The sequence below is a fragment of the Falsihalocynthiibacter sp. BN13B15 genome (assembly GCF_041205415.1).
In the GTDB taxonomy this organism is placed as follows: domain Bacteria; phylum Pseudomonadota; class Alphaproteobacteria; order Rhodobacterales; family Rhodobacteraceae; genus Falsihalocynthiibacter; species Falsihalocynthiibacter arcticus.
Genome location: NZ_JBGFCE010000003.1, coordinates 288358 through 403409 on the forward strand (window position 1 = coordinate 288358; position 115052 = coordinate 403409).

At 53.1% G+C, this 115052-nt stretch carries 108 protein-coding genes and 1 tRNA gene (1 of these 109 running past the window's edge); 55 read left to right on the plus strand and 54 right to left on the minus strand.

What is annotated here, in order from left to right:
* From AB9F26_RS06635 to AB9F26_RS06650, 4 genes are all read right to left on the minus strand, one after another.
* On the minus strand, positions 1 to 1203 hold the 5' portion of the coding sequence (locus tag AB9F26_RS06635; protein WP_369755755.1) for an ABC transporter permease. The gene continues 339 nt to the left of window position 1, outside the view; only the first 1203 of its 1542 coding nucleotides appear in the window; it begins with the start codon at positions 1201 to 1203; its stop codon lies beyond the left edge, outside the window.
* Positions 1204 to 1308: 105 nt separating this feature from the next.
* Entirely contained in the window at positions 1309 to 2442 is a 1134-nt protein-coding gene (locus tag AB9F26_RS06640; RefSeq protein WP_335585581.1) for an extracellular solute-binding protein, read from the minus strand.
* A 70-nt stretch (positions 2443 to 2512) separates the two neighbouring features.
* Positions 2513 to 3616, minus strand: coding sequence for an ABC transporter ATP-binding protein (locus tag AB9F26_RS06645; protein WP_335585580.1), 1104 nt, complete (start codon positions 3614 to 3616; stop codon positions 2513 to 2515).
* 99 nt (positions 3617 to 3715) lie between these two features.
* Positions 3716 to 4933: an aminopeptidase P family protein gene (locus AB9F26_RS06650; protein WP_369767659.1), complete on the minus strand. Its 1218-nt coding sequence runs from the start codon at positions 4931 to 4933 to the stop codon at positions 3716 to 3718.
* Positions 4934 to 5069: 136 nt separating this feature from the next.
* Between AB9F26_RS06650 and AB9F26_RS06655 the strand changes: the two genes are divergently transcribed.
* The 5 genes from AB9F26_RS06655 to AB9F26_RS06675 all read left to right on the plus strand — a co-directional run bounded on the left by AB9F26_RS06655 (position 5070) and on the right by AB9F26_RS06675 (position 12723).
* On the plus strand, positions 5070 to 5984 hold the full coding sequence (locus AB9F26_RS06655) for a LysR family transcriptional regulator (RefSeq protein WP_335585578.1): 915 nt from the start codon (positions 5070 to 5072) through the stop codon (positions 5982 to 5984).
* A 126-nt stretch (positions 5985 to 6110) separates the two neighbouring features.
* Positions 6111 to 8507, plus strand: a complete 2397-nt coding sequence (locus tag AB9F26_RS06660) for a glycoside hydrolase family 2 protein (RefSeq protein ID WP_369767660.1) — start codon at positions 6111 to 6113, stop codon at positions 8505 to 8507.
* Positions 8508 to 8611: 104 nt separating this feature from the next.
* Positions 8612 to 10048, plus strand: a complete 1437-nt coding sequence (gene modB, locus AB9F26_RS06665) for a molybdate ABC transporter permease subunit (RefSeq protein WP_369767661.1) — start codon at positions 8612 to 8614, stop codon at positions 10046 to 10048.
* Entirely contained in the window at positions 10041 to 11066 is a 1026-nt protein-coding gene (locus tag AB9F26_RS06670; protein WP_369767662.1) for an ATP-binding cassette domain-containing protein, read from the plus strand. The genes modB and AB9F26_RS06670 overlap by 8 nt, the downstream gene beginning before the upstream one ends.
* Positions 11067 to 11988: 922 nt before the next feature.
* Positions 11989 to 12723 carry a Hint domain-containing protein gene (locus AB9F26_RS06675; RefSeq protein ID WP_369755681.1) on the plus strand — a complete coding sequence of 245 codons (735 nt, stop codon included), beginning with the start codon at positions 11989 to 11991 and terminating at the stop codon, positions 12721 to 12723.
* 85 nt (positions 12724 to 12808) lie between these two features.
* On the opposite strand, the gene AB9F26_RS06680 is transcribed toward AB9F26_RS06675, so the two are convergent.
* The 7 genes from AB9F26_RS06680 to AB9F26_RS06710 all read right to left on the minus strand — a co-directional run bounded on the left by AB9F26_RS06680 (position 12809) and on the right by AB9F26_RS06710 (position 19771).
* The gene (locus AB9F26_RS06680; RefSeq protein ID WP_335585574.1) at positions 12809 to 13402 is read right to left on the minus strand and encodes a nucleotidyltransferase family protein; all 594 of its coding nucleotides are present in this window, start codon (positions 13400 to 13402) and stop codon (positions 12809 to 12811) included.
* Between the two features lie 84 nt (positions 13403 to 13486).
* Positions 13487 to 14788, minus strand: a complete 1302-nt coding sequence (locus AB9F26_RS06685) for a branched-chain amino acid ABC transporter permease (protein WP_369767663.1) — start codon at positions 14786 to 14788, stop codon at positions 13487 to 13489.
* Positions 14785 to 15795 carry a branched-chain amino acid ABC transporter permease gene (locus tag AB9F26_RS06690; protein WP_335585572.1) on the minus strand — a complete coding sequence of 337 codons (1011 nt, stop codon included), beginning with the start codon at positions 15793 to 15795 and terminating at the stop codon, positions 14785 to 14787. Before AB9F26_RS06690 ends, AB9F26_RS06685 begins: the two co-directional genes overlap by 4 nt.
* Positions 15796 to 15797: 2 nt before the next feature.
* A complete protein-coding gene (locus AB9F26_RS06695; RefSeq protein ID WP_039003414.1) occupies positions 15798 to 16511 on the minus strand; it encodes an ABC transporter ATP-binding protein in 714 nt (237 codons plus the stop codon).
* A complete protein-coding gene (locus AB9F26_RS06700) occupies positions 16508 to 17293 on the minus strand; it encodes an ABC transporter ATP-binding protein (RefSeq protein ID WP_335585571.1) in 786 nt (261 codons plus the stop codon). Before AB9F26_RS06700 ends, AB9F26_RS06695 begins: the two co-directional genes overlap by 4 nt.
* A gap of 95 nt (positions 17294 to 17388) precedes the next feature.
* Entirely contained in the window at positions 17389 to 18573 is a 1185-nt protein-coding gene (locus AB9F26_RS06705; protein WP_335585570.1) for an ABC transporter substrate-binding protein, read from the minus strand.
* Between the two features lie 199 nt (positions 18574 to 18772).
* The gene (locus AB9F26_RS06710) at positions 18773 to 19771 is read right to left on the minus strand and encodes a GlxA family transcriptional regulator (protein WP_039003425.1); all 999 of its coding nucleotides are present in this window, start codon (positions 19769 to 19771) and stop codon (positions 18773 to 18775) included.
* Positions 19772 to 19958: 187 nt separating this feature from the next.
* Between AB9F26_RS06710 and AB9F26_RS06715 the strand changes: the two genes are divergently transcribed.
* Positions 19959 to 21329 (plus strand): class II 3-deoxy-7-phosphoheptulonate synthase, encoded by a 1371-nt coding sequence (locus AB9F26_RS06715; RefSeq protein ID WP_369767664.1) that lies wholly within the window; start codon positions 19959 to 19961, stop codon positions 21327 to 21329.
* A gap of 122 nt (positions 21330 to 21451) precedes the next feature.
* Here the strand turns inward: AB9F26_RS06715 and AB9F26_RS06720 are convergent, their stop codons facing one another.
* Complete coding sequence (locus AB9F26_RS06720) at positions 21452 to 22165, minus strand: PAS domain-containing protein (RefSeq protein ID WP_369767665.1); 714 nt, start codon at positions 22163 to 22165, stop codon at positions 21452 to 21454.
* 176 nt (positions 22166 to 22341) lie between these two features.
* On the opposite strand from AB9F26_RS06720, the gene AB9F26_RS06725 reads away from it, so the two are divergent.
* From AB9F26_RS06725 to AB9F26_RS06740, 4 genes are read left to right on the plus strand one after another with little or no spacing between them, the layout of a single operon-like run.
* The gene (locus AB9F26_RS06725) at positions 22342 to 23220 is read left to right on the plus strand and encodes a YicC/YloC family endoribonuclease (RefSeq protein WP_369767666.1); all 879 of its coding nucleotides are present in this window, start codon (positions 22342 to 22344) and stop codon (positions 23218 to 23220) included.
* Between the two features lie 2 nt (positions 23221 to 23222).
* Complete coding sequence (gene gmk / locus AB9F26_RS06730) at positions 23223 to 23879, plus strand: guanylate kinase (protein WP_335585566.1); 657 nt, start codon at positions 23223 to 23225, stop codon at positions 23877 to 23879.
* A complete protein-coding gene (locus AB9F26_RS06735) occupies positions 23876 to 24397 on the plus strand; it encodes a gamma carbonic anhydrase family protein (protein ID WP_335585565.1) in 522 nt (173 codons plus the stop codon). Before gmk ends, AB9F26_RS06735 begins: the two co-directional genes overlap by 4 nt.
* Before the next feature lie 8 nt (positions 24398 to 24405).
* Positions 24406 to 25602, plus strand: a complete 1197-nt coding sequence (locus tag AB9F26_RS06740; protein WP_335585564.1) for an aminotransferase class I/II-fold pyridoxal phosphate-dependent enzyme — start codon at positions 24406 to 24408, stop codon at positions 25600 to 25602.
* Here the strand turns inward: AB9F26_RS06740 and AB9F26_RS06745 are convergent.
* Entirely contained in the window at positions 25595 to 25978 is a 384-nt protein-coding gene (locus tag AB9F26_RS06745; protein ID WP_335585563.1) for a hypothetical protein, read from the minus strand. The genes AB9F26_RS06740 and AB9F26_RS06745 overlap by 8 nt on opposite strands.
* A gap of 198 nt (positions 25979 to 26176) precedes the next feature.
* On the opposite strand from AB9F26_RS06745, the gene AB9F26_RS06750 reads away from it, so the two are divergent.
* The 7 genes from AB9F26_RS06750 to phoB all read left to right on the plus strand — a co-directional run bounded on the left by AB9F26_RS06750 (position 26177) and on the right by phoB (position 33458).
* Positions 26177 to 27217, plus strand: coding sequence for an ATP-binding protein (locus AB9F26_RS06750; RefSeq protein WP_369767667.1), 1041 nt, complete (start codon positions 26177 to 26179; stop codon positions 27215 to 27217).
* Between the two features lie 133 nt (positions 27218 to 27350).
* Positions 27351 to 28382 carry a substrate-binding domain-containing protein gene (locus tag AB9F26_RS06755; protein ID WP_335585561.1) on the plus strand — a complete coding sequence of 344 codons (1032 nt, stop codon included), beginning with the start codon at positions 27351 to 27353 and terminating at the stop codon, positions 28380 to 28382.
* Between the two features lie 57 nt (positions 28383 to 28439).
* Positions 28440 to 29900 (plus strand): phosphate ABC transporter permease subunit PstC, encoded by a 1461-nt coding sequence (pstC, locus tag AB9F26_RS06760; RefSeq protein ID WP_369767668.1) that lies wholly within the window; start codon positions 28440 to 28442, stop codon positions 29898 to 29900.
* Entirely contained in the window at positions 29897 to 31228 is a 1332-nt protein-coding gene (gene pstA, locus AB9F26_RS06765; protein ID WP_369755690.1) for a phosphate ABC transporter permease PstA, read from the plus strand. The genes pstC and pstA overlap by 4 nt, the downstream gene beginning before the upstream one ends.
* A 13-nt stretch (positions 31229 to 31241) precedes the next feature.
* Positions 31242 to 32039: a phosphate ABC transporter ATP-binding protein PstB gene (pstB, locus tag AB9F26_RS06770; protein WP_369767670.1), complete on the plus strand. Its 798-nt coding sequence runs from the start codon at positions 31242 to 31244 to the stop codon at positions 32037 to 32039.
* Between the two features lie 9 nt (positions 32040 to 32048).
* Complete coding sequence (gene phoU / locus AB9F26_RS06775; RefSeq protein WP_335585558.1) at positions 32049 to 32756, plus strand: phosphate signaling complex protein PhoU; 708 nt, start codon at positions 32049 to 32051, stop codon at positions 32754 to 32756.
* Between the two features lie 12 nt (positions 32757 to 32768).
* The gene (phoB, locus tag AB9F26_RS06780) at positions 32769 to 33458 is read left to right on the plus strand and encodes a phosphate regulon transcriptional regulator PhoB (RefSeq protein ID WP_335585557.1); all 690 of its coding nucleotides are present in this window, start codon (positions 32769 to 32771) and stop codon (positions 33456 to 33458) included.
* A gap of 18 nt (positions 33459 to 33476) precedes the next feature.
* Here the strand turns inward: phoB and AB9F26_RS06785 are convergent, their stop codons facing one another.
* Positions 33477 to 34559: a chemotaxis response regulator protein-glutamate methylesterase gene (locus AB9F26_RS06785; RefSeq protein WP_369767671.1), complete on the minus strand. Its 1083-nt coding sequence runs from the start codon at positions 34557 to 34559 to the stop codon at positions 33477 to 33479.
* A gap of 5 nt (positions 34560 to 34564) precedes the next feature.
* Positions 34565 to 35410, minus strand: a complete 846-nt coding sequence (locus AB9F26_RS06790; protein WP_369767672.1) for a protein-glutamate O-methyltransferase CheR — start codon at positions 35408 to 35410, stop codon at positions 34565 to 34567.
* A 966-nt stretch (positions 35411 to 36376) separates the two neighbouring features.
* Between AB9F26_RS06790 and aroQ the strand changes: the two genes are divergently transcribed.
* Positions 36377 to 36823, plus strand: a complete 447-nt coding sequence (gene aroQ / locus AB9F26_RS06795) for a type II 3-dehydroquinate dehydratase (RefSeq protein WP_335585554.1) — start codon at positions 36377 to 36379, stop codon at positions 36821 to 36823.
* Positions 36820 to 37569 carry a LuxR family transcriptional regulator gene (locus tag AB9F26_RS06800; protein ID WP_369767673.1) on the plus strand — a complete coding sequence of 250 codons (750 nt, stop codon included), beginning with the start codon at positions 36820 to 36822 and terminating at the stop codon, positions 37567 to 37569. Before aroQ ends, AB9F26_RS06800 begins: the two co-directional genes overlap by 4 nt.
* A gap of 386 nt (positions 37570 to 37955) precedes the next feature.
* On the opposite strand, the gene tsf is transcribed toward AB9F26_RS06800, so the two are convergent.
* Together tsf and rpsB are read right to left on the minus strand one after the other, a co-directional pair.
* On the minus strand, positions 37956 to 38831 hold the full coding sequence (gene tsf, locus AB9F26_RS06805) for a translation elongation factor Ts (protein ID WP_039003568.1): 876 nt from the start codon (positions 38829 to 38831) through the stop codon (positions 37956 to 37958).
* Positions 38832 to 38930: 99 nt separating this feature from the next.
* On the minus strand, positions 38931 to 39689 hold the full coding sequence (gene rpsB, locus AB9F26_RS06810) for a 30S ribosomal protein S2 (protein WP_369755695.1): 759 nt from the start codon (positions 39687 to 39689) through the stop codon (positions 38931 to 38933).
* A 263-nt stretch (positions 39690 to 39952) separates the two neighbouring features.
* On the opposite strand from rpsB, the gene AB9F26_RS06815 reads away from it, so the two are divergent.
* From AB9F26_RS06815 to AB9F26_RS06825, 3 genes are all read left to right on the plus strand, one after another.
* Positions 39953 to 40855: a PfkB family carbohydrate kinase gene (locus AB9F26_RS06815; protein WP_369755696.1), complete on the plus strand. Its 903-nt coding sequence runs from the start codon at positions 39953 to 39955 to the stop codon at positions 40853 to 40855.
* Positions 40852 to 41763: a pseudouridine-5'-phosphate glycosidase gene (locus AB9F26_RS06820; RefSeq protein ID WP_369755697.1), complete on the plus strand. Its 912-nt coding sequence runs from the start codon at positions 40852 to 40854 to the stop codon at positions 41761 to 41763. The genes AB9F26_RS06815 and AB9F26_RS06820 overlap by 4 nt, the downstream gene beginning before the upstream one ends.
* A 103-nt stretch (positions 41764 to 41866) precedes the next feature.
* Positions 41867 to 42646: a DUF502 domain-containing protein gene (locus AB9F26_RS06825; RefSeq protein ID WP_369767674.1), complete on the plus strand. Its 780-nt coding sequence runs from the start codon at positions 41867 to 41869 to the stop codon at positions 42644 to 42646.
* Here the strand turns inward: AB9F26_RS06825 and AB9F26_RS06830 are convergent.
* Positions 42643 to 43416, minus strand: coding sequence for a 3-hydroxybutyrate dehydrogenase (locus AB9F26_RS06830; RefSeq protein ID WP_369767675.1), 774 nt, complete (start codon positions 43414 to 43416; stop codon positions 42643 to 42645). The genes AB9F26_RS06825 and AB9F26_RS06830 overlap by 4 nt on opposite strands.
* 316 nt (positions 43417 to 43732) lie before the next feature.
* Here AB9F26_RS06830 and AB9F26_RS06835 point away from each other — a divergent pair, with 316 nt between their 5' ends.
* Positions 43733 to 45553, plus strand: a complete 1821-nt coding sequence (locus AB9F26_RS06835; RefSeq protein WP_369767676.1) for an extracellular solute-binding protein — start codon at positions 43733 to 43735, stop codon at positions 45551 to 45553.
* On the plus strand, positions 45550 to 45663 hold the full coding sequence (locus AB9F26_RS06840) for a hypothetical protein (RefSeq protein WP_062628328.1): 114 nt from the start codon (positions 45550 to 45552) through the stop codon (positions 45661 to 45663). The genes AB9F26_RS06835 and AB9F26_RS06840 overlap by 4 nt, the downstream gene beginning before the upstream one ends.
* Before the next feature lie 60 nt (positions 45664 to 45723).
* On the opposite strand, the gene AB9F26_RS06845 is transcribed toward AB9F26_RS06840, so the two are convergent.
* Entirely contained in the window at positions 45724 to 46344 is a 621-nt protein-coding gene (locus tag AB9F26_RS06845) for an XRE family transcriptional regulator (protein ID WP_335585547.1), read from the minus strand.
* Between the two features lie 214 nt (positions 46345 to 46558).
* Here AB9F26_RS06845 and AB9F26_RS06850 point away from each other — a divergent pair, with 214 nt between their 5' ends.
* Together AB9F26_RS06850 and AB9F26_RS06855 are read left to right on the plus strand one after the other, a co-directional pair.
* The gene (locus AB9F26_RS06850) at positions 46559 to 47209 is read left to right on the plus strand and encodes a DsbA family oxidoreductase (protein ID WP_335585546.1); all 651 of its coding nucleotides are present in this window, start codon (positions 46559 to 46561) and stop codon (positions 47207 to 47209) included.
* Positions 47210 to 47296: 87 nt separating this feature from the next.
* On the plus strand, positions 47297 to 48496 hold the full coding sequence (locus AB9F26_RS06855; RefSeq protein WP_369767677.1) for an MFS transporter: 1200 nt from the start codon (positions 47297 to 47299) through the stop codon (positions 48494 to 48496).
* Here AB9F26_RS06855 and AB9F26_RS06860 read toward each other — a convergent pair.
* A complete protein-coding gene (locus tag AB9F26_RS06860) occupies positions 48493 to 49197 on the minus strand; it encodes an AraC family transcriptional regulator (RefSeq protein WP_335585544.1) in 705 nt (234 codons plus the stop codon). The genes AB9F26_RS06855 and AB9F26_RS06860 overlap by 4 nt on opposite strands.
* Before the next feature lie 86 nt (positions 49198 to 49283).
* Here AB9F26_RS06860 and AB9F26_RS06865 point away from each other — a divergent pair, with 86 nt between their 5' ends.
* On the plus strand, positions 49284 to 49820 hold the full coding sequence (locus tag AB9F26_RS06865; protein ID WP_369767678.1) for a peroxiredoxin-like family protein: 537 nt from the start codon (positions 49284 to 49286) through the stop codon (positions 49818 to 49820).
* 90 nt (positions 49821 to 49910) lie between these two features.
* Here the strand turns inward: AB9F26_RS06865 and mfd are convergent, their stop codons facing one another.
* Entirely contained in the window at positions 49911 to 53402 is a 3492-nt protein-coding gene (mfd, locus tag AB9F26_RS06870; protein WP_369767679.1) for a transcription-repair coupling factor, read from the minus strand.
* A 17-nt stretch (positions 53403 to 53419) separates the two neighbouring features.
* Positions 53420 to 53947 carry a component of SufBCD complex gene (locus AB9F26_RS06875; protein ID WP_335585541.1) on the minus strand — a complete coding sequence of 176 codons (528 nt, stop codon included), beginning with the start codon at positions 53945 to 53947 and terminating at the stop codon, positions 53420 to 53422.
* Positions 53948 to 54082: 135 nt separating this feature from the next.
* On the opposite strand from AB9F26_RS06875, the gene hemB reads away from it, so the two are divergent.
* Complete coding sequence (hemB, locus tag AB9F26_RS06880; protein ID WP_369767680.1) at positions 54083 to 55084, plus strand: porphobilinogen synthase; 1002 nt, start codon at positions 54083 to 54085, stop codon at positions 55082 to 55084.
* Positions 55085 to 55237: 153 nt separating this feature from the next.
* The gene (locus AB9F26_RS06885) at positions 55238 to 55816 is read left to right on the plus strand and encodes a YSC84-related protein (RefSeq protein WP_039003558.1); all 579 of its coding nucleotides are present in this window, start codon (positions 55238 to 55240) and stop codon (positions 55814 to 55816) included.
* Positions 55817 to 55885: 69 nt separating this feature from the next.
* On the opposite strand, the gene AB9F26_RS06890 is transcribed toward AB9F26_RS06885, so the two are convergent.
* The gene (locus tag AB9F26_RS06890) at positions 55886 to 56791 is read right to left on the minus strand and encodes an NAD(P)-dependent oxidoreductase (protein ID WP_369767681.1); all 906 of its coding nucleotides are present in this window, start codon (positions 56789 to 56791) and stop codon (positions 55886 to 55888) included.
* 82 nt (positions 56792 to 56873) lie between these two features.
* Here AB9F26_RS06890 and AB9F26_RS06895 point away from each other — a divergent pair, with 82 nt between their 5' ends.
* The gene (locus tag AB9F26_RS06895) at positions 56874 to 59354 is read left to right on the plus strand and encodes a penicillin acylase family protein (RefSeq protein ID WP_369767682.1); all 2481 of its coding nucleotides are present in this window, start codon (positions 56874 to 56876) and stop codon (positions 59352 to 59354) included.
* Between the two features lie 34 nt (positions 59355 to 59388).
* Here the strand turns inward: AB9F26_RS06895 and hflX are convergent, their stop codons facing one another.
* From hflX to dusB, 9 genes are all read right to left on the minus strand, one after another.
* Entirely contained in the window at positions 59389 to 60669 is a 1281-nt protein-coding gene (gene hflX / locus AB9F26_RS06900; protein WP_335585537.1) for a GTPase HflX, read from the minus strand.
* A 6-nt stretch (positions 60670 to 60675) separates the two neighbouring features.
* Positions 60676 to 60909 carry an RNA chaperone Hfq gene (gene hfq / locus AB9F26_RS06905; protein ID WP_039003554.1) on the minus strand — a complete coding sequence of 78 codons (234 nt, stop codon included), beginning with the start codon at positions 60907 to 60909 and terminating at the stop codon, positions 60676 to 60678.
* 137 nt (positions 60910 to 61046) lie between these two features.
* Entirely contained in the window at positions 61047 to 62564 is a 1518-nt protein-coding gene (locus tag AB9F26_RS06910; RefSeq protein ID WP_335585536.1) for a potassium transporter TrkG, read from the minus strand.
* Positions 62565 to 62566: 2 nt separating this feature from the next.
* Positions 62567 to 63943: a Trk system potassium transporter TrkA gene (gene trkA / locus AB9F26_RS06915; RefSeq protein ID WP_335585535.1), complete on the minus strand. Its 1377-nt coding sequence runs from the start codon at positions 63941 to 63943 to the stop codon at positions 62567 to 62569.
* Positions 63944 to 64028: 85 nt separating this feature from the next.
* Entirely contained in the window at positions 64029 to 65444 is a 1416-nt protein-coding gene (locus AB9F26_RS06920) for a sigma-54 dependent transcriptional regulator (RefSeq protein ID WP_335585534.1), read from the minus strand.
* Positions 65444 to 67600, minus strand: a complete 2157-nt coding sequence (locus tag AB9F26_RS06925) for a PAS domain-containing sensor histidine kinase (protein WP_335585533.1) — start codon at positions 67598 to 67600, stop codon at positions 65444 to 65446. Before AB9F26_RS06925 ends, AB9F26_RS06920 begins: the two co-directional genes overlap by 1 nt.
* Positions 67601 to 67786: 186 nt before the next feature.
* Complete coding sequence (locus AB9F26_RS06930) at positions 67787 to 69163, minus strand: sigma-54-dependent Fis family transcriptional regulator (protein ID WP_039003549.1); 1377 nt, start codon at positions 69161 to 69163, stop codon at positions 67787 to 67789.
* Entirely contained in the window at positions 69163 to 70278 is a 1116-nt protein-coding gene (locus AB9F26_RS06935; RefSeq protein WP_052274989.1) for a nitrogen regulation protein NR(II), read from the minus strand. Before AB9F26_RS06935 ends, AB9F26_RS06930 begins: the two co-directional genes overlap by 1 nt.
* Positions 70271 to 71269, minus strand: coding sequence for a tRNA dihydrouridine synthase DusB (gene dusB, locus AB9F26_RS06940; RefSeq protein ID WP_369767683.1), 999 nt, complete (start codon positions 71267 to 71269; stop codon positions 70271 to 70273). The genes AB9F26_RS06935 and dusB overlap by 8 nt, the downstream gene beginning before the upstream one ends.
* A gap of 183 nt (positions 71270 to 71452) precedes the next feature.
* Between dusB and AB9F26_RS06945 the strand changes: the two genes are divergently transcribed.
* The 4 genes from AB9F26_RS06945 to AB9F26_RS06960 all read left to right on the plus strand — a co-directional run bounded on the left by AB9F26_RS06945 (position 71453) and on the right by AB9F26_RS06960 (position 74932).
* Positions 71453 to 72607, plus strand: coding sequence for a bifunctional 2-C-methyl-D-erythritol 4-phosphate cytidylyltransferase/2-C-methyl-D-erythritol 2,4-cyclodiphosphate synthase (locus AB9F26_RS06945; RefSeq protein WP_369767684.1), 1155 nt, complete (start codon positions 71453 to 71455; stop codon positions 72605 to 72607).
* Positions 72604 to 73122, plus strand: a complete 519-nt coding sequence (locus AB9F26_RS06950) for a phosphatidylglycerophosphatase A (protein WP_335585530.1) — start codon at positions 72604 to 72606, stop codon at positions 73120 to 73122. The genes AB9F26_RS06945 and AB9F26_RS06950 overlap by 4 nt, the downstream gene beginning before the upstream one ends.
* A gap of 2 nt (positions 73123 to 73124) precedes the next feature.
* A complete protein-coding gene (locus tag AB9F26_RS06955; protein WP_369757655.1) occupies positions 73125 to 73589 on the plus strand; it encodes a CinA family protein in 465 nt (154 codons plus the stop codon).
* A gap of 164 nt (positions 73590 to 73753) precedes the next feature.
* Positions 73754 to 74932 (plus strand): ammonium transporter, encoded by a 1179-nt coding sequence (locus AB9F26_RS06960; RefSeq protein WP_335585528.1) that lies wholly within the window; start codon positions 73754 to 73756, stop codon positions 74930 to 74932.
* A gap of 128 nt (positions 74933 to 75060) precedes the next feature.
* Here the strand turns inward: AB9F26_RS06960 and AB9F26_RS06965 are convergent, their stop codons facing one another.
* Complete coding sequence (locus AB9F26_RS06965) at positions 75061 to 76218, minus strand: hypothetical protein (RefSeq protein ID WP_369767685.1); 1158 nt, start codon at positions 76216 to 76218, stop codon at positions 75061 to 75063.
* A gap of 72 nt (positions 76219 to 76290) precedes the next feature.
* Positions 76291 to 76743, minus strand: coding sequence for a type II toxin-antitoxin system RatA family toxin (locus AB9F26_RS06970; RefSeq protein ID WP_039003581.1), 453 nt, complete (start codon positions 76741 to 76743; stop codon positions 76291 to 76293).
* Positions 76744 to 76815: 72 nt separating this feature from the next.
* On the opposite strand from AB9F26_RS06970, the gene hpt reads away from it, so the two are divergent.
* Both hpt and AB9F26_RS06980 read left to right on the plus strand, forming a co-directional pair.
* On the plus strand, positions 76816 to 77358 hold the full coding sequence (gene hpt, locus AB9F26_RS06975; protein ID WP_369767686.1) for a hypoxanthine phosphoribosyltransferase: 543 nt from the start codon (positions 76816 to 76818) through the stop codon (positions 77356 to 77358).
* Positions 77359 to 77361: 3 nt separating this feature from the next.
* Positions 77362 to 77550 (plus strand): hypothetical protein, encoded by a 189-nt coding sequence (locus AB9F26_RS06980; RefSeq protein WP_369767687.1) that lies wholly within the window; start codon positions 77362 to 77364, stop codon positions 77548 to 77550.
* A 4-nt stretch (positions 77551 to 77554) separates the two neighbouring features.
* Here AB9F26_RS06980 and AB9F26_RS06985 read toward each other — a convergent pair whose 3' ends face one another.
* Both AB9F26_RS06985 and lipA read right to left on the minus strand, forming a co-directional pair.
* Complete coding sequence (locus tag AB9F26_RS06985) at positions 77555 to 78700, minus strand: amidohydrolase (RefSeq protein ID WP_369767688.1); 1146 nt, start codon at positions 78698 to 78700, stop codon at positions 77555 to 77557.
* A complete protein-coding gene (gene lipA, locus AB9F26_RS06990) occupies positions 78697 to 79647 on the minus strand; it encodes a lipoyl synthase (RefSeq protein WP_335585524.1) in 951 nt (316 codons plus the stop codon). Before lipA ends, AB9F26_RS06985 begins: the two co-directional genes overlap by 4 nt.
* 116 nt (positions 79648 to 79763) lie before the next feature.
* Between lipA and AB9F26_RS06995 the strand changes: the two genes are divergently transcribed.
* Both AB9F26_RS06995 and AB9F26_RS07000 read left to right on the plus strand, forming a co-directional pair.
* Positions 79764 to 80450 (plus strand): aquaporin, encoded by a 687-nt coding sequence (locus AB9F26_RS06995; RefSeq protein ID WP_335585591.1) that lies wholly within the window; start codon positions 79764 to 79766, stop codon positions 80448 to 80450.
* Between the two features lie 178 nt (positions 80451 to 80628).
* A complete protein-coding gene (locus AB9F26_RS07000; RefSeq protein WP_369755720.1) occupies positions 80629 to 81174 on the plus strand; it encodes a peroxiredoxin in 546 nt (181 codons plus the stop codon).
* Positions 81175 to 81248: 74 nt separating this feature from the next.
* On the opposite strand, the gene AB9F26_RS07005 is transcribed toward AB9F26_RS07000, so the two are convergent.
* Positions 81249 to 82370, minus strand: coding sequence for a DUF6456 domain-containing protein (locus tag AB9F26_RS07005; protein ID WP_335585522.1), 1122 nt, complete (start codon positions 82368 to 82370; stop codon positions 81249 to 81251).
* A gap of 216 nt (positions 82371 to 82586) precedes the next feature.
* On the opposite strand from AB9F26_RS07005, the gene AB9F26_RS07010 reads away from it, so the two are divergent.
* Positions 82587 to 82874, plus strand: a complete 288-nt coding sequence (locus AB9F26_RS07010; RefSeq protein ID WP_039003539.1) for a DUF6477 family protein — start codon at positions 82587 to 82589, stop codon at positions 82872 to 82874.
* Between the two features lie 44 nt (positions 82875 to 82918).
* Here the strand turns inward: AB9F26_RS07010 and AB9F26_RS07015 are convergent, their stop codons facing one another.
* Positions 82919 to 84457 (minus strand): trimethylamine methyltransferase family protein, encoded by a 1539-nt coding sequence (locus AB9F26_RS07015; RefSeq protein WP_039003538.1) that lies wholly within the window; start codon positions 84455 to 84457, stop codon positions 82919 to 82921.
* A gap of 191 nt (positions 84458 to 84648) precedes the next feature.
* On the opposite strand from AB9F26_RS07015, the gene guaA reads away from it, so the two are divergent.
* From guaA to AB9F26_RS07055, 8 genes are all read left to right on the plus strand, one after another.
* A complete protein-coding gene (guaA, locus tag AB9F26_RS07020) occupies positions 84649 to 86214 on the plus strand; it encodes a glutamine-hydrolyzing GMP synthase (protein ID WP_369767689.1) in 1566 nt (521 codons plus the stop codon).
* The gene (locus AB9F26_RS07025) at positions 86205 to 87140 is read left to right on the plus strand and encodes a class I SAM-dependent methyltransferase (protein WP_369757653.1); all 936 of its coding nucleotides are present in this window, start codon (positions 86205 to 86207) and stop codon (positions 87138 to 87140) included. Before guaA ends, AB9F26_RS07025 begins: the two co-directional genes overlap by 10 nt.
* Before the next feature lie 19 nt (positions 87141 to 87159).
* Positions 87160 to 88062 (plus strand): DMT family transporter, encoded by a 903-nt coding sequence (locus AB9F26_RS07030; protein WP_335586695.1) that lies wholly within the window; start codon positions 87160 to 87162, stop codon positions 88060 to 88062.
* 182 nt (positions 88063 to 88244) lie between these two features.
* Entirely contained in the window at positions 88245 to 89351 is a 1107-nt protein-coding gene (locus AB9F26_RS07035; protein ID WP_335586694.1) for a hypothetical protein, read from the plus strand.
* Positions 89352 to 89475: 124 nt separating this feature from the next.
* Positions 89476 to 90336, plus strand: a complete 861-nt coding sequence (locus AB9F26_RS07040) for an ATPase (protein ID WP_335586693.1) — start codon at positions 89476 to 89478, stop codon at positions 90334 to 90336.
* Positions 90337 to 90377: 41 nt separating this feature from the next.
* A complete protein-coding gene (gene metA, locus AB9F26_RS07045; RefSeq protein ID WP_335586692.1) occupies positions 90378 to 91295 on the plus strand; it encodes a homoserine O-succinyltransferase in 918 nt (305 codons plus the stop codon).
* A 58-nt stretch (positions 91296 to 91353) separates the two neighbouring features.
* On the plus strand, positions 91354 to 92217 hold the full coding sequence (ppk2, locus tag AB9F26_RS07050) for a polyphosphate kinase 2 (RefSeq protein WP_369755728.1): 864 nt from the start codon (positions 91354 to 91356) through the stop codon (positions 92215 to 92217).
* Positions 92210 to 92830: a TetR/AcrR family transcriptional regulator gene (locus AB9F26_RS07055; RefSeq protein WP_335586691.1), complete on the plus strand. Its 621-nt coding sequence runs from the start codon at positions 92210 to 92212 to the stop codon at positions 92828 to 92830. Before ppk2 ends, AB9F26_RS07055 begins: the two co-directional genes overlap by 8 nt.
* Positions 92831 to 92874: 44 nt before the next feature.
* Here the strand turns inward: AB9F26_RS07055 and AB9F26_RS07060 are convergent, their stop codons facing one another.
* From AB9F26_RS07060 to AB9F26_RS07075, 4 genes are all read right to left on the minus strand, one after another.
* Positions 92875 to 93633 carry a hypothetical protein gene (locus AB9F26_RS07060; RefSeq protein ID WP_369767690.1) on the minus strand — a complete coding sequence of 253 codons (759 nt, stop codon included), beginning with the start codon at positions 93631 to 93633 and terminating at the stop codon, positions 92875 to 92877.
* Positions 93634 to 93775: 142 nt separating this feature from the next.
* A complete protein-coding gene (gene rpsI / locus AB9F26_RS07065; protein ID WP_039003530.1) occupies positions 93776 to 94261 on the minus strand; it encodes a 30S ribosomal protein S9 in 486 nt (161 codons plus the stop codon).
* A gap of 2 nt (positions 94262 to 94263) precedes the next feature.
* Positions 94264 to 94728 (minus strand): 50S ribosomal protein L13, encoded by a 465-nt coding sequence (gene rplM, locus AB9F26_RS07070; RefSeq protein WP_039003529.1) that lies wholly within the window; start codon positions 94726 to 94728, stop codon positions 94264 to 94266.
* 176 nt (positions 94729 to 94904) lie between these two features.
* Positions 94905 to 96296 (minus strand): PLP-dependent aminotransferase family protein, encoded by a 1392-nt coding sequence (locus tag AB9F26_RS07075; protein WP_369767691.1) that lies wholly within the window; start codon positions 96294 to 96296, stop codon positions 94905 to 94907.
* A 91-nt stretch (positions 96297 to 96387) separates the two neighbouring features.
* On the opposite strand from AB9F26_RS07075, the gene AB9F26_RS07080 reads away from it, so the two are divergent.
* Positions 96388 to 96621, plus strand: coding sequence for a DUF1127 domain-containing protein (locus tag AB9F26_RS07080; RefSeq protein ID WP_335586688.1), 234 nt, complete (start codon positions 96388 to 96390; stop codon positions 96619 to 96621).
* Between the two features lie 58 nt (positions 96622 to 96679).
* On the opposite strand, the gene AB9F26_RS07085 is transcribed toward AB9F26_RS07080, so the two are convergent.
* Both AB9F26_RS07085 and AB9F26_RS07090 read right to left on the minus strand, forming a co-directional pair.
* Positions 96680 to 97102 carry a PaaI family thioesterase gene (locus AB9F26_RS07085; RefSeq protein ID WP_335586687.1) on the minus strand — a complete coding sequence of 141 codons (423 nt, stop codon included), beginning with the start codon at positions 97100 to 97102 and terminating at the stop codon, positions 96680 to 96682.
* 7 nt (positions 97103 to 97109) lie between these two features.
* Entirely contained in the window at positions 97110 to 98678 is a 1569-nt protein-coding gene (locus tag AB9F26_RS07090) for a helicase HerA-like domain-containing protein (protein ID WP_369757652.1), read from the minus strand.
* Between the two features lie 538 nt (positions 98679 to 99216).
* On the opposite strand from AB9F26_RS07090, the gene AB9F26_RS07095 reads away from it, so the two are divergent.
* Positions 99217 to 99864 (plus strand): invasion associated locus B family protein, encoded by a 648-nt coding sequence (locus tag AB9F26_RS07095; RefSeq protein WP_335586686.1) that lies wholly within the window; start codon positions 99217 to 99219, stop codon positions 99862 to 99864.
* A 69-nt stretch (positions 99865 to 99933) separates the two neighbouring features.
* Here the strand turns inward: AB9F26_RS07095 and AB9F26_RS07100 are convergent, their stop codons facing one another.
* The 4 genes from AB9F26_RS07100 to AB9F26_RS07115 are packed head-to-tail and all read right to left on the minus strand — an operon-like array spanning position 99934 to position 104156.
* Positions 99934 to 101142 carry a beta-ketoacyl-[acyl-carrier-protein] synthase family protein gene (locus AB9F26_RS07100; protein WP_335586685.1) on the minus strand — a complete coding sequence of 403 codons (1209 nt, stop codon included), beginning with the start codon at positions 101140 to 101142 and terminating at the stop codon, positions 99934 to 99936.
* A complete protein-coding gene (locus AB9F26_RS07105) occupies positions 101139 to 101402 on the minus strand; it encodes a phosphopantetheine-binding protein (protein ID WP_335586684.1) in 264 nt (87 codons plus the stop codon). Before AB9F26_RS07105 ends, AB9F26_RS07100 begins: the two co-directional genes overlap by 4 nt.
* A 27-nt stretch (positions 101403 to 101429) precedes the next feature.
* Positions 101430 to 102518 carry a UDP-3-O-(3-hydroxymyristoyl)glucosamine N-acyltransferase gene (gene lpxD / locus AB9F26_RS07110; RefSeq protein ID WP_369767692.1) on the minus strand — a complete coding sequence of 363 codons (1089 nt, stop codon included), beginning with the start codon at positions 102516 to 102518 and terminating at the stop codon, positions 101430 to 101432.
* 27 nt (positions 102519 to 102545) lie between these two features.
* Positions 102546 to 104156 (minus strand): murein L,D-transpeptidase, encoded by a 1611-nt coding sequence (locus AB9F26_RS07115; protein WP_369767693.1) that lies wholly within the window; start codon positions 104154 to 104156, stop codon positions 102546 to 102548.
* 321 nt (positions 104157 to 104477) lie between these two features.
* On the opposite strand from AB9F26_RS07115, the gene AB9F26_RS07120 reads away from it, so the two are divergent.
* Positions 104478 to 105047: a YcbK family protein gene (locus tag AB9F26_RS07120; protein ID WP_369755739.1), complete on the plus strand. Its 570-nt coding sequence runs from the start codon at positions 104478 to 104480 to the stop codon at positions 105045 to 105047.
* 61 nt (positions 105048 to 105108) lie between these two features.
* Here AB9F26_RS07120 and AB9F26_RS07125 read toward each other — a convergent pair whose 3' ends face one another.
* Positions 105109 to 106014 carry a c-type cytochrome gene (locus AB9F26_RS07125; protein ID WP_369755740.1) on the minus strand — a complete coding sequence of 302 codons (906 nt, stop codon included), beginning with the start codon at positions 106012 to 106014 and terminating at the stop codon, positions 105109 to 105111.
* Positions 106015 to 106048: 34 nt separating this feature from the next.
* The gene (locus AB9F26_RS07130; protein ID WP_369767694.1) at positions 106049 to 106522 is read right to left on the minus strand and encodes a cytochrome c; all 474 of its coding nucleotides are present in this window, start codon (positions 106520 to 106522) and stop codon (positions 106049 to 106051) included.
* Positions 106523 to 106614: 92 nt separating this feature from the next.
* Between AB9F26_RS07130 and AB9F26_RS07135 the strand changes: the two genes are divergently transcribed.
* Entirely contained in the window at positions 106615 to 107487 is an 873-nt protein-coding gene (locus AB9F26_RS07135) for a LysR family transcriptional regulator (RefSeq protein WP_369755741.1), read from the plus strand.
* A gap of 25 nt (positions 107488 to 107512) precedes the next feature.
* Here the strand turns inward: AB9F26_RS07135 and AB9F26_RS07140 are convergent, their stop codons facing one another.
* Together AB9F26_RS07140 and AB9F26_RS07145 are read right to left on the minus strand one after the other, a co-directional pair.
* Complete coding sequence (locus tag AB9F26_RS07140) at positions 107513 to 108307, minus strand: RlmE family RNA methyltransferase (protein ID WP_369767695.1); 795 nt, start codon at positions 108305 to 108307, stop codon at positions 107513 to 107515.
* A 1-nt stretch (position 108308) separates the two neighbouring features.
* Positions 108309 to 109421 carry a Ppx/GppA phosphatase family protein gene (locus AB9F26_RS07145; RefSeq protein ID WP_335584437.1) on the minus strand — a complete coding sequence of 371 codons (1113 nt, stop codon included), beginning with the start codon at positions 109419 to 109421 and terminating at the stop codon, positions 108309 to 108311.
* A gap of 297 nt (positions 109422 to 109718) precedes the next feature.
* Here AB9F26_RS07145 and AB9F26_RS07150 point away from each other — a divergent pair, with 297 nt between their 5' ends.
* The 4 genes from AB9F26_RS07150 to AB9F26_RS07165 all read left to right on the plus strand — a co-directional run bounded on the left by AB9F26_RS07150 (position 109719) and on the right by AB9F26_RS07165 (position 114091).
* Positions 109719 to 110015 (plus strand): virulence factor, encoded by a 297-nt coding sequence (locus AB9F26_RS07150; RefSeq protein ID WP_335584436.1) that lies wholly within the window; start codon positions 109719 to 109721, stop codon positions 110013 to 110015.
* A 26-nt stretch (positions 110016 to 110041) separates the two neighbouring features.
* Entirely contained in the window at positions 110042 to 110986 is a 945-nt protein-coding gene (locus tag AB9F26_RS07155; RefSeq protein ID WP_369767696.1) for a methylenetetrahydrofolate reductase, read from the plus strand.
* 10 nt (positions 110987 to 110996) lie between these two features.
* Positions 110997 to 111974 (plus strand): methyltetrahydrofolate cobalamin methyltransferase, encoded by a 978-nt coding sequence (locus tag AB9F26_RS07160; RefSeq protein WP_335584434.1) that lies wholly within the window; start codon positions 110997 to 110999, stop codon positions 111972 to 111974.
* A gap of 74 nt (positions 111975 to 112048) precedes the next feature.
* Positions 112049 to 114091: an ASKHA domain-containing protein gene (locus AB9F26_RS07165; protein ID WP_369767733.1), complete on the plus strand. Its 2043-nt coding sequence runs from the start codon at positions 112049 to 112051 to the stop codon at positions 114089 to 114091.
* Positions 114092 to 114116: 25 nt separating this feature from the next.
* On the opposite strand, the gene AB9F26_RS07170 is transcribed toward AB9F26_RS07165, so the two are convergent.
* Positions 114117 to 114190 (minus strand) — tRNA-Gly (locus AB9F26_RS07170).
* A gap of 33 nt (positions 114191 to 114223) precedes the next feature.
* The gene (locus AB9F26_RS07175; RefSeq protein WP_369767697.1) at positions 114224 to 115012 is read right to left on the minus strand and encodes a FadR/GntR family transcriptional regulator; all 789 of its coding nucleotides are present in this window, start codon (positions 115010 to 115012) and stop codon (positions 114224 to 114226) included.
* Positions 115013 to 115052 lie beyond the last annotated feature (40 nt).

Sequence of the window (115052 nt, forward strand, 5' to 3'; positions counted from 1 at the left end):
CACCGAATACAGGGGCAGCACCATGAAAGGCAAAAGAATATGCGTCATGGCAATGGTCGTGCCCGTGGCGTTTTGGATCAGTTGTAATCGGTCAAGATCGCCCACAAGGCCAATCCAAACCAGCAGATCATTGATCACGCCTTGTTCTTGCAACAACACCTTCCAAGCGGAGGTCCGCACCAAAAGCGAGGTCCAAAACGGCAGCAAAACCAAGATCATCAGCACGTTCGCGGAACGGTTGGGCAAGTTGGCCATGAGCCAAGCCACTGGATAGCCCAGCATAATACAGGTGGCGGTAATCGTTACCGACAGTACAATCGTGCGCCACAACAGCCGCAAATAAATCCGTTGGCTTTCTGGTCGCGCTTCGATCCCGTCAGGACCTCTCAACATGTCAACTGCGTTCAGGAAATACCCATCGGTCAGTGGACCCGCGAAGGTTTTAATCACCGTCCATGTGGTAGGATCGAGCCAATCGGCCTTTGCTGCGCCGAATTGCTCGCGCAGGGAGACGGTCTCAAAACCAGACACGTCCACGGCGGGCATCGAAGGCGCCACGGCCCCCGAGGCGAAATCATTGTAAAGTGCTGTGTAAACAATCGGGCTGAGTTTTTTCGTTGCAGGATCGGCGTCTTTGACGTCTTCGATCATTTCGGCCCAACCCTCATAAGCGCTGGCGGTAAGGGGCAGGGCTTTACGGTTGTCTTTTTCTGCCATCCATGTGGCCCACATCGCAGGGTCGCCATAGGCGGCGTCCGCTTCGATGAACTGGGTGCCGTAAATTGTGGTGTCAAACTTGCTGATGCTACGCCCCGTAGAGCGGAACAGCGAGGACATGCCACTGGCTTCATAATTCAAACGTGAGCCAAGGCGCGTGTGCAATTTGTTCTCTTCGGCGAGGACAAAATCGGTGTAAAAGGCTGCGTAAATTTCATCTGGAGGGAGGGTTTCGCCATCAGGCTCCCAGTTGCGCATGGCGCGCACGGTGCGCGGGATGGTTTCCATCACAATGCTGTTTTCCACAGAGCGGAACAACATATCGCCAATCGGGGCGACAAAACTGACGAGGATGAACAAAAGCAGCGGGGCAATCAGAGCCAGCGCGCGGAGTTTTTGCCGCCGTAGGGCGCGGTTCAGGCTTTGCTTTAATGGGGTGCCGTCAGCAGCCAATACGGGTTTCGAAGCGTCTTGGTCATCGGTCATTGTTTGCGTCATGTCCTGTCCCGTGGTTGTTTTTCTTGGGTCGGGATGCGCAGGGATCTAAGCCCCTGCGCAAGTTGTTTTATCTAGTTATATCAAAGGGATAGCTTATTGAGCCAACCAGTTTTGGAACTTGATATCAACTTCATCGTTGTTGTCTGCCCACCATTCGATGTTGTTCACCAAATAGTTGGTTTGGTTTGCTGGGTTGGTCGGCATGTGCTGACCCATATCAATACCCAACGTGGCGTGATCCCCAACCAAAGGCTGCGAAGACGCACGTGCTGGACCGTAAGAGATATACGCGGCCTGATCTGCCAGACGCTGTGTGTCTGTGGCAAATTTCAGGAAGTGCATCGTACGGTTCAAGCGTTTTTCGTCCAAGCCAGCTGGAACAACCCAACCGTCAAAGTCAAATACTTGCCAATCCCAAAGCATGGAAACTGGCTGCTTTTGCTCTTCGATAACCGAGAACAGGCGACCGTTATATGTGGAACCAATTACAACTTCGGCATCTGCCAAAAGTTGTGGTGTTTCCGCACCCGCAGACCACCAAACAACATCGCCTTTGATGGTATCAAGTTTGGCCAAAGCCCGCTCAACGCCGCCGTCCGAAGACAGAACGTCATAGAGATCTTCTTTTGCAACGTCGTCACAAATCAAAGCCCATTCGAGGTTTTTCTTAGGACGTTTTTCCAAAGCACGTTTGCCTGGGAAAGTTTCGGTATCGAAAATCGCGCAAAGGCTGTCTGGTGTTGCGCCATTCCATTCGGCGACATCATTGCGATAGCCAAATGTTGTCGAAAACACGATTTGCGGAATGAAGCATTCGTTGATCAGGCTTGGACCAAAGTCTTCTGTTGGTGTGGAGCCATCATCGCCCGCAGCAAGGGAAGCGTCGGCATCGATTTCAATGGCCAAACCCTCGTCGCACGCACGTTGTGAGTCAGGGCCTTCCGCATCAATCAGGTCATACGCGCTGTTGCCAGCTTCGGCACCCGCACGCATTTTCGCGATCGATTCATTGGAGCTTTCGTCATAAACGACAGTGATGCCGGTTAACGCTGCATAAGGATCGGAATAGGCAGCGATTTGGGATGCTTGATATGCGCCGCCCCATGACATGATGGTCATGCTGTCAGAACAGTTTTCACAGGCAGGTAGGTCCGCAGCAAAAACCGTTGTTGCGGCTAGAGGCGACATCACAAGGGCCGTGGCCCCAAACAAATGTCTAAGTTTCATAGTACTCTCCTAGTTGGTCTTTTTTTATCGTTTTTCCGACAGCCCCGAGCGCGATGGCTGTAAGATATCTTTAGATAACGTCAAGCGCTCGGCAGTCTTCCGTCAGCCAGCCAATTTCGACTTGGCTCCCCGGAACGAGGCGCACTTGGTCGGGTGCATTCCGGGACTTGATGACGAAATCATCATTGCCCGCAACCCGAAGGCGTGTGCGGAATATATCACCCATATAGATGAATTCCAACACTTCGGCCTTGAGCATATGGGCGTCTTCGTGAAGGCGCTGTTTGTCAAACTCAACACGCTCGGGGCGAATAGAGACCCGCGTGCGTTCGCCTACTTTTTTCACATTAATTGGAACAGCGTCGATTTCGTCGCCGTTATCCAGACGCACACGACATTGGGTTTTGCCCATTTGCGTGATCACGCCTTCGAGTGTGTTGTTCTCGCCAATGAACTGGGCCACAAAGCTGTTTGCTGGCCGTTCGTAAAGCTCGTCCGGCGGCGCAAGTTGTTGAATGCGTCCGTTTTCAAACACGGCAACCCGATCCGACATGGTGAGGGCTTCGGTTTGGTCATGGGTCACATAAACCACCGTAATACCAAGGTTGTGCGCGAGTTTGGTAATTTCAAACTGTAACGTTTCGCGCAGTTGTTTATCCAAAGCGCCCAGAGGCTCATCCATCAGAACCAACTCGGGTTCAAATACAAGCGCGCGTGCGAGGGCGACACGTTGTTGTTGGCCGCCAGAAAGCTGTGCGGGACGGCGATTGCCGAATTCCCCCATCTGCACCATATCGAGTGCGCGCATCACCTTAGCTTCGCGTTCGGATTTACCAAATTTGCGTACTTCTAGCGGGAACGACAGGTTTTCGGCGACCGTCATATGCGGAAAGAGCGCGTAGTTTTGAAAGACCATGCCAATACCGCGCTTGTGTGGCGGAATATCGTTGATCGGCTTGCCACCAAGGCGGATATCGCCGTGGGTAGCCGTTTCAAACCCTGCAAGCATCATCAGGCAAGTGGTTTTGCCAGACCCTGAAGGCCCAAGCATCGTCAGAAACTCGCCCTTAGGCATCGACAGGTTTAAATCTTTTACGACAAGGTTTTCACCGTCGTAACTCTTCTGAACGCGGTCAAATTCGACAAAAGCCGAATCGTTGTTGGGACTGGCCATGCTTAACTTTCTGTTGTTTTCAAACGAGCGGGCATGTCAGCCACCCTAACAGGGATTTAAACGATTAGTAAAATAGTTTTCACTTTATTATCAACAGGTTCACTTGAGGATCAAGTGTTTGGGGCCATAGGGAAAGGCTGTAATGTTATGATTCCCTTGATTGTTTTCGTCCGAAATCACCAGAATATCATGCTCGCGATACCCTCCAGCACCAGGCAAATGGTCGGGAATCGTGATCATCGGTTCCATTGAAATGACCATGCCTGATTCGAGCACCGTGTCGCAGTCTTCTCGCAATTCGAGGCCAGCTTCACGACCGTAATAATGGCTCAAGACACCAAAGGAATGACCGTACCCAAAGCTGCGATATTGGAGCAGGTCTTCGGAGGCGTAGATCTCGTTCAACTCCTTTGCGATATCCGAACACCGCGCACCGGGCACCAAAAGTTCCTTGCCGCGATCGTGTACACGGCAATTCACTTCCCACATCCGCAAATGCGCATCAGAGACATGTTCGGCAAAAAGCGTCCGTTCCAAAGCGACGTAATAGCCCGCAACCATCGGAAAACAATTGAGTGACAGGATATCACCCGCTTCAATCATGCGACTGGTGACTGGATTGTGGGCGCCGTCAGTATTGAGGCCCGATTGAAACCAAGTCCAAGTGTCGAGCAATTCGCCCTGCGGCCATGTTTTGGCGATTTCGCGCACCATCGTCGCGGTGGAATGCAAGGCGACCTCGCGCTCGGAAACACCCACACGCGCCGCTTCGGCACAGGCCGCACCGCCCAAATCCGCGATCCGTGTCATTTGGGTGATATGCGCAATTTCCTCCGCCGATTTGATCATCCGCAGACGCATGGCGGGTTTGGAAATATCAACAAATTCCATCTCTGGGAAAAAGGCCTCCAACTGCCTTAGCAGCTCAATGTTGACGTGATCAAATTCGATGCCCACCCGATTTTCCGTTCCTGCGAGTTTGTCGACGGCATGAAAATAATTGTCCTTGTTCCAATCGGTGTAGGTAACGTTATTGCCAAAGGTCCGCCGCCACGGCTGCCCCCCATCAATCCCCGCGCTGATCGAGGTTGCGGTCGTGTGATCAACCACCAGCCCATAGCGCCGGCCAAAGGAGCAAAACAGAAAATCGGCGTAATAATTAATGTTGTGGTAGGATGTGAACAGCGCGGCATCTATGTTCTCAGACGCCATATAGGTGCGAATTGCCGTGAGACGCCGTTGCATTTCGGGCGCGGAAAAGGTCGGCGCAGCTTTCGGGCCATTACCTGTGTAATCTTGAAAGACTTCGCGATCCATTTTTGCATCCTTTGTGTGTAAAAGTCCGTCGGTGGCGACGATCCGTTGCCACCCTTCCTCTGCCCGAGACCCACACTTGTCAAAGGAGAAGTTTTCACCGTACATGAATTATATTCATGTTAAAGCGAGCTTATAAATGACGCATCTTCCTTTGAACGCACTCAAGACCTTCGAAGCGGTTGCCCGCCTTGGCAGCTTTCAGAAGGCCGCAGACGAGCTGTGCGTCACTCAATCCGCCGTCAGTCATCAGGTGCGTAATCTCGAAGACTGGCTTGGGGTTGCTCTTTTTGAACGCACGGGCCGTCGGCCAATCCTGACGCCGCAGTCTGAGGATCTTGCGCGCGCTGTGACACTCTCTTTTGGTGATATTGCCGCCGCGTGCAAACGGCTTCGCGCACCAGAAGGCACAAAACCGCTCGTGATTGCGGCCATTCCGTCCATCGCCACAAGTTGGCTCATTCCGCGGCTGTCTGCTTTTCGCACCGCACATCCCGAAATTGATATTCAGGTTGTTTACGCGCTGCACGGGCAGGGCATTGATTTCGATGAGGTCGATCTTGCGTTTACCTTCGGTCCGACTCCGACACTTGCGAGCAACCTCAAATCCATTCCCTTTTTGTCTGGTGAGAGCGCGCCCGTTTGCAGCAAATGGGTGTTTCAATCGCTTGGCCGTGCCCATCCGACTCTAGACGATATTTTGGGCATTGGACTGTTGCATGACACGGATACAAACGGTTGGTCGCAATGGTTCAAGGCCGCTGGAGGCCAAACGCCACACGCCCTAAAGGGCCCTATCTTCGAAGATATCAATATGCTCCGAACCGCAGCCTTTTCCGGACAGGGCGCCGCGCTTTGCCCGCTTGCGTTGATCCACGAAGATCTCGCCGCCGGTCGCCTGTCAAAACTCTCAGATGTCACGATTTTGGATGATTTTTTCTATTATCTGATCATGAAAAAGATCCCAGACCTCAACAAAGTGCCAGCCCTAAATGCGTTTGTGAATTGGACGCTCGATGCGCGCTCCACGGAGCAAATATCGCAAAAGACATAGACGTTTGAGATTTTCCCCAATTTTTTTGGGACACTCGAAAAATCGACAACCACAGCATTTTACCCCCTTGTAATCGATTGCATTGCCGCCATAGTGCCTTCAATAAGTCAGTGGGAGGAAATTGCGATGATGTTAAATGGGGTTTGGGCGCTTGAGGATGCTCAGGGCGATTATCGTGTTGAAATGATTCTTCCGGGTGATGGAATATCAGCCTTTTTCGCCGCTGGAGAAATTCCCGACCCCTATTTCGGTCTTAATGAGCACGATCTGAGGTGGATTGCAGACCGAGATTGGCGCGCCACCCGCAAATTCACCCTTACGGCGACGGATTGCGATTTGGTCCTGACGGGGCTGGACACCATCGTCGATGTTTTGATCAATGGCACAAAGGTTTTGAGCGCGCAAAACGTATTTCGAACCTATCGCGTTGACCTGTCTGAAGTTGCGCATGTGGGCGAAAACACAATTGAATTGTATTTCCATTCAAACACCATGGAAGCGGCAAAACGCTACGCTGAGCATCCCTATCCCGTGCCGTATTTGCACATGAATTGCCCCATTCCGCATGGCAATATGATCCGCAAAGCCCAGTGCGATTTTGGCTGGGATTGGAACATTGCCCTCGCGCCATTCGGGGTGATCGGCGACATCGAACTCTGCCCTCAGAGCCAGACGCGGATCACCGGTGTGATTGTCGATCAGGCTCACGACGGGCAGAATGTGACCGTCACGGTGCGCGCGCCATTTGAGAACTGCGAAACACGCGATATTCCATTTGAAATCGCGCTCTGCGGCCAGAGCATCACAGGCGTAGTTGCGGCGCAAAACGGCGTTCTTGAGGCCGCGATTACCCTCGTATCGCCCGCGCTTTGGTGGCCCGTTGGTATGGGAGAGCAGGCGTTGCACGATCTGGATGTGACCCTCGGGGACAGTACGCAAACCCGACGCATTGGCCTACGGGATATGGCGTTTATGGCGCAAAAAGACGCGGTCGGCGTCGGCTTTAAATTCCGCGTGAATGGCGTGGACACCTATGCAAAAGGTGCCAATTGGATCCCTGCCGACGCACTCTCTGGGCGGATCACACAGGCGGGCGTGCGCGATCTTTTGCAATCCGCCGTCGACGCCAACATGAACATGATCCGCGTATGGGGCGGCGGGCGTTATGAGCCGGATTGGTTCTATGATTTCTGCGACGAAATGGGACTGATGGTATGGCAGGACTTCATGTTTGCCTGCAACCTTTACCCCGCCGATGCAGCCTTCTTGGCCGAGGTGGATTGCGAAGTGCGCGAAACGGTCACACGGCTTAATCACCACGCGTCACTGGCCCTTTGGTGTGGCGATAACGAGCTCGTCGGGGCGCTTACATGGTACGAGGAATCAAAGGAAAATCGCGACCTTTATCTGGTGGCCTACGACCGCCTGAATACGCAAATCGAACGCGCAATGCGCGCGGTTGTGCCGGAGGCAAACTGGTGGGCCTCCAGCCCCTCTGCAGGGCCTATGAATTTTGGCGACGCGTGGCACGACGACACGGCGGGCGACATGCATTTTTGGTCGGTTTGGCACGAAGGCAAGGATTTTGAGCATTACCGCGACATCAAACCCCGGTTCTGTTCCGAATTTGGCTTCCAATCCTATGCCTCAATGGACGTGATCCGCAGTTTTACCACTGAAAACGACCGTAATATCGCCGCGCCAACCCTCGAAAGCCATCAGAAAAACCATGGCGGGAATGCGCGGATTGCGGAAACCATGTTCCGATATTTCCGTTTCCCGACGGGGTTTGAGGATTTTATCTATCTGTCGCAAATCCAGCATGGCTTGGCCCTCAAAACTGCCGTTTCCTATTGGCGCAGCCTCAAACCGCATTGTATGGGCGCGCTCATTTGGCAGCTCAATGACACATGGCCTGTCGCCAGCTGGGCCTCTCTTAACTATGGCGGCAGCTGGAAACTGCCGCACTATATGATCGGGGAATTCTTTCAACCCGTGTTTGTGACGATCGTGCCTGAGAGCGAGATTCTTGTGCTTAAAGCTGTGAATGACCTCCGTGAACCCGTTGATATTACTGTCAAAATAGCCGCGACAAAACCAGATGGATCGTCTCGTATTCTGGTGGAGGTCGACGCTGAAGTCAGCCCAGACGTGGCAAAATCTCTGGCTGAAATCGCGGCCAGTGAATTGGCTGTAGATGAGATTTTGACATATAACTGGACGGGGTCAGACGGCACAAAGGCCAATGACCACTTTATGTTGCGTCCGTATAAGTTCTACGATCTTGTGACGGCGGATTTGAAGCTTGAGGTTGTCCCAAATGAGGAGGGGTACGAGATTTTGGTAACATCCTCGTCGCTAGCGCTTTATGTCGCGCTTGAAGCCAGTATTGCCGGACGGTTTAGCCAAAATGTCATGACGATAACGCCCAAAACCCCTGCCAAAATTCAGTTTATCCCTAAAACTTCGGGAGAAGTGCCCATTTTCACCGTCAAGGATTTGCACAACGCGACATATGGCTAGAACGCGCGGGTAAAACGGGCTAGCCGAACGAATATTTTGCTAATGCGCTTGCATCCCGAGGGCCATCCACGTCAAATGCAACGCAACCTAAAAGGAGGGGCGGCGTGCTGAGTTTGACACGGTGGTTCAGCAAAATAATTGGCATTCAACTGGCGCTTTTGATGTTTGCCCCCAGTGCCCTTGCCGATAAAATCACCGTTGCAGTTGCCTCCAATTTCGCCAGCGCATTCGAGGTGATAGCCCAAGATTTTGAGGCCAAATCAGGGCATAAAGTCGAGACAGCCACAGGCTCAACAGGGAAAATATTCGCGCAAATTCAACAGGGTGCGCCATTTGACCTGTTTCTTGCGGCGGATCAGGATCGACCAAGGGCGCTGGTAGCGGGTAACCCAGCTTATGAGCGCGCGTCCTACGCTCAGGGTCAATTAACCATCGTTTCACGGGTCAATGCACCGCCGCTTGCCGAAGCGCGGATTGGCATCGCAGATCCCGCGACCGCTCCCTATGGCGCAGCAGCCCTTCGGACACTCAAGACCCTCGGATTTGAGCCCGCTGCGTTGAATATTGTGAATGGGCAAAACGTAGCGAATGTGGCGAGTTATTTGCACTCGGGCAACATCGACATCGGCTTTCTTGCTGCGTCGCAACACTTCCCAAATGCCCGTTTTACGACTGAAATTGTAAGGGATATTAGACTGACGCAGGACATGGTCCTTCTGTCGCAAACCCCCGCTGCGATTGCGCTTTTTGCTTATATGCAATCTGACTCCGTTCGAACTGCACTGCCGGATTTGGGGTATTTAGCCCCAAACGGCGAGGAAACCTATATTGAACCCGTTGAGCATTCGTCCGTTACCCTGTGGCCTTCCATTCGCCTGTCTCTCCTTCTTGCCAGCGCGACCACACTGATTTTACTGGCAATTGGTATTCCGATCGCATGGTGGCTCACGATCACGCAGTCGCGGATGCGGCCCGTGGTCGAGACAATTACCGCCTTGCCACTCGTCGTTCCTCCCACGGTTTTGGGCTTTTATTTGTTGGTTATGTTCGCGCCGACGACCCCCATTGGGCGGCTTTGGATCACACTGACGGGCGACACGTTAACCTTCTCTTTTGCGGGCTTGTTGGTGGCGTCTGTCTTATATTCGCTGCCCTTCGCGGTTCAACCGCTTCACACGGGATTTCAAGCGATAGGACGCGGCACGATAGAGGCGGCGCAAACCATGGGGGCCTCGCGTATGTCCCTGTTTCTGCGGGTGATATTGCCCCTATCACGGCGCGGTGTGCTAACGGCCACGGTTCTGAGCTTTGCGCATACAATCGGGGAATTCGGGGTGGTTTTGATGGTTGGAGGCAATCTTCCGGGCAAAACACGGGTCATTTCCATCGAGATTTTCAACCGCGTTGAAGTCCTCGATTATCGTGCGGCCCATGTGCTTGCAGGGGGATTACTCGTGTTTTCTTTTCTCGCGCTTTTCCTGATTTACAGCCTCAACGGTCGTGCGGCCCGCTCCGGAATTGCGGGGGGAAATCATGATTGATCTAAAAATATCGATAGACCGAAACGCTTACCACTTGAATGCCGATATTTCCCTTCCAAACCAAGGAATTACAGGCCTTGTGGGGCCGAGTGGCAGTGGAAAAACCAGCCTTCTGCGGGTGATTGCGGGACTTGAGACACCATCTAGTGGGCGAGTGCAATGTGGCTCTGAAACTTGGTTTGATGGCATGCGCAAACCCGTACCAGCGTCACAGCGCCGAGTGGGCATGGTGTTTCAGGACATGCGTCTATTTGCGCATCTTACAATCCGAGAGAACCTTGATCTCGCGGCTAAATGGGGAGGCACATCCCCCCTCGCGGCTGATTTGATCGCTGCATTGGAACTGTCTGACATCCTTGATCGCCTACCAAATAAGCTTTCAGGCGGCGAAGCACGTCGCGCCGCCCTCGCACGCGCCTTGGCCCAAGCGCCTCGCATTTTACTGCTCGATGAACCCCTAACTGGCCTTGATCCAGCTCAAAAATCCCGCATTTTACCAGTGCTTGCGCGGGCTATTGATTTGGCAAATATCCCTGCGGTATTTGTGTCCCACGATGCCGATGACGTCGGCCATCTGTGTGCGCAATACATCGAAATTTCACCGTCTGGAACGTCCCAAAATACTCAGGACAGCTCGCGGACCTTCACCACAAATGCGCCAAAAGCCGCTGGTCCACAAATTTCGGCCACATGGCAAAGAGACTCTTCTCAGGGTGGGAAAATCATGGTGGGCGGCGAGACGATTACCTTGCCCAAGACCGTGTCCCTCCCACAGTTCACGCGGGACACGCCGATCACATTACAGGGGAGTACGGGCCAATCGTTCCTCGCGGGGGAGGACGTTATCGCCCCCAAAGGCTTCGTCAAAATTCCAGCGATTGTGGGGCGCGATGGGAGCATAACATGCGGGGGAAACCGTGTAGATCTTCCGCATTTAACTGCGCAAGTACCCGTGGAAAATCAATCGACTAGGTCAATCCTATACTTTCGCCTCATTGCTGTATTCAACCGGGCATAATTCCTATGCGATTCGGCTCTCGAACTGGGGTCGGAGCGCCTATATTCGGTACTATCTTACCCAAATGCTTGTATTGGTAGCGTTCCGTGAACAAAGCCGAGGAAATACGGCCAAGATTGTGGCAGCCCTAGAAGTAGCAATCTTTCAAATTTTAGGGGCTTTCTTTCACGCCGTGGTAAAACGACTATGGTGATGATTGACACCCTTCACACATGAACAAACCAACGCAATCCGTTGAAATATATATTTAATTTTTATGACCTTAGCAGAGATACTTTGCGAATCCACAAGATTTTTCTGAGACAATGAGCGGGCTGACTTTCCTATTCAGTCTATTTCCTAATCAAATCGAAATTATCGTTAACAAATTGTTGCCACATTTCGGACATTTTTCCCTTTGTTTGAAGCAATCAATTGGCTAGAAAGAACATGCCCAACTGGGGGGCGATATCTACTAGTCTACGGGGGTGGACGCACATAAACTACGCGGTGCGTAGGGGTGTTTTAGTGCTGTCGGGGTGTGTCTTACATCTACGAAAATCGTTGAAGAGCGTTTGCGCGCTGTGGCTGCCATGATTTGGCAGGACGATTTATGCATGCTCCCCCTCATTGTGAACGTTTATTTGGGTTCCGCCGTAGGACGTGATGTCGCTTCTCTGAGGGATGTCTTTTTTCGACGTTTGGATTTTTGATGAACCATTTTAACGCATATGGCGTGGTTAAGGTAAAACCCCGCGGTACTCTCGCGCGTTTGGTTTTTTCGTATAGATATCAATCTGTTGTCGAATGGGCAGGGTGCCAGCCCGGGATCATCGTGGGGACGAAGATCTATCCGGTGTCTGGAGCGAACCCAAAGGAAACTGCCGAACACTCTGGAGCCAGGCTGCTGCGGCCCCTTACAGAGCGTTCATAGGAGAAGATCATGCCGAGTAAACTGCTTACATTCGACCAACAAGATTCAACTATTTTAACGCCACAAACGCAATCTGAAGCCTCCGGCTCGGTCGAAACCTTTGACCGTTTTGGGAATTCCATTGGGACGGTTGAATTTACAAACATGGACGAAGTTGTTCCGTGTTTCACGCCTGGGACGGTCATCGCAACGCCTCGTGGGGAGCGTTTGGTTGAGGACCTTGTTGTGGGAGACAAGGTGATTACGCGCGACAATGGCATTCAAGAAATCCGTTGGTTCGGGAAGAAATATCTCGATGAACGTGCCCTGACAAACAACGTGCATTTGCGACCTGTTTTGATCCGCGCGGGCGCGATGGGCAACGGCCTTCCAGAGCGTGATATGCTGGTTTCGCCCAATCACCGGATGCTGGTCGCCAATGACCAAACGGCGCTATATTTCGAGGAGCGCGAAGTGCTTGCCTCGGCAAAACACATTGTAAACAACAAGGGGATTACGGCGGTCGCAACTGCTGGAATGACCTATATCCACTTCATGTTCGACAACCACGAAGTTGTCTTGGGCAATGGCGCATGGACAGAAAGTTTCCAACCAGGGGATAAATCCTTGGAAGGCATCGGCAATGCGCAACGCACGGAAATTCTTGAGATTTTCCCTGAATTGAAAACATCAGAAGGCCTTGACGCGTACCCGTCGGCCCGTAAAACACTTGTGAAACATGAGGCGCAACTGCTCGTGCGCTGAGTGCCCGCCTCGGTCCTGCCAGACTGAGGCGACCCAAAGTTTATGCAGCCTTAACCCGCTCTGAGAAATCAGCGCGGGTTTTGCTTTAGGCGCGGGCACGCCATTTCGCCCAATCCGCAGGGGTATCGAGGTCCAAAATTGCGCGATCATCTGTAAGCGGGATGAGCGCGACTTTATCGGCGTGTTTTTTCAGAATGTCGCGTGGTCCCATATCGCCTTGAAGCTTCGGCAAGTCTTTGAAGGTCCATTGTGGCAAAACCACAGGATGGCCTGCCGTGCCGTCTGGCGTTGCCGCACGCAAAATCGGCGTGTCGGGAAACATTGCGTAAGCCGACAACAAGAGCGCCATGTCTTGGCCGGTGATCTCCGGCATGTCGGGCAGGGCGACCAGCAGGGCTTTGATCGATTTCGCGAGTTTCGGCGCAATCGCGCGAAAGCTTGCGGACATTCCCATTTCAGGATCGGCAACCAAAACAGTGGTCGCGGCAAGATCGGCAAGCACCTCAAGGCGGGGCGATCCAACAGGAAGCGTCACAAAAACCTGCGCGCCCGTTGCAATCGCTCGTTTAACCACGCGGCGCAAAAGGGGCTCGCCGCCAACGTCCTCAAGGAGCTTATCGCGCCCCTTCATACGGGTAGACGAACCGGCGGCGGGAATGAGAATGGCGAAATTATTCATGCGGGAACCTTGTCGTAGCGCTTCAAAAACAACAAGCCCGAAACACGGGGCTTCGGGCTTGTTTCTTGTTCTTTTTGCTGTGGTCTAGGTTTCGGGAACCAAACCACGCGGACTAAACCTGAGGACCAACAGGAGGACAATCCCCATCGTCATCAAGCGCATATGCGCCGCACTGGCGATAAGATGTGATTTCAGGTCGCCATCGGACATGCCCGACGTGATCGTCTCCATGATGAAGTTGCCCGCAGGTTCCACTTGAACCCACAGAAACCAAATCAAGAAACCGCCCAAAACAGCGCCATAATTGTTGCCCGAACCGCCCACAATTACCATCACCCAAATCAGGAAAGTGAAGCGCAAGGGTTGGTAGGAACTGGGCGTCAATTGCGAGTCCAACGTCACCATCATGGCGCCTGCGATACCGCAAATGGCCGAGCCAAGCACGAAGATTTGCAGATGCCGCTTGGTAACATTCTTGCCCATTGCTTCGGCGGCGACCTCATTGTCACGGATAGACCGCATCATGCGACCCCATGGCGAATGAAGCGCCAATTGCGCCAAAACAAGTAGTAAAACAAGGACGGCTGTGAACAGGATACTATAGCTGAGCTTCACATAAAGCGTCGATGCCGTGACCGGATCGAGGCCCAATTTGGCAGCACCTTCGATGAAACCCGCGTTGACCTGCAGGTCCACTTCATAGGCCACGGGCCGTGGAATACCGATGACGTTTTTCACGCCCCGCGCCAGCCAGTCTTCGTTTTTCATTATCGCGATGACAATTTCCGCAATCCCCAAAGTGGCAATCGCAAGATAGTCGGAGCGCAACCCAAGTGCGGTTTTCCCGATCAGCCAAGCAACACCGGCCGCCAGAACACCACCCGCAGGCCAAGCCAGTAACACAGGCAAGTTTAACCCACCGATATTGCCCGTCACCGCAGGGTTGATCGCCTCAATTGAGGAGACTGCAGGATCGAAAACAGCCCGAAACACAAAGAACCCGATGACGAGGATCGAAGAGACACCCAAGATGCGGTATTTCCCCTTGGGAAGGTTTTTGTTGGCGTAAATGGTGGCGATAATCGTCATCGCACCGAGGATAAGGGCGGCGATAATACCAATGCCGCCCGCTTGCCATGCGTCTTTGGTCGCAGGGGTTGCGATCAGCACCGTGGCCAATCCGCCGAGGGCCACAAACCCCATAATCCCGACGTTAAACAGGCCGGCAAACCCCCATTGCAGGTTCACCCCAAGCGCCATAATCGCCGAAATGATCCCCATATTGAGAATGCCAAGCGCGGAGTTCCAGCTTTGGAAAAATCCTGTCCCGATGATTAAAATCGCAACAACAAGGGTGAGGGCGGGGGCACGCATGGAATGTTTCATACCGATTTCCCTTTAAACAAACCCGTTGGACGAAACAGGAGGACAATGATGAGGATCACGAAGCTGACGGCAAATTTGTAATCGGTTGAGAGAAGTTGCACCAATCCATCCGGCGCAAGACTGTCCGGAAGAAGATGCCCGAGCACCTTTTTAAAGGCATAGGTCACTGTCACTTCCGAAAACGCGATGACAAAACCGCCCGCGATGGCCCCAATCGGATTACCAAGTCCGCCGACAATCGCACTGGCGAAAATTGGCAAGAGGAGTTGGAAATAAGTGAAAGGTTTGAAGGACTTATCAAGACCATAGAGCACACCCGCGATCGTTGCGAGGGCGGCCACGATGATCCATGTCACCATCACCACCCGTTCTGGATTGATCCCAGACAAAAGCGCGAGGTCTTCGTTGTCACTAAAGGCGCGCATGGATTTTCCGGTGCGCGTTTTGTTAAGGAAATAGAACAACAAAGCCACAACAATGATGGCGGTGACCAAGGTTATCCCTTGGGACACTCTGATCGCCAAACCCTCTTCAAGGCCCGTCATCTCTTTGAAATCACTTGCGGAAATGATGAAACGAGCGCCATCGGCGAAGCGTTGATCATCGGTGCCAATGATAAAGCGCACGACACCATTCATCACAAACATCACCCCAAGCGACACAATCACAAGGATCACCGGCGCGGCCTTTTGTTTGCGATAGAACCTATAGACCACGCGATCCGTTCCCAACAGGAACAGGGCCGAGACCGCGATACCAAAGGGCAGGGCGAGAAGCGCCGTTGGCAGGGGGCCAAAACTAATCCCCATCGATTGAAACCACCACGTAAACAGGATGGTCGCCATGGTCCCGAAGGCCATCGTGTCGCCATGGGCGAAGTTTGAGAAGCGCAGAATACCGTAAATGAGGGTCACCCCAAGAGCGCCAAGCGCAAGTTGACTGCCATAGGCAACGGCTGGCACCAAGACATAATTTGCCAGCGCGACGAGTGCGTTTAGAATATCCATATTCAGCCCCCCAAGAATGATTTGCGGACTTCAGGATCAGCAAGCAGCGCCTGTCCCGTGTCGGTGAAGCGATTGCGGCCTTGCACGAGGACATATCCTTTGTCCGCGATTTCAAGAGCTTGGCGCGCATTCTGTTCCACCATCAGGATGGAAATGCCCGTTCTGGCAACCTCAATGATGCGATCAAACAGCTCGTCCATCACAATCGGTGACACACCCGCAGTTGGCTCATCGAGCATCAAAAGCTTGGGTTTCGTCATCAATGCGCGTCCAACAGCCACCTGTTGGCGTTGCCCACCCGAAAGTTCACCGGCCGATTGATTGCGCTTATCGCGCAGAATGGGGAACAGCTCATAGACCTGTTCCATCGTCTCACGGAAGTCATCGTGGCGAATAAACGCGCCCATTTCTAGGTTTTCCTCAACGGTCATTGAGGTAAAAACGTTCTGGGTTTGCGGAACAAACCCCATGCCAATGCTGACCCGCGCCTGCGGTGACATACTTGTAATGTCCTGCCCGTCAAGGGTAACAGAGCCCGTGTGAATATTGAGCATCCCGAAAACGGCCTTCATCGCGGTGGATTTTCCAGCGCCATTTGGCCCCACAATCACAACGATTTCGCCCTTATTCACGGTCAACGTACAGTCATGCAGAATATCGGCACCCGTGCCGTACCCGCCCGTCATTCCAGCGGCATTTAAGTATGGTTCACTCATTTTTTGGCCCCCACAGTCTTATTTTTAAGGCCCGTCCCGAGGTAGGCTTCGATCACATGCTCGTTGGCTTTTATCTCGTCCAACGTGCCTTGCGCCAAAACCTTGCCCTCGGCCATACAGATCACCGGCTCACAAAGACGCGCGATGAAATCCATGTCGTGCTCAATAACCACAAAGGTATAGCCGCGCTCTTTGTTGAGGCGGATGATCGCATCGCCAATGGTATTGAGGAGCGTGCGGTTGACACCCGCGCCCACTTCGTCGAGAAACACGATTTTCGCGTCCACCATCATCGTGCGACCAAGCTCAAGGAGCTTTTTTTGGCCGCCAGAGAGGTTGCCCGCTTTTTCGTTTTTCAAATGATCAATGGTAAGGAATTCAAGGACTTCGTCGGCCTTCTTAAGGGTGGCCGCTTCCTCTTGTGCGATCTGGCCGCGATGAAACCACGTGTTCCAAAGGCTTTCGCCCGATTGAGCGCCCGGAACCATCATTAGGTTTTCTCGGACGGTCATCGACGAGAATTCATGCGCGATTTGGAAGGTTCGCAGCAGGCCTTTTTCGAATAATTCGTGCGGCGGTAGCCCGGTTATGTCTTCGCCCCCCATCGTCACTTGGCCAGACGTTGGTGGAAGAACACCCGCTATAACATTGAAAAGTGTTGTTTTTCCGGCGCCGTTCGGTCCAATGAGCCCCGTGATCGACCCTTCGTTTATCGACAGACTTGCACCGTCCACAGCATGAAAGCCCCCGAACTGCTTGCGCAGATCTTTCACCTCAATCATATATATCCCCATCTGTGTCGCACCTTAAGAATGGGCGGCATCATGTTGAAACAGCTCGGAAATCAATCCGAGCTGTTCATAGTTTCTAGACGTGATTAACGGTATTTTGCAGTTGTGATTGCGCCGTCTTTGATCTCGATTTCACGGTAGTTACCAGCGCTTTCGCCTGGTCCGATGAGTTCAACAGCGGAGGCACCTACATAATCAATCTCGCCGCCAGCAGCGAGAATTTCCAACGCTTTGCCCAATTCACCAGGGTAGATTTTTTCGCCTGGAGCATTGGCAACCGTCAAGATGTGGTCTTTGAAATCAGCAGATTCCGTGGAGCCTGCGGATTGCATCGCCAACAAGATCAAAGCTGCCGCGTCATAGCTTTCGCCAGCGAAAGCGCCCGTGCCGTCAAAGCCGTTTGCCGCGCCAAGTTCCTGCATAACTGCTGCACCTGGGCTGTCTGTGCCTGGGTGTTGACCGAAAGAGCCGTTGATTTTGGAGCCAAAGTTTTTGATCAACGTGTCCGAAACCATGCCGTCAGGGAAGACGAATGTGTCGAACGCGCCCGTGTCCATGGCCGCTTGGATGATACCGGAACCGCCTTGGTCAACATAACCCGCGATCACAAGCGCCGCACCGCCAGCGGATGCCAAAGCACCAACCTCAGCAGAATAGTCAGCTTTGCCATCTTCGTGGGCTGTGTTGATTGTTACTGTGCCGCCAGCTTCTTCAAAGGCAGCTGCGAACGCATCCGCAAGACCTTTACCATAGTCATTGTTGGTATAGGTCACCGCTACTTCGTTGATGCCGCGATCCATAATAACGTTTGTCATTACAACGCCTTGGCGCGCGTCAGAAGGCGACGTGCGGAAGAAAAGACCGTTGTCTTCAGCTGTGGACAAGCCAGGGGATGTGGCGGAAGGGGAAACCATAACGATCCCGTTTGGAACCGCAACGTTGGCAAGAGCCGCGCCGGTTACACCAGAACAGTCACCACCGATGAGAGCTTTTACGCCTTCACTTGTGATCAAACGTTCTGCAGCAGCCGTGGCCGCGCCAGCGTCGATACAAGTCGTGTCGCCGCGCACGCCAATAACGGTTGTGCCATCAAGCAAGAGACCGGAGTCTGAAACTTCTTTGATTGCAAGTTCGGCCGCGGGGCCCATCTCTGCAACCATGGATTCGATTGGACCTGTGAAACCAAGGAACACGCCGAGTTTAATTTCTTCAGCAGATGCACCAGCACCTACGAGTACAGCAGCGGTTGTCGCCATCAGTAGTTTTTTCATATTATTCTCCCTTATTGGACTGGATCGTTCGCCCAGTTAATAGAGTGAGGTTATTCACCCATTTCTAAATAGGGAAGAGAAATATCCTGTTTTTTTGCCAAAATTCAGGAAATAGTCATAATAATAGGGGTTTCTCAAGACGGAATCTCAGACTCAACGATCCACAACATGCCCGTAATAATTTCAGATCGCGAAAAAACTAGGTCGCAGGCAGCTCGGCCTTCACGCCGCGTTCTCGGTAGGGCGTCGTGGCGTATTGTGCGCGATAGCATTTTGAGAAATGACTGGGCGAGGAAAACCCACTTGCAAGGGCCACATTGATCACGCTCATATCTGTTTGCATCAACAGGTTACGCGCTTTTTGCAGGCGAATTTCCATGTAAAATCGCTTGGGAGACCGGTTGAGATAGCGTTGGAATAAACGTTCCAGTTGGCGCGTGCTCATACCGACATCTTTGGCCAAAACGGCGGGACTTATGGGGTCTTCGAGGTTGAGTTCCATAGTCTGGATGACGTTGGACAGCTTCAAGTGCCGCACCCCAATTCGACTAGGAATAGACAGGCGCGGCGAATCTTTTTCGGTGCGGATTGAGGTATAGATAAGCTGGTCCGCGACCGCATTCGCCAAATGTTCGCCGTGCCCATCGGCAATAAATTTTAGCATGAGATCAATCGAACTGGTGCCGCCCGCCGTGGTGATCATTTTACCGTCAACAACAAAAACCGAATTCAAAACAGCGATATCTGGGAAATCTTCAACCAGCCCATCGTGGTGTTCCCAGTGGATCGTCGCCCGCTTCCCGTCCAATAACCCCGCTTTTGCCATCGTATAGGCCGCCGTGCACAAACCCGTCACGGAAGAGCCACGCCGACTTTCCTTGCGGATCCAATTAACCAGTTTTGGCGAGCTTGCCGCGCGAATATTCAATCCACCACACAACATAACCGAGTCGTCACGGCAAAGATCCTCAAGTCCGGCATCAACCTTGAAAACAACGCCCGCAGAGCTGATGACAGGCTGCCCGTCCACACTAACAACGCGCCATTCGTAGAGATTTTTGTCCGCCATACGATTTGCAATCCGAAGGGCTTCAACCGCACTGGCAAAGCACATCATTGTAAATTCGTTCATCAAAACGAACACGAAACGGCGTGGTTTCGCGTCCTTTGTTTCGATTATTTCTCCTTGGCGACTCATTGTCATCTAACACCGCACATAAAAAGCATCCTCGACCGAAACAGCTTTAATTGAGCGACGCAAGCATAGAGGCACCCCTTGAGCATAAAAAATGTCCTATTTTGCGGTTTTCGGGGGCTTTGGCCTGTTGGCATTTCCAATTCAGGCCGCCATAACTGTTTCACCTTACTTTTTTGGAGCAAAGACGATGACAAATTGGCAAAAATCTGACTGGCGTGCAAAACCACGGATTCAGATGCCCGAGTATACGGATCAGGCCGCGCTGGAGGCTGCGGAGGCCCAGCTGGCGAAATATCCACCACTCGTCTTTGCTGGCGAAGTGCGCACCTTGAAACATCAATTGGCAGCCGCGAGCCGTGGAGAGGCGTTTTTGCTGCAAGGCGGCGATTGTGCCGAAAGCTTTGAGCAATTCTCGGCGGACGGTATTCGCGACACATTCAAAGTGATGTTGCAAATGGCGATGGTGTTGACCTACGGCGCGAAAGTGCCGGTTGTGAAGGTGGGCCGGATGGCTGGGCAATTCGCCAAGCCTCGTTCCGCCCCAACTGAAACGATTAATGGCGTCGAATTGCCAAGCTACCGTGGCGATATCATCAACGATCTACCGTTCACGGCAGAAGCGCGAATTCCGAACCCGAACAAGATGTTGCAGGCCTATACTCAGGCTGCAGCGACCTTGAATTTGGTGCGGGCCTTTAGCCAAGGCGGCTATGCGGATATGCATCAAGTGCACGCATGGACTTTGGGCTTTACCGAGGCGGATAACGCTGCACGCTATCGTGATTTGGCGGCCCGTATCACCGACGCTTTGGACTTCATGCGCGCTGCTGGCATCACCACAGAAACCGCGCATACGCTGCATTCGGTGGACTTTTATACCTCCCACGAGGGGCTGCTTCTTGAATATGAAGAAGCGCTTTGCCGGATCGATTCGACCACAGGCTTGCCGATTGCGGGCTCTGGTCACATGATCTGGATCGGCGATCGCACCCGTCAACCTGACGGGGCGCATGTTGAATTCTGTCGCGGGGTTCAAAACCCGATTGGTTTGAAATGTGGCCCGACCACAACTGCCGAAGACCTCAAAGTATTGATGGAAAAACTGAACCCGAAAAACGAAGCGGGCCGTTTGACCCTCATCGCGCGTTTCGGGGCAGGCAGCGTTGGCGATCACTTGCCGCGTTTGATCAAAACGGTTGAGGAAGAGGGCGCCAATGTGCTTTGGACCTGTGATCCGATGCATGGCAACACGATCAAATCGACCACGGGCTATAAAACCCGTCCGTTTGAAAGCGTTCTGCGCGAAGTGCAGGAATTCTTTGCCATTCACGAGGCTTCTGGCACTGTTCCAGGTGGCGTGCATTTCGAAATGACGGGCCAAGACGTGACCGAATGTACCGGTGGTGTGCGCGCGGTAACGGACGAGGACCTTTCGGATCGTTACCACACCGCTTGTGATCCACGTCTAAACGCGAGCCAGTCTTTGGAACTTGCGTTTCTTGTGTCCGAAAAACTTGCGGAACGCAGCAGCAAACTGGCGGCCGCGAAAGCAAGCTAAGCGCTTAAAAGTAAAAAGAAAAGCCTCGCACTCGTTTTGAATGCGGGGCTTTTTTACGTGTTAAATCTCCAAATAGTCTCGCAAAATTGCAAGGCATTTTAGGGCAGCCATTGTAGACATACTCAGTCGTCAAAGGAAATAAGGCGCAGATTTGGACGCCCGACATCCTCTTTTGGCGCGGCAGCGAAGGTGGACTTCGCCTCTTCAAAACCGGGAATAACGTCGCTTGTGAAACTGGGTTGAGTGACCTCCATTTCGGCGGTTTTTTCCCGCGCGGAAGGAGGTGTCACAAGGGCGGTCGCAATTTGGGTGACCTTGCGGTCCGTAACCCCAAAGCGTCGTGGCGACCGACCGATTTCACCCTCGGTCACAAAACAGCCAAGCGCGCGGGTAATATCTCCCAAGTCACTTTTTAACGGCAGCAGAACAACTTTTCCGTGCAGGTCAGGTTTGCCAATCCCCGTATCCGCAGTCACCATAATCTCAACGATTTCAGGGCTTTGAAAGACGGCTTCCAGCGCTGCTCCAACCTCTTTGCGCGCGTCTGGTGTGAAAAAAGATGTGAACGGCATACCGCGCACTTCCATCCCCATAAGATCAGAAAGATGCGCACCCGCAAGGCGAAAACGCGCCATGCCCGGCGCGATCCGTTCAAGAATAAACGCATTCGAGAGGGCACTTTCAATGCCGCGTGGATTGACTTCGCTGCGCATTGGCACGGGTCGTCCCCCGCGCAGACCTTCCCAATAGGCTACAACTTCGTTTATGGCTGGAAAAGACACGGTCCGTTGAAACTCCTTAAGCCTAATAACGTTATTTTCTGATCTCATTTTCATACCACTACACCTTTTACAAAACGTCCCATCATCCAAACAAATTGCTTTGTGACAAACTGGGGTTATTGTTCCATGCGGTGGCCTCTGTTAACCTTATGTCCGCAATGATTACTCAAAAGTTAATATAGCCCCTTTGACCCGATTTGGGAGAGAATTCAGTAAATATGGTTAACTCAATGACGAGCTTTTCTGCCCAAACGGGGGGTGTAGGCCTATACGAATGGACATGGGACATGCGAGGCGTCAATGCCCGAGGGCTTGATGTTCGCCCAAGAGTTCCGGACTGGATTAATGGCCTAGAACAAGAAGTTAAGGCCAAAACTTCATCAAGGTTTTCACGCGGATCCATTCAGATATCCCTGAAACTAAATCGAATTGCTTCGCCATCCGAATTAACCATAAACCAAGAGGTGCTCGAACGCGTGATCTTGGCTGTTCAGGCGGTTGAAGCGGTGGCCGCGGCACAAAAATTAACCCTTTCGGGGGTTTCGGCGCTGGATCTGTTAACCCAGAAAGGCGTGCAAGAGGTCACGAAAGAGGCCGATAATCCCGAAGAATTAAAGGCAGTGATTCTGACTGACTTTGATACTGTGCTCGAAAGTTTCGCGCAAATGCGGGCCGTTGAAGGGGAGGCATTGCTTAAAGTGCTTTCTGAACAGATGGATCGCATCGAAGCCCTGACGATTGCCGCCGCCACCGAAGCCGAAAAACGCAAAGATGTGGTTGCCACGACTTTGACCGAGAATTTGCGCCATATCCTCAACAATGTAGATGGCGCGGAGCCCGATCGCGTGGCACAAGAACTCGCGATGTTGGCTGTTAAGGCCGATGTGACCGAAGAAATTGACCGCCTTCACGCCCATGTCGGGGCGGCGCGCGATCTTTTGGCCTCCGATCAACCTATTGGCCGCAAGCTCGATTTCCTGTCACAGGAATTTAACCGCGAGGCAAATACGCTGTGCGCCAAGGCCCAAGCGGTGTCCCTCACGCGGATCGGGCTTGACCTGAAGGCTGTCATCGATCAGATGCGCGAGCAAGTACAGAACGTGGAGTAAACATGACCGAAGATCTCGCTAAAGACCGCCGTGGAATCCTGATTATCCTGTCGTCCCCTTCGGGTGCCGGAAAATCAACGCTTTCGAAACGATTGATGGCATGGGATTCGTCGATTAAGTTCTCCGTTTCTGCAACAACACGCGCACCACGCGCGGGCGAAGAACATGGCCGCGAGTATTATTTTCACTCGAAGGATGACTTCCAAGCCTCTGTTGCAAATAACGAAATGCTTGAACATGCACAGGTCTTTGACAATTTCTACGGCTCCCCCAAGGCTCCCGTGATTGCCGCTTTGCAATCTGGTCGCGATGTTTTGTTTGATATTGATTGGCAGGGTGGTCAGCAGGTCCGCAATTCGGTTCGCGCCGAGGATGTGGTGTCGATTTTCGTGCTGCCCCCGTCCATTGCCGAGCTTGAAAGGCGCTTAATTGCGCGCGAGCAGGACAGTGCTGAGGTGATTGATGTCCGCATGAAACGCAGTAAGGACGAGATAAGCCATTGGGCCGAATACGATTACGTTTTGGTTAATCGCGATGTCGATCAGGCCGAAAACGACGTGCGCGCCATTGTCACCGCCGAACGTTTGCGACGGAGTCGCCAGATTGGGCTGGTGGATCTAGTACGCAATCTAAACACTGAATTTGAGGAACGCCCGTGACACTTTATGCCCTCGCAGACCGCGCACCACAAATTGATCCCGACAGCTGGATTGCACCCGATGCAAATATTATCGGCGGAGTCATAATCCGCGCGGGGGCATCGGTCTGGTTTGGCACGACACTGCGCGGTGACAACGAGGACATAACCCTCGGCGAGGGCAGCAATATCCAAGAAAACTGTGTTTTACATACAGATATGGGCTTTCCTTTGGTCATCGGGGCGGGATGTACAATCGGGCACAAGGCCATGTTGCATGGCTGTACCATCGGCGAAAACACGTTAGTCGGCATGGGCGCCATCGTTTTGAACGGGGCTAAAATCGGCCGCAATTGTTTGATTGGGGCAGGGGCCTTGATCACCGAAGGCAAAGTGATTCCGGACGGTAGCCTTGTGATGGGCGCGCCGGGGAAAATCATCCGTGACCTTGATGAGAAAGCGATTGCGGGGCTGCGTGCCAGCGCCCTTAGCTATCAAAACAACATGCGCCGATTTCGGGCGACTTTGACTGAAATTTAGGATTTTCCATGTCTGATTCCAATACACCGACTGAAAACCTCGTGCGCCGCACCCCTTGGCCCGAGACAATTTCGCGCGCGGTTGTCACGCCGCTCCAGCCCTCAGTGGTCTATGCGTCGCCGTCGCCGGACCGTTTGGACGACCAATACGAAGGCCGCGCCAAGGGCTATACTTATGCCCGCGAAGGCCACCCGAACGCCGATGTTTTGGCGCAGAAAATCGACCAGATGGAAGGCGTGCGCGGCGGCATTATCACGAGTTCGGGAATGTCTGCGGTTTCGGCAGTGCTGCTGGGCCTATTGCAAAGTGGCGATCATGTTGTCGCCGCGGATCAGCTTTATGGGCGTTCCATGCGGATGTTGACGCAAGATATGCCACGTTTTGGGGTCACCGCGACGTTGGCCGATCCCACAAATGTTGCCGCGATGCGCAAGGCCGTGACGCCCGCGACGAAAATGATCCTTGTTGAGGTTGTCTCGAATCCAACGTTGCGGATTGCCGATATGGAAGGGATTGCCGCCCTCGCGCAAGAGATTGGCGCGCTTTTGGTGGTCGACAATACCTTTACAACGCCGCGCGCGTATCGCCCGTTTGAACATGGCGCGGATGTGGTTGTGCATTCGGTGACTAAGCTTTTGGCGGGGCACTCGGATGTCACTCTTGGTTATGCCGTCGCCCACGATCCCGCCTTGCAGAAGAAGATTTACGACACGTCCGTTACTTTCGGGTTTACGGCGAGCCCCTTTGATTGTTGGTTGGCGGAGCGGGGCCTTTATTCGTTCAACCTGCGTTTTGACCGCGCCCAAGAAAACGCCCGTGCGCTTGCGGATCACCTTGCGACCCTGCCAAATGTGAAACGAGTTCTTTATCCTACACGACAGGACCATCCCGACCATAATCGCGCCACGGCAATCCTTGGGGAATATGGCTCAAACATGGTGAGTTTCGAGATCGAGGGCGGGCGAGCTGCGGCGAATGCCATGACTCTAGCGGCCCCAAACATCGCATTTGCGCCCACTCTTGGCGATATCGGCACAACCCTCTCGCACCCCGCCAGCTCGTCCCATCGGGCGCTGAAGCCAGAGGCGCGTGCGGCCCTCGGTATGAGTGAAGGGTTCTTTCGCGTGTCGGTTGGTGTTGAGGATATTCGCGTTCTTATTGACGAATTCACAACGGCCATTCATGCGGCGGCACAGGTCAATTGAGGCGGCGCGGATCACTGTCGTCGACGACAAAAAGGTCAAAATCTACACTCGGGCACAGGGACTGAATTTCGCGCATCACCAAATCGGGATTTGGAAGCTTCGGACATAGCGCACGAAAACGGCCTTTGTATTTATATTGCTCAAGTATGACAGCCAAATCAAGGGCATCAAACCCCTGTCCCAGAAGCGGGGTCAGGATAATATCGGGCTCAAAGGACTCAAGTAACCGCTGCGACATTTCGTCGAAACTTACGTAATGCAGACTCGGATCATCCGGCAAACTGCGCCCAGCAGAAAGCCAAGCAGCAGCGTCCCCGACAATCAATGTTACGGGTTCTTTTTCATTGTTGGAGATGTCAGACCTATCTCGTGTCACATTCTTAACTTACTGAGGTTGGCACCGTAATTCATGGAGATTCACTCGCTTAAATGGCCGTTTGTCACAATTAGTTCATTGATTAACAAGAAGTATAGGCAAAACTTTCAACAGGTAAATCGCATAATCGGTGTCGTTAGATTTACTTTTAACAAAACTTGAATCATCGTTGCGACAACGAGACCGCAGGACCCAAAAATGACAGACCAACATTCCGCAGCTCTTCTCGCCGGCGTACCTCTCCCAGCGGTGCTAATCGATACCCAACATATAGCGCGTGTTATCAACCCACTGGCCGTCGAACTCTTTGGAGCGGGACTGGAGGGGAGGCATTATATTACCGCTTTGCGTCAACCTATCTTACTCGATTGCGTTGAAAGGTGCGTGGAAAACACACGTGAAACGCGCGCCAAATTCGTCAAGACCACGACCACGCATGAGACTATTTTCGAGGTCGTTTGTCGGCCCGTTGAAATGGCCGAGGGGCAGGGTGTCCTCCTGACATTTCAAGACATTTCTTCGTTTGAGGAAGCAGGTCAAATGCGCCGCGACTTTGTTGCCAATGTGTCGCACGAGTTGAGAACTCCGCTCACAGCCCTCGCAGGGTTCATAGAAACCTTACGAGGATCGGCAAAGAACGATTCGGTGGCACGCGAGCGTTTCCTTGGGATTATGGATCAAGAAGCCGCCCGCATGAATCGCCTTGTGCGGGATCTTCTGTCGCTTTCTCGCGTAGAATCCCAAGAGCGAATCCGACCTGACGTGCAACTCGATATTGCTTCTGTCATCGAAGCCGTCATTGTGGCGCTGCGTCCCTTAGCGGAGGCCTCCGACGTAAGGGTTGCCTTTGACATGCCGACAGAGCCAATTCACCTGACGGGGGACAGTGATCAACTCCAGCAGGTGTTCAGCAATCTGATCGAAAACAGCATTAAATATGGTAAAAAGGGCGGTGTTGTCACGATTACTCTAGCCTGCGTCGCTTTTGAACCCAGTCTGCGCGGCCCCGCCGTTCTTGCGACCGTTAGTGACGAAGGCGACGGAATTAAAAGCCACCATTTGCCACGTCTGACCGAGCGGTTTTACCGTGTAGATGGCCATCGCAGCCGCGAATTAGGGGGGACGGGGCTTGGACTTGCGATTGTAAAACACATCGTGAATCGCCATCGCGGACGTCTGAGGATTCAAAGTGACGAGGGAAAAGGAAGCCAGTTCATCGTTATTCTGCCCATTTCTTAGAGAAACACGCCAAAGGTCGTCACTTGTCATAAAACCGTTACGTTCATGTCACAAAACCATTAACGAGCGCTCTTAAACAGCGCGGTGAGGGTCTTGCACAAGGAAGGCCCATAACTGACATTAAGGAGTTCCCATGTCATTTGTGAAATTCAGCGTATCTGCTTTGGCACTTGCTGCCGCTACGACATCTGCATCCGCTCGCGATCAAGTACAGATTGCCGGTTCCTCAACTGTATTGCCTTACGCTGCCATCGTGGCTGAAGCCTTTGGTGAAAACACAGACTTCCCAACACCTGTTGTTGAATCCGGTGGCTCTTCTGCTGGCCTCAAAAAATTCTGCCAAGGTCTTGGCGAAGACACAATTGACGTGGCAAACGCCAGTCGCCCAATCAAAGACGCCGAGATCAAAGCCTGTGCCGAAGCTGGCGTAACCGACATCATCGAAGTACGTATCGGCTATGATGGCATTGTATTTGCTTCCGACATCGACGGCGAAACCTTCGAATTCACCCCTGCCGATTGGTACAACGCTTTGTCCGACACCATCTTGGTTGACGGCGCAATGGTTGCGAACCCAAACACGACTTGGACAGACGTTAACGCGGCTTTCCCCGCGCAAAAACTCGCAGCCTTCATCCCAGGTACAAAGCACGGTACCCGCGAAGTCTTTGAGGAAAAAGTGATCCTTGCTGGTTGTGAAGAAACTGGCGCATTTGAGGTTCTCAAAGCTGCCAACGGCGACGACAAAAAAGCCGCTGAAAAAGCCTGTATGGCGATCCGTACCGACGGTGTGTCCGTAGACATCGACGGTGATTACACCGAGACCCTCGCACGCATCGAAAGCAACAAAGACGGCATCGGCGTGTTCGGCCTCGCATTCTATGAAAACAACACAGACAAGCTGCAAGTTGCAACAATGTCCGGCGTTGCCCCTTCAACAGAAACCATCTCGACTGGCGAATACCCTGTGTCGCGTCCTTTGTACTTCTACATCAAAAAAGCGCACATCGGCGTAATCCCTGGCCTCAAAGAATACGCTGAATTCTTCGTATCAGACGAGATCGCGGGCTCCGACGGACCCCTCTCCGAGTACGGTCTTGTAGCCGATCCTGACCTTGCCACAACTCAAGAATTGATCGCCACTGAAGGCACATTGGGGATGTAATCCCCCTTAGGAGCTGCCCAATCGTGGGCGGCTCCTTTCTTATTTGACGGAATGAATATGCCGGTATTTTGGATAATCATCACGATCCTTGCGCTCTCGGCCCTTGGCTATGTGTTGGGTAGAAAACGCGCCCTCGCGTCCGCCAACGGGAGTTCAAAGCTCCTCCATTCGCTCCCGATCTATTACGGGAGTTTCGCAGCAGGTACCGCCTTTCTCTCGGGGATTTTTGTTTTGCTGGCTTGGCTTTTCATCCAGCCATTCTTTGTCGAAAACGCAGTTAAATCCTCCCTAGAAAATCAACTCCTTGATGCGGGTGCCGCGAGCAGCTTGGTCCTAAGCGACGTGCACCGCATTGCTGACGGGCTTGATTCAGCCGTTGCACGCGGCGTGTTGGATTGGGAGGCGTCGCATACGCTTTCTGGTACACCAGAGGCGCTCAAAGACACACTCGGATCATACGGCGTGGCCGTTGGGCAAGCGGTCGAACCTGCGATCCTTGAGGCCGCACAAGAGATGCGCAAGCTAAGTGCAACCGGAAGGTTTTGGTTATCTCTCGCGAGCATTGGGGCGACCATTGCGGGATTGCTTTATGCTCTCCGCAAAATCACTAAGGATTTCCGCGCCCGCAACCGTGTAGAAGCGGCCATCAAACTGATGTTGATTTTTTCAGCCTCCATCGCGATTTTCACCACGGCGGGCATCGTGCTTTCCATGTTGTTTGAAACGCGCAATTTCTTCTTTCAGTACCCGTTCGTTCAGTTCTTCTTTGGCACCAATTGGGCGCCGAATTTTCGGGGGGACAGCGACCTTGGTATCCTGCCGCTCCTCTGGGGCACGCTCTATATCAGCTTCATCGCGCTCCTTTTCGCGGTGCCTGTGGGGTTGTTCGCCGCGATCTATATGTCTGAATATGCAGGCCCTAAAACCCGCGCCATTGCCAAACCTCTGATCGAAGTTCTCGCGGGTATTCCGACGATTGTTTACGGCCTGTTTGCTCTGGTGACAGTTGGCCCGATGCTGCGGGATCATTTCGCGCAACCTTTGGGTCTTGGTGAAAGCAGTGCGTCGGTGATGACGGCGGGGCTTGTGATGGGGATCATGCTTATTCCCTTCGTGAGTTCGCTGTCGGATGACATCATCAACGCGGTACCTCAAACCATGCGCGATGCCTCGCTTGGCCTCGGCGCCACAAAGTCCGAAACCATCCGCCAAGTTGTGGTGCCAGCAGCGCTTCCGGGCATTGTGGGCGCGGTTTTGCTCGCGGCCAGTCGCGCCATTGGCGAAACCATGATCGTGGTGATGGGGGCAGGGGCCGCGGCCCGCTTGTCGCTCAATCCCTTTGAGGCCATGACAACCGTGACCGTTAAAATCGTCAGCCAATTGACAGGCGATACCGACTTTGCCAGCCCAGAAACGCTCGTCGCTTTTGCGCTTGGCCTTACCCTCTTTACCATCACGTTGGGGCTGAATGTTATCGCCCTCTATATCGTGCGCAAATATCGGGAACAGTACGAATGAGCGATTTTTCAACCAACCGTCCATCGGCCTCGCTGTATGTGCAAACCGACCGCGTGAAAAAGCGCAACGCAGCCGAGAGACGGTTTCGCTATTACGGAATGGCAGCGATCAGTGTGGGCCTTCTCGCCCTCATTGTTTTGGTCACGTCGATTGTGAGCAACGGCGCGGGCGCATTTCGCCAGACCTTTATCACGCTGAATGTGGACCTTCTCGAAAGCAAGCTCGACAAATCCGGCGTGCGTGATTTGGAGGTGATGAAAAAAGCTTCAACGATCACCTACGCGCCACTCCTGACCACAGCCTTGTTGGAAAAACTGGCAGCAGCGGGCGTCACCGATCTGTCTAAAAAAGAAGCAAGCGGGATGATTTCCAAAGAAGCCCCCGCGCAAGTGCGCAATATGGTGTTGAGCAACCCAAACCTCATAGGCCAAACCATCACAATCAACGTTTTGGCGGATGGTCGGGTCGATGGCTATTACAAGGACCGCGTGTCGCTAGAAAGCGCGGCCTTAGATCAAAACGTCACGCCGGAACAACTCCTCGCCGCAGATGCTTTGAAGAAATCTGGCGATATAGTAACCCGTTTCAACTGGGGCTTCATCACAGCCCCCGACGCCTCGGACCAGCGCCCCGAAGCGGCGGGCCTTGGCGTCGCGATCTTGGGAAGCCTTTATATGATGGGGGTTGTGTTGCTTTTGGCTTTGCCTATTGGGGTCACGGCCAGCATCTATCTCGAAGAATTCGCGCCCAAGAACCGCTGGACCGACCTTATTGAAGTGAATATCAGCAACCTCGCTGCGGTCCCCTCGATTGTGTTCGGTATCCTTGGTCTGGCGATCTTTATTAACTTCGCCGGTCTGCCGCAGTCGGCACCAATTGTCGGCGGCTTGGTCCTGACATTGATGACGCTTCCAACGATCATCATCTCGACCCGCGCCAGCCTGAAATCCGTACCGCCAAGCATCCGCGACGCGGCGTTGGGGGTCGGCGCCAGCAAGATGCAAGCCGTGTTCCACCACGTGTTACCCCTCGCGGCACCGGGTATTTTGACGGGTACGATTATTGGCCTTGCGCAAGCCCTTGGCGAAACCGCGCCCTTGTTGCTGATCGGGATGGTCGCCTTTGTGCGCGAATTCCCGGGTGCGCCGCCAGAAGGCCTGTTTGATCCGGCATCGGCGCTTCCTGTGCAGGTTTATAATTGGACACAACGGGCCGATCCGGCCTTCTTTGAGCGGGCTTCCGGCGCGATTATCGTACTGTTGTTAATGCTGATTGTGATAAACGCAGGCGCAGTTATGTTGCGCCGCCGCTTTGAACGCCGCTGGTAGAGAGGGCGCAAAAATGAATGATATGAGAATGATGGAGAGAGTCGTGAGTGATCAAAAAACCAAGATTTCTGCGACGAATGTGCAGGTCTATTACGGAGAGACTCAGGCGCTTAAGGATGTAAACGTCGAGATCTCTGCCCAAACTGTTACGGCCTTTATTGGACCGTCGGGGTGTGGAAAATCCACCTTCCTGCGCTGTTTGAACCGCATGAACGACACGATTGATATTTGTCGGGTGGAAGGCAAAATCTTGCTGGACAATGAAGACATCTATGACGCAAAAGTGGACCCCGTTCAATTGCGGGCCAAGGTTGGCATGGTGTTTCAAAAGCCAAATCCCTTCCCGAAATCGATCTATGACAATGTGGCCTATGGCCCGAAAATTCACGGGATGGCCGCCAATAAAACCGAGCTTGACCAGATTGTCGAAGACAGCTTGCGCAAAGCCGCGCTTTGGGAAGAGGTCAAAGACCGTCTTCTCGCCCCCGGAACGGGCCTTTCGGGCGGCCAGCAACAACGTTTGTGCATCGCCCGCGCCATCGCGACCAGCCCAGAAGTGCTCTTGATGGATGAACCCTGTTCGGCGCTTGATCCCATTGCAACCGCGCAGGTTGAGGAACTCATCGACGAATTGCGCTCCAATTTTTCTGTGGTTATCGTAACGCACTCCATGCAGCAAGCCGCCCGTGTGAGCCAGAAAACAGCGTTTTTCCACCTTGGAAACCTCGTTGAATTTGGCGCGACTGACAGTATTTTCACCAACCCCGTTGATCCCCGTACGGAGGCCTATATTTCAGGCCGGATCGGTTAGGAGACCCCCATGCAAGAACAACACATCGTATCCTCGTTCGACCGTGATCTTGAAAGCATTCAAGCACTTATCATGAAAATGGGCGGCCTTGTTGAGGTGGCCATTTCCGATGCAACCAGAGCATTGGAAGACCGTGACGAGGAGCTTGCACAGCAAGTGCGACACCGCGACAAAGCCATTGACGCCCTCGAAGATCAGGTAAATTCCGAAGCGGCGCGTGTCATTGCGTTGCGCTCGCCCACGGCAACGGACCTGCGCACGGTTCTGACAGTGATGAAACTCGCGGGGAACCTTGAACGGGTCGGGGACTATGCCAAAAACCTTGGAAAACGTACGTCGTCCCTCGTTCAAATGCCCGATATTGACGGCGCATCCGGCGCAATCCGGCGCATGGGGCGTGAAGTGGAACACATGCTGCGCGATGCTTTGGACGCCTTCGTTCAACGCGACGTCGCAATGGCAGAAGATGTGCGCCGCCGTGATCAAGAAGTTGACCAAATGTACAACGCCCTGTTTCGCGAATTCCTCACCTTCATGATGGAAGACCCACGCAACATTACCGCCTGTATGCACCTGCATTTTATTGCAAAAAACATCGAACGCATGGGCGACCACACCACGTCAATTGCAGAACAGGTTATCTATCTTGTGACCGGTGAAATGCCCGCTGAAGAGCGCATCAAAGGATCAATGCCGTCCTATAATCTTGATTTGTAAAGGATTAATTGAATGTCCGCAGACAAACCATCCGTCCTCGTTGTCGAAGATGAGCCCGCACAACGCGAAGTCCTCGTGTATAATCTTGAAGCCGAAGGTTACGAAGTATTCAAGGCCGTGAACGGGGAAGAAGCCCTTTTGATGGTGCGTGAAGAAAACCCCGATTTGGTACTTCTTGATTGGATGCTACCGAATGTGTCTGGCATTGAAATTTGTCGCCGGTTGAAGTCACGGGCCGAAACCCGTGATGTACCCGTCATTATGCTTTCTGCGCGCAGCGAAGAGGTTGACCGCGTGCGGGGATTGGAAAATGGCGCCGATGATTATGTTGTGAAACCCTATTCGGTGGCCGAGCTGATGGCCCGCGTGCGCAACAATCTGAGGCGCACACGCCCCGCCGCCGTTGGGCAAACGCTAGAGTTTGAAAACGTTGTGCTTAATAGTGAAAGCCACAAGGTTTTCCGCGCCGGTCAAGAGTTGAAGCTTGGTCCGACAGAGTTTCGCTTGTTGGTGACCTTCATGGAAAAACCGGGTCGGGTTTACAGCCGCGAACAGCTCTTGGATCGGGTTTGGGGGCGCGATATCTATGTTGATACGCGCACGGTTGACGTTCATATTGGGCGCCTGCGCAAGGCCTTGAGCATCAAAGGTTCGGAAGATTTAATCCGAACCGTGCGCGGTGCAGGATATGCATTGGGATAACGCATTAGGGCAGGGCGCTTAAGGAGCGGCCTGCGTTAACACTGCTTTCGCAAGGCTGGTAAGGGGAAGCTCGCGTTCAACGGCCCCGATAGACTTCGCAACTTTAGGCATTCCATAAACCACACAACTTTCTTGATCTTGGCCATAGGTACGCGATCCGGTCTGCCGCATTTCGAGCAGACCATCAGCGCCATCCTGCCCCATGCCTGTCAAAATAACGCCTGTCGCACGCTTGCCAATATTTGTAGCCAGAGAGCGGAAAAGCACGTCCACCGAGGGGCGATGCCGCGACACGAGACCACCTTCATTCAAAGAAACGATCATTTCCTTTGAATTCAAAGGGTTGTACATAATTTCCATGTGATGAGACCCAGGCGCGAGGAGGGCGAGGCCGTTTCGCAGAACGTCTCCCTGCTTGGCTTCACGCACGTCCATGGGGGCGTATTTGTTGAGGCGCTTCGCAAATGGCCCGGTAAAAACCTCGGGCATATGTTGCACCATGACAATCGGTGGGCAATTGGACGGCATCCCTCCTAAAAGTGTTTTAAGAGCCTCTGGGCCGCCCGTCGAAGATCCAACACCAAGGACCGATAGAGAGTTTTCAACACGTTTTAGCTCTTTTGGATCAAGCGCGTAGCTTTTTATAGCGTCCGGGTTTTGAGCAATATTTCGAGATCTTTTTTGCAACTTTGCCAATGCTGCTCCGCGCACGGTGTCACATATCTGCATTTGTAAATCGGCCGCGTGACGCCCATTGCCCACCAATCCTTTTTCAATCACCCCCACAGCGCCCATTTCTAAGGCTTGCATCAGTAAATCGGATCCTTTGGTGACAATCGTTGAACACATCACGACGGGAATCGGCCGGTGGGCCATCAGGCGGCGCAGAAACTCAAGGCCGTCCATTTTTGGCATTTCAACATCCAAAGTAATGACGTCTGGCTGTAAACTATCGACCATTTGTTTGGCCTCGAAGGCATCCTTCGCACATCCAACCACCTCTAGGCGCCGGTCTTTTGATAGGATCATTTCAATTGCTTTGCGAAAAAAAGCGCTGTCATCGACAATTAGGACACGGTATTTGGGAAGGGAGACATTCATTTCCTCTATTCCTTTATAAAAATTGCTGGACCTACACGCTTGGTACCAATGGTTTCAATCGAAAGAACTTCAGTATGTCCAATCATCAGTATTCCACCGGGCCGTAGGCGAGAAAGTACGTGGTTAAAAACGCGCTGCTGGTCGTCCTTGTTGAAATATAACAATACGTTACGCAGGAGTGCTAAATCGAATTGAAGTGTGCTAAACAACGGCGGAGTCAATAAATTATGCGCTACAAAACTGGCGGACTCCAAAAGCGGCGAAGCAATGCGAAATTTTTGATTTTCGGTGCAATTCCGTTGCAAATATTTTGACTGATACTGCGCCGGAAGACCGCTGATTTCCTCTGCACTGAAAATTGCAGCTTTTGCGCGTGCGAGAATGGTCTTGGAAATATCGGTTCCAACGAGGTTTGCACAATAAGGAACGCCCGCATCCTCTTGAAACTGCGCGATTTCTATTGCTGTACTCCAAAGTTCGGACCCCAACGAGCATGCGGCACTCCAAACATTGAGACAAGAGGCGGGTTTACCATCGGAGAGCCGGTTTAGCCCCCCATTCCGGAGCCACTTAAAATGCGCAGGTTCGCGAAAAAAATCCGTAGTATGCGTTACGAGGCTCTCCATTAACGCGTGTTCTTCAACTTGATCGTCCTGAACGCGTCTGATGTAACCTTCAAAACTTTCGTCCCGATGAACACGCATCCGTCTGCGCACGCGCAGCGTTAGGAAGTCAACTTGATCAGGCGTGATCCGGTTACCAGACAAGCGTTCAGCAATCTCGATAAAGATTGCGGCGTGCTTCTGGGACAGCGGTGTTTGCGCAAAGCTGCGCCTTTGTACAACATTCATTCTTAGGTCCAGCAATTAGATTACGTCCGTACTCGCGGCGTGCAACTTGGTGGCCATAGGAGTGAACGAATTTCCCAAACGATTGGTAAATGGCCGTTTCCTTTATTATCTCAATTTTGCATATTTTTTTACGGGACATGGCATCACACTGATTAAATTGACCTAATTCGGTGAGTAAGCATTAGGAAAATTAAAATTCATTGCCGCAAGCAAGTTCAATGGTCCTGTTTTTTTTGCAAAGGTGTAAGCGAATCTTGTTGGGCTTTAGGGTAGGGCGCTCATCGCAATTCCTCCATCATCTTTTCGCGGCCCCTTTCATCTGGTGTCTTCCAGCCGAGGCATTTACGCGGAGTATTGTTTTGAGACGGTCACTGTTTTTTTGATATCGTGATCCGACATTCTTCGGATGTCTCGTTTGCGGAGCAGCAGACGTCTAGCCCTTGGATTGATGTTTTCAACATAGCCGTAGTATGCCGCGTTCTTAGGCAAGCATTCATCTAGGAAGCGATCACGCCGCAGTTCCCAGTAAATTGTTGATCGACAGCACTTCAACACGCTAGAAATCTCATCAACAGGAACTTTAGCGTGCTTCCAACATTCAACAGCCTAGAAGTTGATTGCTATGCAATCACTGAAAAGGACACCTGCTTTGTTCTGTGAGACTTAACTGAGCATAAGTCGTTCCCACACCGATTCCTCTTGTTAGATAAAATACTGTTTTCTAACAAAAGTCGAAGTTGGAGGTAGCGCGCTCCCGCGCACATCCATAAGGCGTATAATTGGTATTATGTTAAATTAATGGGCAGTCAAATATGCACAGATTGATTAAAACGTGTCTTTCTTATTAGAAACGCCTACCATGCAACTGCAATTCCACCCAACTAAACAGATAGCCGACAATTGATTGGAAATCTTTCAATTTCTCAATATAAGTTTCATTATGGGACTGAAAAAAGGTTTGTAGCTATGACATCTATTCTAATTCTTAACGGACCGAACCTAAATCTTCTGGGCACCCGCCAGCCAGAAGTTTACGGAAGTGAAACGCTCTCGGACGTTGAGAAAATGTGTAAAACCCACGGGCAAGCGCTTGATATCGATATCTCGTGCCTTCAATCCAACCATGAAGGTGCCCTTATTGATGCGCTCCATGCCGCCAAGTCCAAATTTAAGGGCGTTGTATTAAACGCTGGCGCTTACACCCACACATCCGTCGCCCTTATGGATGCCATCGCATCGGTTAGCCTGCCCGTGGTCGAAGTGCATCTGTCAAACATTCACGCCCGTGAAACATTTCGGCATAAATCCTTCATTGCCCCTGTGGCGTTAGGCCAGATTTGCGGTTTTGGCTCTCACGGATACATCCTTGCGATTGATGCTCTTGTTAAGCATTTGGCGGGTTCTACTGCATGAATTCTTATCTCGAAAGTCTCATAGAAGCCCAAACACTTGATGACCTTTGGGAGCTCCATGTCGCCCGAATTTCCGAATTTGGCTTTGGGAGAATGTTGTATGGATTTACGCGGGTTTGGGGCGATAACCGATTTGGCAATCCAGATGATATAGTGGTTTTGAGCAACCACCCCGAAGCCTACACCAACGGGTTTATTTTCGAGGAGCACTATGCTCGCTCACCGATCGCGCAATGGGCTTTGCAACATTCCGGCCCAATCAGTTGGAGTCGTGCCCAAATCCCGACCGGCCAAAGTCCTTTGACGAAGGAACAGCAAGAAGCCCTTGATTTCAATAAAGAAAATAATATTTTTGCGGGATATACGATTAGCTTTCCGAGCGACCGTTCTCGTGAAAAATCCGCTATGATTTTGACGGCGGACGTGGGCGTAACACAGGAAGAAGTTGACGCACTTTGGGAGACGCATGGCCGCACTATCAATGCGCTTTGTACCATTTTTCACCTAAAGGCCCAAAGCCTGCCGCACAGCTATTCGCGCAATCTGTTGACCAAAAGACAAAGAGAAGTTTTGGAATGGGTCGGCGACGGGAAAACCACGCAAGACATTGCAACCATCATGGGTCTCAAACCTGAGACTATAGAAAAACACCTCCGTTTAGCTCGTGAAGCGCTTGAGGTAGAAACAACAACACAGGCCGTTTTGAAAGCATCTTTTCAAAAGCAGATTTTTGTTGTAACAACCTAACATGTCATAAAGTTAGGTTGGTATGGTTTTCCATACTTTTAAACAGTCGCCAAACAGGCGATTAATGGTTTGTTCCGTGAGTGAAGTCTTTTTTGGCTAGGAGCAATTGGTCGGTCATACCTGCAATTACAGGATATGACCGACTATCTCGGGAAACCGAATTGCATGTCTTTGAGCGTATAGTCCGCAAAGAGTAGCTGCGACATTGTCTGGTTCTATCCCCAATTGGACCAGGTTTGACGGAGAAAACAGTGTGGTCCTGCCCGGATTGCGCTGTTTTTTTTGTGTCTAAAGTCCAAGTGTGTCTGAATCACAATGCAAAACGCCGGCCCATTGGGACCGGCGTTTCATACTTAAGACAGGAACGAAGCCCCCTGCCCTAGACCTTAGCCTTTGACAGTTTTCATAACTTCTGCTGCGAAATCTTCCTCGACTTTTTCGATGCCTTCGCCAACAGCGAGACGCACAAAGCCAAGGATTTCAACGCCAGCTTCTTTTGCTGCGGCTTCAACAGTGAGGTCTGGGTTCACAACGAAGCTTTGACCCAAGAGTGTAACTTCACCCATGAATTTAGCCATCCGGCCAACGATCATTTTTTCGATCACTTGCTCAGGCTTGCCACTTTCGCGGGCTTGCTCGACCAAAATCGCTTTTTCGCGTGCAACGAAGGCTGGGTCTAGATCAGCTTCGCCCAAAGATGCGGGGCTTGCGGCCGCTACGTGCATAGCAACCTGCTTGCCGAACGCTTCATTCTCGCCGCTCAACGCAACCAAAACACCGATGCTGCCCATGTTCGGGGCTGCAGCGTTATGGACGTAGGACACAACAGATGCGCCTTCAACAACAGACATGCGACGCACGTTCATGTTTTCGCCAATGGTCGCAACTTTGTCTTGGACAACTTCGCTGACGGGTTTGCCGTTCAATTCGGCCGCATTCAACGCATCAACGTCATTTACAGTCAGGGCAACAGTCGCAATGCTCGCAACCATTGCTTGGAAGTCAGCGTTTTTGGAAACGAAATCTGTCTCAGAGTTCACTTCGACAGCAACGCCTTTGCCACCGGAAACTGCGACGACAACAAGGCCCTCAGCAGCCGTACGGCCAGATTTCTTTGCAGCTTTCGCCAAACCTTTGGTGCGAAGCCAATCAACAGCGGCCTCCATAGCACCATCTGTTTCGACGAGCGCTTTTTTCGCGTCCATCATGCCTGCGCCCGTGGAGTCGCGCAGCTCTTTAACCATTGCAGCAGTGATCGCCATATCGGCTCTCCTAAAAAAATGTGTTATATAGGAGAACGCGCCAGAAATATGGCGCGTTCTATGTCAATTCAATGACCGTTGAAAAGAAAGTCTGCGGGCTTACGCCTCAACAGCAACTTCCTCAACGAGAGCTTCTTCCAACTCGCCCAAATCAACGCCAGCAGCGCCCATTTGTGCTGTCATACCGTCCAAAGCTGCGCGCGCAACAAGGTCAGTATAAAGCGCGATAGCGCGTGCCGCGTCATCGTTACCTGGAATGATATAGTCGATACCGTCTGGCGAACAGTTGGAGTCAACGATCGCAACAACTGGGATACCCAATTTGTTTGCTTCCGCGATGGCCAATTGCTCTTTGTTGACGTCGATAACGAAAAGCAGATCAGGAACACCGCCCATTTCGCGGATCCCACCAAGGCTTGCTTGGAGTTTGCCTTGCTGACGTTCCATGCCAAGACGCTCTTTTTTGGTGAGGCCTTCGCCGCCATTTTCGAGTTTCTCGTCAAAGGTTTTCAGACGGCTGATCGACGCGGACACTGTTTTCCAGTTTGTCAGCGTGCCACCAAGCCAGCGGTGATTCATGAAGTATTGCGCACATTTTTCTGCAGCTTCAGCAACAGGCTTTTGAGCCTGACGTTTTGTGCCAACAAAAAGAATACGACCGCCTTTAGCAGTAGTATCGCGCACAACTTGAAGCGCCTGGTCCAACATAGGAACAGTTTGCGTCAGGTCGAGAATGTGAATGCCGTTACGCGCACCATAGATGTAGGGACCCATCCGTGGGTTCCAACGAGGAGTTTGGTGGCCAAAGTGAACGCCAGCTTCAAGAAGCTGCCGCATGGTAAAATCAGGTAGCGCCATGCTATAAATCCTTTCCGGTTTATCCTGAGCGAAACCATTGAGGGCGTGTGCCCAACCGGTGGACTGTACGGGATTTCTCCCCGCACGGCCCTAGTTTCGCCTGTGAAGTAGCGCGCATTTAGCTCACCTTTCCTGAGTCTGCAAGTCCCCGAGGCCTATTTTCCCGTTTTAAGCAGGTGGATGCGCAAAATAAGCGAGAATTACGCCGAATAGGTGTATTCAACACGTCTTGCACTTTTATCGTCTTCACGCGACAAAGTGTTATGAACGCACCTTCCAAAACACCCGAAATTCTTACGATTGGTTCCGTCCTTTGGGATGTGATCGGCCGCGCGGCGTCGCATATGCGTATGGGTTCGGACGTTCCGGGCCGCATTACGCGCCTTCCGGGCGGGGTTGCGATGAATATCGCCATGACCCTAACACGGTTTGGCCAAACACCCGCGCTCCTTACGGCCATTGGCGAAGACAGCCAAGGGAGCGAACTTATGGAAGCTGCGCGTCAACTCGGGATCAATACCGACTATGTCTATCGCTCCGCCGACCTGCCCACCGACCGCTATATGGCGATTGAGGGCGCGAACGGGTTGATCGCAGCCATTGCTGACGCACATTCGCTCGAAGCGGCGGGTGACAAAATTCTGCGGCCTTTAAGCGACGGGCGTTTGGGCAGCATGGAGTCTCCTTATACAGGCTCCATTGCACTTGATGGTAACCTCACGCGCACATTGCTTGAAAATATCGCCACCAGCGCGCTTTTTGCCCAAGCGGACCTACGTGTTGCGCCTGCCAGTCCGGGCAAGGCAGATCGCCTACACCCGTTCCTCAACCATACCCGCGCCACTCTCTATGTGAACCTCGAAGAAGCGGGGCTTTTGTGCCAACACAGCTTTGATACCGCCGAACTTGCCGCCAAAGGCTTGCTTGCGCGCGGTGCGCGTCGGGTTTTGGTAACCGATGGTGGCAAACAGGCCTGTGATGGCAGCGCCGAGGGTCTGGTGATGGCATGCCCGCCCGAAGTCCTCGTGACGCGGGTGACGGGCGCGGGCGATACCTTTATGGCCGCCCATATCGTGCGCGAATCCCGTGGTGCCCCGCGGGAGGACGCGCTAAAAGCCGCTCTTCAAGCTGCCGCAATTTATGTTTCCGGAGGAACACCCTTATGAGCCTACCCATTGTCCTTGCCCCCGATGTTGCCGCCGCCCGCAAAGCCGGTGCGCCAATTGTTGCGTTGGAAAGCACGATTATCACCCACGGGATGCCCTATCCGCAAAACATCGAAACCGCGCGTCTGGTTGAGGATTGTGTGCGCGAAAACGGCGCAACCCCAGCGACAATCGCGGTGATGAACGGCAAGCTGCATATCGGCCTAACCGACGCGGAACTCACCGAATTGGCCACCGCCAAGAACGTCGCCAAAGTCTCGCGCGCGGATATCGCCGTGGTGCTTGCGAATGGCGGTTATGGCGCGACGACGGTTGCCGCCACGATGATCGCCGCCAACCTCGCAGGCATCAGCGTTTTCGCAACCGGCGGCATCGGTGGTGTCCACAAGGGCGCGGAATTGACCTTTGATATCTCCGCTGACCTTCGCGAATTATCCGAAACGGCCGTAACCGTGGTTGCCGCGGGGGCCAAGGCCATTCTTGACCTTGAGAAAACCTACGAAGTGCTTGAAACCCTTGGTGTTCCTGTGATCGCCGTCGGTCAAGATACCCTGCCCGCGTTCTGGTCCAGAACCTCGCATATGACAGCGCCCCTGCGGATGGATTCCGCCGCCGAAATCGCCCGCGCCCAGAAAATGCGCACATTGATGGGCCTTCCGGGGGGGCAGTTGATCGCCAATCCCATCCCTGCCGAATCCGAAATCGCCGCCGAGGTTTTAGCGCCCGTAATCGCGCAGGCACTTGCTGAGGCCAATGAACAAGGCATTTCCGCCAAAGACGTCACCCCGTTCCTTTTGGGCCGCATCTTTGAGTTGACGGAGGGCAAGTCGCTTGTGGCAAATATCGCGCTGGTGCTCAACAATGCGCGCCTTGCGGCTGAAATATCTGTTGAAATGGCGAAAACTTAGGCACTTCGTATTTAGAACCGAAAACCAACACTTTTGCAGCGGGCCTCTCTTGTGAGAGGGCCTGCGAGGCTTTACATATTGCCTAAACAAAGGACATGCGTCGATGCAAGACCAAGATCACGATCCGGCGGGCAAGCCGCGCAAACGCGGCGCATTTGCCAGAACGCGCGCTAACTTCCTGACCGGAGTGGTCGTGGTTGCCCCAATCGCCGTTACACTTTGGTTGATCTGGACGGTCATTGGATGGATCGATGGCTGGGTTTTGCCTTTTGTTCCAAATAGTTGGGTGCCGGACTTCAACCTTGGCAATTATGTCAACTGGAATGCACCAGCGCTTGATCAACCCTACCCCACGGGCGAAAATACTAAGTTCCCGGGCTTTGGCGTCGTCATTTTCTTAGTCTTTACGGTCGTTGTTGGATGGCTAACCAAAGGTTTGTTGGGGCGCACACTTTTACACTGGGGCGAGCGGATCGTCGATCGCACGCCCGTGGTAAGGTCGGTCTATAATGGGTTGAAACAAATAGCAGAAACGGTGTTTGCCCAAACCGATACCAGCTTTGAACATTCCTGTCTTATTGAGTATCCCCGCAAGGGTATCTGGTCGATTGGCTTTATTTCGACCCAAGCCAAAGGGGAAATTCGCACCCGCGTACCCAACCAAGATTCTGTTACGTCGGTTTTCCTTCCGACCACGCCAAACCCGACATCGGGCTATTTGTTGTTCGTGCCAACGGCTGATGTGATTGTTTTGGACATGACGGTAGAGGATGCGGCGAAACTTGTGATCTCGGCAGGGCTTGTATACCCGAGCGACACCGCAAAGCAGCTCGCTCAGGCAAAGAAATCCGACGCCTCTGTTGAGGCTGAATTGAAAGACTAAAGCGCCGTCCAACCGCCGTCGATGCTCAACGTGGTGCCCGTCATCTGGCTTGCCGCGTCGGAACAGAGGAACACGGCGGTGACGCCGATTTGTTCTGTCGTTGCGAACTCGCCGCTGGGTTGACGCGCCAACATGACATCCTGAATGACCGTTTCGCGATCCATATTATGGGTGGCCATTTGATCGGGAATTTGCGCTTCAATAATCGGCGTGAGCACATAGCCCGGACAAATCGCGTTACAGGTGATCTGTTCGCGCGCGGTCTCAAGCCCTGTGGTCTTGGTCAGGCCAACAACTCCGTGTTTCGCCGCGACATAGGCCGATTTATACGGCGACGCCGTTAACCCATGCGCCGATGCGATGTTAATGATGCGTCCCCACCCTGCGGCCCGCATGATCGGCAAGGCCATTGCAGTGGTGTGAAAAGCCGAACTGAGATTGATCGCGATGATCGCGTCCCATTTATCCATCGGGAAGGTATCAATCGAGGCGACATGCTGAATACCGGCGTTATTCACGAGGATATCGCATTTACCCGCTTTGGAAATCAAATCGCGGCAATCTTGCGCTTTTGACATATCCGCAGCGATGTAGCGGACGTTAACCTTGTAGCGCCGCGCCAATGCGTCAGCGAGTTCATGGTCTTCGGGGCGATCCGTGAAAGAGTTGAGCACAATATCCGCGCCCGCTGCCGCCAGAGAATCAGCGACTCCCAGACCGATTCCCGAATTTGATCCTGTGATAACAGCGGTTTTTCCAGAAAGTAACATGCGGTCTCCTTGCGATAATTTCTAAGAAACCTAATTGCTGCAACTGCGAAATGCACGTAAGAAATTAAGGTATATGGGGGGTTTTTCCGCCGATAAAAAAATTAACTTTTGCCGAAATTCAGACCAAAAAAAAACGCCAGCACGAAGCTGGCGTTAAGTTATTGAGGCAGGTTTCATACAGGCAAGAAACCTATCGAGCAGTAAGTACTTTATACGCAATTCTTCGCCGCCTTCCAAGCTAAAAGTTTGAAATACCTACAAAGCCTGCGTAATGTCGGCCACATATAACAAAGGGCAGAAGGGGATTGTTGCCAGAATGAAACCAGATATTTTCCAAATAACGAGGCAATCGATCTGTGCACTCGGTATCGTTCTTGCGGCAGGAGTCGCACAGGCCGAGCCCAAGCACGGCTTGTCCATGTATGGTGAGCCCGCGCTACCACATGATTTTGTGTCCCTCCCCTACGTGAACCCCGACGCGCCCAAGGGCGGACGGATCGTTTTGGGCGAGAGTGGCAGCTTCACCAGCCTCAACCCGCACATGCAAAAATCTCAAGTTCCGTGGATGTTAAGATTTTATGCGTATGAGAGCCTGATGGGCCGCTCCTACGACGAACCCTTTACTCTTTACGGACTTTTGGCCGAATCAGTGGAGACCAGCCCCGAGCGCGACTGGGTGGAATTCACCCTGCGCCCCGAAGCAAAATTCGCCGATGGCACTCCCGTTACGGTTGAAGATGTGATCTGGTCCTATGAGACATTGGGCACCATAGGACATCCTCGATACTTGGGCGCGTGGAGCAAAGTCGACAAAATCGAAGCGACGGGCGAGCGGACCGTGCGCCTGACCTTCAACATCGATGATCGCGAGTTGGCCCTAATTATGGGCATGCGGCCGATCCTCAAGAAAGCGCAATGGGACGGGCAGGAATTCAACCAAGGCGGCTTTGATATTATCCCGATCACAACCGCGCCCTATCAAATCGGCGATTTTGACGCTGGAAAATACGTCACCTTGGTCCGTAACCCAGATTACTGGGGCAAGGATCTGCCGTTTATGAAGGGCAAAGCCAACCTTGATGAAATCCGCATGGAATTTTACCTTGATGGTTCGGTAATGTTTGAGGCTTTCAAAGCCGGCTTGCTAACGAGTTTCCGCGAAGGCAATTCCGCCAAATGGGACACCCAATACGGCTTTGACGCGGTCACCCGTGGCGACATCACCAAATCCGAAATTCCACACCAACGGCCCACAGGGATCGAAGGCTTTGTGATGAATACCCGCAATCCCTTGTTTGAGGATTGGCGCGTGCGCGAGGCCTTGATTTCGCTTTATAATTTCGAAGCGATCAACGACACAATCACGGGCGGCGCTTTACCGCGCATCACTTCGTATTTCTCAAACTCGCCTTTGGGCATGCTTGCAGGCCCCGCAGAAGGGCGCGTTGCCGAATTGCTCGCGCCTTTTGCCGACACCCTCAAACCCGGAACGCTGGAGGGCTATACCCTGCCCGTTTCCGACGGCACGCTCACCAATCGCAAAGGCATTCGTCGTGCGGTGGCCCTCTTTAAAGAGGCGGGTTGGGAGATCAAAGACCATGTGATGCAAAACGCCGAAGGCACACCCTTTGCGTTTGAAATCCTTGTGAATACGGGCGCGGACGAGAACCTTCGCATGGGCAATATGTTCGTTGAGTCCCTTATTCCACTGGGGATTGACGCCACGCTTACCCGCATAGACTCGCCACAACTTAAAGAACGCACACAGGTCTATGATTTTGAAATGGCCTATTACCAAGTTGGCCTGTCGCTCTCTCCTGGTAACGAGCAAATGTTGTATTGGGGCCACGAAGGTATTGAAAACCCCGGCACGCGGAACTGGATGGGAATGAACGAACCCGCCGCTGAAGCGATGATTAATGTGATGCTCACCGCCGAGTCTCAGGATGAGTTCAAAGCCGCCGTGCGCGCCTTGGATCGCGTGTTGATTTCTGGCCGCTATGTCATTCCATTTGCGTATTCTAACATCGCACGTATTGCCCATGACAGCAGCCTCAAGTATCCAGAGCATGTGCCAATCTATGGCGACTGGATTATGTATCACCCGGATGTGTGGTGGTCAGAGGAGACAAAATGACTAAGTTCCTATTTATCATCGCGGCCTGTGCAAGTTTGGCCGCCTGCGCAACGGTTGACGGCGTCGGCCAAGATATCTCTACGGGTGCGCGCAAAGTCAGCAACCTGTAAACGTCTAGAGATGAACGACAAGAGGCGGCCTTCGGGCTGCCTTTTTTGTTGTGTGGAGGGTTAAGTGAGCGAGGTGACCCAAAGGATGGCGGCGTCCTCCGGCGAGACCGAAATTACATTATGGCCCATTGTTCCGTCGTAATACGCACTGTCTCCGCGACGTAATTCAACAGGTTCGTAAAACTCGGTATAGAGCTTCACCACCCCCGTAATCACATAGAGAAACTCCTCGCCATCATGGCGCACCCAGCCGTCAAATTCCTCGATACTGCGGGCGCGGATTTGGGCACGATAGGGCAGCATTTTCTTCTGGGTCAGGGTTCCCGCGAGCAGTTCATGCTCATATGTAGCGGTCAAATGCGCCTCGCCACTGCCCGCTTTTGTTACCGACATCCGCCCGTTCACTTGCGCCTTTGAAGGGGCGGTAAACAGCTGCGGCACCGAAATCTCCAAACCTTCTGCCAGTTTTTTGAGCGCCTCATAGGTTGGCGACATTTGCCCGTTTTCGATTTTCGAAAGGGTCGAACGCGCAAGGCCTGCTTGTTTGGCCGCTTGCTCCAGCGTCCAATTGCGGGATTTGCGCAACTCGCGCACTCGATTGCCAAGGTTAAGCGGCTCACCGAGCGCTTCTTCGCCATTTTCGCGAGCAATGCGCACGATGCTTGTTTGGTTTGGGTCCATAGCCACCTATTATACAGGCCAATCCGCACGCGCAAGCCATCGCCACACCTGCCAACTTCTGTGGATATTTGCACAATCCCTGTGCAACCGTGTAATTTTCAAACTCAACGGTTTACTTTGGGGCACCCTCTGGTATTTTGCGCCGATATATTTCTGGCCGAACAGATGTTTTGCGCCTTCCGAAACCCCAAAAATCAGATCCTAGGGAGGCCACATGGTCCGTCTTGATATTATTTCCGACCCTATTTGCCCTTGGTGCTATGTCGGCAAAGCTAACCTCGACCGCGCATTAACTGAAAACCCAAATCATCCGTTTTCCATCGAATGGCACCCATATCAGCTCAATCCGGATATGCCGCTTGAGGGCATGGATCGGCGTGCGTATCTAGAGGGTAAATTCGGCGGTAAAGAAGGCGCGGTAACGGCCTATGCGCCGCTTGTAAAAGCCGCCGAAGCGGCTGGCTTGACGCTCAATCTTGAGAGCATCAAAACGACACCCAATACCATCAACGCGCACCGTCTTATTCACTGGGCTGGTCTTGAAGATCGTCAAATCGCCGTAATTTCTGCGCTTTTTAAGGCGTATTTCGTTGACGGCCGCAATATTGGCGACACGGATGTCCTCGCGGATATCGCGGATTCCGTTGGCATGGATGCCGCCGTTGTGCGCCGCTTGTTAGAGGGCGATCAAGACATCCAAGACATCCAAGACCGCGACAAACACAGCCGCGAAATGGGCGTCACGGGCGTGCCTTGCTTTATTGTAGCAGGGCAACACGCCGTTCCCGGAGCGCAACCGCCAGAGGTTTGGGCCAAGGTCATCGCCGACATCAACGCACAGTCCGCCCAAGAGGACAAAGACTAGTATTTTCAGCTTCTCGCGCACGCCAGCGCGAGAAGCATTCCTATTAAATTAGCTCCCTGCTGATTACCCCTTCAGAAAGCACACACCATGGCTTCCAAACGCCTTGCCCTCCCCGAATTTGTGTCCCTTGTGGCCATGCTCTTTGCCATGATCGCGTTTTCGATTGACGCCATGCTGCCCGGTTTGCCGATGATGGGGCTCGAATTGACCCCCGATGCGCCAAATCGGATCATGCTGGTTGTCCTTGTTTTTGTACTGGGCATGGGCAGCGGGACGTTTTTCGCAGGCGCGCTTTCTGATGCGTTTGGCCGTAAAACGGTGATCCTGCTTGGGGTCGGAATTTACCTCCTTGGTGCGTTGATTTCCTATTGGTCGCAGTCCTTGGAAGTGCTTCTCGCGGCGCGTTTTCTGCAAGGTGTTGGTGCCTCTGGACCACGGATTGCTGCCCTCGCCATGGTGCGGGACCTGTATCAAGGCTCCATGATGGCGCGCGTGATGTCGATTGCGATGACGATTTTCATGATCGTCCCGGCGATTGCACCGATGATCGGTCAAGCGATCATTTTCACCTTTGGCTGGCGCGCTGTTTTCGCCGCTTTTGCCCTTGTTTCCTTCGTCGGTGGAATGTGGCTTTTGCTGCGTCAGGCCGAGACCCTCGCGCCGGAAAATATTCGCCCCTTGTCACTAAAATCCTATTTTTCGGCGGTTGTGGAACTTTGCAAAAATCGCATCGTAATGATCTCAATGTTTGTCCAAACCCTTGTGATCACGTTCCTTTTCTCAACGATTTCCTCCATCCAGCCAACCTTTGAAATGGCCTATAGTCGGGGCGAGAGCTTTCCCTATTATTTCGCCGGTATCGCAGTGATTGCGGGTATATCGAACGTCGTTAATGCGAAATTGGTGGTGCGTCTGGGGATGCGTAAACTGATCACCTCGGCCCTTACGTGCCACGTCATCATGATGAGTATTTTCCTCGCCATGATCGTGTTTTTTGCCATGCCGTTTTGGATGTATCTTGGGCTTGTCACCGTCAATTTCCTCGTGCTCGGATTTTGCATGGGGAACCTTACCGCCCTCGCGCTTGAACCGATGGGCCATATCGCGGGGATGGCTTCGTCGATTACGGCGGGGATCTCGACGGTTCTCGGAGTGGTGCTTGCGATTCCGATCACTCAGAACTTCGACGGAACCGCCTTTGCCCTCACCATTGGGTCTTTCTTGTGCGGTTTGGCGGGGTTGGGATTGATGATCTACCTTGGGCCACGTCCATCCGTCGAAGCTTAGGGTCCGCGGCGTAGCTCCGAAGGTGCAATCCCTTGGCTGCGCCGAAAAGCCCGCGAAAACGCATCGCTAGAACTATAACCAAAGGTGCGGGCGACCACCGCTATGCGCCCGCCCTCCTCTAGCGCTTCTCGGGCGCGCGCAATGCGAAAACTGCGCAGATAGGTGATCGGTGCTTCGCCCATAACCTCCCGAAATTGCGCCATAAAAACCGATCTCGACATGCCGGCCTCTTGCGCCAAATCCTCCGTGCTCCATGCATGCCCTGGGCGGAGATGCACCTGTGTCAAAGCTCGTGACAACCGCGCGTCCGACAGGGCCGCCCAGACCCCTTTATCCACGGTTCCCGTCTCTAGTGCCGCACGCAGGAAATGCACGATTAGGACCTGTGCATAGCCCGCCAACAGGCTGTCTTGACCACATCTGGGCGCAGAGATTTCCCCGACAAACAACGCGACCAGCGGATGAAGCGCGTGGTCATTTGGAATGTGCATTTCAAAGCACCCAACCGAGGCCATCAAGGGGGCCACGGCCCCGCGCCCGCGCAAAACGATACTGGCCGCAACGGGTAAGGACGGATTTGCACCCGATTTCAAAACAAACCCATCCGCAGCCTTCATGACGTGAAAATCCGCATCCTCGTTGAAATGAGGCTGTACCCGCGAGATCTGTAAAGTTTGGATGAGGGCTGCAAGTTTGTCCAAAGTCAGGATTCCTGATCGGGTAAAAGAGATTTATCCGACATTAACTCCTGTATAAGAAAGAGGTCAAGCTTTTCAAAGGAACCAAAATGCTTATACCTCGCCAAAAAACCCCAAACCTTACGCTTCCCCTCGTTGGTGGCGGCACGTTCGACCTTGCCACTGACGGCGCAGACCTTGGGACCGTGATTTGCTTCTTTCGCGGCCTTCATTGCCCCGTTTGCGCGACCTACCTCAAAGAGTTGGAACGCCTGACGCCCGAGTTCGCAAAACGTGGTGTGAAAACCGTCGCAGTTTCGTCAGATGGGCTGGAGCGCAGCACGTCGATGGTAGAAAAAATCAGCGCAGATACGTTGCGCGTGGCTTCCGACTTGCCGCTGCAAGAAGCCCGCGATTGGGGTCTGTATATCTCGACGTCGCGCGGAAAAACCTCCATCGGCATCGAAGAACCAGCCCTATTTTCAGAACCAGGGTTGTTCCTCGTCAACAAGGACGGCTCCCTATTCTATCTGACGGTGCAGTCCATGCCCTTCACCCGTCCGCATTTTTCCGAACTTCTTGCGGCCGTCGATTTCGCGATTGATAAAAGCTATCCAGCGCGCGGTGAATACACCGGCGCAGTCTAAAAACGGCTCCCGCCGAGTGCGCGACGCATCAAGATGCTTGGCCCCCGTTGGGCCAAGCCTCGCTCCGCTCGGTAGGGGCAAGGCGCACGACTAGCTTTTTGGTTTGGTCCGCTTTTTCTCGGCGATGAGTTTCTCCGCGAGGTCTTTTGCAACCCCAAAGGCGCCACGAATTTTATCGTTTTCATTGGCCCATTCACGTTGCACAACGATCTTGTTGTCGCGCACTTTGGCATTCCCTTTTTGATCCGATATGAACTCCACCAGACCTTGGGGCGAGGCAAATTTATCGTTATGGAATTGGATAGTCACGCCTTTAGGCCCTGCATCCAGCTTGGCGATCCCTGCCCGTTTGCACATGGCTTTGATCCGCACCACCAGCAACAGCGTATTTACTTCGCGTGGTAATTTCCCAAATCTATCAATGAGTTCGGCGGCGAAGCCTTCAAGCTCAACCTTCAACGTGAGACCAGACAGGCGACGGTACAGACCCAAACGCACATCCAAATCGGGCACGTAGGTTTCGGGAATTAGAACCGGAACGCCAAGGTTGATCTGTGGCGCCCATTGATCGTTGTCATCCGAAAGCCCCTCGCCTGCACCCGATCGAATATTGGCAATCGCTTCCTCTAACATCGCTTGGTACAGTTCGAACCCGACTTCGCGCACATGTCCCGACTGGGCCTCGCCCAACAGGTTGCCCGCGCCGCGAATGTCCAGATCTTGGCTCGCCAGCGTGAAGCCCGCGCCCAAACTGTCGAGACTTCCCAAAACCCTCAACCTTTTCTCGGCTGTTGGCGTCAGGGGCATACGCGGTTTGGTGGTGAGATAGGCATAGGCACGGGTTTTGCTGCGGCCCACACGGCCACGGATTTGATACAATTGCGCCAGCCCAAACATATCGGCGCGATGCACGACCAGCGTGTTGGCCGTTGGAATATCTAGACCACTTTCGACAATCGTGGTCGCGACGAGCACATCATATTTGCCGTCGTAAAACGCATTCATCCGGTCATCAAGTTCGCCTGCTGCCATCTGGCCATGGGCCACGACATAGCTGACTTCGGGCAGTTGGGTGCGCAAGAAATCCTCGACTTCGGGCAGGTCCGCAATACGGGGCACCACGTAAAAACTCTGGCCACCGCGATAGTGTTCGCGCAGAAAACCTTCGCGAATTGTGACACTGTCAAACTCGCTGACATAGGTATGAATCGCCAAGCGGTCGACGGGCGGGGTGCCGATGATCGACAAATCCCGCACGCCAGAAAGGCTCATTTGCAGGGTGCGCGGAATGGGCGTGGCTGTGAGGGTGAGCACGTGAATATCGGTGCGCATCTCTTTGAGGCGCTCTTTGTGGCTGACGCCGAAACGTTGTTCTTCATCAATCACTAACAAGCCAAGGTTCTGAAAACGAACGGTTTTAGCGAGTAACGCATGGGTGCCGATGACGATATCGGCGGTGCCACGCTTGATGGATTCGCGGGTGTTGTGGGCTTCTTTTGCGCCGACAAATCGGCTCAACTGGTGCACTTCAATCGGGAAGCCACGGAAGCGTTCGGCGAAGCTTTTGTAGTGTTGGCGCGCGAGCAAAGTGGTGGGCGCAATAACGGCAACTTGGGCGCCGGACATCGCCGCAACAAAGGCCGCACGCATTGCAACTTCGGTTTTGCCAAAACCCACGTCGCCGCAAATCAGGCGGTCCATCGGGCGGCCACTTTCCATGTCGTCTAAAGTGTCATGAATGGCCGACAATTGGTCGTCGGTTTCGGTATAGGGGAAGCGCGCGGCGAAGGCGTCCCACATGCCATCGGGCGGCGACATGATGGGTGCGCGGCGCAGGGCGCGTTCGGCGGCAATGCGAATGAGTTTCTCGGCAACGGCACGAATACGTTCTTTGAGCTTGGCTTTCTTGGCCTGCCACGCGCCGCCGCCAAGCTTGTCGAGCATGCCTTCATCGTGGCCGTAGCGGCTTAAAAGTTCAATGTTTTCAACGGGTAGGTAAAGCCTGTCACCACCCGCGTACTCCAACAGCAAACATTCATGGGGCGCGCCCATGGCCGTGATTGTTTCAAGTCCCGTGAAGCGCCCAACCCCGTGATCGACGTGGACAACAAGGTCGCCCGCAGAGAGGCTCTGAGTTTCTGTCAGGAAATTATCGGCGCGGCGACGGCGTTTGGTGGAGCGGATCAGGCGGTCGCCCAGCACGTCCTGCTCGGAAATAACCGTCAAGCCTTCGGCGTAAAAACCCTGTTCCAACGGCCAAACGGCTAGAAAAACGCCGCCTTTGCCGTCCGGAATATCGCGGAAATCCTTGATCAGTTGTGCGCCTTCAACGCCCTCATCCGCGATCAACCCCTCTAGACGTTCGCGCGCCCCTTCCGAGAAACTGGCGACAACAACTTGATCGGACTTGCGGCGTTCGTTGATATGTTGGCCGAGCGCTTCGAACAGGTTTGCGTTTTCGAGTTGGCGTTCGGGACTGAAGTTGCGCCCTATGCGGCCACCCGCATCCACGACGCCATGGCCCGTGGATTGCGGCAATATCGCGAGGGTGACAACGCGGTGGTTCTCTACAGCTTTGCCCCAAACCACATCATCGAGATAGAGCTTTTCGGGCGGACAAGGCTTGTACACACTATCGAGCCGCATTTTTGCGGACATCGCGAGGCGGCGCGTTTCATATTGATCTACGATCCCGTCCCAACGCGCCAAACGCGCCGGACCAACTTGATCGTCAAGCACCACAGAAGCTGTTGGAATATAATCAAAAAGGGTCTCAAGACGTTCGTAAAAGAACGGCAACCAATGCTCGACACCTTGATGTTTACGCCCTGCGGAAACCGCCTCATAAAGCGGGTCATCGGTGCCCGCCGCGCCAAATTCTGTTCGGTAATTCTGGCGAAAACTGGTGATCGCGGCGTCGTCCAGAATAACTTCGGAAACGGGAGCGAGTTCGATGTTTTTGATGGTGTCTGTGGTGCGCTGGGTTTCTGCATCAAAACGGCGCAAACCGTCTAGCGTATCACCAAAGAAATCCATCCGAATGGGGCCAGTATCGCCCGGAGGAAAGATGTCGATAATGCCACCGCGCACCGCATAATCGCCGGGTTCAGTAACGGTTGGCGCTTGGGTGAAGCCCATCCGCACCAGAAACGCTCGTAACTGGTCGATATTGATGCGCTCGCCAACCTGTGCCGAAAACGCCGCTTTGCGTAAAATATCACGCGCAGGGACAAATTGCGTGGCCGCAGAAAGCGTTGTCAAAAGGATAAAGCGTTTAGGCATGTCATGCACAAGGGCGGCCAAAACCGCCATCCGCGCCGCCGAGGTATCGGCGTTGGGCGACATACGATCAAACGGCAAACAATCCCACGCGGGAAAGCTCAAAACCGCTGTGTCAGGCGCAAAAAAAGCAAGCGCTGCCTTTAGCGCCGCAAGCCGCTTTGCATCGCGTGCCACATGGATAACCGCGCCGTTGGATTTGGCCAATTCCGCCAACAAAAGATGCGCGTCATAGCCTTCTGGCGCCCCGCTTTGGGTTATGTGCTTGGGCGTTGAAATGGCCACATCGTTCTCCGACCCCATGAGGGGTTATTTTATAATTAGTTGAACAAAACGCTGTAGTTCATGTTCTGGGCCATGCCCCACATTGCGGTCGTAAAGATAGAGAGAACGCCGAGGAGCTGTACATAAATACGGTGACGCATCAATTGCTTCACAAGGGCGAGGCCCTCTGGTTTTTTTTCGTCAATAAGGCGCGCTGTCGAAATCGAAATAAGTCCGACGATCGACATAGGGAACAGCAAAAGGAACACCGCTTGGGCGAATTCGACATTGTAGTAGAAACCCAACATGGCAAGGCCTGTGAGCACAAAACAACTAAATCCAAGCAGCCAAAGTCCGGACACCGAGGAGATATACAGGATGCGATTGCAACTAATCCGCGTGAGGGCCTGAAGATCATCCATCGCCTCGCCGCCGCGTTTCTTCGCCCGTTGAATCATATCCAGCGGCACACCCAAAACCCAATGGCTGGCCGAGGACCAAATCACAGCGAGGCCAATCCAGTACCAAAGGTTTGAAAATGAGCGTAAATCAATCAGTTCACGAACTGTGGCGTACAAGTCCAAGGGGCATTCCTTCTTCAGAGTCGCATGCCATTTGGCAAGAACTGCGACATTATATCGGGCTTACGCTGATTCCTACCCTTGAGTGACGGGAAAATCCATGCCAACCAAGGACATGAATTGCATGAGGACGTAAAAATGCCGACAATTATTGCCCCTTTCCCGACCGCGCGCCTGCGCCGCTTGAAAAAATCGCCTGCGTTGCGGGCTTTGGTGCGGGAAAATACGTTGTCGCCCGCCGATTTTATTTGGCCAGTTTTTGTGGTCGCTGGCGAAAATACGCGCCAACCAATCGAAAGCATGCCCGGCGTTGAGCGCCTTTCGGTGGAATTAATCGTCGAGGCCGCCCGCGAGGCCGCCGATCTGGGTATTTCCGCGATCTGCCTGTTCCCCTATACTGATGCGTCTCTGAAAACCGAGGATTGCGCCGAAGCGTGGAATCCGGACAACCTGACCAATCGGGCGATCCGCGCTATAAAATCTGCCGTTCCAGAAATCGCTGTGATGACGGATATCGCCTTGGATCCCTATAACATCAACGGCCATGATGGCTATGTTGTGGACGGCGAAATCGTCAATGACGCAACCGTTGAGGCCTTGGTGAAAATGGCCCTCGCACAGGCCGACGCGGGCGCGGATATTCTGGGCCCGTCGGATATGATGGACGGTCGCATCGGCGCAATCCGCACCGCCCTTGAGGCCGCAGGACACCAAAACGTAACGATCCTGTCCTATGCTGCGAAATACGCCAGTGCGTTTTATGGCCCGTTTCGCGATGCAGTTGGCGCTTCTGGTGCGCTCAAAGGCGACAAAAACACTTATCAAATGGATCCCGCAAACAGCGACGAAGCCCTGCGCCTTGTGGCCCGCGATCTGGCCGAGGGCGCGGATATGGTCATGGTCAAACCGGGCATGGTGTATTTAGATATTTGCCACCGCGTAAAATCCGAATTCGGCGTGCCGACCTTTGCTTATCAAGTGTCCGGCGAATACGCGATGCAAATGGCGGCGTCGCAAAACGGCTGGATTGACGGCGACAAAGCCATGATCGAAAGCCTTATGGCCTTCAAACGCGCCGGTTGTGACGGAATTCTAACCTACTTTGCCCCCCGCGCCGCACGGCTTTTAGCTGGACGTTAAATCGGCACATTTTCGCATTTTTTCGCAACACATACCTATATATAATGACAATATTATGGGACTCCCCTATAGTTTTGAACAAGATCGGGTGTGACCCGACACTAAAAATGGTTTCCAACACGTGTTTGGGACCAACAATTGAGGAACGAAGCAATGAAAACACCAACGCATTTTGAGCGGCTTTCGCGTCGCGGCTTTCTGCTGACAGCAGGTGCTGCTGCGGCAACGACAGCGGCCTGTGGCAATGGCGTGGGCAACGATGGCGCCGCCGTATTGGACCTACAAGTCGACGCTACCGTACGTCATATGTACGCAACGTATCCCGGAACTGTTGACCTTGGCGCGAAATCCACGGGGATGCTGGTAATGCCTGTGGTGACCAAAGCGGGCTTAGGCGTGGGGGGATCGTTTGGCAAAGGCGCGCTGCGCATCAACGACGCGACCGTCGACTACTATTCTGCGACATCCGCCTCGGTTGGCTTTCAAATTGGCGCACAACAACTCGCCTATGTGTTGTTCTTTATGACCGAACCTGCGTTGAACAAATTCCGCGGCGCAAGCGGTTGGGCCGCAGGTGCCGACATCGAATATGCCGTAAATGACAAAGGCAGCAATCTGTCGGTTGCGACAACAACCTCCAATGCGCCAGTGATCGCCGTTGTCTTTGGCCAAGCGGGCTTGATGGCGGGTGCGACGCTCGAAGGATCAAAATACTCGCGCATCATCCCATAAGGGATTGAGATGTAATAAAAAAAGGCGGCTCATGTGAGCCGCCTTTTTTTATGTCCGAAGGGAAAAAGTTCACCCCATATGGCGCAAACGTTTCAACAAGCTTGAGGTGTCCCAACGATTGCCACCAAGCTTCTGAACGTCTTTATAGAACTGATCGACAAGCGCGGTCATCGGCAAACTCGCGCCATTCTCATCAGCGGTATCAAGGCAAATACCAAGGTCTTTGCGCATCCAATCAACGGCAAACCCGTGGTCATATTCATCGGCTAACATGGTTTTATAACGGTTCTGCATCTGCCAACTGCCAGCTGCACCCGCCGAAATCGTCTCGATCACCGCCTCGCCATCCAGACCGGCTTTTTCCGCAAAATGCAGCGCCTCGGAAAGCCCCTGAACGACCCCTGCGATACAGATTTGATTGACCATTTTCGTCAATTGCCCTGCCCCGTTTTCGCCTAAACGACGACAAACCTTGGCATAGACCTGCATGATGGGTTCCGCCGCATCATATTTATCCTGATCACCGCCGCACATTACCGAAAGCGCGCCGTTTTCGGCTCCTGCTTGGCCGCCGGACACGGGCGCATCGACAAATCCAATGCCAGTTTCTGCGGCAATCGCGTAAAGTTCGCGGGTGACGGCCGCCGAAACCGTGGTGTGATCAACGAAAATCGCGCCCTCCGCCATCGATTGAAACGCCCCGTCTGGCCCCGTGCAAACTGCGCGTAAATCATCGTCATTCCCCACGCAGGAAATCACAAAGTCCGCGCCTTTGGCTGCATGCGCGGGTGTCGGCGCAAAATTGCCACCGTGTTGCTTGGCCCAAGCCTCGGCTTTAGCGGTTGTGCGGTTAAAAACTGTTACCTCATGCCCCGCCGCCGCAAGATGTCCTGCCATGGGATAGCCCATAACGCCTAGACCCAAGAAAGTGATTTTCGCCATAGCTTTTCTCCCAAAGTTTTTTCGCGTAGACACTGGAAACCCATCGGAATTCCATGCCGAGTCTCTTTGGGGCAGACCTTAATGTATACAATCCGCGCGTCAACCTGGAGCCGTCATGTCGACCTTTGTTAAATGGCTTACCCGTCTGTTTCTGGCTCTTGCGACCTTGATCGCATTGGCTTTTTTCAGCGTTTACTACTTGGCCAGCCGTTCCATTCCCGAATATGACGCCGATTATGTTGTGACCGGAATCACGGGCGACGTCGAAATTATCCGTGACAACGCCAGTGTGCCTCATATTTTTGGCGCAACCGACGAGGACGTCTATTTCGGCCTTGGATTCGCCCATGCACAGGATCGCTTATGGCAAATGGTTCTGATGCGCCGCACCGCTGAAGGCCGCTTGTCGGAGCTTTTTGGTGAACGCGCTTTGCAAGTCGACGACCTGATGCGCCGCCTTGATATCTATGACTTGGCCAAACGCTCGGTGCGCGACCAAGATCCCGAAACTACGCTGGCGCTCAATGCCTATGCGCGGGGCGTCAACAGTTGGCTTGCGCAAATCAATACGGGGGCGTTGGGACGTGGCGCGCCGGAATTTTTCCTGTTTCCCACAGCCATTGCCCCGTGGACTCCCGCGGATTCCATCGCCGTTGGGAAAATAATGGCGCTGGAATTTTCAGGCCAGCTTGAAGATGAAATTTTGCGCACGCGGGCGATTTTGGCCCTCCCCAAAGAGCGGGTCAAAGACCTGTTGCCCGATCCCTTGGGCATGCCGATCAACGCGTTGCCAGAATACACCAGCCTGTTCCCCAAGTCTGAATACCCGATCTATGCGCAATTCGCGGAACCTCTCGACCCGATGATCGCGGCCCTTACGCCGTTCAAAAAACGCGCTTTTGCAGGCGCGTCGAACGCTTGGGCCGCCGCGCCATCGCGTTCAGCGGCGGGAGCGACACTGCTCGCCAACGATCCGCATTTGGGCTTTTCCGCGCCATCGATCTGGTATCTTGCACGGATCGAGTTGCAACAGGGCGGCATCATTGGCGCCTCAATTCCGGGCGTCCCTGTGATCCTCTCTGGGCGCTCGGACTACATCGGTTGGGGGCTGACGGCAGCGTTCATGGACGATCAAGACCTGTTTATTGAGCAGCTCAACCCCGAAGACTCCGAGGAATACCTGACGCCCACCGGATACAAACGTTTTGAAATTCGCCAAACCATCGTCCATGTGAAGGACGCCGCGCCGCGCACCCTGACTTTGCGTTGGACTGAAAATGGCCCTGTCCTACCGCCAAGCCACTATAATGTCGGGAAAATCACCCCCCAAGGCCACGTCGCCACCCTTGGTTGGACCGCGCTTTCAGCGCATGACACCTCCGTGAGCGCCTTGATGAAGCTGATGAAATCCAAAACCATCGACGAGGCCATTGCCGCAGGCGAAACCTATATCGGCAGTGCGCAAAACGTGACGTTGGTGGACGGCAAGGAAATTGCTCTCAAGACCTTCGGCGCGGCCCCGCGTCGCGCCTATAACCACCAAACCCAAGGCCGCACACCGGCCCCCGGATGGCTGGAAAACAACCGTTGGCAAGGGCGCATGCCTTATAGCTTCAACCCCGAATTCCGTAAACCTGCGGGGGGCATTTTGGGCAATACCAACAACCAGATTATCGACCGTCCCTTCCCCAATCATATAAGTTTTTACTGGGGGGATACGGAACGCATTGAACGTTGGAAAAAGCTGATGCAAAACCGCGAAGTCCACACCCGCGAGAGTTTCATCGAAGGCCAGCTTGATACCGTGAGCTATACCGCGCGCCGCATTCTGCCGTTGATTGCCGCCGATCTATGGTTTTCCGGCGCACAGGCTCCGGACGGCACCATCGAACGCCGCCGCCAAATCGCGCTCGATCTTTTGGCAAATTGGAACGGGGAAATGAATGAACACCTCCCAGAACCGCTGATCTATGCGGCGTGGATGCGGGCCTTGCAAAAACGGTTAATCCAAGACGAACTAGGGCCGCTTGCCGATGAGTTCACCCACGTCAATCCCGTGTTTATCGACCGCGTGTACCGCGATACCGACGGCGCAAGCGCGTGGTGTGACATCGTGCAATCCACCCAGCCCGAGAATTGCAAGGACCTCGCGCGGATTGCCTTGGACGATGCGCTTTTATGGCTAGACCAGACCTATGGTTCCGCGTTGACGTCGTTGCGTTGGGGGGATGCGCATCAGGCAACCCACGACCATGCGGTTCTAGGAAAAACGCCTATTCTCAAATGGTTCGTCAATATTCGCCAAAGCACTTCAGGCGGTGATAACACCCTTATGATGGGCCTCACCTCTGGCACGGAAGACGAACCGTTTTCCAATGTTCAAGGGGCGGGCTATCGCGGTGTTTATGATTTCGCAGACCCTGACAGTTCTGTTTTCATCATCGCAACGGGGCAATCGGGCCATCCGTTAAGTCGCCATTATGATGATATGGGGCAGCTTTGGCGCCGCGGGGAATACCTCCCGATGAGCCTTGATCCCGCCCTCGCGCGTGCGGGTTCCGTTGGGATTGCAACCTTGAGTCCGGAACCAAAGTAACGGGAAAGGTCGCGCCAAATCCATGGCGCGCCTTTTACATATCGCGGAAGTTTTTCTCTTGGCGTGCGGTCCAGTGAACCTTGAGGTGGAACCCGTCTTCGCCTTGGGTCTCGGCCTCAACCAAGCCCTCTGAAAACAGCCACGCGCGTTTTTTACCGTCGCTATACGGCAGCACAAGATCACGGTAGGTTTTGGGGTCGGTTAGCGCTTCGGACACCGCATCAAGCAGCGCCTCAATGCCTTGGCCTGTAATCGACGAGGTGGCAAAAATTGCCTCTTCGCGCTCGGATTTGGCAAGAATACCCTCTTGTTCTTGGTCATCCAAAAGATCGACTTTGTTCCACACTTCAATCAACGGCGTCTCCTTAGACACGCCAAGATCGGTCATGATGGTTGTCACATCGCGCGATTGCTGATCGGTCAACGGATGCGAAATATCACGCACGTGCAAAATCAAATCGGCCTCAAGAACTTCTTCCAAAGTGGCGCGAAACGAGGCGACCAATTGTGTGGGAAGTTCGGAAATAAAACCAACCGTATCCGAGAGAATAATCGTTCGGCCGGACGGTAATTCAACCGAACGCATGGTTGGATCTAGTGTGGCAAACAACATGTCCTTCGCAAAGACATTAGCCCCCGTTAAGCGATTGAAAAGCGTAGATTTCCCAGCATTGGTATAGCCAACCAAGGCGACCACAGGGAACGGTACGCGTGCGCGCGATTGCCGATGCAAGGCGCGGGTGCGGACAACTTTTTCAAGCTGGCGCTTGAGGTTGTTGATGCGTTCATCAAGAGCACGACGGTCGGCCTCGACCTGCGTTTCGCCCGGTCCGCCCACAAATCCAAGCCCACCGCGTTGGCGCTCAAGGTGGGTCCATGCCCGCACAAGGCGGGTGCGTTGGTACGACAATGCCGCCACTTCAACCTGCAACACACCCTCACGGGTACGCGCCCGATCCGAGAAAATCTCAAGGATCAAACCCGTGCGGTCGAGGATTTTGACGTTCCACTCTTCTTCGAGGTTGCGCTGTTGAACGGGCGTTAACGTACCGTCAATGATGACGAGATCAACATGGGTTTCCAAAAACTGTTGTTTAAGCTCTTCGGTTTTGCCTTTGCCAAACAACCACCCAGCCCGAATCTTGGGAACGGGTACAATTGTCGCTCCGACAACATCGGTTTCGGGCATCGCCTCAGCGAGAGAAACCGCCTCTTGCAAAGCGAATTCTGGATCACGGCGAAAGCGGTCGTTACGCAAATCAGGATGCAGCACCCAAACCGGCGTTACGGACTTCTCGGGAATTTCTTCGCCCATTTTTGCCTATTCTTCGCCGTCGTAAAGGCTGATCGGCTGAGACGGCATGATTGTTGAAATCGCGTGTTTATACACCAGCTGAGATTGACCATCGCGACGCAAAAGCACGCAGAAATTGTCAAACCAAGTGATAACACCCTGAAGTTTCACACCGTTAATGAGGAAAATAGTAACTGGAACCTTTGTCTTGCGAACATGATTCAGAAAGGCGTCTTGTAAATTCTGTTTGTCGGCAGCCATTGTTTTATAGCCTTTTTTCTTGTTTTTATATGCCAGCACTAAAGGCTGTTTCGGTCTTATCTGTCAGTATGACTATCCATGCGTATAGTTTCTAGTGCAAAAAAAGCATCAAAATTTATGAAATGGTAATTTTGCCGCTATCGACGCCATGTGTCGGGGTTTAAAAGCGCGATAACGGCAAGGGTTTCGAGCCGTCCCACCACCATTGCCGCCCCTAAAACCAGCTTTACCGTGGGTGACAAGGTCGCATAAGAAATCGGTGTTTCCGTCACGACATTTGCCAAGGGTCCAGTTGTCGTTAGCGCCGCGATTGTCAAAATCAGCGCATTGTCGAAACCAACACCGTTATAGGCCAAGAGCAGCATCACGAAGGACACCGAGAGGGCAAACAGCATGAAAAAAATCCACGCAACATAAGCCCCACGCCGCCGTAAATGGCGCACCGCAGGCCCCGATCCCGCGACACTTGTGGGATGGATAATCCGTTCAATTTCGCGCTGCCCGTTTTTATAAAGCGCATAAATCCGCAACAACTTCACTCCGCCCGCCGTGGTGGCCACACCGCCACCAACCATCGCCAAGCCAAGTGGAATAAGCCCTGGTGTCGCGAGACCCGACCACCGGCTCGCTTGCGTCCAAGAGGCGCTCTCAAAACCTGTGGTCGAAAGGAAAGAAACTGTCGTAAAGATACTCCCCCAAAGGGCCGAAAGTGCTTGGCGCGCATCCTCAACCGATTGTTCTTCGAGGGCACCAAACCAATGGCGCATAAAAATCAGCGACGGTACCGCCATAATAAGAAAGGTCGCGATGCGGATTTCAGGATCAGTTTTAAGAACCTTGATGCTACGGGCCTTCATATCAGACGAAAAAGTCAGGCGTGACAGGGCAAAACACATGCCAATCAGGACGACAAATTCGCCAAACCCCGCGGATGAGTTGTTTTGCATACCGCCCGTGGCCGAAATCCCGCTGGTTGCAAAGGTCGACATTGAGTGAATAAGCGCCCCAAATGGTCGGTCACCCGCGATAATTAAAAAGACCCAAAATACCGCCGTTAACCCGCTATAAATCGGGAGGAGTCGAAGGGCCGCACGTTGCAAACGCACGGACCCACCGGCAACGCGGGAGATCTGGGACAGGCTCGATCCCGTTCCGTGCCGCCCCTCAGCCAAGACCTCAAATCCGCCGAGATTCAACGGCGCAAGGATGGCCACGGCACTTACCCAAACGAAAAACCCACCCAGCCACGCCACCAAAGCCCGCCATAAATGCACAGAACGGGGCAGTTGCGCTGGGTCGGCATATTGCGTCGCGCCCGTCGTCGTTATTGACGAAACCATCTCGAAATACGCTTCGCCAAACGTCGATGTTGTTACTGTTTGATGAAAGGGCACCGCGAGCATCATCGGCAGCAGCACAAAACACACAAAAAGCGACAGGAGATGGGAGCCCGTCTCATTACGCGGCTTATAATTTGCGGTTGCCAGCGCGATAATCAACGTGAAAATCAGGAACAACAACCCGCCGTAAAAGAAGACCCTCGCCGTTTGAAAATCACGCGTTGCTCCTGCGTGAAGCGCGGGCAAAAACATCGCCACCGATCCGATCCCCATCAGGATCACAAACAACGGCAGGCCAAGGATACGGGCTAACATGGCTAGAAAAAGTCGATCGAAACCTGCAAGAGGCGCTCGACCTCAGGCACGTCGGCGGCCATGGTGAAAATGGTTAACACATCGCCCTCTTCGATCCGCATGGAGCCTTCGGGCCGCGACACGACGCCCTTGCTCAAAACGGCGCCCACCAAAACACCCTCAGGGAATTCAATATCCCTCAGCGCCCGTCCCGAAATCGGACTTGTCGAGAGCACTTGCGCCTCGATCACTTCGGCTTCTGCGTCGCCAATGGAGTAAACTTCGCGCACACGGCCATGCCGGATATGGCGCAAAATAGAACTCACAGTTGTGGACCGCGGGTTGATATAGGCGTCGATCCCCATGGGGGCCAAAAGTGGCACCAAGGACGGGTCATTCACCAAGCAGATCGCCATTTTACAGCCCAAACCCTTGGCGCGCACCGCGGCCAATAGATTGGTTTTATCATCGTCGGTGACACATAAAATAGCGTCTGAACGATCAATTCCGGCCTCTTCAAGCAATTCAGGACTTAACCCGTCGCCGTTCAAAACGATGGTCCGCTCCAAAGTGTCAGCGGCTTTTTCAGCAATGGCACGGTCGCGCTCAATCACTTTTGTGCGCACGGTGCGGCCTTTTGCTTCCAACGCCAAGGCCACGGCAAGCCCCACATTCCCACCACCCAAAATAACCACACGGTCTTGTTTGTGCTGGACTTTTCCGAACACTTCCAAGGTACGTGCCACGTCTTCGCTGTTAGTAAATACGTAAATTTGGTCGCCAGCGAACAGCTGATCATTGGGCACAGGCGCAAACAATGTCCCTTTGCGACGCACACCAACCACGTTCGCCGAGAGGGTTGAAAACAAATCCGTCAACTGACGCAAGGGCGTATTTAGAACCGGACAATCCGCATCAAGTTGAAGCCCCAAAAGCTGGCTTTTGCCGTTGAGAAAACTTTCTGTATCAAAGGCAGCAGGCGCCGCGAGGCGTTGCAAGGCCGCAGCAGCAACCTCTTTCTCAGGGGAAATAACCACATCGATCGGCATGTGATCGCGGCGATAAAGGTCGGAATAAATGGCATCGAGGTACGACTTACTGCGCAAACGGGCCACTTTGCGGGGCACGGAAAAAATCGAGTGGGCAATTTGGCAGGTCACCATATTCACTTCGTCCGAATGGGTCGCCGCGATGATCATATCCGCATCACTTGCCCCCGCCGCCTTGAGAACATCCGGATAGCTCGCAAACCCTGCAACCCCTTGAACTTCCAAGGTATCCATAGCGCGCCGCACCAGTTCGGCATTGTTATCCACAACCGTTACATCGTTGCGTTCACCCGAAAGATGACGGGCGATTTGCCAGCCAACTTGTCCCGCGCCACAGATGATGACCTTCATAAAACTGCCCTTTTGTGCTTCTTCAATGGGTTCTCATTTGTAGCAATCTATGGCCTATGCCCTTGAGTGCGTCAATTGGTGATGCTTATTCCAAGTCCTCGCCCTCAAAATCGTCAATATGCGCAACCCGCGCACCCGTCTTATTGCTGGTCACAATCCCAAGCGACTTAAGTTTGCGATGAAGCGCGCTGCGTTCCATACCAACAAAGGTTGCGGTGCGGCTTATATTTCCGCCGAACCGATTGATTTGCGTCATTAAATACTCGCGTTCAAACAATTCACGCGCTTCACGAAGCGGCAAGGTCGCCAAACCCGCCGAAAGAACAACGCCCGAGCTCCCACCAGACGGCTCGCCCTGTTGCGGCAAATCGCTTGCCTCAATAATCTCGCTGTCATTGCCAAGAATTAGAATGCGTTCGATGACGTTTTTCAACTGGCGCACGTTTCCAGGCCAACTCATGGTCTGTAACAAGGCCTGCGCTTCCTCCGAAAGATGTCGCAAAGGTAGCCCCTGATCCTTGTTAAAGGCTGCGATAAAGGCGACGGCCAACTCGGGAATATCTTCCCGACGGTCTTCAAGCGAGGGCACGGTGATCGGCACGACATTCAAACGATGAAAAAGCTCCTGACGGAAATTTCCAGCTTCAATCTCGGCCTGCAAGTTCCTGTTTGTGCTCGATATAACGCGAATATCAACGCGAACCTTTTCGCCGCCGCCCACGCGTTGAAATTGCTGATCGACTAAAACGCGCAGGATCTTGCTCTGCGTCCCCATCGGCATATCGGCAACTTCATCAAAGTAGATAACGCCGCCATGCGCTTCCTCAAGCAACCCAGTTTCAATCCCGCGTTCTGGGCTTTCGCGCCCAAACAGGACTTCTTCCATCCGCTCGGGTTCAATTGACGCGGAATTAACCACGATAAACGGTGCAGACGCGCGATCACTTTCGCTGTGAATATACCGCGCAGCGCTTTCCTTGCCCGACCCAGCAGGTCCCCGCAGCATAATGCGGCCATTGGATTTGGTGACTTTTTCAAGGTTTGATTTCAAGGCCTTATAGGCGGAACTAGATCCAATCATTTCACTGAGCGTTACGTCCCGACGGCGCAACTCACTATTCTCACGGCGCAAGCGCGACGTTTCCATCGCCCGCGTAATAACGACCAAAAGCTGGTCAATATTGAAGGGTTTCTCAATGAAATCATAGGCACCCTGTTTTATCGCGGCGACGGCGATTTCGATATTCCCGTGACCAGAAATAATCACAATAGGCACATCGGGATGGCTGCGCTTCACCGATTTCAGGATGTCGATGCCGTCCATTTGGCTATCTTTCAGCCAAATATCAAGGATCATCAAACTCGGAGGCTCAGAAGCTATTTGATCCATACACTCGTCAGAGTTACTTGCAAGACGCGTTGTAAAGCCTTCATCTTTAAGGATATCCGATATTAGTTCACGAATATCACGTTCGTCGTCAACAATAAGAATGTCACTCATCAGCTCACCTCTTTCAGTTTTTTTGGCGTGCCCAAAGGAAGGGCAACAGCCACACAAGCGCCTGCATGTGTTGTGTTTCCAAATATTTCTGCATCCAAAAGCGCCAGCGTCCCGCCGTGCTCCTCGATGATTTTCTTAACGATGGGCAGGCCAAGGCCCGTGCCCTTATCGCGTGTTGTTACGTACGGCTCAAACAAGCGTGAGCGATCAATAGGAAAGCCAATGCCATTGTCGGAAATACGAATGCGCAGTGTCTCGTCATCTGCTTCCATATTAATTTTTACCATAGGAATAAACCCATCTGGAACGCCATTTTCGACATGTGTTTCAACCGCTTCGCCCGCGTTCTTAATTATGTTGGTCAAGGCTTGTGCGATCATCGTTGAATCCACATCCGCAAATATAGGCTCCTCTGGCAACTCAGCGACTAACTTCACGGGATCAAGCGCACCCGTTTGCAGATGAACGGCGTCCCGCATAATTTCGGTCAGATCATGACTGCGGAGTTCTGGTTCTGGCATGCGCGCAAACTTGGAAAACTCATCAACAATACGCCGCAAGTCATTGGTTTTACGCACAATAACATCGGTCATATAGGCCATGCCTTCTGCATCTTCTTCCGAAAGCTTTGAGGAATATTTTCGCTTTAAGCGTTCCGCCGATAGCTGGATTGGCGTCAACGGGTTTTTAATTTCATGCGCGATCCGACGCGCCACATCGCCCCAAGCGGCCATGCGTTGGGCAGAAACGAGGTCGGTCACATCGTCAAAGGCCACAACGTACCCTTCCAATGCGCCACCGGAACCGCGCCGTGGGGCGATCCGCACGAGGAGGTTTTCTTGCTTCCCGTCCCGCACGACAAGAACTTCTTCCTGCGCGGATTCTGCACGGTTGGCTTGTGTGCGGGCAAAAAAGTCACCGAATTCTGGCACCGCAAGCGACAGCTTTTGATTGCCAGAGTCATTTATATTCAACAACCCCTGTGCCGAACGGTTTACAAAATCAACGCCTCCATCCGCATCCAACCCGACAACGCCGGACGTGACCGAGCTTAAAACGGAATCAAAAAGGCGGCGGCGATCCTCAATTTGGCGTGTATTCTGGAGCAAAGTCTCCCGTTGCTCCCGCAATTGCCCCGTCATTTGGTTGAAATATTGCGACAGGAGCGCGATTTCGTCGTCGCCAGCCTCCTCATATACGCGCACGTTCAAATTGCCTGCGCCAACCTGTTGCGCCGCACTGGTCAACCGTCCCACGGGTCGCGCAAGACGCTCCGCAAACCAAAGTCCGAGCCAAATCGCGGCAAGGATCAAAATGACGGCAAACCCAAGGTACAGCAGGCCAAACTCAAACAGGATTTTACCGCGATCCTTTTCCAATTGTTCATAAAGGGAAACGTTTTGTTTTGTTTCGTCCAACAGGCTTAGGATATCCCCATCGACCTCTCGCGACAGGTACAGGTAGCGATCTGTTAGCCCTGAAAGCGCGACAAGGGCGCGAAATTCGTTGTTTTCCCAGTCCTTAATGACAACAGTTTCGCCCTTGCTGGCTTTGTCAAAATCAGAAGATTTGGGTTGTTCATAGTTGAACAAATAAGACCGATCCCCGCGGGCCCGAATGGTCCCTGCCCCGTCAACGACAAAAGCTTCGCGCAGGCCGCGTTGCACATTGGCTTGGGCATTGGTCAAAATCTCGCGCAAATCGCCGTCGGACATGCGAAAATTCCCCAAGGCCTCAATGTCGATGTCATTTCCAAGCTGCTCGGCGTCGGAAACAAGATCGCGACGATGCTCGGCTTCATAGGCTTGGGCGGCATCCAGTGAGCTTGAAACCACCTGTCGCACACGGTCCGAAAACCAGCCTTCAATCCCGACATTCACCGTCAACATGGCGAACACAGCGACCAAAATGGTCGGCAAAAGCGTCACGAGGGCAAAAACACCCGTCAGTCGAAGGTGGAGTTTTGAACCCGCGGATTTTGCCCGCCGTGCAGACACCATGCGCACGACTTGTTGGAGAACCAAGGCCGCAACGACGAGGGCATAGATCATATCCGCCAGCAGAATCAGCCGCAGACTATTGGGGCCTGTCGAAACTTCCAGTGGCCCAAGAATCACAAACGTCGCAGCAGCCAGAATAGGCCCCAAAACCACCATTCCGAGGGTCGCGAAGTTTTGAAAACGCTTTTGGCGCCTTAAACGTATAAGCCTATTGAATGTCGCACTACGGACCAAACTTGGCACCGCGTCCCCCAAAGATACTGTGCCCTTCGATAGGCACGCCACAATATATACCGTCTGTCACAAGGGTAGCAGCCTTCTTGCAACGGGTATGTTGCTCTTTTACATCAATTTGCGGCGGCGTGTCACGTTAATTTCGAGCTCTGTGATCTTCTTTCTGAGAGTATTTCGGTTAATCCCAAGTAAATCGGCGCATTTCGCCTGATTTCCACCCGTTGCATCAAGTGATATCTCGATCAATGGCGTCTCAACTTCACGCAGAATACGTTGATAAACGCCTGTCGGCGGCAACGCACCGCCATGAAGGTCAAAATAACGACGCAGATGTTTTGCCACCGAGGCCGAGAGCAATTCGCCCTCGCGGCCACCATTCGCGGGTTCGATTACTGGCTGATTCCCGAGGACAAGCTCAACTTCGGCCCGATTAATTTCTTCGCCGACGCTGGTCAAAACCAAACGGCGCACGGAATTCTCCAACTGGCGTACATTTCCAGGCCAGCTAAAGGCGCGAATGAGTTCCATTGCATCCGGTCCAATCCGACGCAAAGAGGCTCCTTCGCGCTCAGCCTTCGCAAGGAAATGTTCAGCAAGAAGCGGGATATCATCGACCCGTTCGCGCAGGGACGGCACCGTGATGGTCACACCACAGAGGCGGTAATAGAGGTCTTGGCGGAACGTCCCTGCCTCCATTTTCAGGCTCAAATTCGACTGACTCGTCGCCATAATACGCGGTGCATTATCGCCAAAACTATCCAACATACGCACTACACGGGCCTGTGCGTCGGCGTCGAGATCGCCCACTTCGTCAAAAAGGATCGAGCCGCCTTTGGCGCGTGAAATAACGGTGGCTGGCCCGTCCATGCCCTGCAAATCATTGGCGGAGGCCACAATGAATGGCTGAGTGCGGCGGTCAGAAAAGTCGTGAATTGCTCGCGCGATCAACGACTTGCCCGTGCCACTTTCACCCGAGATCATCACCGTCAAGTCGGTGTTCATCACTCGCGCTACCAGTCGATAGAGGGTTTGCATTTGGGCCGTGCGCCCCACCAACGGCAGATCATCTTGGGTGGATTCTCGCGGCGCGCCGGTCTCGTGGGACAAGGGATTGACGCGGCGTTTAATCTCAAGAGCGCGCGCGGCGCGTTTCATCAAATCGGGCAGGTCAAACGGCTTAGGCAAATAGTCATAGGCCTCGGCTTCGGCAGCTTGGATCGCGGTCATAATCGTGTTTTGGGCGGAAATCACAATTACCGGCAATCCGGGGCGCAATTCTCCGATGCGTGGCAGGGCCTCTATGCCATTGCCGTCGGGCATCATCACGTCGGAAATCACCAAATCGCCCTTCCCTTCTTCGACCCAGCGCATCAACGTCATTAACGACGAGGTTGCGTGCACTTTACAGCCCGCCCGAGTCAGTGCTTGCGTTAGAACTGTGCGAATTGTGCGGTCGTCGTCAGCGACAAGAACTGTACCGTCCATTATAGGATCTCCGTTTTATTTTGAGTGTTGGGCGCATCAACTGCGGATTCTTTTGGGGCAACAGGCAGCGAAATCCGAAACACGGTGCGCCCGGGGGACGAGTCAACGGCAATCCAGCCTTGGTGCTCCGAGATGATTTTACTCACCAACGCAAGGCCAAGCCCCGTGCCATTCTCACGCCCCGAAACAAAGGGTTCAAAGATGTCCCCCGCAATTTCGCTCGGCAATCCAGGGCCATCGTCAATGATCTCAATTTGAAGCGGGACCGAGCCAGACCCGTCTGTCCGACGTAGGCGCATCGAGTTTTCATAGAAGGTATGAATACGGATTTTGCCGCCGTTTTTATTGGCCTCCGAGGCGTTTTTCAAAAGGTTGAGGAACGCCTGTAGGAGCTGGTCCATATCACCCCATGTGGGTGGCATGGAGGGATCGTAATCCTCAATGATTTCCATATGTGCGCCAAAACCCACCATCGCCGAACGCCGCGCGCGATCAAGCACATCATGGATATTCACGGCGGTACACTGGGGTTTGAGGACATTGCCAAATTGCTCGACTTGCTCCAGAAGTTTCACAATCCGACGGCATTCTTGGACAATGAGGTCGGTCATTTCTTGATCATCATTCGACAGGTTCATCGCCAAGAGTTGCGCGGCCCCCGTAATGCCCGCGAGCGGGTTTTTAATCTCATGGGCCAGCATTTCCGCCATCCCGATCGCGGATTTCGCCGAAGTTTTGACCGAATGGCTCCGCCCTAAACGATCGGCAATTTCGCGCGGCGATATCAGCAGGAGGATTTTACCCGTCCGCTCGCCTTTACTAGAGCTCAGGGACGCAATTTGAATGTTGCACAGCACGGGCGCGCGCTCGCCACTTCCCACGTCGACATCATTGATAAATAACGCGGAATGGTCTTTTCGGACACGCTGAAAGCTGGTTTCGAGCGGCGAGTCGATCATAACTTTGTCCCACACCGACGCCCCTATGAGCATTTTTGCGGAGGAGTTTAAAAAGGCTTCGGCAACGGCATTGCTCTCGAGAATGCAATCTGCATCGTCAAGGATCAGCGCTGGAATTGGCAGCGACGCCCAGAGGTCAATGTCATATTCAATCATCGGTTAGTCCTTCGATCGGGCAATGGTCAGGAGAAAGAGCATCGGGCAGTAGCGCCAACACAGTTTTGGGGTTTTTCGCGATTAAAACGGCTTTGCGCAGGGCGGCTGGGGTGTGAACGCCATCCATGTACCAGCCCAGATGTTTGCGTGCGACGCGCCCGCCAAGAGGGACGGGATAGAATTCAAGCATGGCTTCATAGTGCCCCGAAACCATGTCGATCAGGGCATTTCCCTGCGGGATTTCGGGGGGTGCGGAGCCAAAAAGATCGGCGGCAACCTGTGCCAAAATCCACGGCACTCCCTGTGCGCCACGGCCAATCATCACACCATCCGCGCCAGATTGTGCAAGGGCCTGACGCGCGGTGTCGGCATTGATAATGTCCCCATTCGCCACGACGGGAATGGAAACGGCGGCTTTGACACCGGCAATCGCTTCCCAGTCGGCGCGACCTTTGTAAAACTGGCAGCGAGTCCGTCCGTGGATCGTAATCATGCGGATGCCCGCCGCCTCTGCGCGGGCCGCGAGTTCGGGCGCGTTAAGCAAAGCGTCGTCCCAACCCAAACGCGTTTTAAGCGTTACAGGCACCGAAACGGCCTCAACAACAGCCTCAATCAGCGTCAGCGCATGGTCCAAATCTTTCATCAGGGCGGACCCTGAATAGCCGTTCACGACTTTTTTCGCCGGACAGCCCATATTAATGTCGATCACACGCGCGCCGTTATCTTGGATCATTTTGGCGGCTTCGCCCATCCAATAGGCGTCTTTTCCGGCGATCTGAACCGAGGTATTGCTGCTATCAAACCCTAGTTCGGCCCGTTCGCGCACGCCGGGTTTGCCCTGAAACATTTCTTGACTGGCAACCATTTCGCTTACGACCAACCCTGCCCCAAAGGACGACACCAGATTGCGAAACGGCAAATCCGTAATTCCGGCCAATGGCGCCAATAGGACCGGTGGGTCCAAAATGATATCTGCAATATTAATGGTCAAACGCCTAATCCTTGTGCACATTTCAGTGCTACGCCCCACAAAAGCAAAAGGCAATTCCGCGACGGTGCATTCTGCGCGAAAAACACGCATTGCATAAAATTTAGGCAGCAACTCGCCCATTGTTCTCAAAGCGCGCATTGCTTAAACAAGGGGCGTGAAAACAACGAAAGTTAACAATCCCCTATGCGCATTGCTGCTTTAATTGTTGCCGCTGGAAATGGGTCTCGCATGGGCGCAGACAGGTCTGGGCGTGCGAAACAGTTCCAAATGCTCGCGGGGCGCGCGGTTGTGGCTCACACGGTCGATTGCTTTTCCAACCACCCGTTGATTTCCGAAATAATCATTGTTGCGCCAATGGGTGGAGTGGAGTGCGCGCGCGACGCCCTCAAAGGCCGAACCGATGTGATATATGTGGAGGGCGGCGATAGTCGCTCCGCCTCGGTCGCCCGCGGACTTGCGCAAATTCCTTCCCCGATCACCCATGTGTTAATCCACGACGGCGCACGCCCCTTGGTGGCAAAATCGACCATTGATGGCGTGATTGAAGCTCTTAAAACTGGTCCCGCCGCCGCTCCTGCTCTTGCCGTAACAGATGCGCTTTGGCGCGGGGCTGACGGGCAGGTAACCGCCCCGCAGGCAAGAGATGGATTATACCGCGCACAAACGCCGCAAGGCTTTGAAATAAATACTATTCGTACGGCGCATGCTTCTGGTATAGCTGCCGCAGATGATGTGGAACTCGCCCTTAGTTTAGGGATAGACGTAACCATAACTCAAGGCCACGAAGACAACCTAAAACTCACTTATCCCGCAGATTTTGACCGCGCGGAACGACTCTTAGCGATGAAAGAAGACCCGATGGATATTCGCCTTGGAAATGGCTTTGACGTGCATAGATTTGGCACGGGTGACCATGTTGTCTTATGCGGAGTGCGCGTCCCCTTCGAGCGCGGCCTCCAAGGACATTCGGATGCAGATGTCGGTATGCACGCAGTGACGGATGCAATTTATGGTGCCTTGGCGCAGGGAGATATTGGCCAGCATTTTCCCCCAAGTGATCCCCAGTGGAAGGGCGCTGAAAGCCATATTTTCTTACGTCACGCAGTGGAACTGGCGACGGAAATGGGGTTTTCAATCTCGAATGTGGATTGCACTTTGATCTGTGAATTCCCCAAAATCGGCCCCCACGCGGCCAATATGCGAATAGTAATGGCCGAAATTATGAACATGGAGGTGGATCGTGTGAGTGTGAAAGCAACAACATCCGAACGCCTTGGATTTACTGGGCGCGGCGAAGGCATTGCCTCGATCGCGACCGCAACATTGGTGAAAAAATGAGCAAACTCGCAAACTTCTCGGCCCAAGCCAGCAAACACATCGCGGTATTCTTCGGCGCAGGCCTGATTAAACCCGCTCCGGGCACATGGGGAAGCCTCGCGGCCCTGCCCGTCTTCCTGCTCGTACATCTGTATGGTGGGTTTTCGGGGGCGGTTTTGGCCACCATTGCGGTTATTTTTATCGGGGTTTGGGCTATTGAAAAGGAAACGCGCGGCAAGACAGATCACGACCCCAGTGAGATCGTAATTGATGAAGTTGCTGGCATGTGGATCGCGCTTTTACCTGTGTCTTATGGCGCACAGATCATGGGGGCGTCGATTTTGGCACTCTATCCGGGTTGGATCGTCGCCTTTGCCGCTTTCCGGCTTTTTGACATCACGAAACCAGGCCCTGTTGGCTGGGCGGACGAGCGCGACGATGCAATTGGCGTCATGCTCGACGACGTGATCGCAGGCGTGATGTCGGCGATTGTGGTTGTCGCCTTTGCTGCGCTTTATCACATTATCCTGACATGAGCTTGGCCGCGCAAATTCTTGAAAAGGCTAAGGTAAAGCAGACATTGATTGCGACAGCTGAAAGCTGCACGGGCGGCATGGTCAGCGCGGCTTTGACCGACGCCGCGGGAAGCTCTGCCATGTTTGATCGCGGTTTCATCACCTATACCAATCAAGCAAAACAGGACATGTTAAACGTCAGCGCCACTACTCTTAAGGCCCACGGCGCTGTCTCGAAGGAAGTGGCACGTGAGATGGCCGAGGGCGCGCTCGCGCATTCAAACGCCACCCTTGCGGTGTCGATCACGGGGATCGCCGGCCCCGGTGGTAGCGAGTTTAAACCCGAGGGGCGCGTGTGTTTTGGAGTCGCTGGTTTGGGGCAGGACACACATAGTGAAACCGTCGAATTTGGCGCTTTAGGGCGCGACAATGTGCGGATAAAAGCCCGAGACCACGCCCTCGCACTTTTGCTACGCGCACTTTCTTAATTTGACGTTTTTTTGTGCAGGACGCTAAAATACTGCGCATATTTTAGCGACTTTTAGAACTGCCCGTATTTTAGACCCCAAGGCAGGCCCTTGCCTCTTTCCTCAGCAAGCACAAGTCGCTTCAACCCCTTAACACCGGATTTTTGGAACGAACGGAGCGGAATATGAACGGGGCAGATACAGCTTGGATTTTGGTCGCAACGGCTTTGGTTTTGTTTATGACAATACCAGGGCTTGCGCTGTTTTATGGCGGACTCGTGCGGGCGCGCAATGTGCTCAGCGTCTTCATGCATTGTTATGCAATTGCGTGTTTAATGAGCGTTCTATGGTTCGCCTTTGGTTATACCATCGCGTTTGGCGACGGGAACGCCTATTGGGGCGGCTTGGGCAAAATGTTTCTCGATGGGGTGACTGTCGACAGCCTCACGGGAACTCTGCCGGAAGTATTGTTCTTTGCGTTCCAAATGACCTTCGCGATCATCACACCCGCGTTGATCGTTGGGGCTTATGTTGAGCGGATCGGTTTTGGGTTTGTAATGTTGTTTTCGGGCCTGTGGATGCTGTTGTGCTATGCGCCCGTGGTCCACTGGATTTGGGGCGGAGGATTCCTGTCGGACGGCGGGATATTTGGCGCGGTCGGCGTCAAAGACTTCGCGGGCGGCATCGTTGTGCATGAAACGGCAGGGATCGCAGCCCTCGTTTTGGCGGTGATGTTGGGCGCGCGCAGGGTGGCGACCAAGCCGCCCCACTCGCCGCCATTGGTGATGCTCGGCGCGTCCATGCTTTGGGTTGGATGGTTTGGCTTTAACGGCGGATCACAGCTCGCAGCAGACGGCGGCGCAGCTATGGCGATCACCGTCACACATATTTCAGCGGCAACCGCTTCACTTACGTGGGCCTTCTGGGAACGTGTTAAATATGGCAAAGCCAGCCTCGTGGGGATTGTCACAGGGACCATCGCGGGCCTTGCGTCGATCACGCCCGCTTCGGGATTCGTTGGCCCCGTCGAAGCCCTGATCATCGGCGCCGTCGCAGGCATTCTGTGTCAGGAAGCCGTGAATTTCATCCGCAACGGCATCAAATTAGACGACACATTGGACGTGTTTGCGGTGCACGGTGTTGGCGGTATTTTCGGCACGATTATGATTGCGGTGTTTGGCTATGGCACATGGACAGCGCAACTCGGCTCGCTGGCAATCGTGGGCGGATTTACACTGGTTGTCACTGTGGTTTTGGTCAAATTGGCCAGCATGGTCGTGATGTTCCGCGTGACAGAGGAAATGGAGGCAAATGGCCTCGACCTCGAAGAACACGGTGAGCGCGCTTACGAATTCAACTCGTAGTCAGCGAATACAATAATGGGGCCGTGCTTTGCTGCGCGGTCCTATTTTTTTGGAAAAACGCAAGGCACCGACTAACTTTTCCGCCGCTTTTCTAAGCTATAACCGGAAACAAGCATGCTAAATCTACCCTATCTCCGATGCCAAAACTTCCACACATGCTTTCCGCTCCTAAAGAGCCATCCTTGCTCTCCGGTTTTCAATGCAAGATTACGGAGGTGCGTGACACTAGATTCAAGTTTGGAAACGTTAGAGCGTTCTTGTAAACATTCTTGATATAATTTCGTAAGAATCTCATCAATCGTATTGCAGCGCGGCAATCGGACTTGTTGTTTTTTCAAGGCATCAAATAATAGTTTTGGCGTTATGTCCGACAAATCGGAAAGATATTTTTCGCAAGAGTCCAAATTTGACGCATGCGAAACTTGAGTGAAATCCACGTGAAAGCTATCTAGGAGAAACTTTGCATCATCATCTACTGTAGGACTCAAAAGCCCGCACAGGACGCCAGCATCAAGCTTATCATCACCTGAAGTAGGAAAAGCCATTGATAGAATGTTTATTAGTTTTTGTCTCGCCATAACGCGGTCATGATTACCGAAAATAGTAATAGGTAGCTTATTAAGCCGGTACACAAGCTTCGTTGCGGTCGCCGACAAAGATTCATTCACCCGCTTTCGGTCAATGCGTTCACTGTCCAACCCACAAATAGCTGCAAAGCCCGTAACGACATCACCATATTCGCTCACAACATCTGCAAAATCTTTTACGATCAAGCTTTCCTTTGGTAGATTTTTACTAAAGTACAGTAAGCGCTGCCTATAGACAGGGTCCATATATGGCAGAGTTTTAAGGGCACCGCCTTTAATACGTTCCTGAATTGCAGATGTAGCGAAGTCATTGGGCGCACGCACAAAACAGACAACCTTGACCCGAATACCTCTAGACTTAAAGAAGCGAAGCAATGAACGTTTTTCCTCCCAGAGCAACATGCTAATGCCTTCTCCAGAAATGATTAACCTTTCAAATTTGGGATCAACTAAATCTTTTTCAAGAACCTCTAGATAGTGTCTCTTTTTGTCATCAATCTCATCTTTGGAAAGGCCCACAATCTTCCAGAGATGATAGTCATATCGCGTTTCGGAAAAAATAGTGGAGAGCGCCATTGAGTGGTTAGTCTCCTCAAAGCGTGCATAAGTCGTGGTGTCATCGGAGTAGTTTTCGAGGCTCGCCTGAATGGATGACGATCCTGTTTTGTGCATTCCGATGTGTAGTATGACTTCCTTCATTTTTTCTTCCTATTTTCAGACATTGTTATCCTTCCTAGTCAAAAAAACAAAAAGGAACTCCAATAGGGACCTTTAAGGCATCGGGTATAAATACTTGGCACGGATTTCAAAAGCTCTCACAATGCGATGCATGGCTTCGTTAAAAACGACACCGATGAGTTTCTGCAGAATGATGTTTTTGAACTCAAAATCCACATAGAACTCTACTTCGCAACCACCAGCATCAATGTCACGGAATTTCCAATGGCTTTTGAGGTATTTAAATGGTCCATCAAGATATTCTGTCTCAATCAAGCTTTGCGCGGGAAACAAACGCACGCGACTGCCAAAACGCTCGCGAAACACTTTGAAGCTGATCACAAGGTCCGCAAGAACCTCGTCGCCGCCGTCAATCGGCGTAACGGAACGAATGCGTGCACCACTACACCACGGTAGGAACTCTGGGTATTTTGCCACATCAGCGACCAAATCGTACATCTGCTCGGCGGAATAGGGCAATATGCGCGTTTCTTGGTGGCTAGACATTGTGTTTCCAATTTTTACATGGCGTTGCCCCCCCATTTCGTGTACTCCGCGCCCAAATGCAAGGGGGGTTTCATGCCAACGCGTCCATATGTCATCGACCAAATGATCTCGGCCAAATCGATTGCGGCTCGGATTGAAATACTCGCCCACGAGATTGAAGCCGAGTTTCGAGACACGGATAAATTGATTGTTGTCGGCCTTTTGCGCGGCTCCTTTGTGTTTATCGCCGACATTGTGCGCGAATTGGATTTGCCCGTAGAGGTCGATTTTCTCGAGGCGTCCTCCTATGGGAATAGCACAGAGAGCAGTCGCGAAGTGCGCATTTTGAAAGATTTGCGCGGTGCGATTGAAGGCCGCGATGTCCTGGTTGTAGAGGACATTGTCGATACGGGGCACACGCTCTCGCATGTGACGCATATGCTGTTAAGCCGGAACCCAGCGCGCCTAAAAACCTGCGCTTTGCTTGATAAACCCGAACGCCGCGAAGTAGATTTCCGCGCCGACTGGACTGGTTTTGAAATCCCAGACGAATTCGTTGTCGGCTATGGCATTGATTTTGCGCAACGAAACCGCAACCTTCCGTATATCGGCAAAGTTCGTTTTATCGAGGAATAGATCATGAGCCTTAACCCGCGCCAATTTCTTCGCATACGTTTATGGACGGATAAACCGCCATCCTTACGCCGTGTTTTGGTGGTGTTTGGAGTGGTTTTGGCCTGTGGTGCTATTTATTCTGTGGAGCGTTGGGTCGGCTGGCCGCAAGAGTTGAGCAGCGAACGCCCGTCCAAAATCAAAGTTCAGAATTAGGCGATTATCCTAGGTATTCTCGGATTACCGCCAGAAAAGCGCCCGTTCCTACGGGTAAAATCTCGTCTGGGAAATCATAGGTTGGCGTATGAAGTTGGGGTTGATCTGTACCCGACCCAAGCCAGAACATCGCCGTGTGTGCTGACTGTGAATATTGCCCGAAATCCTCGGACCAAAGTTGCGGCTGTTGGGCTATTTCAAAAGGAATTTGCGCCTTTCGCAGGGATTTTTTTAACAGGTTTACCGCCTGAGGGTGATTTTCGCAGGCGTCAAAAACGTCATGGTAGGAAAATTCCAGCTCAAGTCCAACTTCGGCCGCAGCCTGAGTCGCAAGTGTTTCGGCCTGTTGGCACAGGTTTTCCATTGCCGCATCCGAGCGACTGCGCAGGGTGGCCCAAATCTCGGCATAACCAGGCGCGATTCCAAAGGTTGGTTTTCCGAGCGTTGCATGCGTCAGGGTTACGAGCGAGAAATCGGGCGATTGGACGCCGCCGGAAGGGTACGCAAGTGCGGCCAAAGCAGGCATCAGACGGGCAACGGTTGGCATGGGGGAAAGCCCGTCATGGGGAGCCGCCGCGTGGCTGGTTTTTCCCGTCAGCATAATTTTCAAACCCCGAGAAGCGCAATTGGCAGCCGTTGCCGGAATTTGAATTTTCCCCACGTCCTGTCCGGGTGCGTTGTGGAGCGAAAACAGGTAATCCAGCTTTAACGCCGCGAATTTCGGATCTTGAACAAGGGCTTTTGCACCCTGCCCTGTTTCCTCGGCGGGTTGGAAAATGAGTGCGACGGTGCCTGACTTGGGCCGCTGTTTTGAAAGCTCTTCGGCAAGGGCAAGTACCATGCTCATATGCCCGTCATGCCCACATAGATGCGCAACACCGTCGTTTTCGGAGCGGTAGGAAATGTCTGACAACTCATAAATCGGCAACGCGTCAAGCTCGGCGCGAAATCCAATAGTCGGGCCAGCTTGCGCACCATGAAAGAGGGCAATAACACCCTGCCCGCCGACGGATTTTAGAATCTTATCGGGAGCAAACCGCTTCAACTCCTGCGCAATAAGCGCCGAAGTTTTATGTTCTTGACCCGAGACTTCCGCGATCACGTGCAACGCGTGCCGTAAATCCCGAACCCAGTTGAGGTTCGCGCTCAACGCCCCAATTTCTGTAAACGCGCCGTCCGCAAGCGCGCGAAATCGTCCCCAGCGTGGTAGGAACTGCGGGTGAGCGGCGTGGCTGAAACCATATGGAACCCTTTGCCATAGGCGGCTTTTTCATAGGTTTTGAATTCTTCGGGCGTCACAAACCGATCAATCGCGTGGTGCTTGGGCGTTGGCTGAAGATATTGACCAATGGTCAGGAAATCGATGTCGGCGGCGCGCATGTCTTCCATGACTTGCATCACGGCTTGCTTGTCTTCGCCAAGACCGACCATGATACCCGATTTGGTAAACATCGACGGGTCCATTTCTTTAACCCTCTGCAAAAGGCGCAGAGAATGGAAATAGCGCGCACCGGGGCGGACTTCGGGATAAAGGCCGGGCACCGTTTCGAGATTGTGATTGAACACATCAGGACGCGCCTCAACGACCACTTCGAGAACCTTTGGGTCACAGCGAATAAAGTCGGGCGTCAGAATTTCGATCGTTGTATTGGGCGATTGCTTGCGAATGGCGCGGATGGTCTGGGCGAAGTGTTCGGCACCACCATCCTCAATATCGTCGCGATCCACAGAGGTAATCACCACGTGATTGAGGCCCAATTTCTTGACCGCATGGGCAACACGGCCCGGTTCAAACGCATCCAAATCTTCGGGGGGCTTGCCGGTCGCGATATTGCAGAACGTACAGGCGCGGGTACAAACCTCGCCCATAATCATCATCGTGGCATGCCCTTGGGACCAACATTCGCCAACGTTCGGACAGCCAGCTTCTTCGCAAACCGTGGTCAGCTTATTCTCGCGCATAATCTTATGCGTTTCAGCATAGCCTTTGCCGCCGGGCGCCTTTACGCGGATCCAGCTTGGCTTCTTGGGCTGTGGATTGTCCGGACGTTTTGCCTTTTCAGGATGACGTTCGGCCGGTATTTTTAGATCACGCATAGAATATTTCCCTTGATTAACCACAATATATCGCTTTTTCATGTGGCTACCAGAGCCAAGTTACACATGCATAACAGGCTTGCAATAGGGGGCGTAAGCTTCCAATGGAGAGACATATTATGAAAAAAGAAATTGCAGAAGTATTTGGCACCTTTGTATTGGTGTTTTTTGGGTGCGGCGCAGCAGTGCTAGGCTTTGAGATTGGGCACGTTGGTATTTCCATGGCGTTTGGCCTTTCAATTGTGGCTGCCGCCTATGGCATCGGCGCGATTTCTGGCGCGCATCTTAACCCAGCAGTGTCGTTGGGGATGGTCACGTCGGGCCGCATGAATGTGGGGGAATTCATCCGTTATTCTGTGGCGCAAATTGTCGGCGCCATCCTTGCCATCACGGCTGTATATTTAATTGCATCGGGAAAAGCGGACTATTCCGTTGCCGCAAATGGCCTTGGTCAAAACGGATATGGAGTTGGTTATAATGGGGAATATACCCTCGTTGCCGCGCTAATATTCGAGATCGTCGCGACATTTATCTTTGTGACCGTCATTCTTGGATCAACGGAAAAAGGCGCACCGGCAGCTTTTGCAGGTCTGGCAATTGGCTTGACGTTATTGGGCATCCACCTTGTTGGCATCAACGTTACGGGTGTTTCGGTGAACCCTGCGCGCTCCATTGCACCTGCGTTGTTCGCAGGAGGAACCGCCCTCGCCCAACTTTGGGTTTTCATCGTGGCACCACTCGCAGGTGGTGCGCTGGCAGGCGTGCTTTACGGCGCAGGCATTACCCGCGCAGACGCAGCTTAACCCACATAGCACAAAGTCGCGCAATACAAGGCCGTCCTTCGGGGCGGCCTTTTTGTCGCACCGCTTTAAGTAAGAAAACTAAAATTCCAAACGGATTCAGCCTTGAAGCCACGCCATTGCACGCTACTTAGAATCGTTATAAACCGCATTCGAATTCAAAAACACGACAGGAGCAGACATGCAAATTGGCGCAAAACTTCCAGACGTAACATTTCACACCCGCGTTCGCGACGAGTCTATTGGCGGCGACAATCCGTTCCGCTGGGAAAACAAAACAACCCGCGATTATTTCGCTGGCAAACGCGTTATTTTGTTCGCCCTCCCCGGTGCGTTTACGCCAACTTGCTCGACGTTTCAGCTCCCAGGGTTTGAAAAAGGCTTTGCTGACTTCCAACATGAAGGCATCGAGGGCATCTATTGTTTGTCCGTCAACGACAGCTTTGTGATGAACAAATGGGCCCAGAGCCAAGACCTTAAAAACGTCAACGTCATTCCCGACGGTTCCGGCGAATTTACCCGCAAAATGGGCATGCTGGTTGAGAAATCCAACGTAGGCTTTGGCATGCGGTCGTGGCGCTATGCAGCCATCGTGAATGACGGTGTGATCGAGGGCTGGTTCGCAGAACCCGGCATTGCCGACAATGGCACTGAGGATACCTATGGCGAGTCCTCACCAGAAAACCTGTTGAACTGGCTCCGCGCAGAGAAATCAGTCGCGGCTTAAGGCTTCACGTTTTATAGACACGAAAAGGGCCTTCCATTGGAAAGGCCCTTTTTTGTTTTCGTATATTTTGCGCATCAACCAATCATCGGTCCGTGTTTTCCATAGGACTTCGTCGTGTGAAAAGCTAACCGTTGCAAGGCGATTTTTAGCACGATTTTGCCACTCCGCGCGGCCCAATCCATCTCTTTTTCGGTGGTTTCAATCCCCTCAAGGAAACAGCAACACCGCAAAACGACATGCCCAAGTCCCGGGCCCAAATCCCGCAGCGCCTCACGGGTGCGATCATGGGCGGCCTTTTGTTTTTCATTGCGAAACGTGGGCGTCGAAACCGTTGAGCCATCTTCGATTTGCATCAAATATTGCTCCCAAATCTTTTGGTCCTGAAGCCCCATTTGAGCCAATTCGAAATCTTCCCGAAGCCGCTCGCCGGCGGCGACTAAATCGTCGTTTAAAAAGGGCTTACCGGTTTTGTCACGGCGACGGGCCAAGGCGATAAGCGGGCTTTCTGCCAAGGTATAGCGCTTAACCGGCCGGTCTTCGTCACGATCATTGGACCATGTGGTGGGAGCGGCATCAAAACGCGTGGGGGCCTCGGCAAACCCATGTGCCATCCCGCCCATACGGTTTGGGGCGTCCATTGTGGATTTCAGGAAACTACGGCCAGAAACCGTCGCTTCATACTGGGCGATTTTACCGGATTTTTTGCATTTTATCCATTCTTTGAGCGCCATCGCCTCGGCAATATGACGATCAACAATTGCCGTGCGCGCGGATTTCCCACCGGGAAGATCCCGCAGCACAACTGCCTTATCCATATTCCCAGCAACGACCAAAACCGCCCCTGTTTCACACAGGCGTCGCAACACCCGTTGCGCCTCGGAATGCAGCTCAATATCAGAGGCCGTTTGGTTTGGGTTTCGTTTGGGCGCAGCCATCTGGGTATCCTTGTTTATAGGGCTGTTGGGAAAATGTGCTTTGCCCAAGTCGCGCAGAGCCTTGTCGATTAGAATATCATCGCGACGGTTTTCAAACCGGCGGATTTGACGCAAAACAGTGGACGCGTGGCATCCAGCGTTTCGTGCCACGGCACGAATGGACAGACCCGTTTCCGTGTGAAGTAAATAGCGTTCAGCGGCATCCGGTACCCAGTGGGGCAGCAACGTACGAACCGGTCTGCTATCCAAATTTTCCCCCATTACAGTCTCCTTGAGTTGGCAATGGTCTTATGGCGATTTTGTAGGAAGGAATGATGTTTCAATTGGTTACGCCCTCGTTAAAATCTTGTGACTTCGCTATGATTGTTTCCAAATGCTAAACAATCGGTAAACTAACGTTCGGCGATTATTTTCATCCGCAACACACGCGTAAGTTGAGTCATTCTGTGTAGACATCAAAAACTCACGGAGAAGACCATGAATGATATCCTAACAATGCTGAAAATGTTGAACCGCCCTCGCCTCCTCGTTCGAGCTGCTCGCCACGGTTTAAGCGAGTATAATAGGGACCGTCACCTTCCACGCCTAATCAAAGACGCACGTCTTCCGGGCCCTGGACAGGCCGTAATTACCCTCATGAGTGAGGAACAGATTCTCGAAGAAAAGCGGAAATTGGGCGACGCAAGTTACAGTGTAATGCTGCATATTGAGATGCTTGTCGCGCTTATGGGGGAAGCAAAATTATTAGCGGTGCGGACAGCATAAAGGGCGGAAAACCAGTTTCCGCCCCAATTTGAGGTAAATTGTGTCTATAAGAACGAATCTGGAACAGAGGCTTTCTTTTCAGCTACATAGCTCCTAAGGGCTCGCTCGATTAGGGGATCAAGTGCTGGAGCACGGTAGTCTGAGAGCAGTTGTTTCACCTTCGTCGCGGCCAAAGATTGGCTATCCCGCGCGCCTTCGTCTTCCCACGTCTCGAAGGGTTTATAGTCGAGGACATTGCTGCGCCAAAAGGCCGACTGATAATTCGCTTGGGTATGGGCGCACCCTAAAAAGTGCCCCCCCGGCCCAACTTCAACGATCGCGTCCATGGCTTGGGCGTTTTCATCTATCGCAACGCCCTCAGCGAGCTTGTGCAAAGCCCCCAGTTGGTCCGCATCAAGAACAAACTTCTCAAGCGAAGCTACAAGCCCGCCTTCAAGCCAACCACAGGCATGGAGCATGAAGTTCACGCCGCCCAAAAGAGCCGCGTTGAGGGTATTTGCGGTTTCATATCCCGCCTGCGCATCGGGCAGCTTTGAGCCACAGAGCCCGCCACCAGACCTAAACGGAAGGTTAAGGCGGCGCGCGAGCTGGCCCGCACCGTAAAGGATTTGTGAAGCTTCTGGTGTGCCAAAGGTCGGTGCACCCGAATTCATGTCGATCGACGTCACAAATGTTCCGAAAATCACCGGAGCGCCTTTGCGGATCAGTTGGCTATAGGCAACGCCCGCCATAACCTCGGCCAAAACCTGCGCTAATGTCCCCGCGACGGAAACAGGTGCCATAGCCCCGCCAACAACGAAAGGCGAAATAATGCAGGCCTGATTTGCACGCGCATAGACCTCAAGCGACCCCATCATAATCGAGTCAAACGAGAGCGGTGAGTTGATATTGATGAGCGACGTCATCACCGTATTGTCCCGCACGAAGTCCTTGCCGAACAGAATTTCACACATCTCCACACTGTCTTGAGCGCGGCTAGGTTCAGTAACCGAGCCCATAAACGGCTTATCGCTCAAGGTCATATGCGCCAAGAGCATGTCGAGATGCCGCTTGTTCACTGGTACATCGGTCGGCTCACACACGGTTCCGCCGGAGTGGTGCAAGAATTTGGACATATAGCCCAAACGCACGAAATTCTCGAAATCAGCCATGGTGGCATAGCGGCGCCCACCCTCAAGATCGCGCACGAAGGGCGGACCATAAACAGGCGCGAGCACCAGTTTTTTGCCGCCGATTTCCACATTCCGTTCGGGATTGCGCGCATGCTGGATAAAACTCGACGGCGCTGTTTTGCACAATTCCCGCGCCAATCCACGAGGAATCCGCACGCGATCATCCTCAATTTGCGCACCAGCCGCGCGCCAAAGCTCCAACGCTTCCGGATTTTCGAGGAAATTCACACCTGTTTCTGCCAAAATCGTTTCGGCGTTGCGCTCGATTATTTGAAGCGCTTCCTCGTTGAGGATTTCGTAATTTGGGATCGCGCGATCAATGACGGGCGCGGTATCAAAACTTACGGCACTGCGTGCGGCGCGACGCGCAGAACCGCCGCCTCCCCGTTTGCGACCTGATTCTAACGTCATAAACGTCTCCTATACCGATGTTTACTTTTGTTCTCATGACCGCTGCCTTTGGCGGTGTTAAAAACAGACATTTTTGGACGGAAAGCGACATTTGTGTTTAATTCCATGTGCAGTTTAAAAATTACACGCAAATTGCCGCCCGAGGGTCGCAACCACTTGCACAGAACGCCCATGCACATTATTGCCAAATAATGAATGATATTCCTTCGCATGAGCGCCTGCTAATCATCGACTTTGGGTCCCAAGTGACGCAGCTCATTGCGCGTCGTCTGCGCGAGCTTTCTGTCTATTGTGAAATCCATCCGTTTCAAAAAGTGACTCCTGCTTTCTTGGCCGAATTTGCGCCAAAAGCGGTGATCCTGTCAGGCGGCCCCGCCAGCGTGATTGACGAGGGATCGCCCCGTCCACCAAAAGAGGTATTTGACCTCGACGTGCCTATTTTGGGCATTTGTTACGGTCAACAAGTTATGATGCATATGCTGGGCGGCAAGGTTGAATCCGGCCACGGAACGGCCGAATTTGGGCGCGCCTATGTTGTGCCAACCGGCGAGAAAATCGACCTTTTGGACGGCTGGTTTGCACAAGACAAAGAGCAGGTATGGATGAGCCACGGCGACCACGTGAGCGCCATCGCTGCCGGGTTTGAAGTATATGGCACCTCGCCAAACGCTCCTTTCGCGATCACCGCAGACACGGCACGCGGTTTCTATGCGGTGCAGTTCCACCCTGAAGTTCACCATACCCCGAATGGCGCGAAATTCTACGAAAATTTTGTCAAAATGGCAGGCTTTACAGGCGATTGGACCATGGGCGCGTACCGCGAACAAGCGATTGACGCAATCCGCGAACAAGTCGGTGACAAGCAGGTTATCTGTGGGTTGTCGGGCGGCGTAGACAGCTCGGTCGCAGCGGTTTTGATCCACGAAGCGATTGGTGATCAGCTGACCTGTGTGTTTGTTGACCACGGTTTGCTGCGCAAGAATGAAGCCGAAGAAGTCGTAAAAATGTTCCGCGACAATTATAAAATCAAGCTGATCTATGCGGATGAAAAAGAGCTGTTTCTGGGCGCGCTCGACGGGCAATCTGATCCCGAAACCAAGCGCAAAATCATCGGTGGCTTGTTTATTGATGTGTTCCAGAAATACGCCAATGGAATCGAAGGCGCGGAATTCCTCGCTCAGGGCACGTTGTACCCCGATGTGATTGAATCCGTGAGCTTTTCCGGCGGCCCTTCCGTCACGATCAAAAGCCACCACAATGTGGGCGGCCTGCCTGAGAAGATGGGTCTTAAACTCGTGGAACCACTTCGCGAATTGTTCAAGGATGAGGTCCGTGCGTTGGGCCGCGAACTTGGCCTTCCCGCGAGCTTTATTGGCCGTCATCCCTTCCCAGGGCCTGGCCTTGCGATCCGTTGCCCCGGTGAGATTACCCGCGCCAAACTTGAGATCCTGCGCGAAGCGGATGCCGTTTATATCGATCAAATCCGCAAACACGGTCTTTATGACGAGATTTGGCAAGCTTTCGTCGCCATTCTCCCTGTGCGCACCGTCGGTGTGATGGGCGATGGGCGCACCTATGATTTCGCCTGTGCTTTGCGCGCAGTCACGTCGGTGGACGGAATGACGGCGGATTATTATCCATTTACCCATGAATTCCTTGGCGAAACCGCGACGCGGATCATCAACGAAGTTCAAGGTATCAACCGCGTGACCTATGATATCACCTCAAAACCTCCCGGTACGATCGAGTGGGAATAAAGCAACGTTTACGCGCGAGATTAGCTCCACAGGCTCCTGCGCCCATCGAACCCGTCTTGTTTTCCCAAAGCAGTGAGTTGCTTGCGAAGATTGAGTCCGACCTGACCGCGCAATCCACGCGAGGCGAAGCGCTTGCGCGTCTTCGGGCGTTGGGGCTGTCGGATTTCGGACTGTTTCTTATTTCGCTGCCCGATGCGACTTACCCCAAGTTGTCGGCCTTGCTTCCGCGCATGGCCGAGGCCGAGGTTCAACGCAATTGGACTGGCAACAGCGGCGCGTTCCTTTTGACCCAGACGCTCGATTTCGTGCGATCTGCGGCCTATAACTACTCTGAAATTTCAGGGAAATCCCTGTCAGACGCCAAAATTCTGGACTTTGGTTGTGGCTATGGCCGCATCAGCCGCATGATGTATTTTTTTACCGAGGAAGAAAACTACTTCGGCGTCGACCCTTGGGATCGCTCCATCGAAATCTGTAAAAACGATGGCCTAACCACAAATTTCGCGGTCTCTGATTATTTGCCCACAGACTTGCCCGTCGGTGACGCGCGATTTGATTTTATCTTTGCCTTCTCGGTGTTTACGCACCTTTCTGAACGTGCCACGCGCGCGGGAATCTCAACGGTAGCAAAATATCTCACTGCGGATGGCGTCCTCCTTATCACAACGCGCGAGATCGAGTATTGGGCACAGCATTTCAAAGAAACCGCCCCCCAACAGCGTGCGCACTGTGAAGCGTCACACGTTGCAGACGGGTTTGCTTTTGTTCCCCATAGCCGAGAAACAGTTGACGGGGATGTAACTTACGGCGACACATCCATGACCGTTGCGTGGTTCCACGCGCAATTCCCCGACCTCAAAATCGTGAAGCAAGACCGCTCCCTCAACGATCCCTATCAATCTTATTGGTTCGTTCAAAAACGTTAAAACTAGTTTGGACTGACCTATGATCCCTCCGTCAAAAAACACCGACCATGCGGATTTTATCCATGCTGCGTTTTGGATGTGTGGGGCCGTGTTTGCCTTTAGCGCAATGGCCATCGCGGGGCGCGCGGTCATGCAGGAATTGGATACGTTTGAGTTGATGATGTACCGCTCTTTTACGGGTGTGGTCATTGTTTGCGGCTATATCCTGTGGTCCAAACGCCACTCCGAAATCACGTTGCGCTATTTTCGTCAACATCTGGTGCGCAATCTGTTTCATTTTACGGGGCAAAACCTTTGGTTCGCAGCTCTTTTCCTCATTCCAATCGCCAAAGTGTTTGCCATTGAGTTCACATCGCCCGTTTGGGTGTTGCTTCTCGCTCCGTTCATCTTGGGGGAAAAACTTACCGGAAGCCGCGCTTTGACAGCATTGGTCGGCTTCGCTGGGATTTTGATTGTAACGCGCCCCACATTTGGCAACTTGTCCTTGGGCGAAGGCCTCGCGGCCTTGGCTGCCATTTGTTTTGCCCTCACGAGCCTATTGACACGTCGCCTGACCCGCACTCAGTCAATCACGGCGATCATGTTCTACCTCACCGTCACACAAGCAGTTTTTGGCGTTGTGATGTCGGGCTATGACGGCGAGATTGCTCTGCCCAGCCTCTCCCTCGTACCTGCGGTGATTATCGTTGGCCTCATGGGGTTGATGGCGCACTTATGCTTAACGCGGGCGTTATCCTTAGCCCCTGCGGCGTCCATTATGCCGATCGATTTTGCCCGTCTGCCGGTTATCGCAATATTAGGGTTTATCTTGTTTAACGAAACCGTCGACATCTATGTATGGATCGGAGCGATTATTATCTTTAGTGCAAATTATCTTAATCTTGTGCATGAGTCGCGGATTTCACGGGAGGCTCAAAGCTAAACCCAACAGTTCAGTTATAAGAAACCGGTGACTGAAATAACACAATTACGTTGCGGTACTTTCTGCAAAACTTAACGTCCCAAAATGGTTACGCGGCGTCAAATTTGACTTGGATGCCCCCTGAGCGGCATCTTCACACCGACTTCACTCATAGATGTCTGAACATTCCCAGGGAGGGGAAAATGAAACTTATAACAACCACCGCGGTCCTCATGGCCACGACCACCAGCGCCGCACTCGCGGGTGGTGTAGATCGCTCCTATCAAAGCACTGCCATTCTTTTTGAAGAGGGAAACTATGTTGAAGTTTCTGTCGGCACAGTAAACCCAAGTATCTCGGGCGTCGGCACAGCATATTCGCCAACTCCAGGGGGTGCGTCGGGCGATATGGCTCCTGCTTATACCCAGTTTTCGGGCGCATATAAGCACAGCTTTAGCGACAAACTGGATGCAGCAATCATCATCGACCAACCCTTCGGTGCCAATGTTGCCTATCCCTCGGCTCCCTATTTTGCGACGGGATCCGTTGCCGAACTTAACACGGCGGCCATCACTGGTATCCTGAAATATAATATCAACGAAGGTTACAGCGTTTTCGGCGGTCTGCGCTACGAAACCCTCGAAGCTACCGCGAATATCCCGTTTGTGTCATCATATGACGCCGTTGGCAGCAAAAATGGCGCGTTCGGCTACTTGGTTGGGGCTGCATATGAGCGTCCGGACATCGCTTTGCGGGTCGCATTGACCTACAACTCGAAAATCTCCCACGACCTTGAAACCACCGAGTCCTCGGCAGCCTTGGGCGCGGATAACACCTCCGTAACCGAGGTGAATTCACCACAATCTGTGAACCTCGAATTCCAATCCGGTGTCGCAGAAGACACGTTGGTTTTCGGCTCCATTCGGTGGGTTAACTGGTCGGATTATGACATTTCCCCAACCGACTATTCGACCCTCACAGGTGGCGGTTCGCTGGTATCCTACGAGGACGACGTTTTCACCTACACCCTTGGCGTTGGACGTAAATTTAGCGACTCTTGGTCGGGCGCCATCTCTGCGGGTTATGAAAAATCCAATGGCGGCTACCAGTCCAACCTCAACCCAACCGACGGACAATTCTCGGTGGGTCTCGGCGGAACCTATACGCGCGAAAACATGAAAATCACGGCAGGCGTGAAATATGTCATGATTGGCGATGCGGAAACCACCCTTGGTTTGGGTGGCCCAGCGTCGAGCTTCCAAGACAACAATGCGCTGGCCTTTGGTTTGCGGATTGGTTTCGCACTCTAATCACGATAAATACCTGATTATGAACTGGGCCTACCGGCAACGGCGGGCCCTTTTCTGTTTCTAGCAATTGACCGCCCACCTCGCGCTGGGTAGGACGGAGAGGAAGCAATCGAAAGCCACCTCCATGATCCCCTCTGCCCAAGTATGGTCCGAAAACCCTAATAAACACGCCCTGCTTTTTGGGATGTCTGGTCTTGGAAAAACTTATATCTCTAATATGTTGCGCGCGTCCGGCGACTGGTTCCACTATTCCATCGATTATCGGATCGGCACGCGCTACATGGGCGAATTTATCGTCGACAATTTCAAAGCGCATGCGTTGCTGGACCCGTTTCTCGCGGAACTCCTTCTTAGCGACAGCATTTACATTGCCTCAAACCTCACATTTGAAAACCTCGCGCCCCTTTCGACATACCTCGGAAAACCGGGCAGCTCCGCCTTGGGCGGCCTGCCGATAGACGAATATATGCGGCGGCAAAAACAGCACCACATCGCCGAGGTGAGTGCGCTGATGGACACGCCTTATTTCATCAAGCGTGCGACCGAGCTTTATGGTTATGACAATTTCATCTGCGACTCTGGTGGTTCTATTTGCGAAGTCGTTGACCCGTGGAATCCCCTCGACCCAACGCTCAAAACGCTGTCTGACAGCACCCTGATGATTTGGATTGAGGGCGGGAATGAACACACTGAGGCCCTTATCGCGCGCTTCAATGCATCGCCCAAACCCATGTGCTATCAGGCCAGCTTTCTGCTCCCGTTTTGGGATGAATACCTCAAAGAAAACAACGTGAAGCAAGAGGATGTTAATCCGAATGATTTCATTCGAGCCGCGTATCGTGCCGCGTTGACTGCGCGCCAACCACGGTATCAAGCGATGGCCGATAATTGGGGCATTTCCGTTCCCGCAAGCGAAGTCGCCCGCCTCAAATCGCCTGACGATTTCAACGCTTTGGTTTCTGATACCCTTGAGAACCGCTCCTAAGCGACCTATCTAATTAGACCAATCTCAGAAAAGAGTTTCCCATGCCGATTAAGATTCCATCCTCCCTTCCCGCTTATGAGGTTCTCTCGAGCGAGGGCGTGATGGTGATGGATGAACAACTTGCCGCACGCCAAGATATTCGCCCGTTGCAAATCGGTCTTCTTAATCTGATGCCCAAGAAAATTCAGACCGAAACCCAGTTTGCGCGTCTGATCGGGGCGACGCCGTTGCAAATCGACCTGACCTTGATCCGTATGAGCGAGCACCAAACAAAAAACACCACTGCGGAACATATGGAAACGTTTTATCGCACGTTCGACGAAATCAAGGACCGCAAATTTGACGGCCTCTTGATTACTGGCGCGCCGATTGAGCATTTGGATTTTGAGGACGTCACCTATTGGGACGAACTGTGCCGCATTATGGACTGGACACAAACCAACGTGCATTCCACATTTGGGATTTGTTGGGGGGGCATGGCCATGATCCACCATCTCCACGGAATCAACAAACACCTGTTGGATCACAAGCTATTTGGTTGTTTTCGCCACCAAAACCTTAACCCCAGCTCCCAGTATTTGCGTGGTTTTTCAGACGATTGCGTCATTCCGGTAAGTCGCTGGACCGAAATCCACCAAGACGAAATCGACACAGCAAAAAACCTCACAACGCTTTTGGGAAGCGAGGACGCAGGCCCCTGTTTGGTTGAAGATCCCGACCATCGCGCGCTCTATATCTTTAACCATTTTGAGTATGATTCAGACACGCTTAAACAGGAATATGACCGCGATATCGAGACGGGAACGGCGATCAATATTCCACAAAACTATTACCCGAACGATGACCCAAGCCAAGTGCCGCAAAACCGTTGGCGCAGCCACGCACATTTGCTTTATGGCAATTGGTTAAACGAAATTTACCAAACGACAAAATACAATATGGACGAAATCGGGACCTAAGCTGATTGAATTGCGGCTAACTGCACGTCATACTTAAAAAAAAGCGAGGAGCCCCGCGATGGATTTACCGTTTGTTGGCGACATAACCCATTTCTACAAAAATGAAGCACCCGACGAGATCCGAAAATCGATTGAGAACGCGGGTGCAAAAGATATTCTTGCGCCGGCTTATCCCTATAAAAAACTGATGGGGCGTAAAGCTTATGACGCGCAAATGGAGCAACTTCAGTTAGAATTGGTCAAATTGCAGTCCGATTTCATCACCAGTGGCAAACGTCTTGTGGTGCTGTTTGAAGGGCGGGACGCGGCTGGCAAAGGCGGGGCGATTTCGCGCCTCAGAGAGAACCTCAATCCGCGTATTGCTAAGAACGTTGCCCTACCCAAACCAACAGAACGCGAAGCTGGCGAGTGGTATTTTCAACGCTATGTCGATCATTTACCCACCAAAGGTGAGGTCAGGATGTTTGATCGCAGCTGGTACAATCGCGGCGTTGTGGAGCATGTTTTTGGCTTCTGTACACCCGATCAACGCGCCCATTTCTTTGCCCAGCTTCCCGACTTCGAGCGTCTGTTGGCGGACGAGGGCTATCACTTGGTCAAAATCTGGCTCAACGTGGGTCGTGCAGAGCAGTTGCGACGATTTCTTGAACGTGAGCAAGACCCGCTAAAGCAATGGAAACTTAGCTGGATTGACGTTGAGGGCCTGAAAAAATGGGACGCTTATAGCGAAGCCATAACCGAAACCCTGACGCGGACCCATACGGAATTCGCACCTTGGACCGTTATCCGCGCCGATGACAAACGTCGCGCGCGCCTTGAGACCATTAAGTCCATCCTGAAATGCATTGATTATAAAGAGAAATCAGAAATACCGGAAATTGATTACTCGATTTGTGGTGGACCGGAAATGTGGAATGGTTAAAAAACGTGGATATCATCACGGCAATCTCAAACAAGCATTGGTCGAAGCAGCTCTGAGCCTTATCGAGACCAAAGGCCCCACTGGGTTTACCTTGTCTGAAGCTGCTAAAACGGCGGGTGTGACCCCCGCTGCTGTGTATAGGCATTTTGAGGGACGCGAGGATTTGATCGCGGAAGTGGCGCGCCAAGGGTATGAAATCTTTGGAGAATTGATGGAATACGCCTATGCAACGGGCCAACCCTCAGCGTTGGCAAGCTTTGAAGCTACGGGTCGCGCCTATCTCGCGTTTGCACGCCGCCATCCAGGGCATTATGTGGCGATGTTTGAGAGCGGAATTTCTGTCAACCGCACACCCGAACTCGCGGCAGCGGCAAGAAAGGCCAAAGGCACGTTGGAACACGCGGCCCACGAATTGTCCAAACACATTCCCGCAGACAAACGCCCGCCCGCGAGCATGTTCTCGGCCCATATATTGGCCTTAAGCCATGGTGTCGTTGAGCTTTTTGCCCGCGGCGCACCGGGCACCATCGCCCCTTTCCCACCCGAAGACCTTTTGGAAAGTGGTATAGGGATTTATCTGCGCGGCCTCGGGTTGGTTGATCCGGACGATTGAAATTTAGCTTCTAAAGGCAAAAAATCAGGCCTCAAAGGAGAACCTCAACACATGACCATGGGGGGCGCATAGACGAGCAGCCCTTTTTCTTCCAAGGCGTCCCGTATACCGGGATCAAGGTTTTTCATACTATAGTCAACGTAAAACTCTTTCAGTCGCGGAAGCTGCAACAGCCCGCGCTGCCATTGAAGAATATCTGCATTCGACGACAACTTCTCCAATGAAGGATGCCCACTAAGGGGTTTGAGATTGCCGACTTCACCATACCCAAACCTGAGCCGCTTGAGGGACTTCATATTGGTGACAAAAGCGATGCTGTTTTCCTTTTGGGGAGACAACGCCAGTTCAACCAAGCCAGTGAGCGCCGGAGTCGATAGCGGCTCAAGGCTTGGTTTTTCGCGTAAACTTTCCATGTGAAGAATATCCAAATTCGAAAAAGCGCTGAGCCCGTTCAAGTCCGGAACGTCGGTATACGACATATGAAGCTCTTGAAGCTCTGTCAGGTTTGCAATGTCGCTTAGATTAGCGAAGTTCGTTCTGCTGATCATCAGCGCTTTGACATGGCTCATATCATTTAGCACCGTGAAGTCGTTCAGCCGTGTTCCATCTAGGTCCAAACGTTCGCAATAGGAAGCCTTGCAGGCTTCGACCGCAGCCTCGCCATCTGCAAATCTTTTAGCTTCACGTGCCGCCTCACGTGTTGCGCGCTCTTCGTCAGTCAAACGTTTCGGCGGCGCATCGCACGCGACAAGTACCGAAGCGGTGACAATCACGAACGCGAGAAGTCTTCCAGTCAGTTTCATAGAGCCGCCCGTTGTATTTTCTTTAGAATAATCAGGGAGCTGTAGTTGTAAAGCCTTAACATATAATCCGCGGGGCAAAGAAAAAGGGCTCGCAAAATGCGAACCCTTTTTCTTTTTTGTAGAGTAAAGTACTCGAAGCCAATTAACGCTTGGAGAACTGGAAGCTCTTACGGGCTTTTGCTTTACCGAACTTCTTACGCTCAACAACGCGGCTATCGCGTGTGAGGAAGCCAGCAGCTTTCAGGGCTGCGCGCAAGGAGGGTTCATAAAGTTGAAGCGCTTTAGAGATACCGTGCTTAACCGCGCCAGCTTGGCCAGAAAGACCGCCGCCTTTAACAGTTGCAACAACATCGAATTCGCCATCAACACCAGCAACCGTGAAAGGCTGACGTAGGATCATTTGGAACACGGGGCGTGCAAAATAAACAGGCATGTCTTTGCCGTTTACCGTTACTTTACCGGAACCTGGTTTGATCCAAACGCGGGCAACCGCGTCTTTACGTTTGCCAGTCGCATAGGAGCGGCCAAGGCTATCGCGAACTTGTTCACGAAGGGGAGCGGCTTCTACTGCGGCAACACCTTCAACAATTGTGTTCAGATCGTCGAGTGATTTGATATCTTCAGACATGCTTATGCACCCCGTGAGTTTTTGGAGTTCATGGCTTTAACGTCAAGAACTTCTGGTGCTTGGGCTTCGTGGCCGTGATCTGTGCCCGCATAAACGCGCAGGTTTGTCATAAGCGTGCGGCTCAAACGGTTGCCAGGCAACATGCGCTGAACAGCTTTGGTCAAAACACGCTCAGGGAATTTACCCTCGATGATTTGACGTGCAGTGCGCTGCTTGATCCCACCAGGGTGGCCAGTGTGCCAGTAGTAGATTTTGTCGTCACGTTTTTTGCCAGTCAACTGAACTTTGTCAGCGTTGATAACAATCACGTTGTCACCCATATCCATCGAAGGCGTAAAGGTTGGTTTATGCTTGCCGCGAAGGCGTGTTGCGATGATCGAAGCAAGACGGCCCAAAACAACGCCTTCAGCGTCGATGATGATCCATTTCTTATCGATATCCGCAGGAGTCGCAGAGAAGGTTTTCATGTAGGATACCCTATCGTGGTCGAATGATGGCATGGGGAATCCCATACCGCTAATTGATGTCGGGGTTATAAAGGGGTTTGGCGCGCAAACAAGTGCTAAAAGACGCAATAAATCGTTTAAAAACAACGATTTATTATTTAGGTACAATAATACCCCACTCATTTTGACGCAATTCCCTAAATTTCGGCGTCTTGCTCGGGATGTTGGAGAATTTGGTTAATCTCGCCAAGGGCCGCCAAGCGCGCCTCGTCGTTCCCCGTTGCATTCACCGCCAAGCGCACCGCATTTGGGGAATCGCCGTCGGGAAGGGCAAACTCATCGGCGGGTTTAACCCGAATGCCACGACTTTTGCAGGCCACAGCAAAGCTAGACCCACGCCAACCCCGCGGCATTTTAAGCCAGATAAACGGCGCATCAGGGCGCCAACGGATATCCCATTGCCCCAAAACATTCACGGTTTGATGCACACGCTCTTGGCAACTTTGTACCACTTTTTTGCGCACCTCACTGGCCGCGCCAGAAAGAATGAGCTCTTCACAGACATCAAGGATGGGTTGCGGCAGGCCATAAAACGATGATTGTGCCACTTGTAACGTCAGGGGTGCGGCCCCTGTGGGCGGCACAATGAAGCCAAACCGCAAACTCGCCGCAACGCTTTTGGTCAAAGATCCAATGTACCACGCCAAATCAGGCGCGATCGCCCGATAGCTCAGGGCCTTGGGGGTATCAATCCGATGGCAGTCATCCTCGATAATTTGAATGTCGTGACGACGGGCAATATCGGCCAATTCGAGTTTACGCTCCAAGGGCGTATTAATCGTTGTCGGGCTATGAACTTCAGCCGAAGTAAGTAGGACTTTACCACCATGCATTCGCGCGGCTTCCTCAAAGGAATCGGGGCAAATACCGTGACTGTCCATTTTAAGCCCAACAATTTCAGCCCGCAAAAGCTGCGCGGCGCGGCGCACACCGGGGTAGGTTAATTGTTCGGTCATAATGACGGGATGCGCCCCGCGCAGGATGGATTGAAGCGCCAAAATGCTACAGTTTTGCGCCCCCAATCCCAGAACCACATCATCCGGCTCAATGCGCCCCACGTGGTCAGGTCCAATCCAATGGCACACCGCCGCGCGTGCCGCACGATCGGTCGCAGCGGTTGGGTAATCGACATAACGATTGCCCGCGCGCGAGGCGACTCGGATCAGGGCCTCCTTTACGATCTCGCCCTGCCCCACATCCGAAACCCGACAGCCGCGAAAATCAACGGTGCTTTCTTGCAGCGTATTAATAAGAGGGTCGCCCTCAAACACATGCGCAGATGTGCGATCGGCCACAAATGTGCCGCGCCCAACAGCAGCCTGCAAAACACCGTCCTCAACCAGTTTGCGATAGGCCCGCGCGACAGTTCCGGGGGTGATTTTCAATTCCCACGCTAAATCCCGCACCGGAGGGAGGCGCTCCCCCTTTTTAAGATGGCGCATCGCAACTGCATCACGGATCGAACTTGTGAGCGTTTTATACTTGGGACCGTCGGAGGCGGACAGATCGGGAAACCAAATTGTATTCATTACAATCTTTCGTTGGACTTGGATTTTTACCGATTGTATCACTTAATTACGAAATATCAAATGGATTGTATCAACACAAAGGATTGAGACCATGACGATCGCCCCCGCAAGTCACGCACAGCCCCTGCACTATTTGCAGAGCCGCAAAAACATACCCGCCTTGGGTTTGATTGCGTTGCGCGTCGCGGTCACGATCACGCTCTGGGATCAACGGGTGCGAACGCGTCGTAGCCTTAATAGAATGACGAATTCCGATCTTAAAGACATCGGTATTTCACGCGGCGAAGCCCTTACGGAGGCCCGCCGTCCGTTCTGGAAGGAATAATATCCCCTCCTGACAGAACCTCTTCCTGGCCGGGGCAATGCTCCGGCCTTTTTTTGTCTTACCGGTTTGGTGGGATGGAATAGGTCATTGAGGCACGGGCCACGGGGGCCTCTTGCCCCTCGGATTGTATCAATACATCGCCAACTGCCAAAACCCGCCCCAATTTCAAGATACGCGCCGTCGCAATCAACGTTTTCCCTGCCACTGGTTTACGCATGAAATCGATACTGGCATTGGTCGTAACGGCCAACCCAACGGGGCCGATGCGCGCTAAGATGGCCAGAAATACTGAGACATCCGCAAGCGCGAACATCGTTGGCCCCGAAACCGTACCGCCGGGGCGCAAATGGGCGTCAGTCATCAACATTTCAACGACGACATCCAGTGGCGTTACGGAACGAACTCTAAATTCGCCCGTAACTTGCGGAAATTCCGCGATCAAAAAGGCGTTTAGGGCCTCAACATCCATTAATATTGTCATACTCACCCTATCTTCCCTTAAACAAACCGCCCAAGAGGCCACGCACAATCCGGCGTCCTGTTGTACCATTCAACTCTTTGAGGACGGCATTGGTCATGGCTTCCCCAAACGAACGCGAAGTGGCTTTTTTCGCCCGACGTGTCGAGGTGGCGCTAGAGCGTCCAACGCGGCTTCCGTTATAGCGGCGCGCTGTTTTGAATTCGCGTTCCATCGGAGTTGCCTCCTCAAGGGCTGCCTCATCCGCTTCTGCGGCCTTCGCCGCGTCATCCGCCCGTTTCGCAAGCATCTCGTAGGCCGACGCGCGATCCGTCACGGTTTCATATTTTCCCGCGAGGGGCGACGCTGCAATCGTGGCTTTGCGCACCGAGTCCGCAATTGGCCCCATTTGGCTACTGGGGGGGCGAACCAATGTCCGTTCAACCACACTCGGGATGCCTTTTTTGAGCAACATACTGGTCAAGGCTTCGCCCACCCCGACTTCGCGCAGCGCCTCCTCGGTAGAAAAGCGCGGATTGTCGCGATATGTGTCGGCCGCAAGCCGCAGCGCTTTCTGATCTTTGGCCGTAAAGGCACGCAACGCGTGTTGAACACGATTACCCAACTGGCTCAAAATATCATCGGGTACATCGTCGGGATTCTGGGTCACAAAATAGATACCCACACCCTTGGAACGAATAAGCCGCGCGACCTGTTCGACCTTATCCACAAGGGCTTTGCTCGCCCCATTAAAGAGCAGATGCGCCTCGTCGAAGAAGAAAACAAGTTTAGGTTTGTCCGGGTCGCCAACCTCGGGCAATTCCTCAAACAACTCACTCAGAAGCCATAGCAGAAAGGTCGCATAGAGTGTCGGCGAGGACATCAACTTGTCAGACGCGAGAATATTGATCCGCCCTTCTCCCTCGGGCGTGGTTTGCATCATGTCCTCAAGCGCCAGAGCAGGCTCGCCGAAAATCGCCGCCCCGCCTTGATTTTCCAACACCAACAAACGACGCTGAATAACGCCAATGGATTGCGCGGAAACTGTACCGTATCTCAGAGTGATGTTGCCCGCGTTTTCACCAAGCCAAACTAGAAGAGCCTGCAAATCCTTAAGATCAAGAAGCGCGAGCCCCTCCTCATCCGCCAAGCGGAAGGCAATGTTTAAAATACCCTCCTGCGCTTCAGAAAGCTCGAGCATCCGTGCCAAAAGGAGCGGCCCCATTTCAGCGACTGTTGTGCGGATCGGATGGCCTTGCTCGCCAAAAAGGTCCCAAAACGTGACGGGAAAAGAACGATAGGCATAGTCGGAAAAACCGATTTGTTTTGCTCGTGCGGTAAAGGAATCGTGGGGTTTCGCGGTAGCGCTCCCAGCGACCGCCAAACCTGCGAGATCGCCTTTCACGTCAGACAGGAATACCGGAACGCCGGCCTTGGAGAAACTCTCGGCGAGGATTTGCAGGGTCACCGTTTTACCCGTCCCCGTCGCCCCCGCGATCAACCCGTGGCGGTTTGCATACTTGAGTTTTAGAAACTGTGGAGCGGCATAATCCTCCCCGCCACCGCCGACAAAAATTTCGCTTTTCAGGTCATCGGGCATACAGTTTATTCTCCATTTCATACAAACTATCGGCTAGGCAACTTAGTCTTAACCTTTATACGCTAATGTAAGGTTAGTTCAGTCAATAGTCTTCTTTTGATTGAATTGACTTCCCCCCTGTCAGACTTGCCGCGCCCTTGGGCGCGGTTTTTTTTGGCGCGCATGAAATTCTCATTCCTCGGCAAAAAATCGCCGTTTTTTTTGTTGACCAATTCACAAGAAGGCCGTAGCGTTCCAATCAATAATATAGTCGGCAAGTCCGACAGGGAGAAAAATCGAAAAGGGCCTTGTTTTCAAGGCCCTTTTTTACGTTTAGAACCAAGCCTTGCTCTCAATCCATGGCTAATTTGCGCGCTCCTCAGGATGGGTTACTGGCGTCTAAACGCGTGATTCACCTGTGATCCGCCCCCAATGCAGCTAGGAATACCATTTTCGACAGGATCAATTCGTTTCTGTTCGATTCGAACCTGACAGCACGTAAAAGACGTGCTAAATCCGTTGAAACGACAACAAGAACGGACGGACCATGAATTTAGCGATGAAATCAATACTTGCAGCTTGCTTTGTGACACTTCCTAGCCTCGCGTTAGCCCAAGACACAACAAGCCCAGACCAAGCCCCCGCCACAGAAGAGACACCAGATTCAGAAACGGCCCCTTCGGTTGCGGATCAACTCTCGACTGGAACGCCCGTTGAGACCCGCTTGCCAACAAAAGACGAAGTTGTTGTGGGCGAAGAGTACTTGCTTGATGTTTCCGGCGACTGGCAAATTCGATGTGCCAAGACGGAAGAGGAATTTGATCCCTGCCAGCTGTATCAGCTACTGCAAAATGGCGAAGGCCCTTTTGCTGAAATCTCGATTTTTCCGATCAATGAGCCGAATTCCAAAGCAGTTGCGGGCGCCACCATCATTACGCCCCTCGATACAATGCTGCCCCCAGGTATCTTGATCTCGGTGGATTCCACAGACGCGCGCCGCTATCCCTATTCTTTCTGTGGTTCGGTCGGCTGCGTTGGCCGCATCGGTTTGCTTGCTGAAGACATAGCCGCGTATAAAAAGGGCAGCGCCGCCAGTCTTCAAATCGTACCCGCAGTTGCACCAGATCAAACGGCAACGGCCACGATTTCCCTTAAAGGATTTACACTGGGCTATGACAAACTGGTCGCCTTGCAACCCAAAAAATAAGATCAAACCAGAATAGAAAAAGGCCCGCATCACATCGATAGCGGGCCTTTTTCATGAAATAACAAAATGTTATATACGCTTAAGCGCCAAAACCGCGTTCAAACCGCCAAAAGCGAAGGCGTTTGAGAGGACATGATCCACGTCCGCCTCGCGCGCCACATTCGGCACCACATCCAACGCGCATTCTGGATCTTCTTGCTCATAGCCGATGGTGGGTGCAATAATGCCGTCCCGCAGCGCCATTACGCAGGCCAAAAGCTCCACAGCCCCCGTCCCGCCAATCAAATGCCCATGCATCGATTTGGTTGAACTGATCATCAAATCATCCGCCGCAGTGCCAAAGACGGCGGAAACAGCGGCGCATTCGGTTTTGTCATTCGCCGCGGTGCCCGTGCCGTGGGCGTTGATATATCCCACTTGCGACGGGGCGAGCTTAGCGTCCTTCAACGCGCCCGAAATTGCCCGTGCCGCTCCGTGTTTGGATGGCATAACAATGTCGGAGGCATCCGATGTCATTGCAAAACCAACGACTTCCGCCAATATTTCGGCGCCACGTGCGCGGGCGTGCTCATATTCCTCAAACACGAAAACAGCAGCCCCTTCGCCCTGAACCATGCCGTTTCGGTTTGCTGAAAATGGGCGGCAGGCATCGCGGGACATAACTCGGAGGCCTTCCCAAGCCTTGACGCCGCCAAAACACAGCATGCTTTCGGACCCCCCCGTCAGCATCGCATCGGCCATCCCACAGCGGATCATGTTAAACGCCTGTCCCATCGCGTGGTTGGAACTGGCGCAGGCGGTTGCGACGGTAAAGCTTGGCCCCATGATATTGTATTCAATCGAGACATGCGAGGTGGCCGCATTGTTCATCAGCTTTGGCACCACAAAGGGGTGAACGCGGTTTTTACCTTCTTCGTAAACGGAACGGTAATTTTCGTCTTGCGTATTCATGCCGCCGCCAGCGGTGCCCAAAATCACGCCAGAACGATGTGCCAATTCGCCGTCGAAAACGATGCCAGATTGCTCCATCGCTTCCTTGGTCGCGATCAACGTAAACTGTGTGTAGCGATCATAAAGGGCAATCTGCTGGCGGTTAAAAAGGCTCTCCGGATCAAAATTTGTGACTTGCCCGCCAATCTTGATGGACAAGCGCTCAACGTCGCGAAAATGCAACGCGCCAATGCCGCAACGACCTTCGCGCATGGCTTCCATAGTGGCAACCGCCGTGTGGCCAAGGGAGTTAATTGCACCCTGACCCGTAATAACGACTCGTTTCACGTAGCAGGCTCGTTTACCAGCCCACGGACCGCTTTCACGATTGACGCCACCGTCGAGATATCAAAGTCACTTTCGCTTGGGTCGTTGGCATTAAAGGGCACTTGGATATCAAAGGCTTCTTCAATCGCAAAGATCGACTCGACCAGTCCGAGACTGTCGATGCCTAGGTCCTCCAATGTACTTTCAAGAGTTACATCAGAGACATCGAGGACGGCTTGCTCCGCGACGATTTCGAATATTTTTTCTTGTACGTTTGGCATTGATTGCCCTTTCCGCTATGGGCTGATCTAGTCTTTTTGCACGATGTTTGAAACAGTTTTTTGAAGCTCCCGAAATTGCTGCATCATTCGAGGCAGACGGCGGAGCGCTTTTTGCATATCCACTTGGTTTTCCATCTTAACGGCAGGGCTGCCTAATACCACCCGACCCGCAGGCACATTGGTAAATAATTTGGACGACCCGCCCGCAACCACGTCATCGCCGATAAAAATGTTATCGCTCGCGCCACATTGGCCACCCATAACCACACGGTTGCCGATCACGGTTGATCCTGCGATGCCAACCTGTCCACACAATAGGCAATCATCGCCAACCTGAACGTTATGGCCAAGATGAACCTGGTTGTCCAACTTCGTGCCGTTGCCGATGCGTGTGTCGCGGATGGTGCCGCGATCAATCGTGACATTCGCGCCAAGCTCCACGTTGTCGCCGATGGTCACGCCGCCCAGACTGTGAATACGGGTCCAGCTTTGCGCCTGCGCGTCACCCTGATTGCCAAGGCTTTCGCGCGCATTCTCAACGCCGGATTTTTCGGGGGTCACAAAGGAAAATCCGTCGGCGCCAACAATGGCTCCGTGATTAGCAATAAAATTGTGCCCAATCGAGACGCGCGCCGCAATCCGCACACCTGCCCGCAACAGCGCGTGATCGCCAATGGTGCTGCCTTCTTCAATGCTGCAATGGCTGGCAATCCGTACGCTCACACCGATTTCGACGTTTTGCCCGATCACCACAAAGGGGCCAATGGCCGCCCCTGTGCCAATTTTCGCGCTGCGATCAATCACGGCTGTCGGGTGAATTCCGACAATCTGCGGACCCGGATCAAGGAGACGTGTGACGCCTGACATGGCATAGCGTGGACGCGGCACAAACAGCGCCGCCTTCAACCCAAGTGCCTGCCAATCGGCCCCTTGCCAAAGGATCGCGGCCTGTGCTTTCCCTTGCGCGAGGCCGTCGGCGTATTTGGGATCCATCGCCAACGCGAGATCCCGTGGGCCCGCATTAGCAGGTTCAGAAACGCCGGAAATCTCAAGATCGACAGCGCCAAAAGCTTCCGCTCCAAGCGCTGCTGCAATCTCTGAAATACGATGTGTCATTCAGTCCCCCAAAAGCTACTGGGAGATTTAGCCTTGAACGGCCTGCAATGTAACCCCAGCCCTTTGCATTGCATCAAATATTTTGGCATCGCGTCCGTAAACATCCCGACGATAATTAGTCCGTCCTTTTGGGTCCGTGATGGCGGTGCGGTACACAATATGAACGGGAATCGGTTGATCAAGCGGAACCGTCGTTTCGCGCCCCGTGGCCAAAATCTTTTTGAAATAAGGTTCCGGAGCAGATTGCTGTCTGGCCAAAAGAGCAAACGCGAAATCCTGTGGATCGCGCAATCGAACGCATCCATGGCTAAAGGCGCGCGATTCACGGCCGAACAAATCCTTGGCCGGTGTGTCGTGCAAGTAGATATTATAGCGATTAGGGAACATAAATTTCACCAAACCCAGAGCATTGCCGCGACTTGGGGGCTGCTTGATATCGAAGGGGAAATTACGGGCGGAATATTGTGTAAAGTCCTGACCTTCGCGACTTACAATCTGGCCCGAACCGTTGATCAGCCGTAAATGCGAAACCGCATTTGGGTTCTTTTTCAACATTGGAAGGTATTCTTTCACCGCAATAGAACGGGGAACATTCCATGTTGGGTTGATAACCATATGGGTCATCACGTCGGAAAATTCGGGCGTTTGACGATCGGACGTGTTTTTGCCGACGACCGACCGTGTTTCGAAGGTGGTTTTATTGTCATCCATAATGCGGACGTGGAAATCTGTAATATTTACCCATACGTGGCGTTTACCGCGCTCAACGCCGTTCAACCAACGCTCACGCTCCATAGCGACCATAACAGATTTCAATCGCCCCTCGACGGGAACGTTGATTTCCGAAATTGTCGCGGCCCCTGCGACGCCATCTGGGTTTAACCCGTGGGTAAGCTGAAACTGTTGCACCGCCTTTTGCAGAGTAACATCGTAGGTTTGGCTGGCGGAACGCCCCATATATCCCATAACAATCAAACGGTTACGAAGGGTTACCACATCATTCCCACTCGCGCCGGGTTCAAGCTTCTTGGCGTTAACCGTGGGGCCCCATCCGCCGCGTCCAAGCTGTTTCTCGAGCGTGAGCTTCTCTTTGGTCAATGCCAAATACTCGGGATTTTTGGGGGCCAGATTTTTCAAAAAACCAGCAGGGGACGATTTGGTGAAGGCCGTCAACAGATCCTCTGAATTATAGCGGGAAACCTTGCGAACCATCCCGGGATCAACTTTTGACGGGGTCACAATTCCGCGGGAAATATCTTGGGCATATTGTACAAACAGGCGGCTCATCTGGACTTCGATGCGCCCCAAGTCACGTTGGTTTTTAACGCGTCCAAGGTCGGCCATAAAGACATTTGGGTCATAACGGCCAGCCGGAAGTCCATGCACACTCGCCATCGAAATCGCTTGCAAAAACGCCTTGCGACGGGTTGCATCTTTTCCACGGTTCTGGGTCCAGATTGGCTCAAAATTCCGTCCACGATAGAACGCGGCGATTCCTGCGTCTTTTGCAGATTCTTCAGCGACAGCCTGTTTAAAGGCTGTGATTTCGGCCTGCGCTGAACTTGAGGCTGAAAGCGTCACCACCACAGACATCAAAACCAACAAAAAAGAAGCAAAGCCTGCGCGCAAAAATACCATTTTATCCTCGTTCCGTTCACGATTTAATGTCGCGGAATACGTAAATCTTTCTTGAAAAGCAAGTGCATGCACGATCACGTTCTCGCGGGGTACCGCTTTCCAACCTCAGCTTACCCGAATTACTCCTTACTTTAAATATCAGGTGGAAATTAAGCTTTGACTAAGACCTATGCGCAACATTTCGCCCAAAAACGGCGGAATTCCCACCTTGTTGGAATCAAGCCTTGGCGGTTTTTTTCGATTATGTCATAAGAAAGGTGCATCTGGGGAACAATGCAGCCGCACGCAAATGTGGCCAAAAAACGAGAACGGGCAGTACCAATGACACTAGCGACACCTGCGGGCTTATCCCGCCGAGGCCTTTTAGCGGCTTTTGCGGCAACCGCGATCACAGCAGCGCCCACATATTCAAGCGCTGCGGGTTTTTTGCGCGGAAGTGGCGACATACGCCGTATCAACATGTTCAACCAACGTACGGGTGAAAATATCGACATGATCTATTGGATCGATGGCGAATATATCAAACCTGCCCTCACACAGATCAATTATTTTATGCGCGACTGGCGTCAGGACGAAGCCAAAAATATCGATACACGCACAATTGATATCATCACGGCCTCCCATAGTCTTTTGGATGTCACAGAGCCCTACATGCTTTTGTCCGGATATCGCAGCCGCAAAACCAACCAACTTTTACGCTCACGGTCACGCGGCGTTGCCAAAAATTCGCTGCACATGGTCGGCCAAGCTGCCGATTTACGCCTCAAATCGCGCACTGTTTCGCAAATGGCGAAAGCTGCGGCCTCCTGTAGTGCTGGTGGCGTTGGCAAATATAGCCGATCTAATTTCGTCCATATGGATTGCGGCCCTGTACGTTCTTGGGGCGGCTAAAAGCGACTTCCCTCACACCACTCCTGCCCTACATTCAAGCCGCTCTCTTAATTGAGGCGGCTTATTTGTTTGAATGGGCTGGAACGATCTGAAGATAGGCCGCAATGGCTTCGCGGTCGGCGCTAGGAAGTTTAGCTATGTTTTCAATAACATCGGCCATTTCCCCTCCTGCGGAATCATATTCTGGTGTAAAGCCCGACGTTAAATATTCGACCACATCAGACTCTGACCAGTTAAATTCCCCCGGCGTAATATTTGGAATGCGCCCTTTGCCCACCGGATTTGGGGCGCCCGCAAGCCACAACGTCTTCTCGCTGCCTCCAAGCACATTCCGTGGCGTATGACATTCGCCGCAATGCCCCATAGCTTCGACCAAATAGCGGCCGTGTTCCTGCTGCGGGGTCAAATCGCCGGTCACGACCCAATCGGTATTGACGAACAGCAGCTTCCAGCCGCCAAGGGACACCCGCATATTGAACGGAAACCCAAGATCATGTGCTTCTCGCGGCGTATCAATTGCGGGAAGGCTGCGCAAATGCGCGATGAGGTCTACAATGTCTTGCAACTTCGCTTTGTTGAAGGTCGCATAGGGAAACGCCGGATAGTAATGTTCCCCCGTGGGCGATGTCCCTTTTAGAACAGCGTCGGCGATTTCTAGGTCGGTCCATGTGCCAATACCTGCTGTGGGATGCGATGAAATATTGGGCGCGATAAAGGTTCCAAAGGGGCTAGGAAAGCGCTTTCCGCCTCCGAGTGCGTCGTTTTCATACTCTACTCCCAAGGGTGCCGTGTGGCAGGAGGCACAGCCCATCGCCGAATAGACTCGCGCGCCATTTTCTGTGTTGGGGATCATTCCCTCTAACGCATCAGGCGCGAGCCTTTCCGGCTTAGTGATATAGAGGCCAGCAACGACACAAACGGCGAGGATTCCCCCACCGCTCGCAATTTTCTTTCCCCAGGATGCCATAGGTTCCCCTTTAGAAACAGTGTCTTAAAGAAAGCTATTTCTTTGGAGCGCGGTAGGCTTTGTGGCAAGAACTACAGGCGGCACCGACGCCCCCCATGCTGGCCTTGATGCCATCAACACCCTGCCCCGCGGTTGCGACCATCGCCTCGGCCGCGACAACAAGGGCAGCACCTTCTTCGCCAGCTTTTGAGCCTTCAGCCCAAATTGCTGGCATTGCGCGTGACCCGGGAAATGTGTCGCTGTCGGTTCCGGGCAACCAAAAACCGGATTGATCGGCGGTAACCGTTGCGAGCAAAGCATCGGCCGCGGCCTGTGCTGCGGCCGCGTCATAGGCCACTTCGCCTTTGAGCATCGCGCCAAGAGCGCCGAGCTCTTTGCCGCGTTGCTTCATATTCTCTTGGCGCGCTTCAACCGCGGCTTTGAGTTCGGCTTCGGTGCTGGCAAATGAGATAGTTGCGCCAGAAATAGCAACGGCGGCGCTAACGAGAAGAATAGAAAGACGTTTCATATGAATTTTCCTTGCAAAGAGTCGTTTATCTAAGGTTAGCTGTTAGAAAATACATAGACAGTCCCCAATTTTGCAGAAGGTCCTCTTTATTTATGCACAAGGAAAACTGGGATGACCTACGATTTGTTTTGGCCGTCGCAGATTTAGGGTCAGTTTCAAAGGCGGCCAAGCATTTGGGTGTAAATCACGCGACCGTTTTGCGACGGGTCGCAAGCTACGAGGAACAACTCGGCACGGTATTGTTTGAGCGTACAGCCCATGGTTATCAAGTTCTAACTGATAAACGCGACGTGTTTGCCGCCGCGCGTGAGGCCGAGGATGCGCTTCGAGCGGTGCAAAACCTCGGCGGACACGCGCGCCCCGTCTTGAGCGGAACGGTCCGTGTGACCTCAACCGACACGTTTTGCCATTCGATATTGCCCGAAATTGCGGCCCAATTGCAGTCCCAAACCAACCAGTTATACATTGAGCTTTTGTCCACAAATGCCCATGTCGATTTGGGCCGCCTACAGGCCGATATCACGGTGCGTCCTGCCCTAAAGCTTGAGGACGATTTGATCGGGGAACAAGCTGCCATCATGGGATTTTCAGCCTATATGTCCCGCACACTCTCGCCTGAAAAATCGAACGATTGGATCACCTTAGTTGGTCCGCTGGCTCGCTCCCAGCCTGCCAATTGGATGTCCAAGTTCATTCCGCAAACCGCATGTGTTGCGGCCGCAGACAGCTTTCAAACGCTGTGCCGTCTCGCCGTTGCGGGGCTTGGATGTACGTTTTTACCGAGTTTTATCGGCGACGCAGCACCCGGATTAATACGCCGTGAAACACAGGCACCCGAAATGACGGTGCCGATTTGGGTTGCGAGTCATTCGGACCTCGCGCAAACTCCTAGAATTCGTGCGCTTCGGGCTCAACTTTCGGCCTGTCTCGCCGACCGCGCCGATATTTTGCGCGGCAAACTTTAATCAAGGACCGCGCAAAAACCGTTTATCAGATGTTAGATTTATCCGCAGCCGTGCCGCCGCGAAACCCTGTGGCGACAATGAATTTTTCTGAGCTGTCCGCACGACTGGCTGGTGGCTTAACGTAGGTCACCTTCTTGAATTTCATCCGCAAAATCTTCTGCAAGAAATCTTCGGCTCCACCTGCCAAAACCTTGGCAACAAAGGTTCCCTCAGGCTCAAGTACATCAAAAGCGAAATAAGCGGCGGCTTCACATAGCGCCATAATCCGGTTGTGGTCAGTCTGTTTATGTCCTGATGCCGAGGCCGCCATATCGCTCAGCACAACATTGGCGCGACCGTTAAGCCATGTTTTGACTTGCTCGTCAGCATCGTTTTCCAGAAAATCGAGAACATGGATATCGGCCCCGGGAATAGGTTCAACCTCTTGGAGATCAACCCCCAAAACGGTGCCAATGGACTTGCCCTTTTTCTCGCCGAGCGCATTCACACGCCGCACTGCAACTTGGCACCACCCCCCCGGTGCACAGCCTAAATCGACAACGCGCGCTCCGGGCGTGAAGAAATTAAACTTATCGTCCAATTCCAAAATCTTATAGGCCGCACGACCGCGATAGCCATCGGCGCCCGCCCGTTTGACATAGGGGTCGTTGAGTTGGCGTTCGAGCCAAAGTGTCGAGGAAAGCTTGCGTCCACGCGCAGTTTTTACCGTGACCCGAAGGTCGCGCAATCCACGTCCAGAGCCGCCCCGCGATCCCGGGCCGCCAGCCCCTTTGCCGCCAACCCGACGCCCTGCGCCGCCTTTTTCAGAACCGTCTGCCATTTTAATCGGCCTCATCTATTAACACGCCATCGGCGCTCATTAGGGCGTATAGCAGCCCTTCGCGCAAACCGCGATCCGCAACTGAAAGTTTATCCGTTGGCCATATCCGCAGCAAGGCCTGAAGAATCGCGGCACCAGACATGATCAACGCCTGTCGATCTTTGCCAATCCGTGGATCGTTGCGCCGCCCGTCCGGACCAAGCGACAAATATTCCTGAATGACCGCATCGATTTGGTCGCTGGTCATTTGCAAGCCGTCGACCTTGTTGCGATCATAGCGACGCAAATTTAAGTGACTTGCAGCGACGGTCGTAACGGTTCCCGAGGTGCCAATGATCTGAAATCCAGCCCGAATGTGGTCGCCGATATAGGGGGTGAAATTCGCCAATTTCTCCTCAAAAAACCAACTCATCAAGGCAAAACGCGCCGCGTCATTATCCACATCCATAAACTGATCGCGCAGCGTCGCCACCCCAAGGGGCACCGAAATCCAATCCACAACCCGCGCCATTGTATCGGGCAACTTCTTGCCGTCAAATCCATGTTTTACCTGCATAATCGCGGCTTTTCGGTCGCGTTTGGGAAGGTGGGAAACATCGAGCCAAACAAGCTCCGTGCTACCGCCGCCAATATCCACAACCAGCAATTGCTCGGTTTTACGGCTCATCAAAGGCGCGCAACTAATCACCGCGAGGCGCGCCTCTTCTTGGGCGGGAATAATCTCAAGCTTAAGGCCGGTTTCGCGCTTCACCCGCGAAATCAACTCATGCGCATTGGTGGCCCGTCGACAGGCCTCGGTCGCAATCAATCGCATCCGCGTCACTTTGTGGCGACGTAGTTTCTTTTGGCAAATTCGCATCGCTTGAACCGTGCGCGCGATCGATCCGCGAGACAAACGGCCAGAAGCCTCAAGCCCTGATCCAAGCTGAACCGACTTGGAAAAACTGTCGACAACTTCAAATTGCGCACCTTTGGGACGCGCAATTAACATGCGGCAACTATTTGTACCCAAATCCAGTGCCGCATACAGCGGCACGGAATCGGTGTGTATTGGCGCGGGGGTATCAACCGCAACTGGGATCGCGCCCGCACCATCGGGACGCTTGGGCGTCATTTTTACGCCCTTTCATTTTCGAGTTATCCCCAAGCTATGTCCTTCTGTGCACAGGTGCAAGGACACTCGTCGGGCAATACGCGCTTTGCGCCCCTCATAATGAACATGAAGATTTTTCCAATGCTGCCCCGTAGCACTGCCGCGCGCAAACCTTTAGAGCTACGTCCGAGCACGCCTTTTGGGCTACGTCCGAGCACGCCTTTTGGGCTATGGGTCGCGAAAACGAGATGTCAGGTCGAAATTCGACCTTAATTGCGCGCGGGCCACCCTAAAACTAAAGAGAGAAGGGAATCAGCAGTGGCACAAGTTACCATCGTATATTGGCGAGATATGCCAGCACAGGTCATCGTTGGACGTGGCCGTCGCAGTGTGAAAATTCAGCTCTCTGAGCGGTTTGAGCAAGCGATTGATCGTGCGGCAATGGCTTCGGGGGCCGCAGGCACCGACGCGTATCTCGCGGAGTGGCGCAAAGCCCCTTCGGTCGAAGTTGAAGGCAGTGACGAGGAGGCCGCACAGGCCAAAGCTGCTGAAATCGAAGCCGAATATGATCGTGACCGCCTCAAAGCGCTGATTACCAATAACGGATGGGCTTAACCCCATCCTCCTTTTGGAGGGCATGTATGTCACTGTTATCGTTCAAACGCCGCGAGTCTGGCACCCAGAATATCGTGCCCCGCAATGTGACCGCATTGATGGAAGACTATTCCATTGAGGTCATGCCGCGCACGGCCGAAAAGGTTGACGATTTCCGCGCCCTCCTGCCCCAAAATACCCGCGTATACGTTGCGCATATCGAAGGCACACCGATTGAAGAGATGGTCGCCACCGCTGCGCGTTTGGCCCGTGACGGTATGCAAGTCATGCCGCATTTTCCCGCGCGCATCATTCAAGATCGCGCCACATTGGCCGATTGGATTGCGCGTTACCAAGGCGAAGCGGGCGTTGAGCAAGGCCTGATCCTCGCCGGCGGTGTCGCGAAACCCCACGGTGACTTCCACAGTTCAATGCAGCTGTTAGAAACCGGTCTTTTTGACGGTTTCAAACGTCTGCACATTGCGGGCCACCCCGAAGGCAACCGCGATATTGATACCGACGGCACTGACCGCCTCGTGATGGACGCCCTGCGTTGGAAGCAAGATTTCAACGACCGCTCCGACGCGCAAATGGCCATCGTGACGCAATTCGCCTTTGAAGCCGCCCCCGTGATCAAATGGATCGAGACCCTTGAGGCCGCAGGCATTACGATCCCCGTGCATTTGGGCGTCGCGGGTCCTGCCAAGTTGCAAACCCTCATCCGTTTTGCCATTGCCTGTGGCGTTGGCCCCTCGCTCCGCGTTTTGCAAAAACGCGCCCGCGACGTCACGAAACTGGTTGTGCCTTATGAGCCAACAGACCTTGTAAAAAGCCTCGCCGACTATAAAGCGGCCAATCCAAAAAGCTTGTTGAAATCGTTGCATTTCTTCCCATTGGGTGGCATTACAACGAACGCAAACTGGGCTCTTTCACACTCTAATGCCACGCCCGCTCATTCCGATACCGCCGCTTTGGCACCACAAGACCCTTAAAGGATAGCCCATGACCCGTACCGTCGTTGAAAGTAAGACCAAAACCTCCATTATAGGCTTCGACGAACCGTTTTGCGTCATCGGCGAAAGGATCAACCCAACGGGCCGCAAAAAACTCGCTGCCGAATTGGAGCTTGGTGATTTCTCGACCGTTGAACGCGATGCTATTGAGCAGATGCTGTGTGGCGCGAATATTCTGGACATCAACTCGGGTGCGGTGTTTTCCAACAAAATGGCCGAAGACCCCCGCTATGCCGATAACAACTTCGTAGAGCCACCTTTGATGCGCGAACTTATCCTTCGTATTCAAAAGGTTGTGGACACGCCTTTATGTATCGACAGCTCGGTTCCCGCAGCCCTTCTCGCGGGGCTTGAAGCCGCCGAGGGCCGGCCCTTGCTCAATTCCGTGACGGGCGAAGAAGAGCGTCTCGAGTTGGTTTTACCGCTGGTTAAGAAATTCAACGTGCCTGTTGTGGCGATTTCTAACGACGATACCGGCATTTCTGAAGACCCCGATGTGCGCTTTGCCGTCGCCAAAAAGATCGTAGAACGGGCCGCCGATTTTGGCATTCCCGCCCATGATATCGTGGTTGATCCGCTGGTTATGCCGATTGGCGCGATGGCGACTGCGGGGCAACAAGTCTTTACCCTCGTTCGGCGTTTGCGCGATGAATTGGGCGTTAACACGACCTGTGGCGCATCAAACATGTCCTTTGGTCTGCCGCGCCGTCACGGCATCAACGCCGCCTTCCTCCCGATGGCCATCGGGGCTGGCATGACCAGCGCGATCATGAACCCTGTGCGCCCTGTTGAAATGGAAGCCATTCGCGCCGCGAATTTCCTCAACAACAACGACCCGCACGGCACAGAATGGATTAAATTCAGCCGTGTTCTAGAGGCCGTCGCCGCCGGAATGTCGTTTGCGGACGCCTCGAAAGAATCCGCTGAAGCCAGTTCGGGCCGCGGTGGACGCCGCCGTCGCCGTTAACTAAAAGAAACACCAAAAAGGGGGTGAAATTTGCCCCCTTTGCTTCCTAAAAAATGAGTTTCCCCGTGAGTGACATCAAAATCGACCCCCTCGTGATTTTTACACCCTCCGGAAAACGGGGGCATTTTCCTGTGGGCACCCCTGTGCTCACGGCGGCGCGTCAATTGGGCGTTGATCTAGATTCCGTCTGTGGCGGGCGCGGGATTTGTAGCAAATGTCAGGTCGAACCCTCCTTTGGCGAGTTCCCGAAACACGGGCTCACCGTGGCAAAAACGGCGCTGTCACCTATCAACGAAGTTGAAGAGCGCTATGATCGCATTCGCGGCCTAAAACCAGGCCGACGATTGGGGTGTCAGGCAGTGATTTCGTCGGATATCGTGATCGACGTGCCCCCCGAAAGCCAAGTGCACAAACAGGTCGTGCGCAAACGCGCCGAGGCCCGTGACATTACCCTCGCCCCCTCTATCCGCCGTGTTTTGGTCAGTGTAGAACAACCAGACATGCACGAACCCACGGGGGATTTTGAACGCCTTTCCAAAGGCTTGTCTGACCAATGGGACATTGTGGGCATCACGGCCTCCCTGCCCGTTTTAACCCGTCTGCAAAAGGTTTTGCGCAAAGGAGACTGGTCAGTCACTTGTATCATCCACGACGCGGGCACGGGTACCGCACCCGTCCTACTCGACATTTTCGCAGGATTTGACGAACGCGCACTCTTCGGGCTGGCGGTGGATCTCGGCTCGACCACAATTGCCGGCCATTTGTGTAACTTGGAAACTGGAGAAGTCGTCGCAAGCGCAGGCCTGATGAACCCCCAAATCCGCTATGGCGAAGACCTGATGAGCCGCGTGAGTTACGGCATGATGAACGAAGGCGGATCAGTTGAAATGACCGCCGCCGTGCGCGAAGGCATGGCGCAATTGTGCCGCGACGTCGCCAAAGAGGCCGACATCGAGTTGTCGCAAATTGTCGACTCGACCATCGTGTGCAACCCGGTCATGCACCACCTGTTTTTGGGAATTGATGCCTATGAATTGGGTCAAGCGCCCTTCGCATTAGCAACCTCAAACGCCCTCAATTTGGCCGCACGCGATGTTGGTTTGCCCTTGCATGAAAACGCCGCGCTTTATATTTTGCCGTGCATCGCGGGTCACGTTGGCGCGGATGCCGCGGCAGTTGCCTTGTCGGAAGCGCCCGAAAAATCCGAAGACCTTGTGCTTGTTGTCGACGTCGGCACCAATGCGGAAATCCTTTTAGGCAATACAACCCGTGTGTTAGCTTGCTCTTCTCCCACGGGCCCCGCCTTTGAAGGCGCACAAATCTCTGCAGGTCAACGCGCCGCACCAGGTGCCATTGAACGTGTCGAAATCGACCCCGAGACCAAGGAACCACGCTTTAAAATCATCGGCAGCGACCTTTGGTCGACCGAAGAAGGGTTTCACGAGGTCGCCTTGGCAACGGGCGTCACGGGCATTTGCGGCTCTGGAATTATCGAATTGGTCGCAGAAATGCGCGTTGCAGGGATCGTCGACGGGCCGGGCCTCATCGGATCAGCCGAGCAAGTCGGCACGCCGCGTTGTTTCCCCGATGGACGGACTAATTCCTACCTCGTTTATGACGCGACACCGCTTGGGGGCACAAAAATCACCGTGACCAATCGCGACATCCGCGAAATCCAAATGGCCAAGGCCGCGCTCTATTCTGGCGCGCGCTTACTGATGGACAAATTCGATGTCGACACTGTGGATCGCATCGTGCTGTGCGGCGCGTTTGGCGCGCATATCAGTCCAAAACACGCGATGATTTTGGGAATGATCCCCGACTGCGCCCTTGAAAAAGTGACTTCTGCGGGCAATGCGGCAGGCACAGGCGCACGGATCGCACTGTTGAATACTGACGCAAGGCGCGAGATCGAAGCCACGGTACGCGCCATCCACAAGATCGAAACCGCTATTGAACCCCGCTTTCAGGAGCATTTCGTCAACGCGTCAAACATCCCCAATGCCGTGGATGGCTTCCCACATCTCGACGCGATTCTGACCTTGCCGTCGTTGAATTTCAACACGTCTGGTGATGGAACAGAGGGCGGCGGACGGCGGCGCAGACGTCGCGGCTAACGTTATGATTTTAAAGGGAATATTTTGGAGCGGGTGAAGGGAATCGAACCCTCGTATTCAGCTTGGGAAGCTGCTGCTCTACCATTGATCTACACCCGCATGCCGACATTTTATCTCGCGATTTTGAGCGGTTCAAGAGGGGAAATCCCATTCTCCGATTTCCGTTTCAACACGACGCCGCAACCGTTCTGGTGGTGGAGAAACTTCTTGGCGGTCTTCAGGCGCCAGAGCCTGCCAACCGTCCAAAATCTGCGCCCCAAACAACGCGATATGGCGGCGCATCGCTTCGCGTGCTTTGGGACCATTTCCTAGCTCCAGAGCTGAAACGATCTCCACATGCTCTTGAATTAATTGAGGTTTCATTGCATCGACGTTCACACGACTGTGGATTTTAACCCACATTGGCATCTGCAATCGTTGACACCAAAATTCGGCAACAGCATTCACTAACGCTAGATTTCCCGTCGCCCGTGCAATCGTTAGATGGAATTCTTCGTCCGCATTTTCGCCCCAAAACGCGCTACCGCTTTCATTTTGCATGGCATCAATCAACATTTTCAGACGCGCAATTTCTTCAGGGCCAATGTTTTCTGCCGCGAGGGCTGCGACTTCGCCCTCAATCATAATTCGCGCTTCCAAAAGCTCAAATGGTCCCGGCCCTGCAAGTTCTAGTAACTGATTGTCCCGCGGCGGACGGGCCGCAACTTGCACCCCTGCCCCGAACCTATTTTCGACGTAGCCCGTTATTTCTAACGCAATAAGTGCTTCTCGGATCGTGGCGCGCGAAACGCCTAAACTCTCGACCAATACTCGCTCCGCAGGCATTTTCTGCCCCGCTTTAAGCGCACCTTCTAGGATACGATCAGCGATTTGCTGGGCCACAAGGCGGTATCTTGGAACCTGTGCAACGGGCTTGAACATGTGGCTACTCCTTGATTGATTGACAGATTGCCTGACAATC

Bases quoted from the DNA above. Each gene is read 5' to 3' on its own strand.
- metA (WP_335586692.1), top strand. From the start codon at position 90,378: ATGCCGATTAAGATTCCATCCTCCCTTCCCGCTTATGAGGTTCTCTCG.
- AB9F26_RS06965 (WP_369767685.1), bottom strand. From the start codon at position 76,218: ATGAAGGAAGTCATACTACACATCGGAATGCACAAAACAGGATCGTCA.
- AB9F26_RS06685 (WP_369767663.1), bottom strand. From the start codon at position 14,788: ATGAAACATTCCATGCGTGCCCCCGCCCTCACCCTTGTTGTTGCGATT.
- ppk2 (WP_369755728.1), top strand. From the start codon at position 91,354: ATGGATTTACCGTTTGTTGGCGACATAACCCATTTCTACAAAAATGAA.
- AB9F26_RS06650 (WP_369767659.1), bottom strand. From the start codon at position 4,933: ATGGATCGCGAAGTCTTTCAAGATTACACAGGTAATGGCCCGAAAGCT.
- lpxD (WP_369767692.1), bottom strand. From the start codon at position 102,518: ATGACACATCGTATTTCAGAGATTGCAGCAGCGCTTGGAGCGGAAGCT.
- AB9F26_RS06740 (WP_335585564.1), top strand. From the start codon at position 24,406: ATGTCTGATTCCAATACACCGACTGAAAACCTCGTGCGCCGCACCCCT.
- AB9F26_RS06755 (WP_335585561.1), top strand. From the start codon at position 27,351: ATGTCATTTGTGAAATTCAGCGTATCTGCTTTGGCACTTGCTGCCGCT.
- AB9F26_RS07160 (WP_335584434.1), top strand. From the start codon at position 110,997: ATGACCCGTACCGTCGTTGAAAGTAAGACCAAAACCTCCATTATAGGC.
- AB9F26_RS06690 (WP_335585572.1), bottom strand. From the start codon at position 15,795: ATGGATATTCTAAACGCACTCGTCGCGCTGGCAAATTATGTCTTGGTG.
- gmk (WP_335585566.1), top strand. From the start codon at position 23,223: ATGACCGAAGATCTCGCTAAAGACCGCCGTGGAATCCTGATTATCCTG.
- AB9F26_RS06925 (WP_335585533.1), bottom strand. From the start codon at position 67,600: ATGGTGGTTTTGGGGCCTATTCTGGCTGCTGCGACGTTTGTGATTCTT.
- AB9F26_RS06675 (WP_369755681.1), top strand. From the start codon at position 11,989: ATGCCGAGTAAACTGCTTACATTCGACCAACAAGATTCAACTATTTTA.
- AB9F26_RS06970 (WP_039003581.1), bottom strand. From the start codon at position 76,743: ATGTCTAGCCACCAAGAAACGCGCATATTGCCCTATTCCGCCGAGCAG.
- AB9F26_RS07120 (WP_369755739.1), top strand. From the start codon at position 104,478: ATGACACTAGCGACACCTGCGGGCTTATCCCGCCGAGGCCTTTTAGCG.
- AB9F26_RS06865 (WP_369767678.1), top strand. From the start codon at position 49,284: ATGCTTATACCTCGCCAAAAAACCCCAAACCTTACGCTTCCCCTCGTT.
- aroQ (WP_335585554.1), top strand. From the start codon at position 36,377: ATGACATCTATTCTAATTCTTAACGGACCGAACCTAAATCTTCTGGGC.
- guaA (WP_369767689.1), top strand. From the start codon at position 84,649: ATGAATGATATTCCTTCGCATGAGCGCCTGCTAATCATCGACTTTGGG.
- lipA (WP_335585524.1), bottom strand. From the start codon at position 79,647: ATGCGTGATCTAAAAATACCGGCCGAACGTCATCCTGAAAAGGCAAAA.
- AB9F26_RS07105 (WP_335586684.1), bottom strand. From the start codon at position 101,402: ATGCCAAACGTACAAGAAAAAATATTCGAAATCGTCGCGGAGCAAGCC.
- AB9F26_RS06850 (WP_335585546.1), top strand. From the start codon at position 46,559: ATGGTCCGTCTTGATATTATTTCCGACCCTATTTGCCCTTGGTGCTAT.
- AB9F26_RS06725 (WP_369767666.1), top strand. From the start codon at position 22,342: ATGACGAGCTTTTCTGCCCAAACGGGGGGTGTAGGCCTATACGAATGG.
- AB9F26_RS06980 (WP_369767687.1), top strand. From the start codon at position 77,362: ATGAGCCTTAACCCGCGCCAATTTCTTCGCATACGTTTATGGACGGAT.
- AB9F26_RS06710 (WP_039003425.1), bottom strand. From the start codon at position 19,771: ATGAGTCGCCAAGGAGAAATAATCGAAACAAAGGACGCGAAACCACGC.
- AB9F26_RS07090 (WP_369757652.1), bottom strand. From the start codon at position 98,678: ATGCCCGATGACCTGAAAAGCGAAATTTTTGTCGGCGGTGGCGGGGAG.
- AB9F26_RS06855 (WP_369767677.1), top strand. From the start codon at position 47,297: ATGGCTTCCAAACGCCTTGCCCTCCCCGAATTTGTGTCCCTTGTGGCC.
- pstA (WP_369755690.1), top strand. From the start codon at position 29,897: ATGAGCGATTTTTCAACCAACCGTCCATCGGCCTCGCTGTATGTGCAA.
- AB9F26_RS07000 (WP_369755720.1), top strand. From the start codon at position 80,629: ATGCAAATTGGCGCAAAACTTCCAGACGTAACATTTCACACCCGCGTT.
- AB9F26_RS07130 (WP_369767694.1), bottom strand. From the start codon at position 106,522: ATGAAACGTCTTTCTATTCTTCTCGTTAGCGCCGCCGTTGCTATTTCT.
- AB9F26_RS06840 (WP_062628328.1), top strand. From the start codon at position 45,550: ATGACTAAGTTCCTATTTATCATCGCGGCCTGTGCAAGTTTGGCCGCC.
- AB9F26_RS06960 (WP_335585528.1), top strand. From the start codon at position 73,754: ATGAACGGGGCAGATACAGCTTGGATTTTGGTCGCAACGGCTTTGGTT.
- AB9F26_RS06830 (WP_369767675.1), bottom strand. From the start codon at position 43,416: ATGTTACTTTCTGGAAAAACCGCTGTTATCACAGGATCAAATTCGGGA.
- AB9F26_RS07015 (WP_039003538.1), bottom strand. From the start codon at position 84,457: ATGACGTTAGAATCAGGTCGCAAACGGGGAGGCGGCGGTTCTGCGCGT.
- AB9F26_RS06715 (WP_369767664.1), top strand. From the start codon at position 19,959: ATGACAAATTGGCAAAAATCTGACTGGCGTGCAAAACCACGGATTCAG.
- AB9F26_RS06920 (WP_335585534.1), bottom strand. From the start codon at position 65,444: ATGAGTGACATTCTTATTGTTGACGACGAACGTGATATTCGTGAACTA.
- AB9F26_RS06825 (WP_369767674.1), top strand. From the start codon at position 41,867: ATGCAAGACCAAGATCACGATCCGGCGGGCAAGCCGCGCAAACGCGGC.
- AB9F26_RS06820 (WP_369755697.1), top strand. From the start codon at position 40,852: ATGAGCCTACCCATTGTCCTTGCCCCCGATGTTGCCGCCGCCCGCAAA.
- AB9F26_RS07125 (WP_369755740.1), bottom strand. From the start codon at position 106,014: ATGGCATCCTGGGGAAAGAAAATTGCGAGCGGTGGGGGAATCCTCGCC.
- phoU (WP_335585558.1), top strand. From the start codon at position 32,049: ATGCAAGAACAACACATCGTATCCTCGTTCGACCGTGATCTTGAAAGC.
- hemB (WP_369767680.1), top strand. From the start codon at position 54,083: ATGCCGACAATTATTGCCCCTTTCCCGACCGCGCGCCTGCGCCGCTTG.
- AB9F26_RS06930 (WP_039003549.1), bottom strand. From the start codon at position 69,163: ATGGACGGTACAGTTCTTGTCGCTGACGACGACCGCACAATTCGCACA.
- AB9F26_RS06945 (WP_369767684.1), top strand. From the start codon at position 71,453: ATGCGCATTGCTGCTTTAATTGTTGCCGCTGGAAATGGGTCTCGCATG.
- AB9F26_RS07095 (WP_335586686.1), top strand. From the start codon at position 99,217: ATGAAATCAATACTTGCAGCTTGCTTTGTGACACTTCCTAGCCTCGCG.
- AB9F26_RS06785 (WP_369767671.1), bottom strand. From the start codon at position 34,559: ATGAATGTCTCCCTTCCCAAATACCGTGTCCTAATTGTCGATGACAGC.
- AB9F26_RS07145 (WP_335584437.1), bottom strand. From the start codon at position 109,421: ATGACGCCCAAGCGTCCCGATGGTGCGGGCGCGATCCCAGTTGCGGTT.
- mfd (WP_369767679.1), bottom strand. From the start codon at position 53,402: ATGGGGTCGGAGAACGATGTGGCCATTTCAACGCCCAAGCACATAACC.
- AB9F26_RS07035 (WP_335586694.1), top strand. From the start codon at position 88,245: ATGAAACTTATAACAACCACCGCGGTCCTCATGGCCACGACCACCAGC.
- phoB (WP_335585557.1), top strand. From the start codon at position 32,769: ATGTCCGCAGACAAACCATCCGTCCTCGTTGTCGAAGATGAGCCCGCA.
- AB9F26_RS07055 (WP_335586691.1), top strand. From the start codon at position 92,210: ATGGTTAAAAAACGTGGATATCATCACGGCAATCTCAAACAAGCATTG.
- AB9F26_RS06835 (WP_369767676.1), top strand. From the start codon at position 43,733: ATGAAACCAGATATTTTCCAAATAACGAGGCAATCGATCTGTGCACTC.
- AB9F26_RS07075 (WP_369767691.1), bottom strand. From the start codon at position 96,296: ATGAATACAATTTGGTTTCCCGATCTGTCCGCCTCCGACGGTCCCAAG.
- AB9F26_RS07135 (WP_369755741.1), top strand. From the start codon at position 106,615: ATGCACAAGGAAAACTGGGATGACCTACGATTTGTTTTGGCCGTCGCA.
- AB9F26_RS06750 (WP_369767667.1), top strand. From the start codon at position 26,177: ATGACAGACCAACATTCCGCAGCTCTTCTCGCCGGCGTACCTCTCCCA.
- AB9F26_RS06790 (WP_369767672.1), bottom strand. From the start codon at position 35,410: ATGAATGTTGTACAAAGGCGCAGCTTTGCGCAAACACCGCTGTCCCAG.
- tsf (WP_039003568.1), bottom strand. From the start codon at position 38,831: ATGGCGATCACTGCTGCAATGGTTAAAGAGCTGCGCGACTCCACGGGC.
- pstC (WP_369767668.1), top strand. From the start codon at position 28,440: ATGCCGGTATTTTGGATAATCATCACGATCCTTGCGCTCTCGGCCCTT.
- rpsI (WP_039003530.1), bottom strand. From the start codon at position 94,261: ATGTCTGAAGATATCAAATCACTCGACGATCTGAACACAATTGTTGAA.
- hflX (WP_335585537.1), bottom strand. From the start codon at position 60,669: ATGGGCGAAGAAATTCCCGAGAAGTCCGTAACGCCGGTTTGGGTGCTG.
- AB9F26_RS06895 (WP_369767682.1), top strand. From the start codon at position 56,874: ATGTCGACCTTTGTTAAATGGCTTACCCGTCTGTTTCTGGCTCTTGCG.
- AB9F26_RS06885 (WP_039003558.1), top strand. From the start codon at position 55,238: ATGAAAACACCAACGCATTTTGAGCGGCTTTCGCGTCGCGGCTTTCTG.
- rplM (WP_039003529.1), bottom strand. From the start codon at position 94,728: ATGAAAACCTTCTCTGCGACTCCTGCGGATATCGATAAGAAATGGATC.
- AB9F26_RS07085 (WP_335586687.1), bottom strand. From the start codon at position 97,102: ATGACAATATTAATGGATGTTGAGGCCCTAAACGCCTTTTTGATCGCG.
- AB9F26_RS07010 (WP_039003539.1), top strand. From the start codon at position 82,587: ATGAATGATATCCTAACAATGCTGAAAATGTTGAACCGCCCTCGCCTC.
- AB9F26_RS06695 (WP_039003414.1), bottom strand. From the start codon at position 16,511: ATGAGTGAACCATACTTAAATGCCGCTGGAATGACGGGCGGGTACGGC.
- AB9F26_RS06800 (WP_369767673.1), top strand. From the start codon at position 36,820: ATGAATTCTTATCTCGAAAGTCTCATAGAAGCCCAAACACTTGATGAC.
- AB9F26_RS07080 (WP_335586688.1), top strand. From the start codon at position 96,388: ATGACGATCGCCCCCGCAAGTCACGCACAGCCCCTGCACTATTTGCAG.
- hfq (WP_039003554.1), bottom strand. From the start codon at position 60,909: ATGGCTGCCGACAAACAGAATTTACAAGACGCCTTTCTGAATCATGTT.
- AB9F26_RS07030 (WP_335586695.1), top strand. From the start codon at position 87,160: ATGATCCCTCCGTCAAAAAACACCGACCATGCGGATTTTATCCATGCT.
- AB9F26_RS06680 (WP_335585574.1), bottom strand. From the start codon at position 13,402: ATGAATAATTTCGCCATTCTCATTCCCGCCGCCGGTTCGTCTACCCGT.
- AB9F26_RS06935 (WP_052274989.1), bottom strand. From the start codon at position 70,278: ATGATTGAATATGACATTGACCTCTGGGCGTCGCTGCCAATTCCAGCG.
- trkA (WP_335585535.1), bottom strand. From the start codon at position 63,943: ATGAAGGTCATCATCTGTGGCGCGGGACAAGTTGGCTGGCAAATCGCC.
- AB9F26_RS06705 (WP_335585570.1), bottom strand. From the start codon at position 18,573: ATGAAAAAACTACTGATGGCGACAACCGCTGCTGTACTCGTAGGTGCT.
- AB9F26_RS06950 (WP_335585530.1), top strand. From the start codon at position 72,604: ATGAGCAAACTCGCAAACTTCTCGGCCCAAGCCAGCAAACACATCGCG.
- AB9F26_RS06815 (WP_369755696.1), top strand. From the start codon at position 39,953: ATGAACGCACCTTCCAAAACACCCGAAATTCTTACGATTGGTTCCGTC.
- hpt (WP_369767686.1), top strand. From the start codon at position 76,816: ATGCCAACGCGTCCATATGTCATCGACCAAATGATCTCGGCCAAATCG.
- AB9F26_RS06910 (WP_335585536.1), bottom strand. From the start codon at position 62,564: ATGTTAGCCCGTATCCTTGGCCTGCCGTTGTTTGTGATCCTGATGGGG.
- AB9F26_RS07040 (WP_335586693.1), top strand. From the start codon at position 89,476: ATGATCCCCTCTGCCCAAGTATGGTCCGAAAACCCTAATAAACACGCC.
- AB9F26_RS06670 (WP_369767662.1), top strand. From the start codon at position 10,041: ATGATTGATCTAAAAATATCGATAGACCGAAACGCTTACCACTTGAAT.
- AB9F26_RS07140 (WP_369767695.1), bottom strand. From the start codon at position 108,307: ATGGCAGACGGTTCTGAAAAAGGCGGCGCAGGGCGTCGGGTTGGCGGC.
- AB9F26_RS06640 (WP_335585581.1), bottom strand. From the start codon at position 2,442: ATGAAACTTAGACATTTGTTTGGGGCCACGGCCCTTGTGATGTCGCCT.
- AB9F26_RS06660 (WP_369767660.1), top strand. From the start codon at position 6,111: ATGATGTTAAATGGGGTTTGGGCGCTTGAGGATGCTCAGGGCGATTAT.
- AB9F26_RS06720 (WP_369767665.1), bottom strand. From the start codon at position 22,165: ATGAAAATGAGATCAGAAAATAACGTTATTAGGCTTAAGGAGTTTCAA.
- AB9F26_RS07060 (WP_369767690.1), bottom strand. From the start codon at position 93,633: ATGAAACTGACTGGAAGACTTCTCGCGTTCGTGATTGTCACCGCTTCG.
- AB9F26_RS06655 (WP_335585578.1), top strand. From the start codon at position 5,070: ATGACGCATCTTCCTTTGAACGCACTCAAGACCTTCGAAGCGGTTGCC.
- AB9F26_RS06700 (WP_335585571.1), bottom strand. From the start codon at position 17,293: ATGATTGAGGTGAAAGATCTGCGCAAGCAGTTCGGGGGCTTTCATGCT.
- AB9F26_RS07175 (WP_369767697.1), bottom strand. From the start codon at position 115,012: ATGTTCAAGCCCGTTGCACAGGTTCCAAGATACCGCCTTGTGGCCCAG.
- pstB (WP_369767670.1), top strand. From the start codon at position 31,242: ATGAATGATATGAGAATGATGGAGAGAGTCGTGAGTGATCAAAAAACC.
- AB9F26_RS07115 (WP_369767693.1), bottom strand. From the start codon at position 104,156: ATGGTATTTTTGCGCGCAGGCTTTGCTTCTTTTTTGTTGGTTTTGATG.
- AB9F26_RS06845 (WP_335585547.1), bottom strand. From the start codon at position 46,344: ATGGACCCAAACCAAACAAGCATCGTGCGCATTGCTCGCGAAAATGGC.
- AB9F26_RS06645 (WP_335585580.1), bottom strand. From the start codon at position 3,616: ATGGCCAGTCCCAACAACGATTCGGCTTTTGTCGAATTTGACCGCGTT.
- AB9F26_RS07155 (WP_369767696.1), top strand. From the start codon at position 110,042: ATGTCACTGTTATCGTTCAAACGCCGCGAGTCTGGCACCCAGAATATC.
- rpsB (WP_369755695.1), bottom strand. From the start codon at position 39,689: ATGGCGCTACCTGATTTTACCATGCGGCAGCTTCTTGAAGCTGGCGTT.
- AB9F26_RS07005 (WP_335585522.1), bottom strand. From the start codon at position 82,370: ATGGGGGAAAATTTGGATAGCAGACCGGTTCGTACGTTGCTGCCCCAC.